This window comes from Streptomyces netropsis, assembly GCF_014203545.1.
In the GTDB taxonomy this organism is placed as follows: Bacteria; Actinomycetota; Actinomycetes; order Streptomycetales; family Streptomycetaceae; genus Streptomyces; species Streptomyces netropsis.
The window spans coordinates 1-115343 of sequence record NZ_JACHJG010000019.1; the positions used below are offsets into that span (position 1 = coordinate 1).

General features: G+C 69.1%; 108 protein-coding genes and 4 pseudogenes (1 of these 112 running past the window's edge). 67 read left to right on the forward strand and 45 right to left on the reverse strand.

All coding sequences use genetic code 11. From position 1 onward, the window contains the following. Nucleotides 1–740 precede the first annotated feature (740 nt). The 4 genes from FHS38_RS31790 (at nt 741) to FHS38_RS31805 (ending at nt 8259) form a co-directional block, all read left to right on the forward strand. Nucleotides 741–3260 carry a DEAD/DEAH box helicase gene (locus FHS38_RS31790; RefSeq protein WP_184739529.1) on the forward strand — a complete coding sequence of 840 codons (2520 nt, stop codon included), beginning with the start codon at nt 741–743 and terminating at the stop codon, nt 3258–3260. A 184-nt stretch (nt 3261–3444) separates the two neighbouring features. After that, on the forward strand, nt 3445–4143 hold the full coding sequence (locus FHS38_RS31795) for a hypothetical protein (protein ID WP_221495610.1): 699 nt from the start codon (nt 3445–3447) through the stop codon (nt 4141–4143). Further along, entirely contained in the window at nt 4140–6146 is a 2007-nt protein-coding gene (locus tag FHS38_RS31800; protein WP_184739531.1) for a coiled-coil domain-containing protein, read from the forward strand. Before FHS38_RS31795 ends, FHS38_RS31800 begins: the two co-directional genes overlap by 4 nt. Nucleotides 6147–6186: 40 nt before the next feature. Continuing rightward, entirely contained in the window at nt 6187–8259 is a 2073-nt protein-coding gene (locus FHS38_RS31805) for a hypothetical protein (RefSeq protein WP_184739533.1), read from the forward strand. A gap of 383 nt (nt 8260–8642) precedes the next feature. Here the strand turns inward: FHS38_RS31805 and FHS38_RS31810 are convergent, their stop codons facing one another. Then, nucleotides 8643–9710, reverse strand: coding sequence for a hypothetical protein (locus tag FHS38_RS31810; protein ID WP_184739750.1), 1068 nt, complete (start codon nt 9708–9710; stop codon nt 8643–8645). Here FHS38_RS31810 and FHS38_RS34930 point away from each other — a divergent pair. Beyond that, on the forward strand, nt 9630–10094 hold the full coding sequence (locus tag FHS38_RS34930; protein WP_229822853.1) for a DUF5954 family protein: 465 nt from the start codon (nt 9630–9632) through the stop codon (nt 10092–10094). The two genes, FHS38_RS31810 and FHS38_RS34930, sit on opposite strands and share 81 nt — an antisense overlap. Before the next feature lie 152 nt (nt 10095–10246). Here FHS38_RS34930 and FHS38_RS31815 read toward each other — a convergent pair whose 3' ends face one another. Then, nucleotides 10247–11131 (reverse strand): PIN domain-containing protein, encoded by an 885-nt coding sequence (locus FHS38_RS31815; RefSeq protein WP_184739535.1) that lies wholly within the window; start codon nt 11129–11131, stop codon nt 10247–10249. Between the two features lie 486 nt (nt 11132–11617). Here FHS38_RS31815 and FHS38_RS31820 point away from each other — a divergent pair, with 486 nt between their 5' ends. From FHS38_RS31820 to FHS38_RS36225, 9 genes and pseudogenes are all read left to right on the forward strand, one after another. Then, nucleotides 11618–11953 carry a hypothetical protein gene (locus FHS38_RS31820; RefSeq protein ID WP_184739537.1) on the forward strand — a complete coding sequence of 112 codons (336 nt, stop codon included), beginning with the start codon at nt 11618–11620 and terminating at the stop codon, nt 11951–11953. A 1038-nt stretch (nt 11954–12991) separates the two neighbouring features. Beyond that, nucleotides 12992–14545 carry an AbfB domain-containing protein gene (locus tag FHS38_RS31825; protein WP_184739540.1) on the forward strand — a complete coding sequence of 518 codons (1554 nt, stop codon included), beginning with the start codon at nt 12992–12994 and terminating at the stop codon, nt 14543–14545. 39 nt (nt 14546–14584) lie between these two features. After that, nucleotides 14585–15121 (forward strand): RICIN domain-containing protein, encoded by a 537-nt coding sequence (locus FHS38_RS31830; RefSeq protein ID WP_184739542.1) that lies wholly within the window; start codon nt 14585–14587, stop codon nt 15119–15121. Between the two features lie 64 nt (nt 15122–15185). After that, nucleotides 15186–15740: an RICIN domain-containing protein gene (locus tag FHS38_RS31835; protein WP_184739544.1), complete on the forward strand. Its 555-nt coding sequence runs from the start codon at nt 15186–15188 to the stop codon at nt 15738–15740. A gap of 470 nt (nt 15741–16210) precedes the next feature. After that, complete coding sequence (locus FHS38_RS31840) at nt 16211–16915, forward strand: hypothetical protein (RefSeq protein ID WP_184739546.1); 705 nt, start codon at nt 16211–16213, stop codon at nt 16913–16915. A 285-nt stretch (nt 16916–17200) separates the two neighbouring features. After that, nucleotides 17201–21037 (forward strand): hypothetical protein, encoded by a 3837-nt coding sequence (locus tag FHS38_RS31845; protein ID WP_184739548.1) that lies wholly within the window; start codon nt 17201–17203, stop codon nt 21035–21037. 140 nt (nt 21038–21177) lie between these two features. Continuing rightward, complete coding sequence (locus FHS38_RS31850; protein ID WP_229822856.1) at nt 21178–21699, forward strand: suppressor of fused domain protein; 522 nt, start codon at nt 21178–21180, stop codon at nt 21697–21699. 619 nt (nt 21700–22318) lie between these two features. After that, a pseudogene (locus FHS38_RS36440) lies at nt 22319–22576 on the forward strand (helix-turn-helix domain-containing protein); the annotation flags it as partial. Between the two features lie 334 nt (nt 22577–22910). Continuing rightward, complete coding sequence (locus FHS38_RS36225; RefSeq protein ID WP_308433623.1) at nt 22911–23144, forward strand: lamin tail domain-containing protein; 234 nt, start codon at nt 22911–22913, stop codon at nt 23142–23144. A 351-nt stretch (nt 23145–23495) separates the two neighbouring features. Here FHS38_RS36225 and FHS38_RS31865 read toward each other — a convergent pair whose 3' ends face one another. From FHS38_RS31865 to FHS38_RS31875, 3 genes are all read right to left on the reverse strand, one after another. Further along, on the reverse strand, nt 23496–24269 hold the full coding sequence (locus tag FHS38_RS31865) for a helix-turn-helix domain-containing protein (RefSeq protein ID WP_184739552.1): 774 nt from the start codon (nt 24267–24269) through the stop codon (nt 23496–23498). A 5-nt stretch (nt 24270–24274) separates the two neighbouring features. Then, on the reverse strand, nt 24275–24559 hold the full coding sequence (locus FHS38_RS31870) for a hypothetical protein (RefSeq protein ID WP_184739554.1): 285 nt from the start codon (nt 24557–24559) through the stop codon (nt 24275–24277). A gap of 1125 nt (nt 24560–25684) precedes the next feature. Further along, nucleotides 25685–26671: a hypothetical protein gene (locus FHS38_RS31875; RefSeq protein ID WP_229822852.1), complete on the reverse strand. Its 987-nt coding sequence runs from the start codon at nt 26669–26671 to the stop codon at nt 25685–25687. A 460-nt stretch (nt 26672–27131) separates the two neighbouring features. Here FHS38_RS31875 and FHS38_RS31880 point away from each other — a divergent pair, with 460 nt between their 5' ends. After that, entirely contained in the window at nt 27132–28958 is a 1827-nt protein-coding gene (locus FHS38_RS31880; RefSeq protein WP_221495613.1) for a UvrD-helicase domain-containing protein, read from the forward strand. A gap of 1115 nt (nt 28959–30073) precedes the next feature. Here FHS38_RS31880 and FHS38_RS31885 read toward each other — a convergent pair. Continuing rightward, on the reverse strand, nt 30074–32197 hold the full coding sequence (locus FHS38_RS31885) for a hypothetical protein (protein ID WP_184739556.1): 2124 nt from the start codon (nt 32195–32197) through the stop codon (nt 30074–30076). 297 nt (nt 32198–32494) lie between these two features. Between FHS38_RS31885 and FHS38_RS31890 the strand changes: the two genes are divergently transcribed. Beyond that, nucleotides 32495–32983 (forward strand): resolvase, encoded by a 489-nt coding sequence (locus tag FHS38_RS31890; RefSeq protein ID WP_229822851.1) that lies wholly within the window; start codon nt 32495–32497, stop codon nt 32981–32983. Nucleotides 32984–33528: 545 nt separating this feature from the next. On the opposite strand, the gene FHS38_RS31895 is transcribed toward FHS38_RS31890, so the two are convergent. The 5 genes from FHS38_RS31895 to FHS38_RS31915 form a co-directional block, all read right to left on the reverse strand. Next, a complete protein-coding gene (locus tag FHS38_RS31895) occupies nt 33529–33930 on the reverse strand; it encodes a DUF6009 family protein (protein WP_184739558.1) in 402 nt (133 codons plus the stop codon). After that, nucleotides 33927–35441, reverse strand: coding sequence for a DNA primase family protein (locus tag FHS38_RS31900; protein ID WP_184739560.1), 1515 nt, complete (start codon nt 35439–35441; stop codon nt 33927–33929). Before FHS38_RS31900 ends, FHS38_RS31895 begins: the two co-directional genes overlap by 4 nt. Beyond that, the gene (locus FHS38_RS31905) at nt 35438–36553 is read right to left on the reverse strand and encodes a bifunctional DNA primase/polymerase (RefSeq protein WP_184739562.1); all 1116 of its coding nucleotides are present in this window, start codon (nt 36551–36553) and stop codon (nt 35438–35440) included. The genes FHS38_RS31900 and FHS38_RS31905 overlap by 4 nt, the downstream gene beginning before the upstream one ends. Nucleotides 36554–37160: 607 nt before the next feature. Further along, on the reverse strand, nt 37161–37355 hold the full coding sequence (locus FHS38_RS31910; RefSeq protein ID WP_229822850.1) for a hypothetical protein: 195 nt from the start codon (nt 37353–37355) through the stop codon (nt 37161–37163). A 53-nt stretch (nt 37356–37408) separates the two neighbouring features. After that, nucleotides 37409–37639: a hypothetical protein gene (locus tag FHS38_RS31915; protein WP_184739564.1), complete on the reverse strand. Its 231-nt coding sequence runs from the start codon at nt 37637–37639 to the stop codon at nt 37409–37411. Nucleotides 37640–37926: 287 nt separating this feature from the next. Here FHS38_RS31915 and FHS38_RS31920 point away from each other — a divergent pair, with 287 nt between their 5' ends. Together FHS38_RS31920 and FHS38_RS31925 are read left to right on the forward strand one after the other, a co-directional pair. Further along, nucleotides 37927–38493, forward strand: a complete 567-nt coding sequence (locus FHS38_RS31920; RefSeq protein WP_184739566.1) for a hypothetical protein — start codon at nt 37927–37929, stop codon at nt 38491–38493. A 167-nt stretch (nt 38494–38660) separates the two neighbouring features. Then, nucleotides 38661–39293, forward strand: a complete 633-nt coding sequence (locus tag FHS38_RS31925) for a hypothetical protein (RefSeq protein ID WP_184739567.1) — start codon at nt 38661–38663, stop codon at nt 39291–39293. A gap of 245 nt (nt 39294–39538) precedes the next feature. On the opposite strand, the gene tpg is transcribed toward FHS38_RS31925, so the two are convergent. Continuing rightward, complete coding sequence (tpg, locus tag FHS38_RS31930) at nt 39539–40096, reverse strand: telomere-protecting terminal protein Tpg (protein ID WP_184739570.1); 558 nt, start codon at nt 40094–40096, stop codon at nt 39539–39541. 3 nt (nt 40097–40099) lie between these two features. Then, complete coding sequence (tap, locus tag FHS38_RS31935; protein WP_184739572.1) at nt 40100–42322, reverse strand: telomere-associated protein Tap; 2223 nt, start codon at nt 42320–42322, stop codon at nt 40100–40102. Nucleotides 42323–42411: 89 nt separating this feature from the next. Between tap and FHS38_RS31940 the strand changes: the two genes are divergently transcribed. Then, on the forward strand, nt 42412–44298 hold the full coding sequence (locus tag FHS38_RS31940; RefSeq protein WP_229822849.1) for a zeta toxin family protein: 1887 nt from the start codon (nt 42412–42414) through the stop codon (nt 44296–44298). Here the strand turns inward: FHS38_RS31940 and FHS38_RS31945 are convergent. Continuing rightward, entirely contained in the window at nt 44262–44537 is a 276-nt protein-coding gene (locus FHS38_RS31945; RefSeq protein WP_184739574.1) for a hypothetical protein, read from the reverse strand. The genes FHS38_RS31940 and FHS38_RS31945 overlap by 37 nt on opposite strands. A gap of 201 nt (nt 44538–44738) precedes the next feature. On the opposite strand from FHS38_RS31945, the gene FHS38_RS31950 reads away from it, so the two are divergent. Continuing rightward, a complete protein-coding gene (locus tag FHS38_RS31950; RefSeq protein ID WP_184739576.1) occupies nt 44739–47405 on the forward strand; it encodes a P-loop NTPase family protein in 2667 nt (888 codons plus the stop codon). A 32-nt stretch (nt 47406–47437) separates the two neighbouring features. Continuing rightward, nucleotides 47438–48031 (forward strand): Holliday junction resolvase-like protein, encoded by a 594-nt coding sequence (locus FHS38_RS31955; protein ID WP_184739578.1) that lies wholly within the window; start codon nt 47438–47440, stop codon nt 48029–48031. Between the two features lie 31 nt (nt 48032–48062). Here the strand turns inward: FHS38_RS31955 and FHS38_RS31960 are convergent, their stop codons facing one another. The 4 genes from FHS38_RS31960 to FHS38_RS31975 all read right to left on the reverse strand — a co-directional run bounded on the left by FHS38_RS31960 (nt 48063) and on the right by FHS38_RS31975 (nt 49852). Then, the gene (locus FHS38_RS31960) at nt 48063–48572 is read right to left on the reverse strand and encodes a hypothetical protein (RefSeq protein ID WP_184739580.1); all 510 of its coding nucleotides are present in this window, start codon (nt 48570–48572) and stop codon (nt 48063–48065) included. A gap of 152 nt (nt 48573–48724) precedes the next feature. Then, nucleotides 48725–49003, reverse strand: a complete 279-nt coding sequence (locus tag FHS38_RS31965) for a hypothetical protein (RefSeq protein WP_184739582.1) — start codon at nt 49001–49003, stop codon at nt 48725–48727. A 229-nt stretch (nt 49004–49232) separates the two neighbouring features. Further along, nucleotides 49233–49556 carry a hypothetical protein gene (locus FHS38_RS31970; RefSeq protein ID WP_184739584.1) on the reverse strand — a complete coding sequence of 108 codons (324 nt, stop codon included), beginning with the start codon at nt 49554–49556 and terminating at the stop codon, nt 49233–49235. Then, complete coding sequence (locus FHS38_RS31975; RefSeq protein ID WP_184739586.1) at nt 49553–49852, reverse strand: hypothetical protein; 300 nt, start codon at nt 49850–49852, stop codon at nt 49553–49555. Before FHS38_RS31975 ends, FHS38_RS31970 begins: the two co-directional genes overlap by 4 nt. Before the next feature lie 807 nt (nt 49853–50659). On the opposite strand from FHS38_RS31975, the gene FHS38_RS31980 reads away from it, so the two are divergent. From FHS38_RS31980 to FHS38_RS32000, 5 genes are all read left to right on the forward strand, one after another. After that, on the forward strand, nt 50660–50833 hold the full coding sequence (locus tag FHS38_RS31980; RefSeq protein ID WP_184739587.1) for a sigma factor-like helix-turn-helix DNA-binding protein: 174 nt from the start codon (nt 50660–50662) through the stop codon (nt 50831–50833). After that, on the forward strand, nt 50833–51906 hold the full coding sequence (locus tag FHS38_RS31985; RefSeq protein WP_184739589.1) for a hypothetical protein: 1074 nt from the start codon (nt 50833–50835) through the stop codon (nt 51904–51906). Before FHS38_RS31980 ends, FHS38_RS31985 begins: the two co-directional genes overlap by 1 nt. Nucleotides 51907–52910: 1004 nt before the next feature. Continuing rightward, the gene (locus FHS38_RS31990) at nt 52911–53561 is read left to right on the forward strand and encodes an HNH endonuclease family protein (RefSeq protein ID WP_184739591.1); all 651 of its coding nucleotides are present in this window, start codon (nt 52911–52913) and stop codon (nt 53559–53561) included. Nucleotides 53562–53577: 16 nt separating this feature from the next. Then, nucleotides 53578–53925, forward strand: coding sequence for a hypothetical protein (locus FHS38_RS31995; protein WP_184739593.1), 348 nt, complete (start codon nt 53578–53580; stop codon nt 53923–53925). A 378-nt stretch (nt 53926–54303) separates the two neighbouring features. Beyond that, complete coding sequence (locus FHS38_RS32000; RefSeq protein ID WP_184739595.1) at nt 54304–54960, forward strand: class I SAM-dependent methyltransferase; 657 nt, start codon at nt 54304–54306, stop codon at nt 54958–54960. A gap of 498 nt (nt 54961–55458) precedes the next feature. Here the strand turns inward: FHS38_RS32000 and FHS38_RS32005 are convergent, their stop codons facing one another. The 4 genes from FHS38_RS32005 to FHS38_RS32020 all read right to left on the reverse strand — a co-directional run bounded on the left by FHS38_RS32005 (nt 55459) and on the right by FHS38_RS32020 (nt 57978). Next, nucleotides 55459–56196 (reverse strand): hypothetical protein, encoded by a 738-nt coding sequence (locus tag FHS38_RS32005; RefSeq protein WP_184739597.1) that lies wholly within the window; start codon nt 56194–56196, stop codon nt 55459–55461. Beyond that, the gene (locus FHS38_RS32010; RefSeq protein ID WP_184739599.1) at nt 56193–57152 is read right to left on the reverse strand and encodes an ATP-binding cassette domain-containing protein; all 960 of its coding nucleotides are present in this window, start codon (nt 57150–57152) and stop codon (nt 56193–56195) included. Before FHS38_RS32010 ends, FHS38_RS32005 begins: the two co-directional genes overlap by 4 nt. 4 nt (nt 57153–57156) lie before the next feature. Then, on the reverse strand, nt 57157–57387 hold the full coding sequence (locus tag FHS38_RS32015) for a hypothetical protein (RefSeq protein ID WP_184739601.1): 231 nt from the start codon (nt 57385–57387) through the stop codon (nt 57157–57159). Between the two features lie 177 nt (nt 57388–57564). Beyond that, nucleotides 57565–57978: a hypothetical protein gene (locus tag FHS38_RS32020; RefSeq protein ID WP_184739603.1), complete on the reverse strand. Its 414-nt coding sequence runs from the start codon at nt 57976–57978 to the stop codon at nt 57565–57567. 345 nt (nt 57979–58323) lie between these two features. On the opposite strand from FHS38_RS32020, the gene FHS38_RS32025 reads away from it, so the two are divergent. Then, a complete protein-coding gene (locus FHS38_RS32025; protein ID WP_184739605.1) occupies nt 58324–59076 on the forward strand; it encodes an AfsR/SARP family transcriptional regulator in 753 nt (250 codons plus the stop codon). A gap of 749 nt (nt 59077–59825) precedes the next feature. Continuing rightward, entirely contained in the window at nt 59826–60293 is a 468-nt protein-coding gene (locus tag FHS38_RS32030; RefSeq protein WP_184739607.1) for a lamin tail domain-containing protein, read from the forward strand. A 474-nt stretch (nt 60294–60767) separates the two neighbouring features. Here the strand turns inward: FHS38_RS32030 and FHS38_RS32035 are convergent, their stop codons facing one another. The 5 genes from FHS38_RS32035 to FHS38_RS32055 form a co-directional block, all read right to left on the reverse strand. After that, nucleotides 60768–62069 (reverse strand): pentapeptide repeat-containing protein, encoded by a 1302-nt coding sequence (locus FHS38_RS32035; protein WP_229822848.1) that lies wholly within the window; start codon nt 62067–62069, stop codon nt 60768–60770. Nucleotides 62070–62146: 77 nt separating this feature from the next. Beyond that, nucleotides 62147–63013, reverse strand: a complete 867-nt coding sequence (locus tag FHS38_RS32040; protein WP_229822847.1) for a serine/threonine-protein kinase — start codon at nt 63011–63013, stop codon at nt 62147–62149. A gap of 281 nt (nt 63014–63294) precedes the next feature. Further along, nucleotides 63295–63627: a hypothetical protein gene (locus FHS38_RS32045; RefSeq protein WP_184739609.1), complete on the reverse strand. Its 333-nt coding sequence runs from the start codon at nt 63625–63627 to the stop codon at nt 63295–63297. 11 nt (nt 63628–63638) lie between these two features. Then, nucleotides 63639–64247: an N-acetyltransferase gene (locus FHS38_RS32050; protein WP_229822846.1), complete on the reverse strand. Its 609-nt coding sequence runs from the start codon at nt 64245–64247 to the stop codon at nt 63639–63641. Then, nucleotides 64237–65466 carry an NsdA family TPR-like regulatory protein gene (locus tag FHS38_RS32055; RefSeq protein ID WP_184739729.1) on the reverse strand — a complete coding sequence of 410 codons (1230 nt, stop codon included), beginning with the start codon at nt 65464–65466 and terminating at the stop codon, nt 64237–64239. The genes FHS38_RS32050 and FHS38_RS32055 overlap by 11 nt, the downstream gene beginning before the upstream one ends. 244 nt (nt 65467–65710) lie before the next feature. Here FHS38_RS32055 and FHS38_RS32060 point away from each other — a divergent pair, with 244 nt between their 5' ends. From FHS38_RS32060 to FHS38_RS32085, 6 genes are all read left to right on the forward strand, one after another. Then, on the forward strand, nt 65711–66151 hold the full coding sequence (locus FHS38_RS32060; RefSeq protein ID WP_184739610.1) for a hypothetical protein: 441 nt from the start codon (nt 65711–65713) through the stop codon (nt 66149–66151). After that, nucleotides 66148–66360 (forward strand): hypothetical protein, encoded by a 213-nt coding sequence (locus FHS38_RS32065; protein ID WP_184739612.1) that lies wholly within the window; start codon nt 66148–66150, stop codon nt 66358–66360. The genes FHS38_RS32060 and FHS38_RS32065 overlap by 4 nt, the downstream gene beginning before the upstream one ends. Then, nucleotides 66353–67231, forward strand: coding sequence for a nucleoside-diphosphate kinase (locus FHS38_RS32070; RefSeq protein ID WP_184739614.1), 879 nt, complete (start codon nt 66353–66355; stop codon nt 67229–67231). The genes FHS38_RS32065 and FHS38_RS32070 overlap by 8 nt, the downstream gene beginning before the upstream one ends. Next, the gene (locus FHS38_RS32075) at nt 67222–68490 is read left to right on the forward strand and encodes a DegT/DnrJ/EryC1/StrS family aminotransferase (RefSeq protein WP_221495615.1); all 1269 of its coding nucleotides are present in this window, start codon (nt 67222–67224) and stop codon (nt 68488–68490) included. The genes FHS38_RS32070 and FHS38_RS32075 overlap by 10 nt, the downstream gene beginning before the upstream one ends. Beyond that, complete coding sequence (locus FHS38_RS32080; protein WP_221495616.1) at nt 68487–69596, forward strand: oxidoreductase; 1110 nt, start codon at nt 68487–68489, stop codon at nt 69594–69596. The genes FHS38_RS32075 and FHS38_RS32080 overlap by 4 nt, the downstream gene beginning before the upstream one ends. A 223-nt stretch (nt 69597–69819) precedes the next feature. Next, entirely contained in the window at nt 69820–70290 is a 471-nt protein-coding gene (locus tag FHS38_RS32085) for a hypothetical protein (RefSeq protein WP_184739618.1), read from the forward strand. A gap of 74 nt (nt 70291–70364) precedes the next feature. On the opposite strand, the gene aroA is transcribed toward FHS38_RS32085, so the two are convergent. Together aroA and FHS38_RS32095 are read right to left on the reverse strand one after the other, a co-directional pair. After that, nucleotides 70365–71714, reverse strand: coding sequence for a 3-phosphoshikimate 1-carboxyvinyltransferase (gene aroA, locus FHS38_RS32090; protein ID WP_311775305.1), 1350 nt, complete (start codon nt 71712–71714; stop codon nt 70365–70367). Between the two features lie 566 nt (nt 71715–72280). Beyond that, the gene (locus FHS38_RS32095) at nt 72281–73090 is read right to left on the reverse strand and encodes a hypothetical protein (RefSeq protein WP_184739622.1); all 810 of its coding nucleotides are present in this window, start codon (nt 73088–73090) and stop codon (nt 72281–72283) included. Between the two features lie 1123 nt (nt 73091–74213). On the opposite strand from FHS38_RS32095, the gene FHS38_RS32100 reads away from it, so the two are divergent. Beyond that, entirely contained in the window at nt 74214–75782 is a 1569-nt protein-coding gene (locus FHS38_RS32100) for a hypothetical protein (RefSeq protein ID WP_184739624.1), read from the forward strand. A 127-nt stretch (nt 75783–75909) separates the two neighbouring features. Here FHS38_RS32100 and FHS38_RS32105 read toward each other — a convergent pair whose 3' ends face one another. From FHS38_RS32105 to FHS38_RS35765, 5 genes are all read right to left on the reverse strand, one after another. Next, on the reverse strand, nt 75910–76086 hold the full coding sequence (locus FHS38_RS32105) for a hypothetical protein (RefSeq protein ID WP_184739626.1): 177 nt from the start codon (nt 76084–76086) through the stop codon (nt 75910–75912). Between the two features lie 20 nt (nt 76087–76106). Next, nucleotides 76107–76568: a hypothetical protein gene (locus tag FHS38_RS32110; RefSeq protein ID WP_184739628.1), complete on the reverse strand. Its 462-nt coding sequence runs from the start codon at nt 76566–76568 to the stop codon at nt 76107–76109. 376 nt (nt 76569–76944) lie between these two features. Continuing rightward, complete coding sequence (locus FHS38_RS32115; protein WP_184739630.1) at nt 76945–77334, reverse strand: hypothetical protein; 390 nt, start codon at nt 77332–77334, stop codon at nt 76945–76947. A gap of 580 nt (nt 77335–77914) precedes the next feature. Continuing rightward, nucleotides 77915–78847, reverse strand: a complete 933-nt coding sequence (locus FHS38_RS32120; RefSeq protein WP_229822844.1) for a DciA family protein — start codon at nt 78845–78847, stop codon at nt 77915–77917. After that, on the reverse strand, nt 78847–79575 hold the full coding sequence (locus tag FHS38_RS35765; protein ID WP_229822843.1) for a hypothetical protein: 729 nt from the start codon (nt 79573–79575) through the stop codon (nt 78847–78849). The genes FHS38_RS32120 and FHS38_RS35765 overlap by 1 nt, the downstream gene beginning before the upstream one ends. Before the next feature lie 418 nt (nt 79576–79993). On the opposite strand from FHS38_RS35765, the gene FHS38_RS35770 reads away from it, so the two are divergent. The 4 genes from FHS38_RS35770 to FHS38_RS32140 all read left to right on the forward strand — a co-directional run bounded on the left by FHS38_RS35770 (nt 79994) and on the right by FHS38_RS32140 (nt 83920). Continuing rightward, a complete protein-coding gene (locus tag FHS38_RS35770; protein ID WP_229822842.1) occupies nt 79994–80506 on the forward strand; it encodes a hypothetical protein in 513 nt (170 codons plus the stop codon). Between the two features lie 1284 nt (nt 80507–81790). Next, a complete protein-coding gene (locus FHS38_RS32130) occupies nt 81791–82414 on the forward strand; it encodes a hypothetical protein (RefSeq protein WP_229822841.1) in 624 nt (207 codons plus the stop codon). Beyond that, a complete protein-coding gene (locus FHS38_RS32135; protein ID WP_184739634.1) occupies nt 82411–83076 on the forward strand; it encodes an HAD family hydrolase in 666 nt (221 codons plus the stop codon). Before FHS38_RS32130 ends, FHS38_RS32135 begins: the two co-directional genes overlap by 4 nt. 4 nt (nt 83077–83080) lie before the next feature. After that, on the forward strand, nt 83081–83920 hold the full coding sequence (locus tag FHS38_RS32140; protein ID WP_184739636.1) for a DUF1932 domain-containing protein: 840 nt from the start codon (nt 83081–83083) through the stop codon (nt 83918–83920). A 7-nt stretch (nt 83921–83927) separates the two neighbouring features. Here the strand turns inward: FHS38_RS32140 and FHS38_RS32145 are convergent, their stop codons facing one another. The 4 genes from FHS38_RS32145 to FHS38_RS32160 form a co-directional block, all read right to left on the reverse strand. Continuing rightward, a complete protein-coding gene (locus FHS38_RS32145) occupies nt 83928–84497 on the reverse strand; it encodes a phosphotransferase-like protein (protein WP_184739638.1) in 570 nt (189 codons plus the stop codon). Then, a complete protein-coding gene (locus FHS38_RS32150) occupies nt 84494–85531 on the reverse strand; it encodes an AAA family ATPase (protein WP_184739640.1) in 1038 nt (345 codons plus the stop codon). Before FHS38_RS32150 ends, FHS38_RS32145 begins: the two co-directional genes overlap by 4 nt. Nucleotides 85532–85702: 171 nt before the next feature. Next, a complete protein-coding gene (locus tag FHS38_RS32155) occupies nt 85703–86299 on the reverse strand; it encodes a P-loop nucleotide/nucleoside kinase family protein (RefSeq protein WP_268246245.1) in 597 nt (198 codons plus the stop codon). Next, entirely contained in the window at nt 86296–87045 is a 750-nt protein-coding gene (locus FHS38_RS32160) for a GntR family transcriptional regulator (RefSeq protein WP_184739642.1), read from the reverse strand. Before FHS38_RS32160 ends, FHS38_RS32155 begins: the two co-directional genes overlap by 4 nt. 348 nt (nt 87046–87393) lie before the next feature. Between FHS38_RS32160 and FHS38_RS32165 the strand changes: the two genes are divergently transcribed. The 13 genes from FHS38_RS32165 (at nt 87394) to FHS38_RS32225 (ending at nt 99319) form a co-directional block, all read left to right on the forward strand. Continuing rightward, on the forward strand, nt 87394–88014 hold the full coding sequence (locus FHS38_RS32165; protein ID WP_184739644.1) for a hypothetical protein: 621 nt from the start codon (nt 87394–87396) through the stop codon (nt 88012–88014). 156 nt (nt 88015–88170) lie between these two features. Further along, the gene (locus FHS38_RS35775; RefSeq protein ID WP_260421056.1) at nt 88171–88617 is read left to right on the forward strand and encodes a hypothetical protein; all 447 of its coding nucleotides are present in this window, start codon (nt 88171–88173) and stop codon (nt 88615–88617) included. A 5-nt stretch (nt 88618–88622) separates the two neighbouring features. Continuing rightward, nucleotides 88623–88880: a WhiB family transcriptional regulator gene (locus FHS38_RS32175; RefSeq protein ID WP_184739646.1), complete on the forward strand. Its 258-nt coding sequence runs from the start codon at nt 88623–88625 to the stop codon at nt 88878–88880. A gap of 389 nt (nt 88881–89269) precedes the next feature. Continuing rightward, nucleotides 89270–89473 (forward strand): hypothetical protein, encoded by a 204-nt coding sequence (locus FHS38_RS32180; protein WP_184739648.1) that lies wholly within the window; start codon nt 89270–89272, stop codon nt 89471–89473. A 106-nt stretch (nt 89474–89579) separates the two neighbouring features. Next, nucleotides 89580–89840, forward strand: a complete 261-nt coding sequence (locus FHS38_RS32185; RefSeq protein WP_184739650.1) for a hypothetical protein — start codon at nt 89580–89582, stop codon at nt 89838–89840. A 155-nt stretch (nt 89841–89995) separates the two neighbouring features. Further along, nucleotides 89996–90772, forward strand: coding sequence for a hypothetical protein (locus FHS38_RS32190; RefSeq protein WP_184739652.1), 777 nt, complete (start codon nt 89996–89998; stop codon nt 90770–90772). Between the two features lie 37 nt (nt 90773–90809). Beyond that, the gene (locus FHS38_RS36230) at nt 90810–92870 is read left to right on the forward strand and encodes a DUF2637 domain-containing protein (RefSeq protein WP_268246243.1); all 2061 of its coding nucleotides are present in this window, start codon (nt 90810–90812) and stop codon (nt 92868–92870) included. A 114-nt stretch (nt 92871–92984) separates the two neighbouring features. Next, entirely contained in the window at nt 92985–93461 is a 477-nt protein-coding gene (locus FHS38_RS32200) for a hypothetical protein (RefSeq protein WP_184739654.1), read from the forward strand. Next, nucleotides 93458–93766 (forward strand): hypothetical protein, encoded by a 309-nt coding sequence (locus FHS38_RS32205; RefSeq protein WP_184739656.1) that lies wholly within the window; start codon nt 93458–93460, stop codon nt 93764–93766. Before FHS38_RS32200 ends, FHS38_RS32205 begins: the two co-directional genes overlap by 4 nt. 127 nt (nt 93767–93893) lie before the next feature. After that, a complete protein-coding gene (locus FHS38_RS32210) occupies nt 93894–96389 on the forward strand; it encodes an ATP/GTP-binding protein (protein ID WP_229822839.1) in 2496 nt (831 codons plus the stop codon). A 22-nt stretch (nt 96390–96411) separates the two neighbouring features. After that, nucleotides 96412–96831 carry a conjugal transfer protein TraB gene (locus FHS38_RS32215; RefSeq protein ID WP_184739658.1) on the forward strand — a complete coding sequence of 140 codons (420 nt, stop codon included), beginning with the start codon at nt 96412–96414 and terminating at the stop codon, nt 96829–96831. Between the two features lie 81 nt (nt 96832–96912). Further along, a complete protein-coding gene (locus tag FHS38_RS32220) occupies nt 96913–99054 on the forward strand; it encodes a chromosome segregation protein ParM (RefSeq protein ID WP_184739660.1) in 2142 nt (713 codons plus the stop codon). Nucleotides 99055–99130: 76 nt separating this feature from the next. After that, nucleotides 99131–99319, forward strand: coding sequence for a hypothetical protein (locus FHS38_RS32225; RefSeq protein ID WP_184739662.1), 189 nt, complete (start codon nt 99131–99133; stop codon nt 99317–99319). Nucleotide 99320: 1 nt separating this feature from the next. On the opposite strand, the gene FHS38_RS32230 is transcribed toward FHS38_RS32225, so the two are convergent. Then, on the reverse strand, nt 99321–99482 hold the full coding sequence (locus FHS38_RS32230; protein ID WP_169808276.1) for a hypothetical protein: 162 nt from the start codon (nt 99480–99482) through the stop codon (nt 99321–99323). A 226-nt stretch (nt 99483–99708) separates the two neighbouring features. On the opposite strand from FHS38_RS32230, the gene FHS38_RS32235 reads away from it, so the two are divergent. From FHS38_RS32235 to FHS38_RS32280, 10 genes and pseudogenes are all read left to right on the forward strand, one after another. Beyond that, on the forward strand, nt 99709–100203 hold the full coding sequence (locus FHS38_RS32235; protein ID WP_184739742.1) for a hypothetical protein: 495 nt from the start codon (nt 99709–99711) through the stop codon (nt 100201–100203). A 48-nt stretch (nt 100204–100251) separates the two neighbouring features. Beyond that, nucleotides 100252–101052, forward strand: coding sequence for a hypothetical protein (locus tag FHS38_RS32240; protein ID WP_184739664.1), 801 nt, complete (start codon nt 100252–100254; stop codon nt 101050–101052). An 80-nt stretch (nt 101053–101132) separates the two neighbouring features. After that, on the forward strand, nt 101133–101378 hold the full coding sequence (locus FHS38_RS32245; protein ID WP_184739666.1) for a hypothetical protein: 246 nt from the start codon (nt 101133–101135) through the stop codon (nt 101376–101378). 462 nt (nt 101379–101840) lie between these two features. Beyond that, on the forward strand, nt 101841–102098 hold the full coding sequence (locus FHS38_RS35790; RefSeq protein WP_229822838.1) for an RRQRL motif-containing zinc-binding protein: 258 nt from the start codon (nt 101841–101843) through the stop codon (nt 102096–102098). 29 nt (nt 102099–102127) lie between these two features. Further along, on the forward strand, nt 102128–102658 hold the full coding sequence (locus FHS38_RS32255; RefSeq protein WP_184739668.1) for a hypothetical protein: 531 nt from the start codon (nt 102128–102130) through the stop codon (nt 102656–102658). A 4-nt stretch (nt 102659–102662) separates the two neighbouring features. After that, nucleotides 102663–102947 (forward strand): hypothetical protein, encoded by a 285-nt coding sequence (locus FHS38_RS32260; protein WP_184739670.1) that lies wholly within the window; start codon nt 102663–102665, stop codon nt 102945–102947. Nucleotides 102948–103006: 59 nt separating this feature from the next. Continuing rightward, entirely contained in the window at nt 103007–103462 is a 456-nt protein-coding gene (locus FHS38_RS32265) for a Pycsar system effector family protein (RefSeq protein WP_184739671.1), read from the forward strand. Continuing rightward, nucleotides 103462–103677, forward strand: coding sequence for a hypothetical protein (locus FHS38_RS32270; RefSeq protein ID WP_184739673.1), 216 nt, complete (start codon nt 103462–103464; stop codon nt 103675–103677). The genes FHS38_RS32265 and FHS38_RS32270 overlap by 1 nt, the downstream gene beginning before the upstream one ends. Further along, nucleotides 103674–103826: pseudogene (locus FHS38_RS32275) on the forward strand (AAA family ATPase); the annotation flags it as partial. The gene FHS38_RS32270 and the pseudogene FHS38_RS32275, both read left to right, overlap by 4 nt. Before the next feature lie 314 nt (nt 103827–104140). Further along, on the forward strand, nt 104141–105391 hold the full coding sequence (locus tag FHS38_RS32280) for a serine/threonine-protein kinase (protein ID WP_268246246.1): 1251 nt from the start codon (nt 104141–104143) through the stop codon (nt 105389–105391). 285 nt (nt 105392–105676) lie between these two features. Here the strand turns inward: FHS38_RS32280 and FHS38_RS35795 are convergent. Both FHS38_RS35795 and FHS38_RS32290 read right to left on the reverse strand, forming a co-directional pair. Then, a pseudogene (locus FHS38_RS35795) lies at nt 105677–105973 on the reverse strand (dienelactone hydrolase family protein); the annotation flags it as partial. A gap of 60 nt (nt 105974–106033) precedes the next feature. Further along, entirely contained in the window at nt 106034–107323 is a 1290-nt protein-coding gene (locus FHS38_RS32290) for a M48 family metallopeptidase (protein WP_184739679.1), read from the reverse strand. A gap of 276 nt (nt 107324–107599) precedes the next feature. On the opposite strand from FHS38_RS32290, the gene FHS38_RS32295 reads away from it, so the two are divergent. Beyond that, nucleotides 107600–108610, forward strand: coding sequence for a tyrosine-type recombinase/integrase (locus FHS38_RS32295; RefSeq protein WP_229822836.1), 1011 nt, complete (start codon nt 107600–107602; stop codon nt 108608–108610). Here FHS38_RS32295 and FHS38_RS35800 read toward each other — a convergent pair. Both FHS38_RS35800 and FHS38_RS35805 read right to left on the reverse strand, forming a co-directional pair. After that, nucleotides 108576–109349, reverse strand: a complete 774-nt coding sequence (locus tag FHS38_RS35800) for an aminoglycoside adenylyltransferase family protein (RefSeq protein ID WP_373301866.1) — start codon at nt 109347–109349, stop codon at nt 108576–108578. The two genes, FHS38_RS32295 and FHS38_RS35800, sit on opposite strands and share 35 nt — an antisense overlap. A gap of 72 nt (nt 109350–109421) precedes the next feature. Beyond that, a pseudogene (locus tag FHS38_RS35805) lies at nt 109422–109958 on the reverse strand (GNAT family N-acetyltransferase); the annotation flags it as partial. On the opposite strand from FHS38_RS35805, the gene FHS38_RS32305 reads away from it, so the two are divergent. Beyond that, on the forward strand, nt 109942–110127 hold the full coding sequence (locus FHS38_RS32305) for a hypothetical protein (RefSeq protein WP_184739752.1): 186 nt from the start codon (nt 109942–109944) through the stop codon (nt 110125–110127). The pseudogene FHS38_RS35805 and the gene FHS38_RS32305 sit on opposite strands and share 17 nt — an antisense overlap. Then, on the forward strand, nt 110124–110771 hold the full coding sequence (locus FHS38_RS32310; protein ID WP_184739681.1) for a hypothetical protein: 648 nt from the start codon (nt 110124–110126) through the stop codon (nt 110769–110771). Before FHS38_RS32305 ends, FHS38_RS32310 begins: the two co-directional genes overlap by 4 nt. Nucleotides 110772–110895: 124 nt before the next feature. Here FHS38_RS32310 and FHS38_RS32315 read toward each other — a convergent pair whose 3' ends face one another. Beyond that, nucleotides 110896–111999, reverse strand: coding sequence for a ParB/RepB/Spo0J family partition protein (locus FHS38_RS32315; protein WP_184739683.1), 1104 nt, complete (start codon nt 111997–111999; stop codon nt 110896–110898). Next, a complete protein-coding gene (locus tag FHS38_RS32320; RefSeq protein ID WP_184739685.1) occupies nt 111999–112661 on the reverse strand; it encodes a ParA family protein in 663 nt (220 codons plus the stop codon). Before FHS38_RS32320 ends, FHS38_RS32315 begins: the two co-directional genes overlap by 1 nt. A 275-nt stretch (nt 112662–112936) precedes the next feature. On the opposite strand from FHS38_RS32320, the gene FHS38_RS32325 reads away from it, so the two are divergent. Both FHS38_RS32325 and FHS38_RS32330 read left to right on the forward strand, forming a co-directional pair. After that, complete coding sequence (locus FHS38_RS32325) at nt 112937–114178, forward strand: helix-turn-helix domain-containing protein (protein ID WP_184739687.1); 1242 nt, start codon at nt 112937–112939, stop codon at nt 114176–114178. Nucleotides 114179–114582: 404 nt separating this feature from the next. Beyond that, nucleotides 114583–115343, forward strand: the 5' portion of a protein-coding gene (locus tag FHS38_RS32330; protein ID WP_184739689.1) for a class I SAM-dependent methyltransferase. The gene runs 118 nt beyond the window's last position; 761 of the gene's 879 nt are visible here — the first part of the coding sequence; the start codon lies at nt 114583–114585; its stop codon lies beyond the right edge, outside the window.

Below are 115343 nucleotides of genomic sequence, written 5' to 3' on the forward strand. Positions count from 1 at the left end.
CCCGCGGAGCGGGTCCCCTGGCGCTGCGCGCCAGAAAGCGAACCGGGTCGCTGCGCTCCCCGGCCGCTCCCGCTCCGCGTGAGCGGATGCGGTTCGCTCCGCTCACCTCCAGGCGGCACGCGCTTCGCGCCCACCGCCAACCGCAGGGCATCCGGCCCGCGTTGCGGGCCGGGGCCGGGCTCCGCCCGGCCGGTGGCCTCCGCTGCGCTCCAGCCACCCAGCACGCTCCGCGTGCCCAGGTGTGCCACGCTCCGCGCGGCCCACCCACGGGCCTGCGGCCCGAGCTGGCAGCAGGGGAGAGGGGGGCGAGTCGGGCGGGTGAGGGATCGGGCGGGTGAGGGATCGGGCGGGTGAGGGATCGGGCGGGTGAGGGATCGGGCGGGTGAGGGATCGGGCGGGTGAGGGATCGGGCGGGTGAGGGATCGGGCGGGGGCACGGGGTCGAATTGACCAGCCGTCAGGCTGCTTCCGGAGTGCCCATAAGGCAACAGTAACAAAATTCAGCCACGTTCGAGGGACTTATCGCGTTCTAAGTGCTTCACTTTGAAGCACGAGATAGACTCTGGACTCAAGCAAGGCCACTGCTAAGGGGCCTAGATCGGTTTTCGACCACGCTCCCCCGCTACTGGCCCGAGGCTGTGACCGGGCTCCGGTGAGATTCACCGTAGCCGATCACGCGCCATCTACGTGATGGTTTCCCGTTTCCAGCCCAACCAAGAGCCCAGGAGAAGGCAGACGGATATGCCGACCACAAGCCGAACCGATCAGCGTGAGGCGGCGCAGCAGGAAGCCGTTGACGCGGTTGTACGCGCCCTCGAATTGCCTGCAAGATCGCTTGCGCCCGAGAGGGGTCTCCGGACTCAGGTGATCATGGCGACCGGGTCCGGCAAGACACGGGTCGCGGCCCGCAGTGCGGAGAAGCTCCGCACGGGCCGCGTGCTGGTGCTCGTCCCGTCGCTGGACCTGCTCACCCAGACCGAGGCCGCGTGGCGCGAGGGCGGCCGTACGGGCCCGATGATCGGGGTCTCGTCCCTGCGGGGCGAGGACGTGTCCTTCCCCAACACCACGGACGTGGAGGAACTGGTCGACTGGGTTCGGCCGTTCGACAAGGTCACCGTGTTCGCCACGTACGCCTCCCTCGGGCTCGGCACCCTGGAGCGCGCGCACCAGGCCGGCCTCCCGGGCTGGGACCTGATCGTGGTCGATGAGGCGCACCGGACCTCCGGTCGGATCGGAAAGCCGTGGGCGGTCGTCCACGACAACACCCGCATCCCGTCCCTGCGCCGCCTCTACATGACCGCCACGCCCCGCCTGTGGCAGCTGGACGAGGACGCCGAGGGCGCCCCGGGCGAGCTGGTCGCGAGCATGGAAGACGACCCCGACGGGCCCTTCGGCAGCAGGGCGTCCACCCTGACCCTCTCGGAGGCGATCGACCGGGGAATCTGCGCGCCTTACCAGGTGGTGTGCGTGGACATCACCGACACCCAGCTCCAGGCCGCGCAGCTCCTGGGCGCCGAAAGCCGCTCGGACGAGGTCCGCGGGGCCCGGCTCGCCGCGCTCCAGACCGCGCTGCTCAAAGCGTCGGCCGAGGAAGGCTTCCGGCGCACGCTCGTCTTCCACCATGTCGTGAAGGAGGCCGAGGCGTTCGCGGCCGGCCTTCCCGACATCGCCGCGCAGCTGCACGCCGCTGACCCCGAGCAGTACCCCCGCACCATCTGGGCGGACTGGCTGTGCGGCGAGCACAAGCCGAACCACCGGCGCCGGGTCCTCGGGGAGTTCGCGACCGGAATCGCCACGGACGGCACGGTCGTGGAGAAGGGCTTCCTGGGCTCGGTGAAAGTCCTCGGGGAAGGCGTCGACACCAAGAACTGCGACTCCGTCTACTGGGCCGACGTCCGCGGCTCCATGCCCGACCTCGTCCAGGCCGTCGGCCGCGCGCTGCGGATGCACCCGGGCGAGGGCAAGATCGCCTCCCTCGTGGTGCCGGTGCTGCTCGGGCCCGGCGAGACGGCGGACAACATGCTGACCTCCAGGGCGTTCGGCGGGTTGGCGAAGCTGCTGGAAGCGCTCAGGGCGCACGACGCCCGGGTGGTGGAGCAGCTCGCCGAGCAGCAGGCGCAGAGCCGTGTCAGGGGCGTTCAGAGCCGCAACGGGGGCCAGGAGAGCCGGGGCGAAGGGAACGGGTCCGGCGGCCCGTCGGCCCCGGCGCGGAAGCTGCTGAAGTTCAGCACGCCGCGCGACCCGGCGCAGCTGGCGGCGTTCATCAATCTGCGGGTTCTCAACCCGGAGCACGAGCACTGGCGGCGCGGTGTGGAGGCGGCCGTCATCTTCGCGCGCGAGCACGGCGACCTGAAGGTGCCGTTCACGTACCGCGTGCCCGAGGGTGAGGAGGCGGAAGGAGTCGGGTGGCCGGCCTCGCTCGCGAACTTCCCCCTCGGGCAGTGGATCGCGGACAACCGGCGCTTCTACGCCCGCGGTGACATGGACGAGGACCGCATCGCACAGCTGGAGACCCTGGGCATGGTCTGGAGCCACTTCGACGTCGCATGGGAGGAGGGCCTGTCCGCCGCGCGCGGGTGGGCCGAGGAAAACGGGCACCTCCTGGCCCCGCTCGACGCCACCTTCCAGGGCTACCGGGTGGGCATCTGGCTGAAGAACGCGCGGGCCGCCGCCCGCAAGTCAGCCGAGATCGAGCAGCGGCGTGCCGAGGGCCTGCCCGTGGAGTCGACGGCCGGAGCACTGTCGGACGAGCGGCGCGAGCAGCTGGAGGACATCGACCCGTCCTGGTGCCCGGCCTGGCCGGTGGAGTGGCAGCGCGCCTTCCACCTCGTCCGCCTCCACCTCGAAGAGGCCGGCCGCACACTGCCGACCGAACCCGGCAAGGTGGTCCACCAGGGCGAGGACCTCGGGCGGTGGGTGCGCTCTGTCCGGCTCGGGTGGGACAACCTGACGACCGTGCAGCAGTGGATGTGCGAGCAGGTCCTCGGGATCACACCCGCCACCGAGGACGAGAAGCCGCAGCCTCGCCGTACACAGGCCGACAAATGGGCCATGAACTACCAAGCCGCCAAACAGTTCCACGAGCGCGAGGGGCACCTCCGCGTGCCGCGCAAGCACGTCGAACGGATCGCTGTCGGCGAGGACCAGGAGCAGCGGGAACACCGGCTCGGGGCATGGATCAGCAACCAACGCACCCGGGCCGCAACCCTGACCCCCGAACGAATGGAACAGCTGTCCGCCATCGGCATGCGATGGTCCTGATGGTGGGCGTCGTCGTCACCGCGGTCTGCTCGATCAAGACCTGGACCAGTTAGCCCGCTGGTCAGGCTCTGTCGACCGGCGCGACTTTGGTGCGCCGATTCGCGCCGACTTCTCCCCACGCACCTCAACACACTGTCAGGATGTTGTTCAGGACCTAGGGTGTGTGCCGATCCAGGGGAGCGTGATGGTCGGATCCGCAGGAGTACGTCGGGCCACTCGCTGGCAGGATTCGGTGCGGCTGCTGTTGCTGATCGACGCCGCCGCAAAGCCGGCGGCCGAAGGCGAGTCGGTGCCGCCGGCGACCGTCGGGGTGGTCCACACCCAGGTGCGGCTGCAGAAGCTCGACTTCTGGGTCCGCAATCCTGACTACCTGGCCTACGAGCTGATGAACGAGTACGTGGCCGCTCCGGACGTTCCTCGGCTGCTGGAGCTTGCCGCAGAGATGCTGGAGTCGGAGGAACCGGATCTACGGCGCTTTCCGATGCTGCGTTACAAGTACGGCGCCTTCGAGGAGCTCGATGACGCTCTGGCGCCGCTGGTGGAACGGGGGCTGCTGCGCAAGACGCAAGTCCTCGGGCGTGAGCGCGTGGTGGAGCACATCTACTTCCTGCTGGAGCGGGGCCGGCAGGTGGCGCAGTCGATGGTCGCCGAGGCGCCCGCGCTGGCCTGGTACGTCGAGCGCACCCGCCTGGTCGTGGACCTGGTCGACGGGCTCGGCGGCACACAGCTAAAGGACCGGCAGTACCTGCTGCGGGACTACGCCGACACCCCCTGGGGCCAGCACATCGGCCCCATCACCGAGCAGGCCCGCGAGCGGCTGCGCGAACTTCAAGCGGCACCAGGCCCGGGAGCCACGGGCGACACTGACCAGGAGGCTTCATGACCGCGCCCGGCCCGGCCCGCTCAGACGCGAAGGACCTGACCGTCGCCCCGAGCGCCAGCGACATCCTGAAGGAGGTCGCGGAGAAGCTGGGGCCGACGCCGGTGCAGGTCGAGCGGACTCTGGCCGAGGCGAACATCACCCTGAAGAGCCCGACTGCCGCCGACCGGCGGCTGCGCATCATCCGGCTGCGCGCCAGCGGCACGAAGCACTCGGGTGACGACTTCACCGTGGAGCAGCCCTTCACTCCAGGGGTGTGGGCGATCGTCCACCCGGACAACAGCGCCGGGAAGACCAGCCTGCTGGAGTTCCTCGTCTTCCCGTTGCGTGGCGGGCCGCGCGATCTGCCGCCCGATGTCCGATCGTGGCTGCGGCATCTGAGCGTGGACATCGCTGTGGCTGGCCGGGCGATCCGCATTGTCTTGGACGTCGATAATCAGCCGCACCCCCAGTTGCGGGGCCGGATCCTCGCCGGGGAGTCCGTCGACCAGCTGCTTGCCGCAGACGACGAAGCGCTTCGTCTGCTGGCGACAGCGTCCGGCAACGAGGAGGTGAGCCGGTGTATCGGTGAGTTCTTCCTGGACGCGCTGCGTATGGAGCACACCAACCTGTGGCAGGTGACCGGCGGCGCCGACGGCGAGGGGGCCCCGCAGGTCCACGGGTGGGCGTCGTACTTCGGGGCCTGCTACCTCAATCCCGGTGGGGACGAGATCCTGCTCGGCGATGTCGCCGGTGGCCTGCCCGGGCGGCTCATGGAGCTGTTCGTCGACATCCCGTACAGCACGGCCCTCACCCAGCTGTCCGTCGCCGGGAAGCGGGAGAAGAAGACGATCACCCAGGGGCAGCGCCGGGCGGAAGGGGACGCGGAAGCCCGCCGGACCGAGCGCGAGGCGTGGCAGACCGAACTCGCCGACGTGACTAGGCAGATCGAGGCGTGGCGCCGGACGGCTGCCCAAGACATCTCCCCGCTCCTGCGGGCCGCCGACCAGGCTGCGACGGAGCTGCGCGGCGTGCGGGCGCTGTTGGAGGAGGCCGAGCAGACGCTCACGGAGGTGTCCGCCGCCCGGATGCGCGCGGAGCAGGGGCTACTGGATGCCCGGGAGACGTGGCAGGCCCGGCGAGTCCTGGGACGGCTGGACCCGGTGTGCTGTCCGCGGTGTGAGGAGCCGCTGGGCAGTGTGCGGCGCAGCGAGGAGCGCGAGCAGGCGAATTGTGCGGTGTGCACGCGGCCGCTGCCCGAGGTCGACCCGGAGACCGCTGAAGCGCTGCTGGCGGAGCTGGAGCAGACCCTGGAGCGAGCCCAGGATGCCGAGAGGGAGGCAACCGACCGGCGGCTGAGGGCGGTGGAGGTGGTGCAGAGTGCTCTGGCCGACCATCGCGAGGCGGCGGCCGGCCTGGAGCAGGGACTTGCCACCTCGCAGGCCCACGACCGGCTGCGTGACCTGGAGATCCGGGCGGCCGAACTCCGCGGACGGCTCGAGGCGACCGGATCGACGCCTCCGGCTCCGCCGGTCCCGGTGTCCGCCCAGGTCCTGGCCGCCACCGAGGAAGCTGTCCGCGCGGCCGTCGACGCTGCGGCGAAGCAGCTGTTCCCGGCGATGAACGAAGCGATCGTCGAGCTCGCCACACGGTTCGGCGTGCAGAACCTCGACAGCGTCAAACTCGACCGCGCCGGCAAGGTCAACGCCGTCAAGGCTGGGGTGAAGACCACGTTCAAGAGGCTCAGCCGTGGCGACCGGCTCCGCATGCGGATCGCGACCGTCATCGCGCTGCTGCGTGTGAGTGCTGACCGTGGCGTGGCCACGCACCCCGGCCTCCTTCTGATCGACTCGGTAGCCGCCGAAGAGGTCACCGAGGTGCCAGCCCGCACCCTGATCGCCGAGCTGCAGGCCATCGCCGCAGAACTTCCCGAGCTGCAGGTCGTTCTCACCACGGCGCAGCCCGAGCTCGTCGACGCCCTGCCGAAGGACCACCTCATCACCAGCGACGGTGAACACCTGTTCTAAGCTGCTCGTTCGCGAACCGGCCAGCGACAAGGAGAGGACTGTGGCCCCAAGCGTGGACCAGATGCTCCAGGCCTGGGCCAGCAATGCGACCGACGACGAGCTGGACGCCGGGCCTTCGATCGCGGACCTCGGCGGTGCCGAGGCGGTGATCGCGGAGGCCGACCAGCTCGCTGCCGGTCCACTCCTGCCCTATCTGCTCACGGCACTCGGCCGCGACCTCGACGCCGTGGACGGTGACCAGGCCCGGCGGTTGCTTGACGCCGCGGCCCAGGGGCTGCGGAACCCCCAGGCCGCCTGGGTCCTGGCCGACGCGATCGACGTGGTTTGCGCCCATCCGGCGCTTGCCACCCGCCTCGGCACACGCACCGTCCGGGATCTTGCCGCACACGTGGAGGCCGCGCTCGCCGGCGACGCCGATGCCGCTCTCGCCCAGCCAGCCGTCGCCGGACTGCTGCGCCTGGCCGTCGCGCAGACGGCCACCCCGCACCGCCTCATGGCGTTGCTCGCCGAGATCACTGGGGACGAGCCGTCCGAGGCCCTGGAGCGCCTGCCGATCCTGGTCGGCGTCGCCCACGACCACTTCGGCGACGACGCCCTGCTCGATGTCCTGAGCGCACTGGAGAACCAGACCGATCTCCCTGCGGGCACCCGGGCCGACGCCACCTTCGAACTGGCCGTCGCGGACATGCGCAGCGCGCTGGAGGCATCCGACCGCTCGGCCGTCGAAGACCATCTGCGCCGGGCTCTGATGCGGTTCAAGGACCTGGACCGCACCCACGAGGCCCGACTCGACGCCCGCGCCCACGCCGCCGCCGTCGATGCGGTCCTCGCCTTCGGTGAACTCGACCAGCAGCCCGCGACAGCCGCACCCGCCGAGCAGCGCCTGGCCCAGGCCGCCGCCCAACTGGATGCCACGACCACTCTGCTGACCGAGTGGACCCGCGGTATGCACCGGCTGGACTGGCTCAGCGCCCGCGGACTTGCGCAGAGCGCCTGGTCCCGGCTCGTCACCTCGCTCCAGACCGCCCGCACCCACCTGGACCAACCCAGCTGGTACGACCCGGCCGGCACCCTCGGCGACCTGCTGGACGTCTACGTCGCCAGCCGCAGCATCCACACCACCCGGGCCGACCGATCCGGCGGCCTGACGGCACTGGTGAGCCCACCGGTGGAGGCCGCGTTCGTACACAGCGACGGACTGCTGCACCACCTCGAACAGGCCCTCACCACCGACCCGCAGTTCACCGGCTCCCCCGACGCACGGGCGCTGTACGAGGTCGTCCAGGCCCAGCGGCGGGCAGCGCCGGCGACCGGGCAGGTGATGCCGGGAAAAGCCCTGGAGGGCCGCCCCACGCTCGCCGGGCTCTTCCAAGCTGACGCCCCGGGACTGCGTGACGACCTCGACCCGCAGCTCCTGGATCAGATCGAGCAGCTCTTGCAGCAGCAGTCCAAGGGCTACACCCCCACCGGCAACGCCCGCTTCGACGCCCACCTGGAATCCCTGCTCGAGGAGCTGGCCACCAGCCCCGCCTGGACGCAGCGCGACAGCTCCTACTTCACCACCCTGCTGGAGCAGTTCCTGCGGTTCCTCTACGACCGCTTCGACGCCCAGGCCGACTACTACGGCGCCCGCACCGCCTACCTCGGCCCCTGCCCCGACAAGAAGCCCGACGGCAGTTCCGACCACTGGGACGAGAAGCACGTCCAGGACGACCTCCACCAGCACCTCGCCGGCACACTCACCCCCGGCACCGTGCAGCGCGAACTCATCGACATCGCCAGCGGACGCACCGACGTCACCTACACCCCCGAACCCGGCAGCCGCTTCGTCGCCGAGGTCAAACGCCGCGACACCAGATGGACCCGCGAACGCATCGAGAAGAGCTACCTCGCACAGGCCGCCAACTACACCGCCACCGGCCCTCCCTTCGGCCTGCTCCTGGTCGGGGACGACAGCGGCCACACCAGCGGCTACCGGAGCATCGAGGACAGCGTCTGGATCATCCACCACGCGCGCAGCGCCACCGAGGTACCCCGGCTCATCGTGGTCGGCATCCTGCCGATCGGGCGCCCGACCCCGTCCGCACTACGTATGCCCCGCGTCACCACCTGACCCTTCCTCGGGCCGGTCACCCTGTTGACGCCTCGAACGGCCGGGACCGGGTCAGGTCTAGGCGGGTCGAAGGCGTGGAGGACAGTGGCGATGATGGCGTGCACGGCGCTCCAGTCGCCTTCGGGGTCCTTCCCGGGAGGACCGGCCAGCGCGATGCCGCACTTCCGCTCGAACCTGTCCTGCATGGCCTTCTTGTCCTTCGAGGTGAACCCTCCGGCGCCGGCGGCGTTGGCGGCAGTGGCACCAGCTGGCCGTCGGAGCCGGTAAGGACGTCTCGGCCCAGGTAGAGCTCGAGCGTCCTGGCTTCCGCCAGAGCGGGCGTCGGCAGAGCCCAGGGTCCCCTTTGCGCTTGCCCACCCCCCTGTGCTGGCGGCTTGCCCTGCTCAGCCGCGCAGGCGGGAGAACCAGCCGGTGGTCCTCTGCTTGGGCACGGCCTGGTCCTGCTCCCGGTCCTGCTCCTCCTGCCGGTGACTCACACCCCAGGCCCGGTCCAAGTCGGCCTCGAACCGCTGGTCACAGTTCCCGCACAGAGACGAACGCTTCGCTGGGGAATGGTTCCAGCCGACGCGGGCGGTCGCCTTCCATCGTTCGTCGGTGAACGCGGCACCGCACTCGGTGCAGACGGGGCGCTGGGGGGCGGGCCAGAAGTCGTCCGCCCCGGCCTCACCGCGTTCCGGCTCCTGGCGCTCCTGGGTGTCGGCCGCTGGGCTGACGGCGGCGCTGGCCTTCTGCTTGCAGCTGTCGCACAGGTTCGGGTGGGAGTCCTTCGTGGCTCCCCAGTCCTTCGGCTGTACCGCCTGCCAGCGGGCGTCGGTGAACTTCGCTCCGCAGCCAGTGCAGACGGGACGGCGGGCCTCGCGCTCGGCGGCCTTCTTCGCGTCGTGTTCCTGCGCTGCGCGCCGTACCTGTGCCTGGTACGCCGCCGCGCGGGCCTTGGCCTCCTCTTGCTCACAGGCGTCGGCCGCCTCGCGGCGCGGGTTGCCGATCGCCTCCAGGAGCGGCTGCGGGTGGTCGCGGCCGAAGCGGACGAACACCGGCCCGGCCGGACCGTGCTGGCGCAGCTGGTTCAGGCCGGTCGCGATGATCGGGATCTTCCGGTCGTAGAGATAGTGGCCGCCGGGCAGCCGCTCCCCCTGCCACAGGTGACGGGTCAGCTCTTGCAGGCGCGGCACGGTGCGGTTGGGGTTGCGCTCGCCGATGCGGTTGAACACCAGCAGCACGGGCGGATGCGGCGTATCGCCGTACCGGCCCTCGGGGACCGTCCAGCGCGTACGCCACATCGGGCGCTCACGGCCGTCGGTGTCCTTCACCTTCCGCTTGAAGAACCGGGCGTACTTCTCCAGCTTGTCGGCGAGCTCCTCCGCGGTCTCGTGGCAGTTGTCGACCTCGATGAACAGCAGCGGCACCCCGTCCTGCGGGGCGGTCAGCACGAGGTCGGCAGCGGTGCGCACGCCACTGCCCACGACACCCGCAAGACGCTGGACTTCTCCCTGACCTGGTTCGAGCCCCGCCAGCGGGGCCTGATTCCCTGGGGCGCCGACGACAGGGCGGTCGACGCCCGCGCGGTGGCCGCAGAAGGAACCGATCCCGCGGCCCGAGAACTGGCCGAGTACGCTCAGGCTGCGGACCGGCTGCGGACCGAACGGGCCAACCGGATCGAGGTCGGGGGCACCGTATACCAGATCTGCCGCGCCCGCCGACTGCTGCGATGGGGCCCAGACGGGCCAGAAGGCCCACGCCCGTCCGACACCAACAGCCACCCACCCGCGCCGCTTCACCCTCACCTCGATGAAGACGGCAACGTTCACTACGACCACGAGAGTGACGAAGCCTGACAGCTGCTGGGCGGAGGCCACCGTGCCCTGGGCGATGGCCGAACCGTGACACGCGGTTGGAGGAAGTGGCCGAAGGCCGTGGCTTCGCGTTTTCCGAGGGACTCGAAGCCGACCGAAGGGTGACGCAGCGGCGGACACAGGGTGCTCCTTGCTCACGGCCTTTCGATGAAAGGCAGCCCGACGGCCGCCAATTTCGTCTGCAGGTTGATGTCTGTGGTGGCCACGTAGACGGCGGAGCCGGGATGCCGGGACTGGAGCAGCAGGGCGGAGGCCACGAAGCGGTCGTCAGGCACGTCCAGGTCGAGCCAGTTCGGCAGCCCGTCGCCCTTGGGTTCGATGTGCTCGAAGATGGCGTGCACATCGCCGGCCACCCGTACACCGCGCAGGACGTCGCCGTTGGTTCGCAGCCCTTTCAAGCGGCGGTCGGCCTTCTTCGCCGCATCGCGGATGTCGGGGTTGCGGCCGGCGAGCTTGTGGTCATCCAGCTCCCGCAGGACAACGGGCAGCAGGTGGACCATGTACCGCTTGCCGAGCAACGGCGTGTAGATCGCTACGTCCGGGTCATCGATCAGCATGGTCGTGTCGACCGCGACACGGACCGCCCAGGTGTCGTCCGGCAGGAGCTCGCCCAGTTTCCGAAGCGTGGCCCCGGCTGCCCTGATCTTGTCGAGGGCCTTGTCGATGCTGGCCGGCACGGTCGTGTCCCGGGGACGCTCAAGCCAGCGCCGCAGCAGCGCGAGGCTCCCGTCGAGGCGTTTGACGACCTCGGGCGTCGGGTGTGGGAACAGCAGCCGGAACAACGGTTCCCATTCCCGTACACGCCCCAGAAGTTCCATCCTTCGCGCCTCGAGTTCGGGGCTGCTGGGCACCCAGCCCCACTTGGCGGCGCCAAAGTGCACGATGCCGCTGGACCGGCGATTCGGATCAACGTTCCGAATCTGTGAGTCCGCGAGGATCGCCAGGAAGTCAGCTTCGATCAGGTCCAGGTCCGCCAGGAGGCGGTCCAGATACGTCGGCGGGGCTTGCGTCGATGCCATCCGCCGATGATGCCGCACGCCACTGACAGCCGTCTCCGTCCACGGCATTCCCGTCCACAACCGCCCGCCCAGGTCGTCGGGGAAAGCCGGTCACGTCCCCACCGGCATTGGGTCGCTTGCTCGAATCACTCGAATCATGTGACGCCTCGCCCTGGCGCCGCCGTCAGGATCGAGTCCTCCGTGGTCGAGCCGACTCCCCACTCGCCGCGCGTGCCCGGAGCTGCACGCGATCCCGGCGTGAGGGCCGTCGGTCGGGGGCGGGCAAACAGATCATCAAGCTGTCCATGATCTGGGCCAAGAACCACCCGGCCGATCCCCGCAGCGACGCCCTGGCCGACGAAGCCGCCGCCGGGACCAAGACCGCCGTGCTGCACTTCGCCCATGCCGCCCAGGCCCCGGCATAGCGGTAGAGCTACGTCCCGCCCGCCGCGCCCCAGCCGCTCAGGGAGTCGGCCAGGGCCTGCGCCAGCCAGCGTCGGCCACTAGGTGGTGGACGCCTTGGTGGACCAGGAGGTCACGGGCGGCTTCGTTTCCCAGCCCGCCTTCCACCGTCCGGTCAAGTCGGCCGTTCCCGGCGAGCGCGGCGAGTTCGTCGGCGCGAGCGGCGAGCTGCTGCTGTTCCTGGAGGCGCTGCAGCTCGGCTTCCGCAGCTCGCCTGTCGACGGTGAGTTCGTCCTGGACGACGGCGCCGGCCCCCGGGCCGTATGCCGCGCCGGTGGTGGCGAGCAGCAGCGCAATGTGTTCCCACTCCGCGACTTCGGCGGGGCCGCGGTGGTCGTCGGCCGGGTCCTCGGGGTCGCGGTCGAGGTGCTGCGTCCGTGAAATTGGACTCGGTGATCGTCTCAGCGACGATCGGATGCAGGTCCTAGTGTGTCGCACCGGCCGCCTTGAGTTCGAGGCTCTGCTTCGCGTGCCTGCGCTCTGACCTGCGGTTGCGACTAGGATTCGGTCCCCTCCACCAGGACGGCCTGGGATCGCTTCTGGGGTGTCGTCAGGTCCCGGCGCGGAAGCGCTCGACCGTCCGTGTCTAGACCCCTAGGCGCTCCGCCAGTGCCGTGCGGAGTCCTTCGTCCGCGTGAGAAGGGATTTCACCATGCTGCAGGCCGCGAGGAACACGGCGCGGCAAAACGGCGGCCGCAAGGCGCAGCTGGCGCTGAGGCCGACCGTGTGGTGTGGCGAGCCGGGCGCGAGCCGGTAGGCCTCGGTGCCGGGCTCGACGCGCCGGTCACCGAGTAGATGTGAGTCTGCCGGGGCGGTGCCACGTTGCCCTAGCGCTGGGCCCCCGGACCTTGCCGGGCACGTTGCACTCGTCGGGTACGACGCGGCCTCCGGCCAGCTCACCGTGTGCCCAGAGACAACAGCCTAGGCGACGAAAGGCCGCCTGGAACAGGCCGCATCATCCCAGCCGCCAACGCCCCCGTCGGCCGCACGGTCGTGCACACCGTACGGGCCCTGCCTTCATGGCGAAGCTGGCAGGTGACGGTCCGGCACCCGCTGCCGCGCGCAAGCCGATGAACAACAAGGAGAGCGCCTGCGACGGCTCCTGAGAAGGCGAGGGAGATGGGCGTTGTCATCGTCTCTCAGCGACCGATGGACGCGACCCTTGTCTCATCTATCCGCTCCACTGCGGCTGCTGCATCACAGGATCCACAGCTGTGCCTCACAAACTCTTTACAAGTAACCGGTCACATACATAGTGTCGTCTTGCTGTGCGGGCCTGTATGCCGCACGCCTGGGGGGGCGATCGGCAACTGCCGTAGTGCTGCCTTCGCGCGCCCTCAAACAAGACCCAACTTGCATTCAGACAAACGAGTTTGCCGTCGGGCGCTGTGCACGAGGCGAGCTCGGAGGGGGCCATGCATGAACGCATCACGAACCCGCAGGACTCATTTACGCGAGGCCATCAGACGCGGCCTGGTGACCGCCACAGCCCTCACTGCCGTCGTCGGCGTCTACACACCGGGTACTGCGGTCGCCCACGTAGTCAAGGAATCGATAGCGGCAGACAGCATCGGAACCACGGAGACGCAGCGCGTGGCTGCTGCGTCCGTCGTTCGTCTTGAACCGACACCCGACGTCCTGCTTCTCAGCGATTACGACTTCATCCACGCACTGTGGCAGAAGGCACGAGATGGAGGCGAAAAGCTGGATTCCGTGCGTACGGCTGCCGAGGCGGCGATGGCCAGTTCGTCACCTGAGGAAAAGGTGCTGTTCATCACCACGGGCATCCACCAGGCGTATGAGCTCGACAAGCAACGAGAGAAGGACCGCGCCGACGCGGACCGAGCGGCCAGGCAAGCACGGGTGCAGGCCCTGCTCGCCGTGGGCATCCCGAGCACACCTGAGCTGTTGGCCTTGAGCGATGAGAACTTCATCCTCACCTTTGCCGAACACGCCAATTCCGGCCCTGAGGTACGGGCTGCAGCTCGACGCGCCCTTGCCAGCGACCAGACGGGGCGTCGAGAGTTCATCGTCAATGGCGCCCGCGAAGCACACCAGCGCGACGTAGCCAACAAGCTTAAGGAACTTGAGGAGAAGGACCGGGCCGAGGCGGAACGCCGTAAGGAGTTGGTCACACGAAAAAACGTCGCAGCCTTGTTCGGAATTACTGCAAGCGAGGCGATGCTGGATCTCAGCGATGACAATTTCATCCGCGAGCTACTACGAAAGGCGCCACCGGAACTCAAGAACTCCGAATTGTATATGGCGGGACAGCGAGCAGTTCTTAGCCCCACAGCTAAGGACTGGAAAGAATTCCTTCACACCGGCGCCGAAGAAGCATACAAGCGTGACGATTCGGCACGCCGCAAGAAGCTCGCAGAGGACAACCGCAGGATGGCTCTGCAGATCCAAGCCACGGCGGGACAATCGCTGACGAATCCCGGTTTGGCGGCCGCCGCTAAAAGGGCTTTGGCTGGAAGCGATGAGGACGTCGCCGAGTTCCTCAAGCCGGAAAATCAGTACCGCGCAAGGCGTCAATCAATTCTTATAAACGTAGACAATGAACATTATCTAAGAGAGTCGCGACCAGACGGTCGGCTCGCTTACGTTGGGCCAGTCTACAAGGACAGCGGGAAAAGTCTAAGAGAGGATGCCACATGGGTCGTCACCCCCGCCCTGGCCAATGAGGCCGGATGTATCTCTTTTGAGTCTCCACGCACTCCTGGGTACTACCTCACTATGCAGCAGAATCACCGTGTAAGTGTGCTGCCGAATGACGGAAGTGACGATTTCAGGAAGCGGTCCACCTGGTGTGCCGAGAAAATCCTTTTCGAAAGCGGGAATTCAGGGCTCAGATTCAACTCGGCCACTCAGCGAGACCTCACGCTTTCTCGGGATCAACAGAAGGTCACGGTGTACAAGGATCGGCCGGATATGGCCCTTTGGTCGATCGTTCCTCCGCTTGTCCCATAACCTGTCGCGGCCGGCTGCTAAATGAAGGAAATTGCTCAAATGCCTCGGATTGTGCCCGTTTTGACTATCGCTCTTAGCTTGGTGGCGCTGGCAAGCGGAGGTGCTTCCGCAAAAGCCAGTGACGATCCCCCGGAGCATCACTGGATATCTCTGCGGGCTGAACACAGCGGAAAATGTCTAACAATCAGCAAAGATACTATGGAAAACGGACCGTTCGCGACACAATCCACCTGCATTCCGGGGGCGGATAATCAAAGGTTTGAATTCTACAACGCCAACAGGACCCCCGACCAAATGATTCAGATACAGCGCAGTGGTCTATGCCTGAGTAGCGGTCCAGATTTCTCATGGAAAGTGGGCCAACGTTGGTGCTGGGATCAAGAAGTAGAGAATCGCGTCCTCTGGCGACTGAATAGAGTTTCCATGGCGAAGCCAATTTATGAGCTGCGCCCAAAAGGTGAGTTGGAATACTGCATGTCGGTTAACGGGGCCTCCCAAGAAGATGGCGCTTACGTTCACGTGGGGCGCTGCGTCGGGGCGGCCAGTCAGCGATGGCTGATCAAGGACGAAACGTGATCAGCCGACGTGATCGTCCAGGAGCCTGGGCGACTCTGAATCATACGCACTGAAAGGATTCCGCATGCTGTTGTCAGCAGTACGGGTTACGCTGACCTTCGCTCTTACCATCTCCGCCCTCGCTGGAGCCTCAAACTACGCGTTCGCCGACACGGGTAGCCCATTTCTGATTTCCGGTGACGGCGAAGAGGTCGTGAACATTGTTGGCGTAAACGAGATGTGCCTGGATCTAGATCACGGCGATAAAAAAAATGGCGCGAGAATCCAGCAGTGGAAATGCAATGGAAGTGATGCACAGAAGTGGCGTGTGCTACCAGCCAGAGATTCCTCTTTCGAGATACGATCCGCAGTGAGCGGGAAATGTATTGAGGTGGAGAATAGCAGCCCTCAGGCCGGTGCCGCCGTGCAGCAATGGGAGTGCAATAGCGGAAAGCAGATGCAGTGGCAGTTTATTGCCGTAGACGGCTATTCGGAACTCCAGTTGCGCCCCATGCACAAGGAAGATCGTTGCCTGGATATCAATAAGGCGAGTTCGGGTAACGGGGCTAAGGCGCAGCAGTGGTATTGCAACCAGACCGATGCCCAGAGATGGCATGTCGTCCTGCCAACCGAAGGATGAACTCGCAGTATTTGATCCGGCCTTTCAGTGGGGCTCCGGGACGAGTTTTAATCAGGGGGTGTCGCATGGTTAGGGTGCCGATAAAACGATCTGGAAAGGTCGTACTGGCGGGGGCCCTCGTGGTCAATTCGATTCTGGGGGCGACGGTGCCGGCGTGGGCTGATCCTTATGGCAGCTCCAGGGCCACAGCTGTCCAATCAACCAGCCCTGAATCGACTGTGTCGCCCGTCTCCATCGATTACGCACGTGAGCGCCTTCATTACTGGGCTCTGTGGCATCCGGCCGCCGAGGTACGCGTGTCGGCGTGGAATGCGCTCCGTAGCTCTCGGGGGGACGCAGCGATCGAAGAATGGCTGGCGCCGGGAGGAGGTTTCGAAGCCGCGAAACAAAGAGCACGGGACACCAGGTCCCGCAACAGGGCTTTTTGCGAGCGCGTGTTGCGAACTCATACCGCTGAGATTTCTCCGGAGGTGCATGCCGCTGCCGAGCGTGCGGTCAAGGGGACGACAGCTGATCAGGCCGCGTTTGTGAAATCCGGATACGCGGATGCTCAACGCCGTGACCGGACCGCGAGGGATGCCGACGAGCGCCATGCACGCGAGGTCACCGCAGCGTCCAGGGATTTCGTGCGCAAGATCGCGGAGCATGCTCCTGGCGAACAGGTGAGGGTGGCTGCGCAGTGGGCGCTGCGTCCGGGGGCCGTTGATGCGGACGTCGATGAGTTCTTCGACTACGGCTGGGCCTCTGGTGCTGCGCTGGATCTGGAGGCCTATCGGCTGCGGGTGGCTGACGCGGAAGTGGAGCGCCACCAGGTTCTGATGCGCTTGATCGCGGCTGCGGCTGAGGCTGAGGAGGCTCTGAAGGACTCGGCTGATGTGGCCAAGGCCCGGGCTGTGGCTGAGCGGGCGTGGCAGGACGTGGCGAGGCACGCCGATGCAGCGTCGAAGGCGTGGACGGCCGAGCAGGACCTGGCCGAGGGGCAGGCGGGAAACTGGCGCGAGATCGCCCGGCTGTCCGCTGAAGGCTCGGAGCAGTTGTGGAAGCGCATCAGCGGTGCGGCGGGCTCCAGCCGGGACGCCTGGACGGCGGAGCAGGCAGAGGCGGCGCGCACCGTCGAATCGTGGAAGAAGCTGCTCGAGCAGGCCAAGGCGAACTCGGCACGCCTTCACACCTGACCCCGTCTGCGGAGAGGTAGCCAGCCGCCGACCCCAAAAGGCCATCTTGTAGACATTATCCATTACAGGGCAAGACCTCCCCTCTCCAGGGCAGGGCGTTGCCCTTTTCTTATGCCCGAATGGGAGTAATCACCCTTGTTAAGAAGATTCCGGCCTCGAGCCGGAAAGAAACGCAGTGCCGGCGCGGCAGCGAAAAGCGCGGTTTCCGCTGCTGTCATCTTGGCGCTGCTCGGTACCACCGCCGGGGAGTTCGCAGCGGCTGCGTCCTCAGCACCAAGCCGGCCTGTGGTCGATGCCCGGACGCTCAGCGAGCTGAAGCGCGCTGCGGCGAAACTCCCCTCGCCATCCAAGGGACCGAAGTCTGCGCCCACGTCGAAGCTGGCGCAGATCAGCGAGGACCGGGACCGTCAGCTCGTCGAGGATATCGCCGAGTTCGACGAGGAGCCGACGGTTCAGGAAGCTGCGAAGAAGGCCCTGGCCAGCAGCGATCCGAACGCGATCCGGGAGTTCCTCGAGCACGGTGAGGCGGAGGCCCGTAAGCGGGCGAAGGAGAAGAAGGACGCCGCCGACGCCGAGAACCAGCGCAAGATCGAGGCCATGCGCGGTACGGGCGGTCCGTACTTCGAGCAGGAGGTGGACCGGGTCCTGAAGGGCTCGGCGCGGGACCGGGCGGACTTCCTGGCGTTCGGCGCGGACATCGCCCGGCAGCGGGACAAGAAGACCGAGGACAACACCAAGAAGCAGGCGGCGGAGAACCGCAAGCGCGTCGAGATGCTCGTCGCCGCCGGCGGGCCGGAGGTCAAGAAGGCCGCTCAGGCAGCTCTTGCCACCAACGACGACAAGGTGATTGCGGAGTTCCTGGGGAAGGGTTACCAGGAGGCCGCTAAGAGGGACGCGGACGCCCAGGCGGCGCGTGAGAAAGCCGAGAAGGAAGCACGCGAGGCCGCCGAGAAGCTCAAGGAGCTGGCGGAAAAGACGGCACGCGCCGCTGAGGCCCGCACCAAGCTGATCGCCGCGCACGGTGATGCGGTCAAGGCCCTGAAGATGGCGTCAAACGCCATGAGTTCGGCTGCTGCCGCATCCCGGCAGGCGGACCGAATGCTGTCCGCTGACCGGGCCGGCAAGCGGGTGTCGGACTACAACCAGGTCAAGGCCGAAGTCGTCCGTCAGGTGGAGTACGCCGGCTGGGCCGCCAAGTCCGCCGAGGTCGCGGCACGGCAGGCCAAGACCCAGGCCGACGTCCTGGTGGAGACCGGGCTGACGCACGGTCTCCAGTGGGCCGAGGTCGCCGCCGGCATCAAGGAAGCGTCCGACGCCGCCCTGAAAGCCAGTGAGACCGCGCAGCACGCGGTCGACGCGACCGCTGCCGACGCCGCCGGCCTGAACGCCAAGAACCAGGCCGAGCTGCACGAGCAGCAGTCGAAGAAGTGGCGGGCCAACGCCGAGGAGCACGCGAAGGCCGCGGCCAAGCTGGCCGAGGCCGCCGGCCGGCAGGCGAGGGTCGCCGCTGACGCGGCCAAGCGCAGCACGCAGGCTCGTATCGATGCGGAGAAGGCGGAGGCAGCGGCCTGGGATCATGCCCGCAAGACCCATGACGCCCGGGTCGAGGCGCAACGGCAGGCGAAGATCGCTGCCGAACAGCGTGCCATCGCCGAACACGAGCGCGCCCTGGCCGCGGAAGCACGGGCCCGCGCGGAACACGAACGCGACCAGGCCGCCGCAGCGAAGGCCCGCGCGGAAGCCGAAGCCAAGACCGCCGCAGCAAAACGAGCGGACGCCCAGGCAGCCGCCGCCGACGCGGCCGAGAAGCGCTCTCGAGCAGCCGAGCAGGAAACCAAGGCGGCCGCTGCCGACGCCGCAGCCCAAGGCGAGGAGAACAAGGCTCGCGAAGCCCGGAACAAAGCCTTCGAAGCCGAACGCGAACACAAGGCTGAAGAAGCACAGGCACGCGCAGCGGATTCCATGGCCGCCGCCCTCAAGGGCACCGAGGCCGCTGCGGAGGCTGGCGTTTACGCTACCTTGGCGCGGCAGAGCGCCCAGAAGGCTGGCGAGGCAGCCGAACGCGCGCGCAGCGCGGCCGACGGCGCTGGCGAAGCCGCGATGAGGTCCCGCGCCGCCGCCACCGAAGCAGCAGGAGCCGCAAGCCGGGCACGAGCCGCCGCGGAAGCTGCGTCCGCGCATGCCGCGCAGGCCAACGCCGCAGCGAACAAGGCCGAGGCCGCCGCCTCCGCAGCCAACGCCGCCGCAGACAAGGCTGATGCCGAGGCCGCCGCCACGCATGCCGCAGCCCAGCGCGCCAACGCCAAGGCATCCGCGGCCACCGCGCAGGAAGCCCGCGCCGGCATGGCCGCCCACGAGGCAGCACGCCTGGCCGGTCTGGCGGCCATCGAGGCCGGCCAGTCCCTGCAGGCGGCCAACCGCACCCGGGACGAAGCCGGCGGCGCCGTCAGGGAAGCCGCCACCGCGCGGGTACAGGCCACCGTCGCCGTCCAGGCCTCGATGGCAGCCCGCTCCACCGCGGCCGGCATCGCCGACCCTGCCAACACCGCCATCGAACTGACCGCCCCCTTCGCCGGCACCGACGTCGACGCTGACTTCGCCGCCGAGGTCGCCAAGGCCGCCCAGGACATGGGCGACAAGGAGGTCGCCACCGCCGAGGCCAGGGCCAACGAAGCGGTCAAAGCCGCCGACACGGCCGAAGCAGCCGCCAAGCGCGCCAACGCCCAGGTCGCCCCCGCCTTCAAGGCCGCAGCCGACGCCGCCCGCTCCTCCGCGAGTGCAGCCCGCTCCTCCGCCGCTGCCATGAAGTCCGCCGCCGAAGCCTCCGTGGAAGCAGCCAAGGCCAGGGCCGCCGCGGCTCGCGCCAACCAGGCCGACTCCCAGGCACAGGCCGACGCCAAGGACGCCCGCCAGGCCGCCAACCAGGCCTACGCGGACGCGGTAGCAGCCCGACAGGCTGCTACCCAGGCCGAGGCCGAGGCCGAGCGAGCCCGCGGCGCCGCAACGCTAGCCGAAAACCAAGCGACCGCCGCCACCAGCGCCGCCACCCAGGCCGAAAAGGAAGCCGGAGTTGCGGAAAAGGCCGCGACTCAGGCCGAAAAGGATGCCGACGACGCCCGTAGACTCGCCGAATCTGCCGAAACTCACGCCAAGTCCGCAGAAGACGCAGCAAAAAACGCTGGCAAATACGCCCGAGAAGCCGACGCGGCTGCTAAGAACGCCGAGGCTTACGATCGTGTACTGCGACGAAAAGCTGTCGAAGACGCGCTTAAGCGAGAAGGCGGGGGAAACGGTTCAAAGCCGACTCCCGAGGAGGCGGAAGAGCTCCAAAAAAGAGGGATATCACCCGAGCTCTACGAAGAGGATCGGCAGCTTTCAAATAAAACCCTGAAAGATTTCCTGATTGAAGTCGGCAGTGACATTCTACTGGAATTCATCCCGCTCGATGAAATCAAGAACTGCATCTTCGAGGGCGATGTTGTCAGTTGCGTATACGCACTGATAGAGCTCATTCCTGCGCCCAAGCTTGCCAAGGCTATTGTGAAATCCGGGGATCTGCTCAAGGCGGCAAAACGTCTTTTTGGGGCCGAGAAATTCGTCGAAAAGGTCGCCGACGCCAAGAAACGGGTAAAGAAGACTGAGGAAGTATTAGAGAAAATCCGCCGGAAGATTCCCGACTGTGATTACAGTAAGGGTGACGGAAAGGGGAAGGGTGGCAAAAAGGGCTTTGCTGCATCGGCTGCCAGCATACCGATCGGCTGCGATGAGACCGTTCTTTACCGGTCGCCCGCAACAGGTAAGCGCGCCTCCGAAGAGCGCGGTTTGAACCCGGATAACCACTCCGGTTCGCACCCGACCGGCTACCTGTCCAACCTGCCTGAAGGGGCAGCCCAGTACGCTGGCCACGGACATGACTTCGGCTTCCATCGGTTCGTCATGAAACCAGGATTCCGTGAGGCATTCGGCAAACTAGAATACCCACTCGAAAATTCCGACGGCGTCGGAAGGGTAACCGAGTGGAGAATCCCTGTCAGCAGGTTCGCCGAATTTAACTCGTATATCGATCACAGTAAGACCGAATGGTGGGATGCCGCCTTGGGGCACTACTACCCGCCTAGCTAGCGACTAGACGACGAAAAAATTGGGCGCACTCGCTGCCATAGGAGTGCGCCCAATGCCGTCGAAGTGTGTAGAGTGGACTCGTGGACGAGCGCGAACATCTGAGAAGGTTCGAACGTTATCGAGAGCGCCTGGATTCGCTTATGGGGGTCGTATCGGAGGTTGCTGAGATCATTCCAAGAGTGCCAGAGGATGGGCCGGTGTTCTCCCTCTCGTACTATGGGCTGCCTACGTCAGCCCATATAACTGGATACAGCTACGGGCTATCTCTAGTCCATCGGCCTGAGTGGGGGACTTGCGGCAGGGAACTCTCTATTACCGTACTGTCCGGCGAAAAGGGATGGACTCAAGTTCCAGCTCAAATTGTGGCCGCACTCCGCGGATGGGGTCCTTTCCGGAGAGGAGAGGTTCTTGGTCACGTCAAACCGTACGTAAATGAATCGGCCATGAACGGCATTATCATCGGGGATCCCTTTCCGGATGCCGTCAAGTCAGTCGACTTGACTATCAGTGATTGCCCCGCAAGGCAGGCCGATGCGGTAGAGATCCTGGGTGTCTACCCAATTCATTCATCAGAATTTCGATTCGTCCGCGAAAGCGGACCTGAAGCATTCTGGGAGTTGGATTGGAACCGCGTCGATCCCAAGCGTCCTCCTGTCATTTGAACAGCTGCCACTGCAGCACGTTCCGCCCAACGAGGCCTGCATTTTGCGCGCGTGGTGCCGCTGGCTCGGGGGCCAGCGGCACCACGCCTGTGACCGGCGGCGCCCGGCTGGTGGGGAGCGAGGGGAACAGTCAGGCAGCATGGATTCAGTCATGACCTTCGGCAACTACCGTGGCCTGGCGAAACACCACGACCAGCGAGCCCGGCGGCCTGGGTGGCTCTGCTCACGTCAAAGGGCTCTGGACCACGCCGCTTGGGGCCGCGCACGAACATGAGCGAACGGTAGCGCCACCTACTGGCATGCGCCGGAAGTCTCCGTGCAGAATGGCCCTTGCCGATCTTGGTCAGGTCAGCAAGGGCCATTCACTGCGGATATTGATGACGCTCCGCGCGGCGTTGGGGTGGCACGGACAACGATCCCGGGATGGCTGTCTCGGCTCCTGCCCGGCAGCGTAGCGGCGACTCGGCCTCGCTGCTGCGCTCGGGTGTGATCCGGCTACCCGGACCACAGGCCGGGGCTCGCGGGTTGTTCGGGGCTCGCTGCTAGTGCTGTGACCGGAAACCTTTGCCGGGCCGCTCGTTGTGCTGGATGTCAGGACGGCGTGTGGCAGGGGGCGGGTATGGCATCACCGGTGAGGGCCCGCCGGCTGACCGAGCAGGAGGGGCAGAAGCTGCAGCGGATCGTTCGGCGGGGAAGCACCAGTTCGGTGCGGTTCCGGCGGGCGATGATGCTGCTGGCCTCGTCGAGCGGCAGCCCGGGCCCGGCGATTGCACAACTGGTCCAGGCCGACGAAGACACCGTCCGGGATGTGATCCACCGGTTCAACGAGATGGGCCTGGCCTGTCTGGACCCTCGGTGGGCGGGAGGCCGTCTCCGTCCAGGGCGAACGTCCGCAACTTTGGGGCGCCGGGTGGCGCACAGTGATGTCCCTCGGCACTTCGCCGGGACCTCCATCAACTGGCCACAGCCCGCTGGGCTGTGCCTGGAAGCAAGGGTTTTACTATGTCTTCAGATGTTATCGCCCGTATTGCTGCTACCGCCGTCGCGTGCGGCGCGGTCCTTTGCCACCACGGTCCTCCCCGCGACCGCCGCCGCCCATGCCAGCCCGGGCCGTGCGACCTCGCCGGTCGTGATCGGGAAGGTCCAGTACGACAGCCCCGGCAAGGACGACCGCAGCAACTGGAGCCTCAACAAGCCACCACGCGGTTAACCTGCGCAACTGGACCCTCAAGGACGCCGACCGGCACACCTACCGCTTCGGCCACCTGCGCCTGGCCCCCCACCAGAAGGTCCGCGTCCACACCGGCACCGGCCGCGACACCGTCCGCGACGTCTACCAGAACCGCCGCGCCCACGTCTGGGACAACTACCGCGACACCGCCACCCTCCGCAACAACCACGGCCGCGTCATCGACACCGAGTCCTGGGGCCACCACGGACGCTGACCCATAAGCCGAAGCCGCCCCTCACCCGAGGCGGCTTCACCCCACCCTGACGGTGCGCCCCGGGCCCAGATGTGGCCCGGGGCGCACCGCTGCAGAACCACCCCGAAACCTCCTCCACAACACCCGGCCGCACGTTCATCACCAAGGTGGCCAACAAGATTCTCGACGCCAGCGCAGACCGCGCCGACTGCCTCGTCATGCGCGGCTACACCCGCCGGTGTCGCCCCGGCCGGACCGTTGAGGCGGACGGCGCAGCGGGTGCAGCCGACGCGGCCAGGTAGCCCAGCGTGGAGCGTCGGCCCCCTCCCGCTGCAGCAGGCCGGCGCCACACTCGTCCGCCTGAGTGCAAGGTCAGGCAGCGACCCCCAGTCCGGACTCATCCGTTCCGATAAGCCGCAGCACACTGGTCAGCCTCTGCGAACCGTTGACAATTTCGTTGCCGGATGCGGCGAGCACCTGGGTGGTCTCCTCCTCGGGAGGGACCTTCACCGACGCCCACCAGGCGAAGTACGCCTCCCCCACCGTGGCCGGGATCATGACGGGCGGAATGCGCCCGGGCCCGTACACCTTGACCCAGGCAGCGAACCACGGCACGAGGGCGCTGCCGGTGATCTCGCAGGCCTCCAGGAACGCAATGTAGGTGTGCACGGTCTTGGGAACCGCCCGGCCCTTGATCACGGCGTGCGCGGTGCTGTGAGGCAGCCGCCCCGGACCGGCCCAGTACTCCATCTCCCGGACCGGGGGACTGCCGGCGCGGCGGTAGGCGTCCCGCAGGGCACCGCTGAGATCGCCGAGGTCGCGGACAAACTGGGGCTTGGGCACCACGGTGGTGCGGCGAGCGTCGCGCGCGGCGGCGGCGGCCGCGTACAAGGCCCGCTCGTACAGGAGACGGGCTTCCTCTAGGTCGCCGTGACCGCACCCGTGCAGGTACTCGCACACCGTCTTCCAGTCCGGCGGCCGGCTGCCACCCGACGCGGCCCGCTTGAGGGTGGCCCGCGAACACAGGGCGCCCTCCGCAAGCCCGGCATAGGTCCGGCCGGAGGCGGCGCGCTGGGCACGAAGGTAGGCAGCGAACTCGCCAACCTCCACCACCGTGTAGTCGATCGCCTTCTCGGGGCGCGCCATGAGGCTCAGCTCCCCGAGCCGTTGGTCAGGGCCGCGGCGAGCAACCGCCGCAACAGCCCCTTGCCCCTGCCCGCGCTCCTACCCCCCTTCACGTTGGCGGCCAACAGGACGGTGACGCCGACGACGCCGGCGGCGCCCAGGAGGATCGCGACGTCGCGCACCGGCATGCGGGCGGCGAGGCTGAGGATGACGGCCGCGGCGAGATAGGCCACGAGCACGAGGGCCTGCGGCATGCCGAAGCGGCCAGCCGCGGGCGCGGGTGAAGCGGGTGTCTGGTCGGTGTGCTCCATCGGAAAACCCCCCGAGGGTCGGGCGGGCGACGGCACGCTGGACCGCCGCCCGCCAACATGGGTGCTGACCTCCCGAGCGGGGGACCGCAGGTGCTTGGCGGCACCTCGTACGCGGTCGTAGCCCAGGGAAGAAACCGCGAGACGCTTGGCGGCGCCCCGTGCGCGGTTCCGTTAAACACCAAGCGTCGCAGGCCCCACGCGCCTCGCGCAGCCGTCCGCGCATTGGCTCAGCTCCCGTCCAAGTGGGCGCCGACTTGACAGCGCATCACCCGAAAGGCAGCCCTGACCTGCATAAACGGACGCGGCCGGAGTATTGGCTCATCCTCTGTCCCGTTTTTTCTGCTTCACGGCGCCGCCCGATGCCGGGATAGTCCTTCGTACCAACTCGGTGAAGACAGTTCATCCTGACTTCCACCGGGCCCTCCACGGGTGCTGACCGAAACCGAAGAGGGGAAGCAACAACCGTCGATCGGGCTTGGCAACCGATCGGCACCACGAGGTCCTGCGTGCCACCCCTGGCACGGGCGGCACCACCGCAGGACCTCCTCGACGGGCCCCGGCCGCCTCTCACCAGCTCCGGCGGTGAGAGCGCCGAGGCTCCACCCCGTCGAAGCCATGACCGGAGCCCCGCGCTCCCAGGCAGAGCTGTGGTCCGGCCACCGACGGCCGGACCACAGCTCTGCCCGCCACGGCGGTCGCCGAGTCAGCGGGGAAGGACAGATCGGTACGGAGCTCTACGCCTACCACCGCGGCCCCATCCGCTGGGCTCCACCGCGGCCGACGTCGTCTGCATCGGAAGCCCGATCTGGATCGCCGCAGCATGACGGGGGCAGCCGCCCCAGGGTGCAGATTTCAGCGACCGAAACCAAGGCCGGTACAGCACGTTCTTCGGGCATCGGTTGGAAGCACCGGTCCGTAAGGCCGTGGAACCGAAGGCACAATGCCGAGTCCGGACCGGCTTCCAAGGCCAAAATCAATCTCGCGTCGCGCACGGCACACTTCTTCTTGATCCGCCCCATCAGCGGTCTCCTCGCTCATCGGCCCGCGGCTCCCCAACAAGCAGCCCGGGCCCCGGATACGACCCGCCACCCGGAGGGCCGTGCGGAGCTCGAGCGGGTCAGGTGATTACTCCTCGTTGAGTTCCGTGCTCTGAGGGGGCGTCTGGTGGAGGTCGAAGGGGCCGCCCCGTACGGAGAGGACCGTGGGATGCGTGGTCCTCTGCAGGACGACGGCCCGGAATCGCGGGCCGGCCCCGTACTTCCGGGCCTCGGCGTTCTGCGGGTTGACCTGCCATTCGTCCAGGTGCTGGGCGACCGCCCGGAGCATCTCCGTATCCTGCACAGAGGTGTACGGCGTGGGAGCGGCCTGCTGGAGGAGGGCGACGATGGTGTGGGCGGTCGTGGAGGCCAGCCACGTGGTGGACTTCCCTTCCTCGACGCTGGTCCGCAGGCGGTCGAGGGTGGCGTCGATCGGGTCGGCCAGCCAGGGGCCGGTAGCGGGAAGTCCTGGGTCTTCGGTCAGCCAGTCGTGCAGGACGCCGCACTCGTAGGCATTCAGGCCGATGCCCTCGCTCGCGAACAGGTGGTGGAAGATCCTCAAGAGGATGTCCCGGCGCCGCGGAACGTCGCGACGCCGGTAGAGACAGTGCTCGCACTGCCAGCCCATGGCCACGTACGGCGCCTTCGGTGGACCCATCCGGCCGGTCAGGTCGCCCGCGGCGATGGGGTCGGCGCATAGGCTGCAGGCGGTGTGCTCGGGAGCCCATTTCACGAACCGGGGTGCAGGTAGCTTGCCGATGCCTTTGGGCCGGTCTGGCTTGGGGGTTTTGGGCAGGCGGGTGCGGAACGAGGTGGGATCGTCCAGCCACTTGTTGATCTCAAGGAGGCCTTCGTGGAGGTCGATGTCGTCCGCGTCCCGCACGGTCTTGACGCCCATGAGCTTGGCAAGGCGGGCGAGCGCCTTCTCGGGAGGTTTCCTCAGGAGCGGGCACGCGGTGTCGAAGGCGTCCTGGATGGCGATGCGTAGTTCCTTGCCGTGCAGGACGGCGGGCTCGCCGGTGGGCGGCTCGTCCTCGATGGCGGTGTCGAGGGTGAGCATTTCAAACGTCGTCATGCGGCGACACTCCTGAGGTATATCCGGCTTTACCGCCATACAATGCCGTATTCGGAAGGATGGCCGTCGCGTCCTCACCCGTTCGCAGCAGCAGCCCGACCGGGGCTGCTGATCGCCCAACTCGGCGCCCCGGACCTCCCGCTGAGAGCCACGCTATGGGGGGCGATACCGGTATCAGTCACGCGTATGCGTGTCTTGTTCTCTCATGGGGCGTTCCGTCTTTGAGTCAGGCATCCCCGCGCGCCGCTCTGGTCTGCGGCCGTGGGCGTCGTCGAGGAGATGGAGGAGAACGGCTGTGGGAGCGACCAGGACAAGCAAGGCGGCGCAGAAGGTGTGCCGTCAGTGCGGTATGCAGATTCTGGACCAGCCGGTTTCGGGGTCCAGACGGTCCACGCGGTACTGCGGCCAGGAATGCCGGCGGCAGGCACGCGAGGCACGCCGGGCGCCGGCGGACGCCGCCGTGGTGCGTACCGATTTGGAAGAGCTGCTGAGTACGCTCCCGGTCCCCGACGGCGCGCTCGGTGCTCTGGAGTTCGCCACGGCGGACGAAATGGAGCAGGTGGTACGTCATGCCACGGTGGCCAACACGGCAGTGCAGCAGCTCCTGGACGTGTTGCATCCGTACCTGCCACCCGCCCCGCCTAGCACCCCAAAACGCCCCGCGGCCTTCATGCGGGAGCCTGGCGCGGCCGTTGAAGCCGCCGTCGTCTATGCGCCCCCGCCACCTGCCCGGTCCGCGCGGCCCGTTCGGCGGAGTACAGCTGGGGGCAGCGGTCTGGCGGCGACCGGGGAGCAGGACGCCATCGTCGAGGGGACCGAGGCCGGGGACGACCTAGTCGTGGAAGCCGGTGCCGGGACCGGCAAGACGACCACGCTGAAGATGGCCGCCGCCGTAGTGAAAGGCCCGTGCCTGTACCTGGCCTACAACCGGTCCATCGCCGCGGAAGCAAGGAAATCCTTTCCCTCCGGTGTGGACTGCCGGACCGCGCACAGCCTCGCCTTCCGTGCCGTCGGTGCGGCCTACGGCGGGCGTCTGGGGGTGCGGGTGCACGCGGAGCGCACCGCCCAGCTGCTGCGCATCCTCGAGCCGCTGCGCGTCAACCAGGAAATCGTCCTGTCACCGCGGACGCTGGCCCGGCTGGCCACTGAGGCCGTCGACTCGTTCTGCCACTCCGATGCCGAGGAGGTCCGGGCCCGCCACGTGCCGCGGCTGGAGGGGACCACGCCCCAGGAGATGGAGGCCTTGCGCGCGGAGGTCCTTCCCCATGCCCGCCGGCTGTGGGAGGAGACGCAGCAGGTCGACAGCCCGCACTGGTTCACCCACGACTACTACCTCAAGCTGTGGGCGCTGACCCGACCGGAACTGCCGTACAGCACGCTGATGCTGGACGAGGCCCAGGATTCCAACCCAGTGGTGGCGTCCCTGGTGCTGGGACAGGACGCTCAGCGCATCGCGGTGGGCGACAGCTCGCAGTCGATCTACGGGTGGCGCGGGGCGACGAACGCGATGGCCGGCTGGCCCGGCAAACGGCTGCAGCTGACCCAGTCCTGGCGCTTCGGCCCCGCCATCGCCGAGGAGGCCAACGCGTGGCTGGCCCAGATCGAGGGCTCGATCCAGCTCAGCGGTAACCCGGCCTTGGACTCCCAGGTCCTTACCAACGCCCTGGACCACGCGCCGGACGCCATCCTCTGCTACACCAACATCGGCACCGTCGACCACGCCATGTCGCTCATGCAAGCCGGCCTGCGCCCGGCGCTGGTCGGCGGCGGCCAGCACATCCGGGGCCTGGCCGAAGCCGCCATCCAGCTCCAGGCCGGCAAACCAGCCTCCCACCGCGAGCTCCTCGCCTTCAGCTCATGGGACCAGCTACGGGAATTTACCCGCACCGAGGCCGCCGGAAGCGATCTGAAGGCCTTCGTCACATTGATCGACACCTACACCCCCGAGATCGTCATCCAAGCCGTGAACGGTCTCGTCGAGGAACAGCGAGCAGGCATCATCCTGTCCACCGCTCACAAGGCCAAGGGCCGGGAGTGGGGAACCGTCTACGTCGCCTCCGATTTCCCCTCGCCCCGCAGCGGCGAGGACGGCGTCCTCGACCCGCCGACCCGGGAAAAGGCCATGCTCGGCTACGTCACTGTCACCCGCGCCAAAAGCACACTCGACAACCACGGGCTCGCCTGGATCCACCAGTGCGCCGACGGCCCCGAACGCCGCGCCGCAGCCCTAGACACCCCCGCCGCCACTGACGGCCGACTGCCCACCATTCCCACTCGGCTTCGGTGAACCGGGTTCAGCCGAGATACGCGCCAAAGGGGCAATGAGTAGGTCTCGATGCGCCTCGGCGCATGGTCAGTACGGTGACGGCGCTGCACGTCCTGACCGGTCCTTGCGTGTCCTCTCGCCGACGTTCAGTCGACGTCCGGGTCGCGGAGGGGGAAGCCTCCACCGATCGGAACTGGCTCGGCATCCGCTGAGTAGCGCGGTCCAGCATGCGTTACGCGGTCCGCGACCGCAGGGCGACGGCAACGTCGCCCGACGGAGCGAGGCCGGTAGGCCGAACCGGTTGCCTCGGCCGCCTATCTGGCCCTGCGTCATGCCTCCTCTTCCTGACGAGTGGGGGGAAGTGCTGCTTCAGTCATGCATCACGTCACTGGCCACCGGGCAAGACCGCAGATCCGCGACGTGCACCTCTTCCTCGGCCTTGTTCCGACATCGCGTGCACAGGCCGCTACCGACGTCACGGCTCTTCAGATTGAGCTGGCATCCGCAGGCAAGGCACCGGTCCGAGGACTTCTGGTCGTACCCGCAGGAGGCACACGTCCTGATGCCTGACGCGAGAAACACTCTCGGAGAGCGGCAGAACTGACAGTCGTGCGGTCGTCCCCCAGCCTCATGCTCATGAGTGAAGTGCGGCCACGCGCTGTCAGGATCCGGGCGATACGATGTGCGGTCCACGCCTTGGTAATCGGCAGGTGTCCTACACCCCTTGAAGCGAGATATGCCTCCCCCCTGACGCCGCCGAGTCACTCGGCGGCGGGGTCAGGGTTGCACGGGGTGAACCAGCCCACGCCGGTACCCCTCTCTGGCCCGCCGGTCTGCGGCGACACGCTCGGAGTGCAACGACCAGCCCTAGAGGCGGATGCGCGACTCGTCGGCACCTCGGAACCGGCTCAGGAACAGCAGAATCGATACGAGCGCTGTGCGCCGTGAGCGGCAAAGCAGCTCCCGCCCGTCGCCGGCCGCGCCATGGCAGGCCGCCCCGTACCCCCTGACCAACTTCGGCCTCGGGGAACATCGGTACAGCGGTTGGCGCTGAGATTGATCATGGTCGGCTAGCACACCGGCTGGGGACTGCGCTGGGGTTCGCGGAAAGATCGCCGGGCGGGTGCCGGGGCTGGCTACGGTCCGCTCGTGCCGGTGGAGTTGACGAGCCTTCGGAAGCGAGGGTCTGACTGGAGTCCCGTCAAGCAGGGGTCGCCTAGAGCCTCTTTCTTGTCGTCTTCAGTGACGATGGCGTATCGGAGATCCTCGATGGCGTACTCCATCTGCTGTTGTCGCGCCTCTGCGCTGAGGCCTGACCGCCGCGCGATGAGCATGTGGGTGCATGCGTGGTCATAGGCCAGCCTTGGCGAGGCGGGTGGACCCTCGTGAGAGTGAATTGCCGTGACTTGCCCCTCCTTGAGTGGATCCAGCAGTGCTTTGAGGCTGTCCAGGAGGTTGCGGGCGAGAGGATGCATCGCCGCTTGCTGGTGCTGCAACTCCTTCCCTTTCCACGCGACCTTACTGGGATCGCACAGGCGGTCGAGCTCGGCAGCGTAGTCGCGGACCTTGTCCTTCTCGGTGCGGTCCGCGTCCGGGTCCGTGTCTCCGGCGTCGACGGGGCCGTAGCCGTTGAGCCACTGGGTGACAATGCTGTAGAGGATACGGATCTTGAGCGGCATCCATCCCTCGTCGCCGTCGCGGGCCTTTTTTTTCGAGACCTCGGAACGGTCGTACTGCGCGTAGATGGCGCGGGCGAAGCCGCCGAAGTCCGTTTCCTCGTGGAGCTGTAGCCCGTAGGCGGCCCACAGATACTCGAACAGCGCCAGTTCGTTCTGCGGGTCCTCGTCGACCGCTTTGGCGAGAAGTCCCACCTTGGTAGCATTTCGGGTTCCGTCTTCGGCGAGCAGCGACTTGCTGCTGGCGATCACCTGTAGCGCGACGCTTTTCCACTGACTGGCGCCGTACAGGCCGTCCTGGAGCTCTTCGTGCACCGCACTCAGTTGCACCAGGATGAATGCGGCGGCGCCGGTGAGCATCTGCGCCTTGGCGCGCTCCTGGTCCGGATCCTCCGGGAGGCGCAGGTCCGGCCGGCTGAACACGGCGCTGGCTGCATGCTGTCCGTTGCGCGAGAGGCTGATGGCGACGCGGTTGCCGTCCACGAGGGTGACCCTGGCGCGCCAGGTCAGATCGGGCCTGAGTGCGAAGAACAAGCGGATCAGGGGTCCCACGAACTTTCCCGCAGGCAGGACGCTGAGCTCCTCGACAGGGATCTGACTCAGCGGTGAGTTCCCCGGCGTGGACGTGCTCTTGCGCAAGGACCTGCGGGTCTCGGTGCCGAGGCCCTTCATCCTGGCGAGCAGGTAGTCGGAGGAAGCGGCGTTCACGCTTCCGTCGGACTGCTGCACCTCGACCTGCAGGCGCAGGTTCTGCCCGAGCGCCGCAGCCGTCAGCAGCACGCCGATCACGGTGAGGGCGATGTGCACGAACATCAGCCGCACGTCGTAGCTGAGCGCGGAGCTGAGCAGCACCGAAAGAATCCCCGCCAGCATGACGACGTCCAGGGCCAGGAGCAGAGCACGCCACCGCCGCCACTCATCGCCGCGAGCAGCCCAGAGGACCAGGGCTGCTGCCCCGACACCGACCAGTGCAATCACCAGGGCACCGACCCAGCATTCCGTCCACGTAGGTGTGAACGGGCTGAACATGGCGAACAACGGCGCCATGACCGCTGCTGCGAACAACAGGAACGCACCGACGCTGCCCATGGTGCGCCGGATCCACGCCGGCCACGCGACTGCGTCCACCTTCACCAGCCACCGCGAGCACAGGCCGGCGAGAGCGTAGAGGACCAGCATTCCGATCGCGGCGACCACGACGAGGCGCCCAAGGGGGAGCGCCCAGTCCCGGTAGAAGCGATCACTGTTCGAAACCGCCGTGGGCAATGGGCGACTCTTCAGGTCGGAGACGCGCGCAATGCCGGCGGCAGCCGCGGCGCTCCCGGCATCAAGCCGAAGCGCGGCGCCGAACTTGTCCTTGGCCCCCGCCAGGTCCCCGGAGCGGACCATGAGCTGCCCGGCCGTAACAAGCTCCGTTGCGTCCTGGCGTGCCTCGGCCACCAGCCGGAGGCCGTCAACTGCGCACTGCTGGTCGCTGTCGACGGGATTCACCGACTCGTACAGACTCTTTGCCCGGTCCAGAGAACCCGCCAGCCGGTGACCGTCGGCCGCCTTGCACACTTGTGCGGGGGTGTCGGCGGGCACCGCCGCGACTGTGGCGGCCAGGACAAGCACAACCAGGGACAGGGCTCGCACAAGACGTCTCCACATGACCTGTAATCAAATCCAGCGACGATGCCCTCGCATCCAGGCGCACCGTCGGCGACACCAAGACCGCCCTCGCGAGCAGGCACGGAGAGCACCTGGCCGAACGAACCTCGCGCCGATCCTGGTGCAACTGAGTGCGGTGCACGAAGAACTCCAGGACGGCCTGTACGGCGCCACCTCGCCGCCGCCGGCGAACTCCAACGCGACCTCCAGCGCAAGCTGACCTACGACGGATTGCGCGCCACCGAGGCCAAGGGCTGCCAGGGCGGGCGCCGCCCCGCCCTGGCAGCAGACAAGACCGGCGCCGTCCGCACCGCGTACCTGGAGAACCGCTCCATCGCCGCGCTCGCCCGCGGCCACGGCGTCAGCCGCGGCGCGATCCGCACGGCCGTCGCCGACCTCCTACCCGACCACACCGCCGTCGAGAAGGACGCGCCCGCCCCGGAGCTGCCGGTCACCCTCGACATTCCCGGCAAGGCCGTCTACTTCCTCCGCACCGCCGAGCTGGAGCCCGCCGAGCGGGCTGCGCTTGACCAGGGAGTGACCGTACGTCGCGGCCAGGGTTACACCCTGCGCGTGACCGCAATCACCGCGGTGCACCGCCAGCTCCTCGACCGCTGCCAACCGCTCGACGGTGGCCAGGGCCTCCCCGCAGTCCCGGCCCAGCGCAAGGCCCGCCGCGAGTACGAGAACCGGGTCAGCGCACTCACGCCCTACCCATGATCGTTGCCAGCGCCAACCGCTGTACCGATGTTCCCCGAGGCCGAACTTGGGGGGGTGCGACGCCAGCGTCTCCACAACCGGCGACGCGGTGCGGTGAGGGAGTCTCGGACTGCCTGCCCGAAGGCCTCCAAGACCGCCCGGAGCCGTTCGGGGTTCTCCACTTCGCGGACGGCTTCCATGAGACGGCCGGTTGCAGCCGCCACCCGCGCGTCGGGATGGCTGAGCACCGGAGCGGCCGCCGCCTGGAGCTCGGCGACGGCCAGGGCCAAGGCGTCCGCCTGAGCCTGCAAGAGGGCAGAGCATCGATCACCCGGGACAGCATGCGGCGCCGTAACCAGCCGAGGAGCCGTTTCGGCGAATCCGCCGCACTGACCAGCCCCGGACACGGTCCCACGGCCACGGCACGGCGTATCTGGGACCGACGGCGAGGGGAGCTTGGGGGTGGCTGCTGCCGCCGTCGTCCGTCAAGGCGTGGGCAAGCCGGGGTTTCCGGGGACTCGGACGGGGCTCGGCGGCGGTGCGCGCGGGGGCCGGCCCGGCTTTGATCAAAGCGGCAGCGTTATGCCCAGCTCGCGCATCGCGGTCGAGGGCGGGCCGCCTTCGGAACGCTCGGTCTTGCTGCCCTTGATCCCGGCCGCCACGGTACGCGGGTCGACGGCTTCGGCCGGGGCGCCGGTGGCGTAGAGACCGTCGGGGTCGGTGTCACGGTCGTGGGGCAGGAGCCAGAACACGCGGCGGCGGAAGGTGCCGGAAGAGCGCGAGGCTTTCGCTCCGGGGCCGAGGATGGCGTAGCCGACCATGCGGCCGTCGCGGTGGTAGGCGGGTTTGCCGCGGCGGGTGGGCAGCCGGTCCAGGCTCTGGCGCACGTAGTCCAGGGCCATGACGTCCTCCAGCCACACAAGGTCGCTCTCATGGCTGATCTCGTCTTCGGTGATCAGGGAGCTCATGCCCTCTCCTCGTCGGCGAGCAGTCCGATGCCCGGGTAGTACTTGCGCGAGTTGGACAGGATCATCTCCTTCGGCGAGGCCAGCCCGGCCAGCTCGCGGGCCCGCTGGGCGAACGCGCGGGAGGAGATGGCCGTGGCCCCTTCATTCTGGCACCAGGCCTTGTAGGCCGCGTAGAGGCTGGCCTGCTCGGCCCGCTGGTCGGTCTCGAGGGTGCAGCATTCGTCGAAGAAGCGGCCGGTGTGGTCTTCGGTTTCGGCGTAGGCGGTGGTGGCAATGCGGACGCGCTGCGGGCCGGTGAGGTCCTTGTCCCCGGCGAGGTAGCGGCGGGCGCCCTCGATGAGCCAGTTGAGGATCCCGGGCCCTTCCTCGGTCACCAGCATGTCGGCCAGGTTGTCGATCTTCCGGTCATCGGATACGACGCGTTCGAAGGGGATCAGGCGCATGCGGCGCCAGAACGCGAAGCCGCCGGTACCGACCTCCGGCCGGTGATTGCCGAGCAGCCACAGTTTATGGGTGGGCTCGAAGCTGAAGAAGTCCTGCCGCATGCGGCGGGCCTTGATCCGGTCTCCGCCGGTGAGCAGCTTGACGCGGGCCTCGTCGAACTTGTCGCCGGGCTTGACCTCGGAGCAGACGATGACCCGCCGGCCGTGGAGTTCAGCCAGGTCGGTGGGGTGGCCTTCGTAAGGGCGGGCCATCAAGAACCCGGGCGGGGCGGCGTCGGCGTAGTCCCCGAGGAGCTTCATCAGGACATCCAGCAGGACCGACTTGCCGTTCTTGCCCGCGCCGAAGAGGAAGGGCATGACCTGCCCGCCCACATCGCCGGTGACGGAGTAGCCGAGCAGCACCTGCAGAAAGCGGATCATCTCCTGGCCTTCGGCGTCTGCGCCGAAGGTGTCGGTGAGGAAGCGGTGCCAGCGGGGCGTGGTGATCTGCTGGGGGCCGACGCTGGTGGAGCGGGAGTGGAAGTCCTTGTTCGGGTCGGGGGTTTTCAGCAGGCCGGTGCGCAGGTCGACGATTCCCTCGGGCGTGCACAGGGCGTAGGGGTCGGCGTCCAGGAGGGCAGCGTTGAGCACCATGCCGGGGGCGGATTTCGCCTGGGTGAGCATGGCGTTGATGCCCGAGGTCGACAGGGCACGGCGACGGTGCTTCTGCAGGGACTGATTGCTGTAGAGGCCGCGGGGGTCGGTGGTGGCGATGGTCTCTGCGAGGTCGCCGGCGGCCCACAGGACGGTGTCGTCCTCGTCGACCTGCCATCGGGTGCTGTCCCACCGGTACCAGCCCAGCCCGGGGACGTGCCGGTAGTCGTTGGCGTACAGCTTGACGAAGAGCTTCGCGTTGCCGCGGTCGGTGAGGGTATCGGGCAGCAGCCCGGCCGCCGTCGCCTGACCGGCCGCGGCATGGTGGCCGACGGCGGTCTGCGCGGGCAGGGGTGCGGGCTGCTGGGCAAGGATCTGTGCGGCGACGGCCTGGGGGTCGAAGTCGAACAGCACGTTGTCGCCGGGGGTGGTCACGAGCGGCTCCCAGGGGACAGGGGGCGCTGCGTTCCGGCGGTCAGGCCGCTCTGGATGATCGGGGCAGCACGCCGTTCCTGCCCCGGACGGGCGACTGCTGCCGCTTCGCCCAGGATTCTCTCTGCCTCACTGCGAGCGAGCAGTCCGGCGGCGACCAGCCCGCCGATGGTGTAAGCAGCACGGTTGAGGGTGCTGGAGAAGCCAGCCCCTTCGCGGACCTGGCCGCAGGCGGTCACGTCCGCGAGGACTGAGTGGAGGGTGCGCTGCACCCTGTCGCTGCTGCCACCGGCGGCGATGACGGCCTGCTTCGCCCGCGGTGGCACCGGCCGGGGAGCCGGAACGGCTGGTGCATGCAGATGTCCGGTGCGTTGCAGCTCGAGGGCGAGCCAGGCCGGCAGGGGGGCGGGTTCGTGGGCTCCTGCGAGCGGGGTGTAGGTCCCGGCGTTGGTGGTGGTGCCAGGAGCGACGATGTAGCCGCCGTGCGCGCGCACGTCGACCTGCCAGGCCAGAGCACGGCCGGTACTGGACCCGGCGGAGCACAGCCAGCGGCGGCCGTCATCGATCCGGTACCAGATGTGCAGGCCGCCGGACGGGGTGCGGACTCTCAGCGTGCTGGTGTCTTCGGCGGGGGTGGGCTGGCTGCGCAGGGCAGCGAGGACGGCCAGGGTATGGAAACCGTTGGCCAGCCCCGTCAGGTCAATGTGCTCACCGATCGCGATGCCGGGCAGGACCCTGTCGCGGGTCGGGGCTTCGGTGAGATGTGCGTCGACGTCAATGACGACCAGGCGGGCGGGACCGCACGCGACGCCGACACCGAAACCTGGGTTGGCGCCCCACCATGTGTCAATGCGCTCCGGGTCGCAGGTCGCTGCGTGGAAGCCGTGGCACCAGCGGCCAGCGGCCAGGCAGCGGCAGTCAGCCGCGGTGTGACCGGGCTGGCGGCAGGCTCCGCAGTTGGCGGCGGGCGTCTTACGACCCGGCGCGAGCGGATGAACAGGCCAGGCGTTGCTCGCGCACCACCGGGCAGTGCCCAGCGAACCGAGCGCAGCGCCTGAAGCACATGGGGACCGCTGCCCTGAGTCGCTGCGAGAAAATCGCAGCTCAGCAGGCATGTGGTTCCCCTATCAGCGACCGAAGCGACTCAATGACGAACACAGACTAGCGAAGGCTCTGCCGGGCGGCATGGACCTGGGGGAAGAAACGGAACATCCGTGTCGATCAATGCGACCAGCCCAAGTTCGGAGCCTCAGCGACTGACGAGCAAGCGCAGCGACTCGGCAGGGTTCGGTCGCTCTCTTGCTCCAGAGAGAAAACTGCACGTCAGATGGGCTTTAGGGGGCTAAAGAGCGACTGTAGCGACTGAAGTCTCCTATATACAACGCACACGCGCACACGGGAATGTCTTCATAAGTCGGACCTACAGTCGCTTCAGTCGCTGTCAGCAAGCGTGTACCCCATCTGACCTGCGGTTTCTTGAGCAGTAGAGGCAGCGACTGTTGATCCGTGGGTCACTCCTCTTCAGTCGCTGCCGTTTTGCTGCGGCGCCTGACCGGCGACCGAAGCGACCGAAGCGACTCACTACAGCTGTTTTGGCGCCGCTCCTCGAAGCAGCAGCCGTGTGGCGCTTGGGGCCAGCCTTTGAATGTCATCGCTCTCCGGCAGGACCACAGCAGACAAAGCAGCGCCCCGGACCATCGGTTCCAGGGCGCTGCTTTGTGATCAGGCTTCGACGTACGCCACGATCGTGATCTGTCGGAGGGCGGTCACGTAGTAGATGACGCGGACCCCGTCGATGTTGTCTGCGTAGTCGCGCAGCAGAGTGTCGGGCACCGGGGCGCCCAGCTCCGGGTTGACGCTGATCGCGACGACCGCGCGGTCCAGGCGGTGCGTCTCGCTCGCGGTGAGCTTCGCCAAACTGGCTCAGCGCGGGCTCCACCAGGACGACCTGGGAGCGGCGCGGGGCGTGCTCAGGCGACACGGGGCTGCTGACCGGCGAGGCGTTCCAGGTGGGCGTCGCGGGCGTCCTCCCACAGCACACCGGACTCCGCGGCCGGGTAGCCGTTCTCCGCGATGTCTTCCAGCACCGAGGCGAGGACGTCGACCTTCGCGCGCTGGTCGGCCGCGTACGCGCGGGCGGACGCGGCGGCGTGCTCATCGAGGGGCTGACGGTCGGGCACGAGGGCCGGCTGCTCGCTCATCCGGGGCTCCTGGAGTGTCATCTGGCGTGTGTCACCACGGTAGCGCCGGGGCGGGTCGCCGAACCCGGTACGGACGATCCGGGCCTGATTGAGGGTGTTCGCCCATGCTCGGGCACACGCTCCACGGAACGGAGGAGCGGTTGGCGGTGTCCTGCAGGGCGTGGGCCAAGAGCGCGGCAGTGGTGGTGTCAGTGGTCACCGGTCGATCCGCCCGCAGCCGCCGGTCGGCGGGTACTGGTCTGCGGCATCCCCGGATTTCTCCTTGCGAGGAGGGGCATGCTGCCGCCATGACGAAGCGACAGCAGCCTGACCGGGTGTGCGTTCTGCCCGGTGATACGTCCTGGATTGAGGGCGCCGCCCACCTAGAACAGACGTTCGGCCTTCTCGGTAGGGCCGTCGAGGTCGCTGAGGATAGAGACGACGCGGATCGGTACCTCCTGCCCGCTCTCACCTACCGCATTGCCGAGAACGCGATCGGCGGCATCAAAGACAGCGTCCTGGCCCCCGAGGCTGAGGGGTCCGCCTTCCACATGGTCGTCGTTCCAGCTTTCGAGCTGGACGCCCTGTGGAAGGTTCTGGAGGTCCTGCGGGGCGCGCGGGACGGCGAAGCGGGCACCGTTGAGCTCCGGGAACTGCTGGAGTTGATCGGTTTCAACGGGTACTCCTCAGCCTCCCGGACCCTTGCGGACTACGTCGCCGACCTGGAGAGAGTGCTGACGGTGCTCACTCTCGATATCCCGGCTGGCCGGGACCTCAACGCCGCCTTCTGCCTGGACAGCACACCGGGCTTCGACTTCAACGCCACGTACGAGCAGCTGGCCACGGTTTGGAGAACCGCTGGCATCAACCCCTGAACGTGCGTGTATGTGTCACGCGCTTCGTGTCGGACTGGTCGTCGAGGAAGTTCGGCGGGGCCGCGGAGGCTGATCGTCGGCCACGGTTAACAGCGCGTGCTCACAGCGTCGCCTCAGATTTCCTCAAGTCCGTTTCGAGCGATCGTTCTCGGCGGAAAGATGTCGCCATGGGTGGACTGAACTGGGGCTGGCTGCAGGGCTTGGGCTGGGGCACGGTTCCCGCCTGGGCAAGCGCGTTCCTGACAAGCGGATCGCTGCTGCTGGGGTTCTACATCCTGCTTCGCGACCGCCGGAAGGAGGAGCGGCAAGAAGCCGCACAGGTCATCTGCTGGCTTGAGCGCACAGCAGTCCTGCCGGACGACCGCTGCAGCTACACGCCGCGGGTGGCGAACCTTGCTGAGCGGCCCGTGTCAGGAGTTCACCTCGTGATGGAACATCATGATCCAGACGCCTTGGAGGGTCGCCGAGTAGTGATGACCACCCCCATCGCCCCGCTCATTCGGCCTGGAGAAGAGGAATCCCTCAGTAGTGGTAACGAAGTGACGGTCGCTCCCCTCGCAGTGATTCGTCTCGTAGTGACCTTCTTGGACGCTGATGGAACCGAATGGATCCGCGATCTCATGCCTGACTTGGTTGGCCCCACCGCCCTGCATCCAGCAACACTTTCAGGTAAGTACCGGTGGCCTTTCAAGCACAGTCACGTTATCCGGAACATGCAACTGACTCTGCGAGGGTCTGAGGCACAACACTTGACGATCTCTAGCCGAAGGCTCAAAAAGCGGCTGCGACGCGCTCGATAGCCTCCCATCGGCTGTCTGGCCCGAGGCCACGTCGCGAATCTCCTGCAGAACAATCGGTGACCTCCTCGACGTCTTCGGGCACCGGCTCGTTCGTCCCAGGGGCGCCGCGGTCACTCCGGGCTCGTCACTCGGCGGGTGCTGTATGAGCCTGCTCGACGCCACTCAACTCACCAGATCCACTGCTCACTCGCCGACTGAAGCGCTCAGCCACACGCTGGTGCGGGGCCTCGTGGCTGCCGGGCCTGCTACAGCTCGATGTCGATCCGCTCCACATCGGTGAACTCCACACCCAGCCCGTGCGCGCGGCTGTTGCTGGCACGGAAGTACATCTGGGCAAGACCATCGGCCGCGATCTGCTGGAGCTGCTGCTCGGTGGCACCCTGCTCCCGCGCGGTGAACAGCGCGTCCGCGAATGCGGGTGGCAGGGCCTGGGTGATGTCGCGGATCCGGGCGTCGTCGGTCGTGCCCGCGGCGGCGGTGAAACCAAACCTGGCGCGGGTGGAGACGACCAGGCCGTCCGTGGACGCCGCCTTCTTCCTCGCCTTTGCGCGGACTTGCGGCTGCCACCGTTTCTTGACCTCGCGCTCCAGGCGCCCGCGCAGGTCCTGGCGGGGCCGCTTGAGCTTGCCCGCGACGTACCGCTCCACGGTGCGCTGGGAGATCCCGAGCGTCTGAGCGGCGGCCTTGGTGCTCTTGAGCTGCTTGACCAGGTACTTCATCTGCGCCTGGGCGCTCTGCGGGGGGCGGCGGGTGAACGCTCCCTCCAGCGCGCGGTCCAGGCTGTCCCCGAGTGAGTCGACCATGGGTTACTCCCCTTCTCCGGCCGTCGGGTCGGTCTTGATGAGGTTGGCGATGTTGAACACGCCGCCGCGTTCCTCGAACTGGGATTCCGCCCACAGGACGGTCTGGGTGCCCTGGTGCTTGACCATCCCGGGCGAGACCCCGAGGCGGAACGTGCCCGGCACGGGCTTGCCCTCGTCGGTGAGCGGCAGGATGTCCAGCGGGGACGGGCCGGGCGAGGGGTAGACGATCGCGTCGGTGCCGATGGAGACCGGGTACAGGTCGGCGGCGGCCGCCGTCTTCATCAGCTTGCGGTGCAGGCCGGTCCGCTGGGCCGCCAGCACGGCGGCCCGGATGTCGGGGCGCCACGTCTCCCGGCTGAGCGCCGGGTACTCCTCGTAGTACGGCACCTGGCCCCGGCTGCGCTGGCGCAGCTTGCCGATGCCGCCCTTCGCGGTCGCCTTGATGGCGGTCTCCAGGAGCGCCATCGTGGGGTCGGTCTGCTTGCGTCGTGCCATCGCGTCCAGGAACTCCTGGCCCTGGAGGTCGGTGGTGACGCCCATGTCGGCCATCGTCTCCACGTACGCGTCGCGCAGCCGCTTGTACCAGGAGTCCAGGTAGCGGCCGGTCTGGGTGCGCACGTACGCCTGGATCGGCGCGACGTCGAAGCCGAGCTCCACCGCGTAGGTGACGGTGGGGGTGGCGTACCAGGCCGGGCCCTCGGGCCGGTCGCCCTTCGGCGTGAACGGGCTCGGGAGCCGGTCGCCGTCGACGGTGCGGCCGTTGACCCGCACCCGGGACAGGTCGATGTGGGAGAGGTCGACCAGCCACGAGCCGGGCAGTGACGCGTCGAACGTCGGGTTGTTCTTCAGGTGCGTCGGCCCGTTGAGCCCGACCGCGAGTCCGTTCGCAGCTGCGGCGAAGGACATGTTGATGTCGACCGCGACCAGGAACGGGTTCATGCATTCCTCGTCGGTCAGCGGCCGGCACCAGTCGTAGGGCTCCTCCATCAGCATCTCGGCAGGGGTTCGCAGGTGGTGGCGGGCGAACTTCCCCTTGAGGGCCGGGTGCTCGTCGGGGACCTCGCACTCCACCACGTCATACCGGGCGGTGAGCGCGTCGTCGTTGAAGGCCCGCTTGAACTCGCCGGTGGCCGGGTCCTTCTCCGCGCGGGTCGGCGGGCGCAGTGCGACCATGAGTTCCAGGCCGGTTGTCGCGGTGCTTCCGCGCGGTGTCATCACCCGGGCCGCGTAGAGACCGAGGTAGCGGGCGAGGTCGGCCGGGTGCATCGTCAGCAGCAACTGCGGGTCGTCCTTCTTGCCCCACTCCCGGGTGTCCAGCGCGTTCCAGGGCAGGATGCACAGCTGGACGCAGCGGCGCCGGGCCCCCTCGGGCTCGCGGAAGACGCGGGCCCACGGCCCGAACCCGCGCTGGGTGAGCTGGAGGCCGGCCTTGCCGATCTGTTTGACCACCTTGTGGCCGGCCGCGAGCCGTCCGTGGCGCTGCTCCTCCTCCGACAGCGCGGCGGGCAGGCCGTAGCGCTCCAGCGCGGACGCGGTGAGGACGAGGATCGGGTCGGCGTCGCGGCCGTTGCGGTGCAGCCGGGCCTGCCCGAGCCGGGCCTCGGTCAGCGTCCAGTCCACCAGCGCCGGGACCGACTTGGCGGGCACGTCCAGGACCAGGCCGCCGACGCAGTACGCCGACACCTGCCCGTCGGCGTCGGCGTCGATCACCGCGAGCGGGCCGTTCTCGAAGCGCGGGTCGACGGCGGCGGTCGTCGCCGTGGTCTTCTTCGTCACCGCCTTGTGCGCACCCGGGCGCTGCGACGACGGGGCGGGCCTGGATGTACTGCGCGCCGCCGGGCGGGTTGGCGGCACAGCGGCGGGTTCGGGGACCGGCTCGGGCTCCGGTGCCGGGCCGGTGAACGCCTCCGGGACCGCCGCCGCTAGGTCAGCGGTGGGAGCGGCGGCGGCTGGGGCAGGGTAGCGGGCGGCGAGGCCTTCCAGGAGCCGGGCGTACGCGGCACGCTTGGGCGGCCGCGGCTCCGTCTTGCCGCTCTCCCAGTTCCCCACCGCCTCCCGGCGCGCATCCAGCGCCTTCGCGATCTGGGCCTGACTCAGGCCGGCCGCCTCACGCAGGCGTTTCCGCTCGACGGGGTCCGGCAGGGGGGCCTGGCTGACCTGCTCGAGCAGTGCGTCGACAGCGCTGAACAGCGCCTCTTCCTCATTGGGCACAAGGGCCACCTCCATCCACCATCCTACCTGAATCGCTCACGGAACTCTCATGGATCACACTTGAATCGCTCACGGATCGCGCTTCGCTGTTATTCTCCATCCGGTTGAAGATCGAAATCGATTTCAAGCGGTCCGCCATGCCGCGCAAGGAGATCCAGGTGAGTGAGAAGGACGTCGTGCCGGTCGTGCTGTCCGACGAAGAGAGCCGCGACGTCCTGGACCGGCTCATCTGGCCGACGTGGGCGAAGGGAGCGGCACGTCAGGAACAGCCGGTCGTCATCTTCGTCGCGGGCCAGCCCGGCAGCGGGAAGAGCACGTGGGCCGATCTGCTGCACGCGGTCCTGGCCCGGCGCGGCGGGGCGGTGCGGGTCGGCAGCGATTTATACAAGGCGGTGCACCGCCACTATGCCCAGCTCCTGGCCGAGGACGTCCGCACCGCCGGAGCCAAGGTCCGGCCCGATACCCGCCGGTGGCAGGCCGCCGTCGAGGCTTACCTGCGCGAGCACAGGTTCGACGCGGTGATTGAGACGGCACTCGCCGATCCCGGCGCATTCCGGAAGGCCGCCGTCGCCTACCGCCAGGCTCACTACCGCATTGAGGTGGTGGTCCTCGCCGTCGCCGAAGCCCTCAGCCAGGTCGGCGTGCTGGACCGCTACCTCGGGCAGGCCGTCACCGGTAGCGGGCGGTATGTGTCCTGGGAGAACCACGACGCGTGCGCGCAGCAGATGCTGGTGACGCTAGCGGTCATCGAGGCCGAGCACATAGCCGACCGCATCACGGTGGTGCGGCGCGACGGCACCGTGCTCTACGACAACGAGCTCATCGGCGGTGCGTGGCGCCGTCGGCCCGCCGCCGACAAGGCCGTCGCCCGCGGACGCTCGCGCCCGTGGACGGCCCGGGAAACGGCCGCCTTCCACCACGAGATCGCCCGCGCCGAGGCGCGCCTGCACCGCGATGTGCCGGGTGAGGACGAGCGCCTGGCCGTCATGCGCGACGCGAGGCGGGCTGCCGCGCTCGCCGAGCCGGTGCGCCGCATCGCCCAGCCCCGACGGCGCGCGCCGGGCGTCGACTACCACCGGCTCTCCGCCGCCGAGCATCAGTGGGTCTTCGACGAGCTGATCGCCCCGTCCTACCTGAACGGCATCATCACCCGCGACGATCCGCGCGCCGTCTACGTCTTGGGGCAGCCCGGGGCGGGCAAGCTGCTAGCCGCCCGGATGGTCCGCCGCGCGATGCGGCCCGGCACGACCCGGCTGGTCGGTGACGACCTCAAAGCCCAGCACCCCGACTACTTCCAGCTGCTGCGCGACGACCCCCGAGGCGCCGGGGCGGCGATCCGGGCCGACTACCGGTCCTGGTTCACCTGGGCCGAGAAGTACGTGCGCGACCGCAGCGGCGACGTTCTGATCGAGGCCGCCCCCGGCAGCGTGCAGGAGTTCCTCGCCAGCACGGGGCCGTTCGCGGCCGGCGGCTACGGAGTCGAGCTTGTCGTCCTGGCCGTGCGGGAGGCCGACAGCCGGCTCGCGACCGCGCTGCGCTACGCCCGCGCCCTGCAGCGTGGCGGCACCGCCCGTTTCACCAGCCACGCCGGACACGACACCTGCTTCCGCGCGCTCGCCGACATTGTCGCCGCCGCCGAGCAGCACCCGCAGATTGCGGCCATCACGGTGATCCGCCGGGACGGCCAGGCCCTGCTGCGCCACGAGCACGGCAGCGCCGGACGGGCGTCGTGGGCCCTGGCAGCGGAACGGCTCCGCCCCTACACCGAGCAGGAGGCCGCGGCCTTCCTCCGTCTCCACCAGGGCCTGCGCCGGGCGCTGCCGCGGCACCGGGAGGAGCTGGACGAGATCGCTGCACTCGCCCGGCCGCTGATGCCCGCGCGGGTGCAGCCAGCTCCCCTCGGCCGGCCGCACCCGACCCTGTGGCCCCTGCCCGTACCGGGCAGGACCGCGGGCTACACCTTCTTGAGCTCCCTCAGCCGCGCGGCGTAGACGGCGGCGACCCGGCCGGCCTCCTCCGGATCCGCCGTCGCCAGCTGGGCTCCGTCGGCGAGGGCGGCCTCCCGGCCGGCCTTCAGCTCCTCGATCCGCTCCTCGTCCGGTACCGGTGCGCGGCGCTGCTCGAGGAGCTGGATGTTGTACCAGTTCACCACTTCCTGGATGGCTTCCTCGGCCGCCTGCTCCTCGCCGCCCTCCAGGCCGGAGAAATCAGAGCTGGGAGTGTCGGACACGGCACACCCCTTCCTGTTGATCTTGGTCGGAAACGGTCATTGTCCCTCTGGCCGGTTCTGGCAAGACCCCGCCGCGCGCCGGGGCCGGTCGTGCGGAACCCCTGCCCCCGCCCCGGCACCGGGGAGATGCTTCCTCAAGGGGCCCTGTGGGCACATAGGTTGGACTCAAGTGATCAACGATCAGGGGTCAGGGGTGGGGACGTGGGGCGGGATCTCAGAGCGCTGTTCGGCACGAACGATCTGGGGCTGTCGACGGCGGAGGCGTTCACCAACCGCGAGAGGCAGTGGGAGCTCGTCGCGGCCGCGCTCGGCGAACACCTGCAGCGCACGGCCGATGCGTCCTTCGACGTGGAGGACCTGGAGGCGCCGCGGGGCAACGTGCTGATGGTCCACGGGGTCGGAGGAGTCGGGAAGACCACGCTCTCCCGCAAACTCGAGCTGTCCCTCGCCTCCGCCGAGCACCGGCCCGCCCAGTGGGGCGAGCCCACCTGGGCAGGCGAGAAGGTCCTGCCCATCCGCATCGACCTTTCGCGCGCCGCCGGCACCGACTTCGAACGCGTCGTGCTCGCGATCCGGCTCGCCCTCGCTGAAGCCGTCGGACGCCCCCTGCCCGCCTTCGACCTGGCCCTGCGCCGGTACTGGGAGCACAACCATCCCGGGGAGTCGCTGGAGGAGTACGTACGGCGCAGCGGGTTGCGGGGGAAGTTCGCCGAGATGCTGCCGCAGCAGATGCAGGCCGCGGTCGGCGAGGTCGTCGGCGCCCTGGAGCTGCCCGGCGTCGTCGGCGCGGCGGTCGGCCAGGTCACCGGGGCTGTGGTGCGGGCCTTGCGCGAGCGGCGGCAGACCGTCCGGGCGCTCGCCGGCTGCACGCGCCTGGCCGACCTCCTGGAGTCCGAGCCCGATCTCGACGCGCTCAGCTACTACCCGCACCTGCTCGCCTGGGAGCTCGCCCGGCTGCCCGCGAAGAAGCGCGTCGTGCCCGTGATCCTCTTCGACACCTTCGAGGACATCGGCGACCGCACCCACCGCGACTTCGAGCGCCTCCTGCAACGCGTGGTGTGGCTGATACCGAACGCCCTGTTCATCATCAGCGGGCGCGCCCGCCTGCAGTGGGCCGACGAGAGCCTGCAAGGGCAGCTCGACTTCACCGGCCCCCACGCATGGCCCGGCCTGCCCGCCCGCGACATCCCGCCCGCGCACACCCCGGCCATCGGCGGCCGGCAGATCCTGGTCGGCGACTTCGCGCCCGAGGACTGCGACGACTACCTCGCCCGCCGGCTCTCCCGCGACGGCCAGCCCCTGATCAGCGCGGACATCCGGGCCGTGATCACCGCCCGCTCTCACGGCCTGCCGCTACACCTGGACCTGGCCATCTCACGCTTCCTGGAGCTCCGGCGCGCCGGCCGCACCCCCACCGCCGACGACTTCGACCACTCCTTCGGCGCCCTGATCGCCCGCACTCTCTCCGACCTGACCGCCGACGAGCGCCACGTCCTGCGCTCCGTCGCTCTGCTCGACGCCTTCGACCTGACCCTGGCCACCCGCACCGCGGGCCTGCCCCACCAGGCGGCCGCCCAGCGGCTGACCGAGCGGCCCCTCGTCGACGAGAACCCGTACAGCCTGTGGCCCTTCTCCCTCCACGGAGCCATCGGCACGGCCGTCCGCACCGCCACCGACCACACCGACGACCGCTGGACGGCCGACGACTGGCGCCAGGCCGCCGAGCGCGCCCTCGCCGCGCTCGGCGACCAGTGGAGCAGCACGCTCGCTCCCGGCCGCATCCTGCTGATCGGCTGCCTGCGCCAGGGCCTGCGCCTGGCCCGTGACCACCGCCTCGGCCTCGGCTGGCTCGCCGAGGCCGCCTGGGCCTACGTCGGCGACTCCATCTGGGAACCCCTCGCCCCGCCCACTCCCGACGAGCCGAACGCCAGCAGCATGCACACGGCCGCCGACGCCCTGATCGAGCTGCTGTCCGCCCTCGCCCGCCGCCAGCACGAACACCGGACACGCACCGCGGACCGCCTCACCACGGTCATCGACACCGGGCTGCTACCCGACGACCTGACCGAGATGGCGACGTACTACCTGGCCAAGGCCCAGCGCGACCTCGGGCGCAGCGACGCCTCCCGCACGGGGATGCAGCGCGTCGCCGCCGGCGGCGGCCGTCTCGCCCCCGCCGCCCGCCGCGGCCTGACCCACCTCGCCCGCCTCCGCGGGGACTTTCCCACCGCCTTGGACACGGCCCGCACGCTCGGCTGGGAAGGCCGGCACCACCGCGTCCTCGGCGACATCTGGTGGACCCAAGGGCTCATGGACCAAGCCACCGACGCCTACGAGGCCGCCCGCGCCGAGGCCGAGCAGCACGGCATCGCCGGTGAGCGCGCCACCACCCAGGCCCAGCTCGCCTTCGTCACCGCCTTCACCGACCCCGCCCGGGCCGACGACGAGCTCGACCTCGCCCACCACCTGCTCTCCGGCCTCGACCTGCGCGCCACCACCCTCACCACCCAGATCGCCGCCCTGATCCGCGACGCCGGCACCATCACCGACCTCGACGCCCGCGCCCACCTGCTGCGCACCGAGATCAGCGTCGGCGGTCTGGCCTCCGCCGAGGCCACCCTCGAGCTCGGCCTCGCCTTCCACCACGCCGTCCGCGGCGCCGACGCCGCCCTGGATGCCGCGCTCTCCCGGCTCGAAGAACTGACGCGCAACGGCGACTACGCCTACTACACCGACATCGTCTGCTTCATGGCCGGTCGCCCGACCCCCGCCCGGCCGGGGCCGCCCGTGCGGTGGCTCGACGGTGAAGAGGCTACCCGCGACCGCTGGCGCACCCTGGTCACCGCCCGGCGCGGGGGGACCAGGTGATAGCCCTCGCCATCGTGATGACAGTCGTCCTGGTGGCGATTGTGATCGCGGCGTCCTTACTCGTGCGCTCGGCCCGCGCCGACGCCACCGCAGCGCAGCAGCGTGCCGACCAGGCCCTCGAGGAGCTCCGCACAGCCTTGGAGAACCACCAGAGGGCCCTGGCGGAGCGGGGCAAGGCCGCTGCCCGTAGCTCGCGCAGTACCTTCGACGGCCACGTCGCCGAGAACGCCTTCCCGTACGCGGCCGAGCACGGCTACCACCCCAAGGACATCGTCCACGTCGGCGGGAACATCGACTTCCTCGTCTTCGACGGCCTCTTCGAGATCCGGCAAGGAACCCGGAAACCCGAGGACCTCACGATCGTCCTGGCCGACGTGAAGTACGGCTCCAGCGCACTCACCCGCGAGCAGCGCGCGGTCCTCGCGGCCATGAACGACGGCCGCACCCGCGGGGAGTACTGGAAGGCCCGGGAGACGAACGGGCAGCTCTCCTACCAGCCCCGAACTGAGGTGGCGCCGGCGCGGTCGGGTAAGCCCATCGTGGGCATCCGGCGGATCCAGGCCGACAGCTTCGAGGGAACCCCGGACATCACGAAGCCCCCACCGGACGTCGACGCGCCTAACTGACGATCCTCGCCCTACGGCGATCGCTGGGCGGTCAACGGTTCCAGTCCTTCCTCTGCAGCCCTTCCTTGAGGATGGAGTTAGTCATCTGCCGGACCACGGTGAACGGCCGCATCGCGCGACTGCCGTGGAGCTCGGCTTCGTCGACGGCGAGCCGGAACAGGTCCTGGAGATGGGTACGGCGTCGTCGCGGGTCGGCGCAGACGCTGCCCAGCAGCGCCTGGAACGTTCCGGTGTCACCGGCCGACCAGGCAGCCATCATCCGGCGGGTGAAAACCCGCTCCTCGGGAGAGCGCTCCTCGATGTTGACCTGGTTGCCGTCATCATCCTTGCTCGTGGTCCAGTCCGGGCCCTGCGCCAGGGACAACCTGCACACGAAGTCGCTCGCGACGCGTACGAGCACCGCGGCCGCCGCATCGTCGAGCCCGGCCAGAGTCTCCGCCCTGCGGTAGGCGGCTTCGATATCGCCCAGCGCTCCCTCGGCTGCTGCCGCCTGCAGCAGCACGTACCCCTGCTCGGTCTGCTCGTTGACCTGTTCCAGCACGCCCCGGCCCCCACTTCGCTCGCCGCATATTCGGACGCCCTGATCATCCCCGGGGCATGCCCACGACAGGTAGGAATGAGACATCCCGGCGCGCAGCACGAGAAAGGGCTCGGAACCCCCGCCACGGGAGTCCGAGCCCTTCTCCAGGATGATCAGCTGGCGTCTGGAGACTTGCCGACCAGGGCGGACAGCAGCTGGACGATTTGTGCCTGGTTACGGTCGACCTTCTCGCTCAGACCGCGCATCTCGTCGGCGAGCTCGTCCACCTTGGAGCCGAGGTTGCTGACCTTCTGGTCAAGGTTGTCGACCTGGAGCCGCAGCGCGGTGAGATCACTCTTGACGATCCCGAACTCGCGGTCCGTCCGCTCCTGCGCTTGCTTGAAACGGCGCGTGAGAGTGCGGATCTCGCTCTGCGCGGGTTCATCGGGCACGCGGAGCTCCTGCCGGATCATGAGGAACGGCGGTCATCAGGGCGTCCACGCTATCGCGCCCCAGGGGCTGGTGTGTGGGCTCGCCAACCGGAGCGGATGCACCAGTCGGACTTGGTGCTCACCCTCCGTCGCCTGGAACTCAAAGGCGGTCCGACGGGAGCTCCTCCCGTCGGACCGCCTTCTGCTCTTCATCGCGGGATCATGGCCCTGCCGCCGTCGTCGTGCCTGCTCAGAAATCGGGCCAGTCGTCCGAGATCACGATGCGGGCGACGTAGATACGCGGGCCGTCGTCGCCCGGCTCGCCCTCACGCACGTGATACTCGGCCAGGCCGACGTCCCGGGCGAGCGGGGCCGAGAACCAGCCCGGCCGCCCCGGGACCGGCTGCGCCAGCGGCGGCACCGGATGCTCGCGCAGTTCCACCATCAAGTTCATGACGGCGGAGAAGACCGAGGCCGAGACCTCGGGGGAAAGCAGCGGGAGAGCGGCGGGCGAAAGCTGGATCCGGTCGTCTTCGCCTTCGCCGTCGTCCTGCTTGTTGTACTCATCGCTCACCGGCTGTCCGCCTCGCGCGCGGCCAGGGCCTCGCGGATCACTGCGGCCGCCGGGCGCCCGGGTGCAGTCCCGTTCTCAACAGCGGTGCGGACCGATTCCGGCAGCGGGTCGGCGTACATGGTCGCCCGCAGCCACCAGCGGCGCAGTACGCCCAGCAGCTCGTGCTCGTCCGCCTGCCCGATCTCCCGGTAGAACTCCATCCGGTCCGCCGGCGGCAGCGCCTCCGCCACCCCGTTCTGGGTGCGCGGGATCGACGGCGCCCCGCTGTCGCCGTAGTGCACCGGTTGTGCGCTCATCGCTGTACCCCTTCCGTCTGTCCCGAGTCTGCCGCCTCCGGGGTGCTCCAGTCGACCTGCCTCGGTGGGCGAGCCCGCTCGAAGCGTGCCTGTCGGCGGTCCGGGCGGGCACCTTCACCACACCCGCGAAATTCAGTCACTCCCCTGTTGTGTGGCTGATTCCAGTGCCATGCTGAACCAGCGGTGATCTCCCGCCTCCCCAGGCGGAGAACCCCTGCTCGGCCTCGCCCATGGGCTGCCTCACGGGCGGGGACCGCGCCGCCCTCCCGGCCCTCCCCACGGGAGGGCCGACGCGTGCCCGGAAGCCGGGCATGGGGAACGGTTGAAGCCGTTCGGGCCAGGGATCCGCCCGTATGACGCGGCAGGTTCGTCGTGATCGCCGGCCTGACCTTGGGCACATCGCCCGGCTTCTGAGCGTCCAGCTGCTGAGGCTTTCTGAGACGGCCAGCTCGAGACCGCCAGCCACGTCACAGACGGCCCTCACCAGAGCCCTACCGGCGGAACGCTCCGGCCGATGGAAATTCCCGTGGTCTGGGGTTCACGGCGCGGGTCCGTCCAGGCTCTCACTCATGACGGGCCAACCAGCCGGTCTTGCGATCCATACAAGAGGGGGGAGATGCGCATGGACACGGTCACCGCCGCCACCATGGTCTCGATCATGGTCGGCCAGGTTTGTGCCCTGCTCGGCCTGTGGCTACGCCTGCGCTGGCAGGTGCAGCATGAGCGGGCTCGGCAGCAGTACCTCGCTGGCGCTGCCGAAGCAGTCGCCGACGGGGGCCGGCTCGAGCTCGACGAGCAGGGCGACGGATGTCGGCTTCGCTGCCGTACCGGCAGCGTCAAATCCTGGCCTGGACACTCAGTGGCTACACCCCCTCCGAGATCGCCCAGCAGCTCGAACTGACCCCCGAGGCAGTGCGCGCCAGCCTCAAGAAAGCCCGCCGCACCCTTGCTGAGTACATCAGGCAAGGGGAGGAGGAATAGTGACCGACCACCACGAGACCCACGAACGCGACCGGGCTGCAGACCGCTGGCTCGACCAGCACCAGTGCTCCCTCCTGGAAGACCTCAACCCCGTCCTCGACGTCGAAGCCGGTCTGCGCGAGATCCTGCTCCAGTCCCGCCACGACACCCTGGTGGACGATCTCGACTCGGTTCTCGACGTCGGTGCTGGCCTAGCCGCGATCCTCCCCTCGGCCACACCCGCTCCAGATCTCCAGTCGCCGACAAGTTCCGCAGATGAGGACCTCGTATCTGCGGAGTTCCCCCTGTCGGTCAGCCCACAGATCCGCCTGACGCTGCGCACCAACCCTGACATCACAACGGCACTTCGCGCCATCGACCACGCCCGCAACTTCGAACGCGTCGTCGGCCACGCCGGCCAGCTCGCCCGCCACCTCATTTGCATTCTCGAGAGCGCCACTGATCCTCAAGGAGCCATCGCCCTCAACAGCGCCACTGCTCTCAATAGCTCCTTCGACAGCGCTGGCCGCATCTTCAATGATCTCGCCCGCACCCTCGACGGCGCCACCGACCTCACCCGCCGCCTCGGCATCGCCTTCGACCGCGCCAGCTTCGACCGCGCCAGCGCCTTCAACCACGCCTGCACCGTCGTCCGCAACCTCGACGGAATTCTCGGCCCCGCCAGCCTCTATGCCCGCGATCCTGACCGCGCTCTCACCCTCGCCCTCGCCAGCACCATCCACCTCGTCCGCTACCTCGACGACGCCCGTGGTCTCCCCCTCGTATACACACTCATCAGCAAGGTGAGGCGGATCATCAGCGAAGCGCTCGGCCGAGAGCTGCCCGTCCTCGACGTGGAATCAGTGGCCACATTCCTCAACGACTTCACGACATCAGACCTGCGCACCACTGACCTGAAAGGCGTCGACCTCACTGGCGTGCGCTGGTCCGAAAGCGGAACCCATTGGCCGGACGCGATGGACGTCGAAGGCCTCAAGAAGAAGTCGCAGGAGACGCCTGCGGGGAGCGGGGTCTGGGTAGTCCGGTCGGGCACAGGCACGGCGCCGACGCGGGACTTCGCCGAACTGACATGAGCCAGAACCGTATCTCCGGCTCCCAGCCTCATGCTGAAACAACGTAGGCAACTCGTGTGCCGAGCAGAGCCAGCTGGCTGCAGGCCGGACCAGACGACGGGTCAGGCTCGAGGGCTCACGGTGACCGGTGCGTTGGGACACTCATCCGCGTAGCCGGTGGGGGCCTCCTTCTCGGTCAGGTCCACGGTAGGGGACCAGCGGATCTTCACTGACGTCCACTCGGTGATGTAACGGCACCTTGCTTCAGCGACCACGCGTAGCCACTCGGCGGGGACGGCGGTCGCCACAGGGCAGACCGATCTGGACGAGGCCCTCGCCCAGCTGCTGCGGGGCGAGTAGCCGTGAGGGGCCTGCCGGGCCATGTCCACGGCAAGGCGGTCTGAGGGGTTCCAGCTGTCGGAGGACCCTGACATCTGGGTCGCCTACGAGCGGGCGATCTTCACCACCGAACTGCACCGGATCATCAACGTCATCACCGGGATCAACGCTCCGCACGCCAAGCGCCAGCCCTGTGGTCGTGACCGGACTCAGCATGGGGACGGAGCCGCCCGTTACTTGGTCTGCTGCGGTCCTCTGGGCCGTCGGCGTCATGCAGGGAACGCACCTGGCCAGAACCGCCCGTGCAGGCCGCACATCCGCCAGCCGGTGAACCACTGCCACTGAACCGGTCGCTCCACGCCTGCCCGAGGCGGACCGAGTTCTGCAGTACAACCGTTCTCCGCAGGTCAGGCTGACTGTTCGCCTGCGCTCCGCGCACACTGTGGCAGGCATGGACGGCTCCCCCCGCCTGCGCGGAGAGCGCCGGCGCCTGTCGTGCCCGGTCAGACCCGGCCCGCGCGACGAGCAGCGTGCGCGTCGCGTGCCGGCCGTGCACAGGCTGCCCCTCGTGGAGGTGGTTTCGCTACCCCCAGGAGTGACACCGCGCCAAGAACCGTGCTCGCGCCCGGCCGCTGGCCCTATCCCGGAAGCACATCGTCGTGGACCGAGGGATGGGGAATTGCCGCATGTTGATCAACGCCCTGCGCGTACTGGCTGCCTGTGCTGTCGTCGTGCTGCCGCTCACCGCTGCCACCCCGGCGCAGGCGGAGACCGTCGGACTGCACGAGGCGGTCGCCTCACTGCCGGTCGCGGCCGAGTCCCGTGAGGGTTACCAGCGCACCGCCTTCCGGCACTGGGTGGACGCCGACCGGGACGGGTGCCACACCCGCGCCGAAGTCCTCATCGCCGAGGCCGTGGATGCGCCCGAGGTGGGGCCAGGGTGCAAGATCACGGGCGGACGCTGGCATTCCTGGTACGACGACACTGACGTGAGCGGGGCCGCCACGATCGATATCGACCACATGGTCCCCCTCGCCGAAGCCTGGGACTCCGGCGCGTCCGCCTGGAGCGCCGAGCGCCGCCAGGCCTACGCCAACGACCTCGACGCCGACCGGTCCCTGGCCGCGGTTACTGCCCGCTCCAACCGCTCCAAGGCCGATCAGGACCCGGCGACCTGGATGCCCCCGCACCAGCCCTCCCACTGCCGATACCTCGAGGACTGGACCGCTACCAAACTCCGCTGGCACCTGACGGTCGACACGGACGAGCACATCACCCTGCAAGAACTCGTCGCGTCCTGCCCCAACACCCCGCTCACCTACACCCCCGCCCCCTGAGCTTGGCTTTTCAGGCGTGAAGGGCCAGAGTCGCTGGATCAAGGCCCCCTCCAGTAGGGCGCACGCGGGAGACGGTCTCGCCGAATGCACCCGGGAGTTCACGTCCTTTGGCGTAGCGAAGAAGGGCGAACCGACCAAGGTCAACGGCACCCCCGCGATTCCGCTGGTGGTCACCGACGAGGCGGACAAGGGGGGCTCGTACACCTTCTATGTCGCCACCGGCAGCAAGCCGTACATCCTCAAGGCCGTCTACAAAAGCCCTGAACTTCACAGCACCACCTCGTTCAGCGCCTTCGATAAGCCATTGGATGTGCGGCCTCCGGCCAAGGCCGACGTGTTGGACGCGGGCGACATCGGCCGCTGAGTCCGGCACCAGCGGCCCGGCGCGGGCACTAGTCACCAGTGCGCATCCCCCCTTGTCTCCCAGTCCCGTACCTACACCACTCGCCACCAGGCCCAGCCCGTGAGCGTTCCGTCCGTCGCCAGCTCACCTCCGCCCACGCGGAGAGCACGCGGTGACCATCCGGACGTGGAAGACATCTCCGGCCGCTCCTTCATGAACCGCGAGGAGCTGATCACTGCGCTCACCCGCAGGGGCCGAGAGCACAAGGCCGCCTGACCGATGCCGCACAGGCGACTGCGGCCGAGGGGCCGCAGTGGCAGCAGCTCCATCCCGCTGAGCCCATAACCGGCCTCGGCGCTCCCCCGGCGCGTTGTCAGTGGCGGCTGAAAGGATCACCGGATGACGAACCCTGCTGCTGCCATCGCCGCCTACTGGGACGCCGCCGCCCCGGACTTCGACGACGAGCCGGACCACGGCCTCAAGGCCGCGGACACCCGCGCCGCGTGGGCGGACCGGCTGTCCGCCTGGCTGCCGTCCGCCCCGGCCGACGTGCTGGACGTCGGCTGCGGCACCGGATCGCTCTCCGAGCTGATCGCCGAAGCCGGGCACCGGGTGACGGGGGTGGACCTGGCGCCGCGGATGGTCGGGCAGGCCCGGGCCAAGCTGACGGCCGCCGGCCTTCAGGGCCGGTTCCTGGTCGGCGATGCCGCCGCGCCGCCCACCGGCCAGGAGAAGTTCGACGTCCTGCTCTCCCGCCACCTGGTGTGGACCCTGCCCGACCCGCACGCGGCCTTGAACGAGTGGACCGGCCGCATCCGCCCCGGCGGCCTCCTGGTCCTCGTTGAGGGCCGCTGGTGTGAGGCCGGGCAGAGCGGAGTGCCGTACGTCGCCGGTGCCGGCGCCCTTCCCTGGCATCGGGGCATCGCCGCCGAAGACCTGGCGGAGGCAGTGCGCCCGCTCGTCAGCGACCTGCGCATCGAACCTCTCAGCGCCGATGCCGTTCTGTGGGGCGGCCCAGTGACCGACGAACGCTACGCCCTGATCGCGCGGATCTGACCACTCCGGCCAGCTGCCTCCACGGCTCACCCTTGAGCACCGGCGGCCCCCGACTCCTCCTGGCGTCGGGGGCCGCATCGGGCTGCCGGGAGAGCCGCACCAGCTGGCGGGGAAACTGATCTGCTGGAAGTGCGAGGCGCGCGTCGGACCGGTGCGCAAGGGGACTCGCCTGGGAACGGAGAGGCCGGCTCACTACCGGCTCTGGCAGCACACGAAGCACGACCTGGGCTGCCCGCTTGATCCGACCGCGGTCATCGAGCACATCGCCCACGGCTCGCACGGGCTGGCCACGGTCGATGAGCAAGGAATCCTGCGGCTGAATCTCCCGGAAAAGCTGACGGACATCTTGTCTTTGGGCAGGGTGGTACAGTCGAGCGGGTACTCGGCCATCCCCCGCCAGCCGCACGCGCAGCTGCCCCGCAGCACCGTGGCCCGGGGTCGAACCGTCCCTTGGTACGACGTACGTCCCAGGTCAGATCATCAAACGCCGACGGCCCCCTAGGGCTCTCTGCGTTTCTGCCGCCTGATCCCGAGAGCCAGCAGGCATACGACGATGACTGCGGTGTACACACCGGCGACCGACGGGCCAGCGAAGAACGGCACCCCACCGCTCTGGCCGGAGAATTCGTTCATCGTCCCGTACGGGAGCCAGGCAGCGACTTCGAAGCCGAGCAGGGGCTTTCCCGCCGCACCGAGCGCCGGTTCGAGGGCCAAGGGCCACATGACAAGGAGCGTGTCGGCCAGGCCGCCACGCAGCAGGAGTCCTACTGCGACGCCCAGCACACCGCCGATCGCGAAGGTCACGGGCAGGGCCAGCAGCGGCCGCCAGCCTTCGGCGCACGACGGAACCAGGGCCATCGCCGGCTCCACGAGCAGAGCGACACCCAGCGCGGTGGCCTCAACCAGAAGACCCGCCGCCGCTGCGACGAGGGCGACGACTGTCGCCTTGCCGATCAGCAGCCTGTTCCAGGAGGGCACCGCCAAGAAGGAGGACCAGATGGTGCCTGTCCGCAGGTCCTGGCTCACGCTCCGCACACCCAGCAGGGGTATGAGGAGTTGGGTGAACGCCGGGCCGTATAGCGCCTCCTCCAGCCCGGGTGCCCGCCCCTTGCCCGGGCTGTGCACGGCGAGGCCGCTGACGGCGATGGCCAGAGCGGCGATCACTCCGAGGAACCACCAGGTGGAGCGGAGCGTGCGCAGTTTGACGAGCTCTGCGCGAAGGACTGAGGTATTCACTGTTCAGGGCTTTTCTCGGGACGTACGGCTGGTGGCCGGCTGTAGTACTCGACCGAGTCGGCGGTGAGGCGCAGGTACTCCTCCTCCACAGTGCGCCGGCGGGGTGTCAGCTCATGGAGCACCAGTCCTGCCTGCAGGGCGGCGTGACCGATCTCCTCCGCCGAGAGTCCCCTGACGAGGCGGATGTCGGGATCGACAGGCCGGGGGTTGGGGGCGGCGTCGATCGTTCCGCCCGCTTCGGCGACCACCGTCGCGAGACGTTCCTGGTCTTTGGCGCGGACGAGCACATGTGTCTGTTGGAGGGCGGTGAACTCGGCCGTGGTGCACTGCTGTAGCAGCCTGCCGCGGCCGATGATGACGAGGTCATCGGCAAGGAGGGCGGTCTCGGCAAGCAGGTGGCTCGACACGAGGACGGTGCGCCCGTCGGCCGCGAGGTCGCGCAGCAGCCCCCGCAGCCAGGCGATGCCCTGCGGATCGAGGCCGTTTGCGGGCTCGTCGAGGACGAGGACCTCAGGGTCACCGAGCATCGCAGCCGCGATGCCGAGGCGCTGGCGCATGCCGAGAGAGAGCGCGCCGAAGCGCCGGTCGCCCACGGTGGAGAGCCCGACCATCAGGAGCACGGCGTCGACGCGGTCTTCAGGCAAGCCGTTGGAGCGGGCGAGCCAGTCGAGGTGGGCCCGGGCAGTGCGTTGCGGATGCACCCAGCCGGGATCGAGCAGGGCGCCGACCGCACGCAGGGGTGAGGGGTAGTCGGAATAGGGCCGGCCGGCGAGAAGAGCGGTGCCGGCGTCGGGCCGGACCAGTCCCACAAGCATGCGCATGGTGGTGGTCTTCCCGGCGCCGTTGGGGCCGAGGAAGCCGGTGACCGTGCCGGGGTGTACGTCGAACGTCAGGTCGTCGACGACCTTCTGCCTCCGGTAGCTCTTGGTCAGGCCCCGGACGTTGATGCCGCCCATGGCCTCACATCCTGATCGCGGAGACGACGGCTGTTGCGGCCGCGGCGGCGAGTAGCGTCACGACCCAGGCAGCTTTCGCCCGGGGCAGCCCGCTTCTCACAGCCCGTCTGCAGCGACCGACGGAGATGACTGCTGCCACCATGCCGACGGTGCCGAGCACGGTGGCGAGGCAGAAGACCCACAGGTGGCTGCCCCAGGTGCGCACGAGGAAGGAAGCGGCAGCCAGGGGCAGCACCGGCCATATGTCACCGCTGGCGGAGCTCGGCGCCGGTGTGGGAGGGCGGAGGGGGGGCTGACTGGTACTCATGTGTTCCTTCTCGATGGACCGGGAGTGGCCAGCGGGGGTGCGACGGAGGGTGCGAGGACCCCCGCCGGCCACGACTGGTGGAGCGTTGCGCTCGATTCCCCTGGGTTACGAGACGAAGTCGCGCACGGCCTCGTAGATCTCATAGACGGTGGCACCGACCTCGACAGCCTTGCGGACCACCCACGGGACGTACTTCTCGTACGCTTCCTTGAAGGCGTCGTAGCCCTTCTTGGCCGCGCTGCTGAGCGCGTCCCAGGCCTTACTGCCCACGGCCTTGAGCTTGTCGATGACCCAGCGCAGCTTGCCCGCGCGCTCGGCCGGTTCACTAGTCGGTGCAGTCGCCGGTGCGGTGTTGTCCGCCTTGGTAGTGGACGGGGTGACGACGGTGAAGGCCGTCGGCTGAACCGTCTGGGCGGTGGCGACCGACGCGGACGGCGCCACGGCCGACGCGGAGGGGGCCGCGGCGCCCATGAGGGCACCGGCGAGGACGACGCTCGCGATAATCCGGTTCTTTCTCACGTGTTCTCCAGGACAGCTGTGCCAAACCGCTACGGCCTGTTGGCCGACGGTGCACACACCTTGGAAAATGGCCGTCCCCCTTCCTTCCGCGGATGCTCCCGAGACGTCCCATGGAAGCCGATCATGGACGAAGAATGTCCCGGGCCTGTCCCCGTTCCGTCCCCGGAACTGCCGAACGCTGGCCACGCCGCGTGGCCAATTATTGCGGCAGTATGTCCTGAGTTGATCTACCTATGCGTATCTGGTGGGGTGTCGATCACCGCCGTCACCTGACCATTGACGGAAGGGGAGTGCCACTGGCACCCCGAGGTACCAGACACAGGGTTCGCATCGCGGAGGATTGCCATGCCGGCCATCTGGCATACCCATGCGCCGATATCGGGCGTCATCACAGTGGAGGGGAACGGGCGACGGCTGTGCCTCCTGGGAGAGGACGGCATTCACGTCGAGGGGCACGGCGACATCAGGCTGAGCCTGTCGTCCGCCGAACTCCTCGCCTACCTCGCCTTGCGTGACGGGCACTGGGCGCGGCGGCCGGCCATCATCAGGGCCATGTGGCCGGATGCCCCGGAGCAGCAGGGCCGTCGGTTGCTGAGCCGTCTCCTGTGGCGGACCAACAGGGACCTCCCCGAGCGGTTGATCGAGGCCGAGGGTGAATTGGTGTCCTTGACCGACGGTCTCACCTCGGACTGGGAACAGGCGCTGGTGGTCATCGAATCCATAGAGGAGACAGGCGCCCTTCCCGTGCCGGAGGGGGCGGCATTGTTACGCAGGCCGCTGATGGCCGAGGTGTCGGCCTCGTGGGCGGACGAGCAACGGGCGCACTGGGACCGGCAGCGCTTCCATGCCCTCCTGCGCGTCGGGCAGATGTTGCTCGCTGACGGCCATGTGCGGCAGGCGGCGGACACCGCGTCCTTTCTCACCTCCTGGGATCCCCTGGACGAGCCGAGTCACGAACTCTTGGTCCGCTCCTTGATCGGGATGGGCGCCCCCGGCCGGGCCGCGGAGTCGCTGCGGGCCCTCGACAAGCGGCTGCGCCGAGAGCTCGGTGTGGAGGCCGATCCCCAGCTCTTCGCTCTGCTCCGACAAGGGTCCTGACGAACCGTCGAGGTCGGACGGCGGCCGTAGGGTGGGGTGACATACCCAGCGCCTCGACCTAGGTTCCCAGTATTTCCGATCCCCCAGTGAGGCCGCCCGGCGGCACTCTCAGAGCAGTCGATACCGCCTCTTCCCACCTCTCGGACCACCGCCCCCACCTCCTGCAACGTGTAGCGGCGCAAGAACTGTGTCTCGCCACGCAGCGCCGCTTCCCGCGCAAGGGCGGCCTGCAACAACGGTGGGCACTCGTCGAAGGCCAGGGCTTCAAGGAGTTTCCCGAATAGCCCCCTGGCTGCGCCGCGAGCCAGGGCCTGCCGCTCCCCTGGCTCCAGAGCCACCATGTACCCGTCGTTGCACCTCTGCGGGACGACGCTGTGAGTGCTAAGGGTGCCGTCATCCAGAAAGGTGCAGGGCCCCTTCGCCCGCCCTGCCCGCCCACTGGAACCCGCTCTCCGTCACCTGCTGGCCGAACGCCGTCATCGCCCCCCGAGGTGGCCCGCTCGGAGGCCTGGCAGGGAACATGCGTGATGCGCTGCGGTCGCGAGGTGCAGCGCGGGGCGGGTGGTATGCGCTGGGGCGCGTGCGCGGAGCGCTGCCAGGTGGTGTGAATGTTCGCCTCGTGTAACGGGTGATGAGACTTTCAACTTTGGGGCACCGGGTGGCGCACAGTGATGGTCCTCGGCGCTTCGCCGGGGTCCTCATCAACGGGTGCGCCCTACTGGGCTGCGCCCTGGAAGCAAGGGTTTGCTATGTCTTCAGCTGTTATCGCCCGTATCGCTGCTACCGCCGTCGCGTGCGGCGCGGTCCTCGCCACCACGGTCCTCCCCGCTACCGCCGCCGCCCATGCCGACCCGTTCCGTGCGACCTCGCCGGTCGTGATCGGGAAGGTCCAGTACGACAGCCCCGGCAAGGACGACCGCAGCAACTGGAGCCTCAACGCCGAGTGGATCGACATCGTCAACACCGGCCACCACGCGGTGAACCTGCACAACTGGACCTTGAAGGACGCCGACCGGCACACCTACCGCTTCGGCCACCTGCGCCTGGCCCCCCACCAGAAGGTCCGCGTCCACACCGGCACCGGCCGCGACACCGTCCGCGACGTCTACCAGAACCGCCGCGCCTACGTCTGGGACAACTACCGCGACACCGCGACCCTCCGCAACGACCACGGCCGCGTCATCGACACCGAGTCCTGGGGCCACCGCGGACACTGACCGGTAGACGGAAGCCGCCCCTCACTCTTTAAGCGGCTTTCACCCCACACAGCGGTGCGCTCCTGGGCCTCGAGGCCCAGGAGCGCACCGCTGTGCACTACCCGGCGACTACCTGCTCCAGCACGGCCTGGCCGCACGGTTCGCCGAGGATGGCGACGACATTCCCGACGCCTGTCGGCCTCGCTGTCTGTCTCGTCATCCGCCGCCGCGCCCCGGGCTGGGCTGCAGGGGCGGGCGGCGTCGCGGCCGGGGCTGGCCCAGCCAGGAGGCCCAGCGCAGTGTGCTGGCCTGCGCCGGCGGCAGCAGGCCGGTGCCGATGAGCGCGGCCCGGCAGGCCCGCCCCGGCGGCGAGCTGCCACATTCCCCTCCCCCAGCAGCGCCTGCCAGGCCCTCATGAGGTGGGATCCACATTCCACACCTCAGGCAGATCGTTGCCGCAACGACAACACTCGCTCGTGAGAGTCGGACCGGAGTTCAGCCCGTCCCGTCCTCGGGCGGCTGGAGGCGGCCCCATCGGGTGTTGGTGCCGCTGAACTGTGCGTCGGAGAGGGCGACCTGGCCCCCGTTCATCTGGGCGCGGACGAAGGAGACCAGGCCGCCGCTGAACCTGGCGTGGCCGAGCGAGACGGTGCCTCCGTTGAATCGCCCATGGTGGAAGGTGACCGTGCTGTCGGTGAACTGCCCGTAGTCGAAGGTGACGTTTCCACCGTCAAACCCCGCCGCGTAGAAGGTCACCGTACCGCCCGTGAATTCCGCGTCGTCGAGGGCGACGGCACCGCCGGCGAAGTGTGCGTGGTCGAAACTCAGCGTACCTCCGGTGAACCGTGCGCGGGGGAAGGCGAGCGAACCGTCATCGAGTCGCGTCCGGTTGAAGGTGACCGTGGCGTTACTGAACTGCGCGTAGTCGAAGCCGACCGTGCTGCCACTGAACCGTGCTTCGTCCATAGCGAGTGTCCCGCCGCTGAGGCTCGCATGGTGAAACGTGATGTCGCCGGCACCGAGCAGCGCGCCGCAGAAGGAAAGCGCGCTTCCGCTGAACCGCGCCTCGTCGAAGCTGACCGTACCGCCCTGGAATTGTGCGTCGTTGAACGTGACCGTGCCGGGTCCGAATCGTGCGCCATGGAAGGTGACCGCGCCGTCGAGGAATCCGGCACCGTCGAAGCTGATTAGGTCACCGACGAAATCGGCGTCGGCAAAGGAGACACTGCCTCGAAACCGGCAGCCGGAGAAGTCGCCTCCATCGAAGGTCGCGCGGGTGAAATCAAGAGCGCAAGTCGACCAGGAAGACTCCTCCCGTGACTCCTGGAGGTGATCTCGGATGACCTGGATGACCGTCTGCCGTACCTCCCGTTCTCCCTTCTCGTACTGGTCGGACTCCGGGTTCCATTCGTAGGGCATGCGCAGATAGGCGCACAGGACGTCCACGCAGACCTGGCGTTGCTCCCCCCAGTCGTCGGCCAGCCGGGCCATCGCGTATACGCCGGCGAGGCGCACTGCCGGGCCTTCATGGCCCAGCTGACCGGCCGCCGTGCTGTAGCGATCGGCGAACTGCGTCGCGTCCGCCCGGTGGGCGTCCCCTTCGGCGATGCGCTGCTTGCGGTAGGCGTACACACCGGCGAGGACCGCGCCGAAGACCGTCAGGATGGCGATGCTGAGCTTGATGGCGTCGGGAACGCCCAGGGTCCCCGTGGGTTCCGTCAGCCGGCGGACGAGCCAGTACGCCGCGATCCCGGCGACGCAGGCCACGACCACAGCCAGACCGGCCACGATCCACACAGGCCAGAGGTCCGGCGCATACCGACCACTCGAATGCCGCCATCGACGCGGCCACCAGCGTCTACGGGCCATCGCTTTCAGCTCGCCCGACCGCCCGCGGCAGAAATCAACTCCGCTACGAACTCCCGGCATGAACCGTAACGATGCTCAGGGTCCTTGGCCAGCGCCTTCGTCATCACACGGTCGACGGCCGGCGCGAGGTCCGGGCGACTCTCAGAGAGGTCCGGGGGTGGTTCGTTTGCGTGCGCCCACAGCAGCGCCATGTCGTCGTCGTGCTGGAACACGGAGCTACCCGCAAGGGCCTCGTATACGACGCAGGCGAGGTTGTACAGATCGCCCCGACCGTCTACGGGGTGGCCGGAGATCTGTTCGGGGGACACGTAGTCCAGGGTGCCGATGAACTGACCCACTGTCGTGAGGGACACCTCCTCCAGCGATGGTTTCGCCATCCCGAAGTCCATGAGATACGCATCGTAGGGATCGTCGCCAACAGGGCTTCTGTCCAACAGGATGTTGCCGGGCTTTACGTCCCTGTGTACGAGACCGTGCTCGTGCGCGGCGTCGAGCGCCGACGCCACCTGCGCGGCGATACGCATCGCACTGTTTACCGGTAGTGGACCGTCCCGGTCCAGGAGGGCTCCCAAGTCCGGCCCCGAAACGTAACGCATGGCGATGTACAAGACCCCGTTGGCCTCTCCAGCTCCGAAGATCGGCACGATGTGCGGATGATCGATCGCAGCAGCCATGCGCGACTCATGGATGAAACGTCGACGGAAAACGTTACTGTGCGTCAACTCGGGGGCGAGTACTTTCAGGGCCACGACACGGCCCATCCGCAGATCCTTCGCGAGGTAGACGACGCCCATTCCCCCGCGGCCAATCTCACGCTCCACCTGGTAGCCCGCGATCTGTGCACCGAGCTGAATGGGCTGATATCGGGCCACCCGCCGAAAGTAGCATCCGGACGCCTCGGGCCGATGGATATCGGTAAGGGCTACGGCACGATGTCAGGTGCGGACCGTCCTCCACGCCAGCCGGCTGATTTCGGCGGCCGTAGAGCACCCCGTCTGCGCGTGCCCCGAGCCGACGGTCAGCTGACCGAGTTCGAGTTCCGATACACGGCCTATTTCCTGCAGTGTTTCTTCTGCGGGAACTACGGTCGCTCCACACATGCCCGGGCCGGACAGCCAGTCTCCGGCCTTGTACATGGCTTGCTCCGGTCGCTTCACACATGCCCGGACGCTGATTCCGGCGCCGGTGGCCAGCCGTGCGATTGCGGGCAGGGCACCTGCTCAGCGCAGAAGGTAGGACAGAGCATGGGGCCCTGCGCGATCAGCGCTCGGTCCCGCGCCCATGTGGCGCCTTCGCCGTGCGCAGCCTCGTCGGCCGGGTGGACCGTGGCATTCACCAGTGCGCTGGTGGCGGCGGTAGCGGCCGTGTGTGCCGCAGCCCAGTGCGCGACGTGGCGGTCGAACGCGGACTCACCCCGCAGCCAGAGGACGACCTGGTGCTTCGGGCCGAACGCCTGAATTGCGTCGTGGCAGGTGTCCAGCAGCACGTCAGAGGTCGTTACGGCTCGTCGAGGCTCCGGACCGGCCCGTCCCTTCGGGGTTCAGTCGTTCGCAGGTTGCGCATCATGACGGCGAAGACGGGGGAGTCCGCGAAAGGCTGTTGCTGCCCGATCTGTTCGTAGCCCCACGATTCGTAGACGGCTTGGACCCGGCCCTCGCCCGCGGTGGGATCGACCAGCAGCGTGACGCGCTCCTCGACGTGGCCGGCAAGCAGCTCGTCGTGGAGATGCCTGGCGGCCCCCTGACCACGCCACGGCTTGCGGAGACAGATCTCCTGGAAGGCCAGGGTGCGGCTGCCTGTCTCGGCGGTGAATCCCTCGGGCAGCGGGATGGTCATCGCCGTCCACCAGCTGGTGTTGGGTCCCAGCGGGGTGCCGAAGCAAAAGCCCACGGGCTCGCCGACGGCGGTGCGGGCGACGACGGCTTCCCAGCCGGGGCGCTGGGCGTAGGCAGTCAGGCGCTCGTCGAAGCGTTCGATGCTGTTGAACGGCTTGCTCATGAGTCCGAAGTCGCCGCGGACCTCTGCGTGCAGGTCGAGGATCGTCTGGCGGACGTCCTCGACGTCGCTGGTGCGGTGGAACGTCAGGTCGTCGGTCTCAGCAGGCACTGAGTACCTCCTTCCGGTAGGTGGTCCACTCCCGGGCGGGGGAGCTGGTGGGGGCGGTCTCGACCAGGTGGGCGGTGAAGTCGTTCAGGAGGTGGGCGGTGCGGCCGTGGGCGAGGGCAGGGGCGACTGTCCGTGCGGTGGCCACGGCGTGGCCAGCGTCGCCCTGGTGGAGCTGTGCGAGGGCGAGGTAGGCGGTCACCAGGGCCTGGTTGCGGGGCATGCTGGGCTGGAGACGGGCCAGGGCGGAGTGCGCTCGTGCCTCGGCTTCGTCCCAACGGCCCATCGTGGTGCTGGCGCCGCAGGCGAGCAGGTCGAGCTCCGCCTGGTCGTAGAAGCGCATCCACGACGGCCGGCCGGCCCGCTCGTCGACGCGTGAGAGGGAGCGCTGGGCGTTGTCGAGGTTGCGCAGGACGGCCGTGGGGCTGTCGGTGCTGGCCTGGTCCACGGCCAGACGGGCGTAGGTCAGGGATGCGTACAGCGGGTCGCGGCGGGCGATGGCACTGGCGCGGGCGGCCTCGCTGGCGGCCGTGGCGTCGGTGGGGCGGCCCAGGTGCCGGTAGAGCGATCCGGCGTGGCCCCAGACCCTGACGATCGTGGGGGAGTCGGCGGAGAGGGCGGCCAGGGTGACGGCCTGGTTCAGGTAGCCGTTGGCGGCCTGCAGGCGGCGGCCGTCGATGGCGGCCCACATGGCGCTGTCGGTGAAGTGGGCGGCGATGGCGTACAGGCGGGAGCGGATCCGGGCGGAGGCGGTGCCCCCGTTCTGCAAGGCGAGGGCCTGCTGTGCGAGGGCGGCGGCGCGTTGTTCGACGGCGTCGGTGCCGCCGAGCTGGTCGTCGTCCTCGATGAGCTGGTCATGCAGTCGTTCGAGGCGGTCTACGTCGGAGGCGCCGACCCGGTAGGGGGCGTCGGCCTTGGCGGGCGGGATGACGCCGACGGTGGCTGCTGCGGCTATGGGAGCGGCACGAAGGAAGCGGCGGCGTTGCACGGGGTCCTCCGGGGGTTGCTGGTGGATCGGCGGCGTGAAGCCGAGATCCGACGCGGGGCATCCGAAAACCTCTTCGAGTGCAAGCCTGGTCCTCGACCTTGGCCAGTGCGTCGCGCCAGCCAGCAGGTTGTGCAGCGTGCGCTCGGAGAAGGTGCCGTACTTGCCGGTCAGAGCTGCAAGTGCCTCGTTCATCCGGTGCGCTAATTCGGGGCGGCTCATGCCCATTCGGGCCATGCGCTGCCGGAGGATCGTGTTTTCTCCCACCCGTCGAACGTAGCGAGATTGCGCACGGACAGCCAGGTAACGGAAGGGTCAAACTTTCCTGATCGCCGCGCGGAAGTCGCGGCCGTTTCTTCCTGACCCTGCGACGTGGTCCAGCAGTTGACTCCCCTGTGCGCGGCAGGCTGCTTCCCCGACAGCGATGTGCCAGCGGCCCGCCGCTTCCGCTGCTCCCCCGCACACGCAGAGGAACCTTGCGATGACCACCGCCATCTCTTCCGCCATGCTGAAACAGCACGCCGTAGCCCCTGCCGACGGGCCGGAGGGCACGGCGCCCCTGGACGTCGTGGCCATCACGCGGACCGTTTCCGCGGCGCTGCGGCCCGTCCCTGACGGCGCCACGCTGAACCCCAGAGCGCTCGCCGACTCGATCACCCTGCTGGCCGGGCACATCGGGCTGCTGCTGCCGATCGCCGAGTGCACGCACCGCCTCAACCGCCCCGCAGGCGCTGGCCCCGGGCTGGTGGGGCACGGCCTCGCGTACGTCCGCAGGCGCACGCAGTACGCGCCGCCCAATCCGGCCGACTACCCAAGCTGTGCGTACACCTGGGTGCAGGAGTCGGCCAGATGCGTCCAGCAGCTCCTCGGCCTGGTCCTCGCCGACAACCGCGAACGCCAGCATGCGGCGGCCGCCCGGTGAGCGCCCGGCACACCAGTAACAACGCCATCGACACCTCGCACCCCCTGCGAGCCTTCCTCGTGCTGGTCGCCGTCGCGGTGGGCGTCCCCGCCGGGCTCTTGCACGAGCAGGCCGGCGGAGACCTGAATCAGTCTTCGCCCCCGCTGCCGGCCACGGCGGCGGATGTCGCGTCGGGCGGCACCCATCCGAACGGAGGCCGTGATGCCTGAACGCACCACCCGGCCCGATGTGGGCCGTGCGCTCGATCTCGCGGGCCCCGCCTGGAAGCAGTTGACCCGCCTGCGCGGCAAGGACCAGGTGTTCGCCCGGGACCTGCATGCCCGGGAGGCGTGGGCGACGCTGACGACGGTGCTCGGCACCGAGAGGGCGTACGCGTTCGCCGAGCGGGTCGCCGTGATGTGGGTGCGGCCGGACGCCTTCGCCGCCGGTGCGGCGCGTCGGGTGCTGGCCGCCACCGAGGAGGCCGGGTTCCGTCCGGTGGCCGCGCGGCTTGTTCGGGTGGACCGGTGCGGGGTGCGGGCGTTGTGGGCGTACATGTGCCGGTGGGCGACGATCGAGCGGCTGTGGCTGCTCGACGCGCTCGTCGCCCTGGGCCCGGGGCTGCTGGTGCTGTGGGCCGACGGCACCGGGGAGTCGGCGTCGGTGCGGATGAGCGCGGTCAAGGGCAGCAACGCCCCGCACCGGCGGACCGGGCCGAGCCTGCGGGATGTCGCGGGGGCCCCAAACCGATTGTTGACCATGGTGCACACCGCGGACGAGCCCGCCGACGTGGTCCGCGAACTCGGCGTCCTCTTCCCCTGGCCCGAGCGCGCGGCGCTGGTCGCCGAGGCGGCCCGGAATCTGGCCAGCCGCGCGCCCTGCCCGCTCGACGCCGCGGTCGCCGAGGTCGAGGACGAGCTGCCGCCGCTCGGAGTACCGAAACCGAGCACCGACGCCCCCGCCCTGGACGAGCTGACGACCGGGCCGCTTGAGCAGCGGTGGGCGGCGCTGTGGGCGGCCTCCCAGATGTGGCCCCTGCTGACCAGGAGCCCCGGGCCGGCAGCGTGGCCCGAGCAGGAGACGAGGAGCCCATGGCGATGAACCCCACCACCGATCCCCCCGCGGAGACGCCCCGCGTGCAGGAGCAGGCGATGCTGTGGCCGTGGTGGTCCGAGGGCGCCGTCGAGATGGTGCGGTGGCTGCTGGATGAGGGCGACATGGCCGCCGCCGGCCGGGACCACCCGCAGATCGCCGAGTGCGAGCAGCTCGCCGGGGACGTCCTGGCCCCGGGGCGACCGGTGATGCTGTGCGACTCGGGCACCGGCGCGCTGGAGACCGGCTACGCCGCCCTGCAGGTGGAGCCGGGCAGCGAGGTGCTGGTGGCCAGCCATAGTTTCCGTGCCACGGTGACCGCGATGCTTTCCCAGGGCCTGGTCCCGGTGTTGTGCGACGCCGACCCGGCCACCGGCGGGATCGACCTGCGGGACGCCGCCGCACGCCTCACCCCGCGCACCGCCGCCCTGACCGTCACGCACACCTGGGGCCGCCCCGTCCCCCTGGACGCGGTACGGCGGTTCGGCGACCGGCACCACCTCGCCCTGATCGAGGACTGCTCCCACGCCCACGGGACGACCTGGCGGGGCCGCCCGGTCGGCACCGTCGGGGATGTGGCGGTGTGGTCGTGCGGCACCTGGAAGATGGCCACGGGTGGCAAGGGCGGTCTGCTGACGGCCCGGGACCGGATGGTGTGGGAGCGAGCGCAGGTGCTGGCCCATCCCAAGCACCACGCCCTGGCCCGTGTCCGCGACCCGCGGCTGCGGGCGTTGGCCGTCACCGGCGCCGGGCACAACCGGCGGCCCACCCCCGTGGCGGCGGTGCTGGTCGCCGACCACCTGCGGCGTCTGCCGCACACCCTCGCCACCAAGACCGAGCGTCAGACGGACGTCGAAAAGCTGCTCGCCAACGCCTTCTCCGCCCTGGTGCCGCTGCCCGAGCCGACCGGCCGTACGGCTGGGGCGCTCTACAAGTGGCACTGGCGCCTGGCTGACCCCTCACACCCTGTCGACGCCGTGATTCGGGCACTGCACACCGCCGGGGTGCGGGCCCGGCGTCCGGCGCGGCCGCTGCACCACACGCCGCTGTTCACCGACCCCGGACTCGGAGCGGCGCTACGGCTGCCCCCCATCCCCCCGGCCGACCCGGACGGCTTCCCGGGCACGGACCGGCTCCTCGCCGGGCTGGTGGAGATCGACACCCGGGACATGTACGAGCCGCTGCCCGACGGCGACCCGGACCCGTACGAGCGCGCGCTGGCCGCCGCCGCGCGCGAGCTGCACACCCTCAACAGGAAGGACCGATGATCATGCATCCGCTGTCCACGCCGTTACGGCTGCGCGAGGTGGAGCTGCGCAACCGGATCGGGCTCCCCGCCATGAGTACCTACCAGGCCGCCGCCGGGAACCTGCCCGACCCACGATGGCACCTGCCCCACTACCTCACTCGCTCGATCGGCATGGGCCTGGTCATTGTGGAGGCCACCGCCGTCGCCCCCGAAGGGCTCGCCACACCCCACGATTTGGGGCTGTGGGACGACGAGCAGACCAAGGCTCTCGCCGCCCTCGCGGACGTCATCGCCGACCAGGGCGCCGTCCCCGGCCTCCAGCTCTCCCACGCCGGGCGCAAGGCCTCCCGCTCCCGCCCCTTCGGCCCCGGCGGGGACGCACCGCTCGCCGAGGCGGACGGCGGCTGGCAGCCACTGGGCCCCTCGCCCCTTCCTTTCGCCGACGGCTACCGCGCCCCCACATCCATGACGCCCGCCCAGCTCAAGGAGGCTGTCAGGCAGTTCGCGGCGGCGGCCGCCCGGGCCGCCACGGCCGGGTTCCGGCTCCTGGAGCTCCACGCCGGACACGGCCGGCTCCTGCACTCCTTCCTCTCCCCCATCGCCAACCAGCACAGCGACGCCTACGGCGGCGACTTCACCGGCCGGACCCGGCTGCTGCGCCAGGTCGTCCGCGCGGTGCGCACCACGTGGCCGGCCGAGCTGCCGCTCGTGGTTCGGCTGTCGGTACGCGACTTCCTGCCCGGCGGCTGGTCCCTGGAGGACACCATCCGCCTCGTCCCGCTGCTCGCCGACGACGGGGCCGACCTGATCGACTGCACCTCCGGCGGCATCGCCCGCCCCGAGACCCGCCCCACCGGACCCGCCTGGCAGGCCCCCTACGCCCACGCCGTCCGCCGCGACAGCGGGGTGCCGACGGCGGCCGTCGGGAAGATCACCACCCTGGAGCAGGCCGAGCAGCTGCTCGCGGAAGGGGCTTGCGATCTCGTCCTGATGGGCCGGGCGCTGCTCGTCGACCCGATGCTGCCCGCCCGGCACGACCACAGCCTCGCCCCCGCCCCCTACCAGCGGGCCCTGGCCACCACCACGGTCGGCCCGGACGACGGCCACCTGCCCCCCGAACTCTGACCCCAGGAGCACCGGATGATCGTCATGCACGACGCGGGCCTGATCTTCGTCCGCACCCGCAAGACGGCCGGGACCTCGGTGGAGATCGCGCTCTCCCGCCACGCCGGGGACCACGACATCATTACCTCCCTCTCCCCCCCGCGACGAGGCACTGCGCGCCCGGGAAGGCGGCCGACCGCCGCAACGCCATCTACGCCCCGGGCGCACTCCAGGCGAGACGCCCGTGCCGCCCGGGCCTCGGGAGGACGTGCGGTTCTACAACCACATGCCCGCCGCGGAGATCCGCCAGGAGCTCGGCGCGAGCATGTGGGAGCGGTACCTGACGGTGTGCCTGGAGCGCAGCCCGTACGAGAAGGTCACGAGCCTCTACTTTCACCGCCACCGCACCGAGCCGCGCATCAAGATCGAGGAGTTCATCGACTCCGGCGAGTTCCGCGACGCGATCAACTGGCCGCTCTACACCGACACCCTCGGGGCGGTGATGGTCGACGTCGTCGTCCGTCACGAACACCTCCAGGCCGGGCTCGATGACGTGTGCCGCCGGGTGGCACTGCCCACCCTCGACCTGCCCCGGGCGAAGGCCCACTTCCGGCCCCCGGGCGCCGCCTACCGCGACGTGCTGACCGCCCGGGCGCGCAGGGCCGTCGAGGAGGCGTACGCCGCCGAGCTCGAGCACCACGGCTACACCTGGTAGACACCTCCGGCACGCGTACGGGCCCGCCACCTCCAGGAGGAAGGGATGGCGGGCCGTACGGCGTCGTCGTGCGGCTACGCGTCTCCGGCTGCGGGCGTGGTTCCGGTGAGTTGCACCAGGTGCTGGGCGAAGCCGGGATAGCTGGTCGCCACCGAGTCCCAGCCGTCGATGACTGTGGCGCCGTCGGCGGCGCAGGCTCCCGCGACGGCGGCGGTCATCGCGATGCGGTGGTCGCCGTGGGAGTCCACCCGCGCGGGCCGTAGTCGCGCACCGCCCTCGATGACCATGCCGTCCTCGGTCTCCGTCACCTGCGCCCCGAAGGCGCGCAGCATGCCGGCCGTGCTGGCGATCCGGTCGGATTCCTTCGCCCGCAGCTCGGCCGCCCCCGAGATCACGGTCGTGCCCTCGGCGACCGCGGCCGCCATCGCCAGGACCGGGATTTCGTCCACGATGCCAGGGATGTCCTCGGCCGTGATCTCCACCGCCCGCAGCCGCGACGACCGAACGGTGAGCGTGCCGGTGGCCAGGTCGAAGGTGATGTCCGCGCCCATTCTCTGGAGGATCTGCACGAAGTCGGAGCGGCCGGGGCCGGTGTACAGACCGTCGACCGCCACCTCGCCCTGGTCGGCCAGCAGCGCGGCGACGGCCCAGAACGCGGCCTGCGACGGATCACCGGGCACCACGACGTCCGTAGCGGACAGTTCGCCCGGCTCGACGGACACCCGCATGCCGTCCACCGTCACCCGGCCGCCGAACTCGGTGAGCATCTCCTCGGTGTGCCGACGGGTGGGGTGGATCTCCTCCACCGTGGTGATCCCGCGCGCGGACAGGCCCGCGAGCAGGAGCGCGCTCTTGACCTGCGCGGAGGCTTGCGGCGGGGCGTAGGTGATGCCGGTCAGGTTGCCGCCGCGGATCACCAGCGGTGCCAGGCGGCCGTCCTCGCGGCCGGCGACGGTGGCGCCCATCGCGCGCAGCGGCTCGGCGATGCGGTCCATGGGCCGGCGCCGCAGGTACTGGTCTCCAGTGAGGACCGACAGCCCGTCGATCCCCGCGCACACCCCGGCCGTCAGACGGATCCCGGTGCCGGCGTTGCCATGGTCGAGCACGTCGTCCGGCTCGTGCCGGACCGGCCCCTCCACCCGCACCCGCCCATCACCCGTACAGGTGACGCTCACCCCGAACCGCCCGATCACCCGACGGGTATGGGTGACGTCCTGCCCGAGAGACAGCCCCGTGATCGTGCTGGTACCCCGGGCAATCGCGGACAAGAGAAGGGCCCGGTGCGAGACGCTCTTGTCACCGGGCACCCGCAGTGAACCGCGCGCAGGACTGGCCCCCGTCACCCGCAGCGAGGCAGCAGAGTCAAGACCAAGGATGCTGTCCATGACGTTCAACTCTCCATCTGGTGGGGGTTTTGCGCGCATGCTAGTGCCGTCGGAGGAAGCCGCGCCGAACCTGCAGGTGAACCGGGCCACTCACCGTCTGGGAGGCCGGGAAGCAACGTCGCGCGGTTTTCGTCCAGGGGGCGTATCCGCACGGATACGCCCCCGCCTCGGCTGGTCCGCTATTGGTGCTGCCACCAGATGAGGGCCGCCGTCACCGCAGCGGCGCCAATGCCGCTCGACACTCCGCGCACCAGCCCATGGCCAGCTGTTCGTCGGTATCGGCGCAGTGTCTCTCGCCACGGCCGATGGGAAACTCTCGAACGGCCTGCCTGATCTGGCCTACTCTCCATGTGTTCGGTCCTCACTTTTCGGTCGACTCGGATCGTTGGGGATCGCCGATGAGGGCCTTCTGCACCGTTCTCCACCACCACGCGGGCGGCTCAGAAGGCCCTTCCGGCTGTCAGGGAAAGGGAAGCACTCAACCCCCCTGATACTGAAGAAAATTCGTTATCTGTGTGCTTGTTGTGCGCGCACGTTCCAGGCGTTTGGGACGTATCTGACCAGGAGGCCGGGCCCGGCCCGCCTCGTCAGGCAGGGGCCTGGCGTTACGCCGCTTGGCCGCCGACGGCGACCAAGCCCCTGTGGTCCGTGGAACAGCTGACGGGAAGGCCACCGACCTGCTGCAAGAAAGAGCTGCGGCTTTCCCCAGCCGCATGTACTCCGCTGGCAGACTGAAGCCGAGGCGGGCGGGAACATGGTCCAGCCTGTGCTCTCCGGCCCGGCGGTCCCTCGGTCGAGTCCAGCTCATATGCAGGCAGGTCCGGGTCGGGCATTTCGCCAGGCAGATACTGACCGGGAAGGAACCGGCAGTCATCCAGCACCCCGGGACCAGGGACATCAACCGAGGTACGCAGAGTGCCGGTCCGGCCTCGCTGCTGGCGCTGTTTCATACGGCGGTCGATGCTGTCCGTCGGCCAGTCGCGGCTGACCTTGTCAGGACTGATGTTGCGGGCTTTGGCGATGTCGTTGACCTTCAGGCCGCGGTCACGAGCCTGCTGCACGATCGCGGCGTCGAGATCCTTGACCTCCTTGGCAAGCTCTTCGGAGCTCTGGAGCAGAGCAAGGGAGAGGAAACGCAAGGAGGTGGGGTCGGTGAGGGCGAGACCGGTGCGATCCGCGTGGGCGAGGTTGCGCAACCGCTCGGCCTTGTGGAACAAGTCGTCCGCGATCTGCCGTACGTAGACGTCGTGCCGCTCGGCTTCAGGCGAGGGGAGGTTGTGGTGGGCTTTGTAGAAGGACTTGCGGCATTCGTCGCTGCAGTACTTCCGTGGCCGCCCCGAACCGGAGGACTGCTCCACCAGGTTCGGGCAGGCGGGATTGCGGCAGGCGGCTGCCTGGCCCGCACCGTTCGTCATATCGGGGGTAACCCTTTCGGGGTGTGCTTCTCTGGGTTTCGTCTCAGGCAGCAGAGAGTTCTGCGGCCGACGGGGACAAAACCCCGCCTGGACCGTTTCCATGCGTCCGGCTGCACTTGACGGCTTCTGACAGCACCGCCGGGCCGCGTCCCCCCGACACGACCCAGCAGCAAGACCACGTCACACAGCGCGTAACCGCTGGTAGCGCAGGCAGGAAACGCTCACCAACGGCAGGACAGCGAAAAGCGCGCACACCGCGGCAGGACGCGCGGACGGTGTCGGGATGAGGACGATCCCCAAGACCAGGAGCGCGACGAAACCCCTACCTGACAGTTCATCGTCAGGTCTTGTTCTTCCCAGGTTTCAGCGAGTCTGGAGTGCGGGATGTTACGGTCGAGCCGCTGCGGAACAGCCCCTGCAAGGGGCTGCGGCAGCACACGGTCAGGAGGTATCTGCCCTCCGGGATCGAAGCGAACAGGTAGAGGGCCCTGGCACTGGTTGACGCCCGCCAGGGCTCTCTCATGTCCCAGGACGCTACCGGCTCCACACTCCGGTACGCCAACATTACGAACTGTAATGGGCACGGTTGCCCGAGTGGACAAAAAATCTCCACGACCGGTCACCCGGACGGTCAACTCCGGTCGCATGTACGCGCGAAGCGTTCTCATTCGGGGTACAGGCAGCCACGTCACTCCGAAGCGGGCCCGAGCCGGTTGTGAGCGGCACGATGGCTTTACAGCAGCAACCACTCCGCCAGCCCCGGCCCTGTCCCGTCGGCCGGGTGCTCTTCCGCCGACGATCTCACAGATCCCCTCCAGCCCGGGCCAGAGACGGATTCCGGTCGCATGTCCGAACACCGCAGCCACCCCGAGACTCTCGGCCACCCACAGACTGTCTCGTACAAGGGACCCCACGGGAGGGCCGGGAGGGCGACTGAAGCCAGTTTGTTGCGGACAACGCGATCCGAGGAAGTAGACCGGCTCCCTCGGCCCTGCCCCTCGGTTGCTTCCAGACGGAAATACCGATCATGCCCACCGGTGTCAGCGATGCCCACCACCATGGAGGGACCACTCTCCGCCCAGTTCGCGGGCATCGCTGACGGAGGTAGCCCTTCTTGGAACACATGACCGCAGCCGAGCTGCAAGAGACCTTCGGCTTATCGCGTGAAGACTGGCGGCGCATCGCTGCCGAGCCCGAAATGATCGAACCGATCGATCCCAAGTACACCAACGGAGTCACCCAGTGGTCCGGCCACGGCTTCGTCCGCTGGCTCGCCGCGCATCACCCCGACCTCGCGCACCGAACACCCCACCTTCTACGCCCGGCGAAAGAGCTGGCTGCCCAGTACTACGGGGGCACCTACACCAAAAGGGCCGACGGCTTCCATCACGAGCACTTCGCGGGCTGCTGGCGCACCGCCTTCGGCTCCCTCGCCATCGTCTACCCACGCCACCACACCGTTCCGCCCCAGGAACTCCTGGAGCACCACCCTGAGGTGACCACCGTGGTCGTCGTCCAGCACGACTGGAACCTCTACGGCCTGCCCAACCTCGAAGCCGCCGACCGGGCCCACCCCACACTCGTCTACGAACCGCGCTGGTCAGAACTGGCCGCTCACATCGGCTCCCCCATCCCCTGGTGGCCATCCGAGCTGCGCCGGGACAGCCACCTCACCGCATGGAAGCCCGCCCACACGCCAGAACCCGTCCAAGTACTCACCTGGCCCGAATGGGAACCGCTCTACGACATGGCGTTCCGCGAAGCCAAGGGCACCCCGCTGCGCCTGGCCTGTCTCTCCGCAGGCCGCGAGATCCGCTCACGTGCGGTCAAGCACACCTTGTGGGAGATCGGCAAGATGAACGAACTCAAGGAGGCGAAGGAGGACAGCGACTACGCCAAGCGCAAGGAAGCGGAGCGGGCCTGGATGGTCATCCCCGCCTTCCCCGACCTCAAGGACCCTGCTGAAACCGAGACCGCTGACCCGGAGACGGTGCGCGAGGGCCTCGCGCAGCTGTGCCAGCGCACCGACGACCTGGCCGTGGAATGCCTCGAGCAGATCTCGATGTGGAGCGGCAAGGACCTCCCCTTCGGAGGCTCCTTCTCCGTCACGACGACCGAGGCGACTCCCGCCGGCGCGGAATGGATCAAACGTCTGAAGGCCACCGAGCCGACCGCGATCCACCGGGTCTGGGACAGCGAACACGACCAGATCACTGGTACCTTCACCGACCCCGTCACCAACAGCCCAGTCGTGACCAAGAAGGGCTATTACACATCCCGGCCCACCGACGAGGTCAGCTTCCATTCCTACGCCCCCCGCCAGCTTCCCGAAGGCAGCCGCATCGCGGAGGTCATCCTGGATGGCCCGATCTGGGTACGCACCCATGATGGCACCCTCTACCCCGCGCCCTCGATGGACGCTCCCGGCCTGTCTTGGGGCTACGTAGGTTCCGGGCCGGGAACCCTCGCGGTCCTTATCGGCCGGCTCCTTGACAACGGCGCAGCCCATGCCGTCACGTACGAAGACGACGACTCGTTCAACGCCGAGCCCAAGATCGAAGCGCTGCTCCAGATCAAACACAAACGCGGTACTCGCCTGTCCCGCCGTCTGCTGGAAGACGTCCGCGAGAACGGCCTCGACAACCTCGGCTTCCTCGACCGCGTCAGGCTCGGGCGTATCCGCAGCACCTGACCTCCCCCAACCCCCCGCTCATCAAAGGCGCATCAACGTAGCGTCGCTCGCGAAGGCCAGGCCCACGCACTGGCCTTCGCGAGCGGACGTCCTAGCCCGCCGGCCCTGACGCCCTGTGCTCTCCTCCTCACGCGGTCCTTCCCAGCAGCGCCGCCTGCGGGACCGCAGCCGCCGTCCCGGCCTCCCTCGCCGCGCGTTCCGCGTCGGCCCGGCGCAGGGCCGATGCGTGAGAGACGTCCGCCTGGCGACGGCGCTCGACACGAGCCTGCTTGATCGGCGCCAGCTGGTCGTCGAAAGCGGCCAAGGGTCCGTGGTATTGGGTCGTTACCCGGCATTAAGCACTCCGCGAGGCTGATACCCCGCGGTCCGGACGACTCTCTCCCGGCGCTCGTCAGCCGTCACGGCGGACACCGCATCGGACAGTGCAGTGAGCAGATCCTCGAACATCGCCGCCGACAAGGGCCCGTGCAGGACTCCGAGCAGATGGCCGGCCAGCGCGATGACGGGCAGCGGAATCCCCTCAAACTGCGCCTGCCGCCCGTCGTAGAGATGTGACACCAAGGTGTTCGGAAGCATTGGGTGAGGGCCGCGCCCCATGCGTTCCGCCGCGCAGTCGGCGGCCCGGACGACGTTCTCGAACTCCTGCCGGGAAAGCACCCCCGCCAGCGCCTGGACCACGCCCACGGCCAAACTCAAGTCCCGCGGCCACTTCGAGCCGTATCCCTCCTGTTGGAGGAGACGGGAGAGATGGGCGAACAAGCAGCGCTGAAAGTCGATGTCACTCATGCCCGTAGCCGTAGCGCCCCCAGGCCCCCCGAGAGAAGGAGAGCCGCAGCAGAAACAGACGAAATGAACCCACACGAGCCTCTGACCAGCCGCCCGTGGGGAGCACCCTGATGGTCAAGAAGCCAGGGGGACCTCAGTGGCCTCGCTGTCCGCGGGGGACAACGACACCTCGTATGAGCAAAAGAGCAGGGCCGAGCCCACGGCCCACAGCTGACACTCGGACCGGGCAGCGCGCGGGCGCCGATGCTGCCTGTCCTGGCCGGACCTCGAGCTGGCACGGGTCTTCACCCCGCAGCAAGACGCCTCCTGCACCCGTCTCGCTCCTCCTCCGTTCTGGAGGGCCGGGGGGATGCAGGAGGCGCTGTCCTCTGGTTGGTCAGCTGTCGGTGCGGAAGAGTTCCCCGGCCCGGTCGGTGACTTTGTGGCAGATCTCCGGGGCCTTCGCGGCGGGCCACACGAGGATCAGGTACTGCTCGGCGCTCTCCACGATTTGCCCGGCTACCGGGTTGTCGAGGCTGTCGTCCCGGCCCCGGGCGTGGAACCGCATCCGCCACCACCGCGGCTCGTCCTCCGAACCAGGAAGACTGATGCCGTACTCCACGCCTTCGCCTTGCAGGCCGGCGGTCTCCCCGTCGTCCTCCGGGGAGGTGATGCCCGCCCCCGGGGCCGAGAAGGCGGCGCTCGGGGCGGGCCTGGGTGCGCAGCTGCTCCAGCCGCACGGCGAGAAGATGCTCGGCAGTGCGGGCCTGGGCCGTTGCGGCGGCATGGAAGTGCATCCGGCCGGCGCTGGATCCCCCACCCCGCTCACAAGTCGGGCAGCCGAAGTTTCCGGGCCGGAGGACGGCCCCTGAACGTGCCCATGCAGGTGAGCACACGGCGTCCTGCCGGGGACACTCAGGCGGGAGGCACCAGGGCATGCGACGGCTTCTTTACGACGTAAAGAGGGACCACTCCAGTGTGCCGTTTCCACTGGAAACGGCACAGCGCCACGTTGGCCCGGCGGCCCCCGCCCCTTTCTGCCCCGTTGATGACCAGCCACTGCAAGCCAAAAACGCCGGAACCAGGACACACCCTTACCAGTTCAGCCACCAACTGCCCTGCGGGCTGGGTAGGAGGCGGAGATGACCTTCACCTGGAAGACCCCACCGTGGGAGTGGCCATGTGTTTCCCGCGGGAAACACATGGCCCGGGCGCCAGGCGGGCCGCCAGCACTGGCCGACGGTCAGCCCGCTCACGCTGTCGAGGCCGATGCCGCTCAGCTCGGTCGTCACGCGATCGCCGCGCCGGCCGGATCCCTGTCCAGCTCGCCCGGCTCCGCTGCGGCCCTCTGCGGTTGGCCTACGGGGCTACAGTGCCGGGGCGCACCGTTGGCAACGGGTGTAGTTTCGGCCGCCCTTGGGGCCGGTGTGGTCGGCAATCCATGTCCTGGCCTCCTCCGAGGTCATAGCGGTGAAGGAGGGGTACGAGCGGGCGTTTTCGAAGATGTCGCGGTCGTAGGGCACGACGGTGTGGCTGTAGAGGTGCAGTGCCTGTGTGTATGCCTCACCGACAGGGCGGGCGTAGTTGTCCGGGGTTTCCCGCTTGACCACGGAACATGTGGTGTCGTGAATACCTCGGCGTCCGGCAGCGAAGGGTCCGCGGGCAAGGCACGCCGGCTGAGCTGGCGCATGACGCGGGTCTGCGACTCGATCGCCTCCGCAATGGCCGGGTCGACGTACCGGTCGGGGCGGGCCGCCTGGTGCGCGGCGGTAGCCCTCGCATGCCGCCCCCCTGGTCTTCACCGGCCCGGCCGATGTCGCCGAGGCCGGGGCTGCCGGCGCGACATCGGCCGGGCCGGGAACGGGCGCGGCGCCGGGCGGCAGGATCCGCAGGGACCGCACGATGGTGCGGCCCGCCGCTTTGTTGGCGGCCGAGATGACGCGGGTCTGCTCCAGGCGCGTCTTTGTCGCCCAGGCCGCCGACTCCGGGCGCACGGTGAGCCGACCTGAGTCAGCGTCGAAGGCGACGGCCGCGACGTGTCCGGCCAGTTCCGGGGCGATGGCCGACCACCGCTCGCGCAGTGTGGCGCCGGCGGCCGGGAGTTCCCAGGCCCGCTCGGTGACCAGCGCCCCGAGCACGTCGCCCAGGCCCATCGGATCGCGCCCGTCGCGCCGGACCGGCTGGACGGTGCGGGGCCTGGGCTGCTGCGCGCGGCCACCGTTCTTGCGCGCCGCCTCCTTCGCGGCCCGGAGGGCGACCCGGGCCAGGTCAACGCCGCTGGGCTGCAGTTCCTGGGACATCAGGCCACCGCCCCGGCGAGCTCCTGGACCCGGTGGCGGGCGCACACGCTGCGGCTCGGCAGGGGTTCCCGGCCGCACGGAACGTTCCCGTCCCGGCCCGAGCAGACCGGGGCCTCGGTGACGCCGGAGTCTGCGGGCCCTTGGTCGGCGGCCAGGGCGGCGGCTTCCTCGCGGCACAGCTTGCACAGGCCGTCCTCGAGGGCCCGGCCGGTCAGCAGGATCCGCACGCCGCAGTCGCCGCAGGAGCCGCGCGGCGGACCGTCCGGCACCCCCTGCTGCACCACCACGGCCGGGGCCGGCCGGGCCATCGCGTCGTCCAGTTCGCAAGCTCCGCAGCGCCCCGACGGGCCAGGGCGGGTGCCGTGCTCAGGGCACAAGCCCTGGGCGATGCGCTGCTCGCGCTGCCTCGCGGCGGTCTTGTCCTGGACGACCTCCGCGCAGATCTCGCACGCAGCACCGGTCCGCCAGATCACCCCGGCCTCGCAGTCCTGCAAGCCGCAGCCCCACCGGGGCAGCGCCACACCCAGCAGCCAGCGGCCAGGGTCCCGGATGTCGGAGAGCATCACCTTGGCCAGCCGAGCGGTCAGCCGGTACTGCAGCCGCTCGGGCGAGGTTCCCTCACGCAGCTGGCAGCCCACCTCACGGGCCACCTTCCGCGCCACGAAATCGTTCACCTGCTCCAGCAGGAAGTGCACCGGCTCCAGCACGGCGTAGAGCTCCGCGTTCATCGCCAGACGCGGGCCGTCGTACGACCGGGCCGTAGCCCCGTTCCGGCTGCTGCGGTTCTTCGGCTTCGAGGGGGAGAGCTGAGTCTGTCCACCCGCGCGAAGCGCGAGACCACCCTCGCCCGCGACAGCCGGGGCTTCACCACCGGCCAGGTTTTCCACAGGCCCAGCGGCCTTACCCACCTGTACCTCGCCTACGGCGGGTGACAAGAGCGCTCGCCCGTCATCAGGTGAGTCAATCATAGGTACTTCCTTATTCGCGAGGGATCCCTCACCAACCGGGGAACCCGATCCCTCACCAACTTGGGAACTGCCCGCCCCCTCGGAAGCAGTGTCCACAGCCGCTCCAGCAGCCTCCGCAGCAGCGCCGCAGCCGTCGGCCGGGCCGTCCGTACGGGCCTCCGGAGCGAGGTCGTGCGCGATGTACAGGTTCCGGCCCCGCGCCCCCGCACGCCGCTGCACCGTCATCCAGCGCGCCGCCTCCACCTCGTCCACGACCGCCGACGCCGCCGTCACCGACAGCGCCTCGCCGGCCCTCCTGCCCGAGTGGTGCCGCAGACACGACGCGAGCTCCGCCTCCGTCAACGCGATCCCCCGCGCCTGCGCATACGCCACCAGCGCGTACACCCGAAGCTGCCGGGGCGTGAGGTCCTCCGCGGCCGCCACCGGCAGCCACACGAACGCCTCCTCCCGCGCCATCGGCCGCACCGTTCGCACCGCCGACTGCCCCGTCCCGCCCGGCAGCGTCCGGCGCTGTGAACGCAGCTCCACCACACCGTCCAGGCCCGGACGGCGCAGCTGTGTCATTCCCCGCTCCACCGACGCCGCCGACAGCCCCAGGTACGAGCCGATCGTCTCCGTCCGTGCCTGGCAGCCCTCCGGCCGCGATGCCAACGCCTTCACCTTCACGTACACCGACAGCGCCACGTCCTGATAAGTCGCCGACCAGACCAGACGCATCGGCACACGAACCCGCTGCCGACGAACCAGACCCGCCGGCGCAGCCATCGGCTCCACGACAGCACTCACCGGTCCACCGCCCCGGCAGGAGCGGTGGACACCGCAAGGGCCGAACATCCGAACATCGCCTGTGTCGCCATCGGGCCGGTGTACACGCCAAAGCGGACACCCCCCTCAGCAGGCAGAACGCGCGATTCGTCATCCATCCGCCGACCCTGCACCGGACGGCCTGTGGGCAGCGGCCGCTGGGCCCAGATCCCCACTGGTGCTCCCACGCAGTGGGCAGAAATCTCGGGACCCGTCCCGCCACACGGACCGACGCCTGCACGACCACCGCTGCCGGCGGGGAGGAGCTCCGCGAGCTCCTGGGCGACGCGAACCGTCGTCACGGCGAAGGAGCGCGGGCCGTGCGACCGATGGCGCCGAGCCGTCAGCCAGGGAGGGCTGGAGCAGCTGGCTGGCGGAGTTCCAGTCTCGGGCCACGCTGCCCCGGGCAGAAGGCCGGACATTCCGGGCCCTGCAGGAGTCGGCGAGGATAGACGCGAGCCTGCGATGGGGAGGGGATGTGACGCACGCGAAGGAGCATTTACGGCCAAACGGGCACGCCGGGGCTGACAAGAGCTAAAGAGGTAGTGCAAAATGGCAGCGCTCCTTCGAGTTCGGAGGTACGCAAAAGCCGCCCTCAGGGGTGGCTGGTTCGGGTGGAACCGAAAATCGAACTGATCGAAGCCGGCGGCAAACCGGGTCGATCAGAACCTCCACGAGGCCCGGCAAGGCCAAATGGAGAGCAGAGGCGCTGGGCCTGGCGACGGCAATCACCAGGACGAGCAGCCGGGCGGCTAGAAGCCCCGCACAGCGGGCGCCGCCCCTTGGATCACGTCATCGCAACCCCCATACGGGGAGACGTGTACCCGCGCCCGGCCTGACGCGGAAGCGCAGAAAAGGCACCGGCCGACCGGAGCGACGAACGCGTCGCTGCCACGGAGGCGGGTGCCTTGTTGTGTGTCTGGCAGAGGGTACGGGTACCCTGAGTCATGTCGAGACCATCCCATCGAAGGTCTGCGGCCGTGCCCCGGAGTGCAGCCTCGCGGGGCTTAGCCATGTCTGTATAGATCGTATCCACAGACACACTACCCCTGTCAGGGCGGGCCACGATATCCCAGCCCCCTCCGTGTCGCCGTGCGGACACGTCTTCCTGACGCCCCACCAGCGTCCCCCACGCGATCCCGTCAGCGCTCACTCCGGCATGATGAGCGGCATGCAGACGACGCCGACCGACGACCCCCTGGACGTGGCAACCTTCTCGACGTCGACGCAACAGCGCCGCTACACCACGGCCATGGAGCAGATCGCTGCCAACCGGACACCCGGCACCCCGGTACGCGTCTACATCAGCGCAGCACCCAGGGCAATGAACAGCCCGAAGTGGGACAACTGGATCGCACAGATCACCGAAGAGCTGCCCGACGGTGTTGAGACCCTCCACTACCGCAACGTCTTCACCGACGACCGCCCGTACGACTGGGACAGGCTCGTCGACGGAATTGATGGTCTCGTCATCGTGGGCAAGCAGAAGAGGGCCGGCAGTCGCGTCTACCTCCTCGGCCCCATTGCCCGTCTCGAACTGCGCTCCCTCATCGCGCGAAAGCCCGTTCTGCTTTTTGGGCACAGCCTCGGGCTCATCCCGGTCATCGACTGCAAGAGTCAGGTGCTCGCCCCAGAAGAGGCTCCGCGGCTGAAGCTCATCGCGCCAAAGAGGTGGCAGCGGGACACCATGACGCTTGCGTCGGCTCTCAACGCTCTGACGCCGAGGAGCACCGCTGAAGCGAAGCCGGACATGCCCGTTCATCTCGCCCACCCTTTCGCCGCGCCTCCTCGATGAGATCCCGAAGCTGTTCCCGCCTCGCACTCTTCGATCTGGACGGCACGCTCCTCGACCGCCGTGCCGCCCTCCATATCTCTGTACGTGCGCTGTGCAGTGAGCTCCGATACGGCCCCGAAGTCGAGTCCTGGCTGCTGTCGGAGCTCGCCGACCGCGCGAGCCCCGCCAACTTCATACGGATGCGCGAGGCCTTCTCCCTGCCCGAATCGTCTGCATACTTGTGGCAGGCGTACGTCGATCGAATGGCGTCGGCGGTCTCGTGCCCGCCAGCTGTCCTCGACGCCCTCGCCGTTCTCCGCGACAACGGATGGCGCGTCGGCGTAGCGACGAACGGCGCCTCGGACATTCAGCGCGCGAAGCTCCATATGACGGGAATCGACGCGCTCGTCGACGGTGTCGCCGTCTCCGGAGACATCGAAGTCCGCAAGCCCGACGTGAGGCTCTTCGAGTTCGCGGCTGCGCGTTGCGGCGCTGTCCTGTCCCCCGATACCTGGGTGATCGGAGACTCGCCGCAGACTGACGTAGCCGGCGCACATCGCGCCGGTGTCCGCGCCCTTTGGCTGCGCGGTCGCCCCTGGGAGAACACGGTCCCGGCCCCGCACCACACCGCGGACGGCGTCGTCGACGCCATCACCTTCCTGCTCACCGACCGCTCGGAGTAGCACAGTGGACCAGCCCACCGTCGGCATCCTCCACCCCGGCAGCATGGGCGCCGCCATCGCGGCCTGCGCCTCGCCTAACGCGGGCGCGGTCGTTTGGTGTACGGCAGGGCGCAGCGCGGCGTCCACAGTGCGCGCCGAGCAGTTCGGCCTGGCGCCAGTGGCCACGCTGTCCGAGCTGCTGGATCGCAGCGACATCGTCATCAGCCTCTGCCCGCCGGCCGCAGCTGAGGACCTGGCCCGCGATGTCGCCGGGCACCGCTTCGCCGGGGTGTACGTGGAGGCGAACGCCATCAACCCCGAGCGGGCGCAGCGGATCGCCGCGTTGCTCGAACCGGACGCGATCGTCGTGGACGGCGGTGTCGTCGGCTCCCCGCCGGTGCGCGGCAAGACGCCGACCCTGTACCTGTCCGGCCCGGCCGCCGCGACTGAGCGCATCGAGGCGCTGTTTGCAGGCACCGCTGTCAGGACGGTGCTGCTGGGCACGGAGGTCGGGAAGGCGTCTGCGCTGAAGCTGGCGTACGCGTCGTTCCAGAAGACGAGCCGTGTGCTGGTTGCACTCGCGGTCGGGATGGCGCGCGAGCACGGCGTCGACCAGGAGCTCATCGAGGTCGCCTCCCGGCGCACCGACTCATACCTGTCTGAGCCGCAGTACGTGGCCAAGACGGCGGCGCGGGCTTGGCGCTGGGGCCCGGAGTTGGAGGAAGCCGCCGACGCCCTCGCGGCCGCCGGCCTTCCGGCGGAGATGCTGCGCGCGGCCGCGTCCACGCTGGCACGGTGGCACGACGCCAAGGATGACAGCGAACTCACGCTTACTGACGCCCTGGACCGACTCGTCCAGCCGTAGCCCGCGTTCATGCCGTCGCCGCCCCCGTCTGTCGCGCCAGCAGCTGGTTGATGAGCCGCGCCGCCTCCTGCGGCGACGCCGCCGTGGTGTCCACGGTCAGGTCCCAGGCCGTCTCCGGGTGGGCGTCCAGGTCCTCGCGGGTCGCGTCCCACGCCAACAGACGTGCGGTGGTGTCGCAGTCTCCCCGGCCGACGGATCGCTCCGCAGTTGCCTCGCGGGGACACCACAGCAGCACCACCGCCCAGCTCGCTGGGTAGCCGTCGACCAAGGCCCGGATGCCGTCGACCTGCCCGAGATGCACCACGGGCACCCCGGATACGAACGCATCAGCCAGACCGGGTGCGTCGACGACGTAGGTGTTCCCGTACCGACGGTTCGCGTAGACGACGGCGCCTGCGGCCTCCAGCTCGCGCAGCTGCTCCGTCGTGCCCATTCGGTACCCGGCGGACTTGCCCGTTCCAACCTTGAGCCGCGCGAACTGCGCGTACGTCGGGCTCATCTCGGCGAGGGCAGCGGTGACGGTGTCCTTGCCCGCCGCCGGCGGGCCATACAGGATCACGCCCTGCTTCCGACTCATGCGTACATCGCTCCCATCGCCTGCCGGGCCTGGTCCGCGAGCGTCACTGCGGTCCCCAGCCGGTTGTCGACGATCAGGTGCGGCATCGCCGGGCGCAGATCCAGGTCGATCGTGGTCATGTACTCGTCCCACCGCTGGAGCTTCCACGCGTCCCGGGCCGCGGAGCGGAATCCGATGTACTCGCGCATCGACTCTTCGTCGCAGCGAACCCACACCGGGAAGACGTCGACCCCCATCGAGCTCGCACGGTTGGCCAGGCGCTGCATCCAGGCCGGATCTGTCATCTCCGCGATGAATGGGGCGGTCAGCACAGTGCTGATGCCGCACTTGATGTTGGCCATGGCCGACTGCATCAGGCAGTCGTACTCCACCGGCCGGACGTTTTCCCGGTAGAGGTCGGTGTGCCTGTCGTTCGCGTCGCCGCCCAGCGCGACCAGGAGGCGCTCCACGAGCGGGCGGGTGAGCGGGTCCTTGTCGAGCAGCGGCCAGCCGGTGAGCTGAACGAAGAACCGGGCCAGCTCCGTCTTCCCGCTGCCCGCGAACCCGCCGACCAGGATGAGCACGGGGCGGTGGGGGTCGCCGCCCGTGTGCCGACGCTTCCAAGCGTCGATGATGCGCTGCTGCAAGTCGAAGTGGCCGGCTTCTCCCGAGCCCGGCGTGATGCGGTGAATCGCCCGCTCAACGGCCAGGACGTGTGAGCTGTTGATGCGGTCGTCCATCGGCGTGAGCTTGAAGGACGTCTCCTCACCCGGTAAGGCGTTCCTGAAACCAAGGTCGGGCTCGGTGGCCCGGTAGAGGAGGCAGTAGGCGCGTCGGTAGTGCGGGCCGGGATAGACCTCGCCCTGCTCGTGCTGCCACAAGGTCTGAGGATTCGCGGCAGGAATACCCCCGAGCTTGGCCCGCTCGGCAACTTCCCGGAGACGCTCACCGGCCTTCTCCAGAGTCAAGCCGTGGGCCTCCCGCTGCTCACGCAGCCGATCCGGCCTCCACCCTGCACGCTGCTTCCCCACCCTTTGCCCCTCCGTCATCGTCATGTCCGCGAGCCTAGGACGCGGCCCACAAAACCCGTGTGTACGCGGATGTTGAAAACCCGTGAATGGGCAAGTGCACGTTCTTCGACAGCCCTATGTGATGTCGCGTTGAGCCCATGGACGGTGTGATGGCCCTCGAAGCAAATACCGGGTGCTCTACATGGGAGGTAGGGGTCAATGCAGGCCGCCACTCTTGGAAGAACAAGCACGACGGAGTTCGGCCAGCACGCTCTCCGGGTGGCCGTCGTAGACGATGTGCGGCTCGTCAGCGGTGGGCGGTTGGAACCGGCCCGCGAACCGCAGGAGGTCTTCCTGGCTGAACTCGATCGAGTTTGCGTCATGGTCGGCGAGCGCGTTGCGCTGCTCGACTCGCGCCCACCGCACTTCGTGTGGCACCGGCAGGTAGACCAACACGGGCACTCCACCAGCCTCCGTTGCCAGCGTCCTCCACATGGACCGCTCCTCGGGGGTCCAGAACCCGTGGTCGACCACCGCGTCGTGACCAGCCTCCAAGGCGGCGCGAAGCTCCGCACTGATGTCCTCGAGAACCGGCGCCTCTCGGACGCGGAACTCCCCTCGGGGGAAGTCGGGGCCGTAGCGGCCGTATCTGCGGAACATCTCCTCATCAGGGCAGAACCGCCTGTAACCGGCAGCGGCCAGTCTTCTTGCCAGCGTGGTCTTGCCTGCCCCGGGCATCCCGGCCATGAGAATGGCACGGGGGGCCCGCTCCGCAGGCGCCCCTATCGGCGCCGAGGCGCCGCGCTCCGTCACCGCACCACCTCCGAAGTGCTCATCCGGGTTCGGCCGGGCGCGCCCAGGTCGACGCCGTACTCCAGCAGTTGGTCGTCCGCGTCGAGGAATTGCGCGGTCAGAACCAGGATCGCCGCGACGGTTCCGGGCTCCAGTTCCAGGAGCTCCAGATCCTCAGCCGTGGCGATGCGAGCGGTCTCCTCATCGATGCGTCGTACGACCCGCCGACCGGTCGCCTGGGCGATCAGGTCGAGTGACAACCCGCCTTTGAGGCGCTCGCTGCGCACCAGTTCGGGGAGCGCCCGGGCGAACTCGGCTGGGATCCAGGATGTCGAGTGGGAGACGATGCCATGCGCATCCCGGTAGACACGGCTGCGGCGGATCACGTCGTCACCAGGCTCGATGCCGAATGCTGGTGCCACCGAATCGGGAGCGGGGACTATCGCGGCCGTGTGGCCGCTGGACTTCTCGCCGGCACCCCAGGAGGACTTGGTCGTTCCGCTGCGGTCGTGACGCTCGGCCCCGGAGGAGAGGGATATGGGCGGGCCGAGAACCTCGGTGCCAATGCCCTGGATCCCCTGAACAAGTTTCTCCTCCCGCAGGAGTTTCATGGCCCGGTCGGCCGTGGCGGTACTTACCTCCCAGTGATGGGCTACGGCCCTGATGCTCGGCAGCAGCGCGCCTGGAGGCAACTCGCCGGAGCTGATCAGGTCACGGTAGTGGCCCGCAATTCGCTCGTACGGCGGCCTGTTGTCGGCCCGACCCATCGTCGCCTCCCTCGTAACACGCCCTAGATGCCTCACTATACCGCTTGACACCTGAGGGTATCTGAGGCAGCCTGAGGTATGTGAACGGCGGTGCTCCTCCGAGAGCACCGCGTAAGCACCACCTGTACTGCCGCAGCAGATCGCCACCTCGGTGGCCCCGGAGTCTTTGCACCATGAGGCACCACTAACTCCTCCGGACCAGGGCCTTCGGCCCAGGAACTGCTGTGTGAAGTTCGCAGCGCTGATGCGTTGTCCGTCCTGCGGGACGCCGGCCTAGCCGTGCGTCCCGCAGTGGCGGAGAGAGCGCCCGCGATGACCTACCCCGCCGCCTGCACGTGAGGAGTCCACATGTCTGCTGCTGTCGCCCCCAAGCGCATCGTTAAGGAGCGTGTTCGCCGCACCCGTTCCCGCGGCCGCAACGAGCTTGCCCCGCTGCGTGTCTCCCAGATCGCCGCGCACGAGTACGACCTGGCCCCGGCGTGCATCTCGCTGGTGTGCCCGTCCTGCCGTACCTGGGTGCCGATCAACCGTCCGAACGGGCAGCCCGGCCGAACGCGGCTGGTGCCCCACCACACAGAGAAGGCCGGCACGGCCGATCCGACCTTCTGTAAGGGCGGCAGCCACCGGCGCGTCATCATCGACGTAGAGGTCGAGCGTTGGCGGCGGCGCCTGGAGGAAGGCATTTCGGAGACCGACGGGCGCCGCACGAACCGCGTCACGCGGAAGCCGAAGATGGCACCCGCCCCGGCCGTCAGCCAGATCGCCGCGCAGAAGCAGACAGCGACGGCGGACGACGAGCCGGGTGACGGCCGGGCCCTGTGGCTGCTGCGCGAGATGAAGTGGGCGTCGACGGAGACGGCAGTTCGTGCGACCGACACCCGGCGCGCAGAGCGGCCTGCTGGCGACGCCCCGACGGAGAGCCCCGCCGTCCCGCTTACCACGCTTCGCCCCCAGCGCCCTGTGCGCTGAACCGTCCCGCGCGAACGACCACGGCCGCCGCCGCCCCGACGAACCCGGGCGGCGGCGGCCGTGGCTGCTCGTACGGCAGTCAGGTGAACGCAGCAGCCCCGGGGACCGTAATTCCCCGGGGCTGATCTCACGCACTGGACCCAATGGGAGGCCCAGATGACCGTCAGCATGACACAACGCATCCCCGCGGCCGCGGCCGCTTCCGACCCGCTGTTCCTCGAAGGCCCGCGCCGGGTCGTCGATGCTCAGATCGGACCGCGCCGCGCGGGGGCGATCTACCAGAACGTGGACGGGGCGTTCGAGGTCCTCGCCCTGGTCCGAGACCCGGAGCAGGCCCGCGCACTACTCCGACGCCGCAGCGCCCAGTGGGCCGTGATCGTTCGGGACGTGCTCCGTCCGGACAGCCAGCCCGTCGCGGTCGGCTCCGTGTGGACCACGTCGGACCACCTGGTCCGCGAGGCCGACACTCAGGCCTCGGCCGGGCAGGCCTGCAGGGACTGCGACGGGAAGCGCGGTCGGATGGTCGACACCAGCGGTGACGGTGTGACCCGCCAGACCTGGAAGTCCTGCACCACATGTGACGGCACCGGACAGGCACGGTGATCGCCGTGGATTGGCGCCATAACGCGGTCTGCCGCGAAGAGGACCCCGAGCTGTTCTTCCCGGTCGGCAACACCGGCCCGTCCCTGCTGCAGATCGAAGAGGCCAAGGCCGTCTGCCGCCGCTGCCCGGTCATGGAGCAGTGCCTCCAGTGGGCGCTCGAGTCCGGTCAGGACTCCGGTGTCTGGGGCGGGTTGTCCGAGGACGAGCGCCGTTCGCTGAAGCGCCGCGCCGCGCGCAACCGAGCCAGGAACGCGTCGGCATGACCGACACCGACCGTAAGCGCCTGGAGGCCGAACTCCGGCGGATGAACGCACAGTCCGCGGCTGATCGGCGGGCCCGTGGCTGAGGACTTGTACGAGCGGTACATGAAGGCCGCGGCTGCGGATCGTGCGCACGGTGAGACCTGTGAAGGGTGCTCGCTGGACGCACGGTGCGGCACCGGGCAGCGCCTGTATGAGTCGCTCGCGAGGCTCCAGGAGGCGTACATCAACCAGCTCCGGAAGCGGAGCTGACCCGCGGCGCGGGACGGAGGCGTAAGTCGCTGTCCGTTCCGCGCTGCTCTTCACGGCAGGTCGCCCGCCGTACGGAAGACCCGCCCACCCACTCGCTCTCTCGGCCCGGCTCCGGGCCATCCCGTAAGAAAGAGGAACAGATGACTCCTGTCCAGTTCCGCGACCAGCACGGCGACAGCGACACCTGGACGACGGCCGACTTCGAGTCCTACGAGCACCTGGTCGAAGGCGCCGATCCGGACATTGCCTGTGCCACGCGCGACCGCCTGATCATCATCGGTCGGCACGTTCACGACGGCCGCGTCGTGGTCGGCCTCGTCCCTCTTCCGCTGCTCGCCGCGTAATCCGGTCTGCCGTCTGCCTGATCCGCCCGCACCGGCCACTGGGCCGGGTCGGGCGGTGAAGGGGAGCCGGACAGCCCGGACACAGCCAGCCCGAAGGGACACATCAATGTTCACGTTCACGCAGCTCCGCGCACGGAAGCGGCACATCCGTCTGATGAACGTTGCCTCGCACTTGGTCCGTGAGGCTGAGTCGCGCCTGATGGGTGAGCCCAGCCGAGTCACCGCTGTTACCGCCGTCGAGGTCGCCACGTTGGCGTTCGGCCGTCACGAGCTACGCATCGAGGAAGCCGAGGCCACCGACTACCTGGCCGCCGCCCTTGTCGACCGGGGCCACAGCATCGATCACCTGCCTGCCGTCTCCGCGTGAGCAGCCGCTCCCGACGGCCGGGAGCGGCACAGAACCTCTTTCCCTCCCCATGGCACCTTCCGAGGCCGGCCGCCCGCACGACGGGCCGCCGGCCTTTCCGCACGGCTCAGCCCGGGAAAGCCCCGGCCGCTTCCTCTCAACTCACGGAGGGCCTCATGCCTCGCACCATCGCCCTGCAGCACCCCCTGGACGACACCGGTCTCCCCCACCGGCAGACCTCCGCCCAGCCGACGCCTCCGCCGGCCCCGGCGGTCGCCGACGTCGCCCGGTATCACCACCCGCACTTCGTGCGCGCTGAGCCCGGCCGGTCTGAGGGTGGGGTCCTCTACTACTTCGCCCCCTTTACCGGCCGCGAGCCCGAGCCTGAGGTGCCGCTCGCCGTCTACAAGGACAAGGCGGTTACCTGGGAGCAGAGCCGTGAGCTCAGTAACCAGTACGAGGCGGCGCGGATCATGTGGTCCAAGGCCCGGCTCCGGCTGGAGGCCGCTCCCCTGCTGCGCAGGGCGGCGCCGTTGTGGGAGGCGTGGACGTCGGCGCAGGCCGAGCTGCGCCGGGTGTTCGGGGAGTTCTGGAGCACTGCGGACGGTCAGTGGCGTGCGCAGTTGCTCAGGCTGACTGATGCGGAGCATGCCGCGAGGAAGGCGGCCGGGGCGTGGGACAGGCTCGCCGAGCAGCTTGCCAAGCTCGCCGATGCGCAGGTCCGGGTCGCCGGTGAGTACGACGAGCTGGAGCTGAGGGATGTCGCCCGGGAGATCGGCCTGGACGCCAAGGACTGGTGGATCGAGCACATCTCCGAGTACGAGCCGGTCCTCTACTCGCGGCACGACACCCCGGTGGTCGGCGACCTCAACCGGGTGATCGAGGAGCAGCGTGAGCGGCTGCGTGAAGTCGCCAGCCTCGCCGGTGACAGGGCCGACCGAGCGCTCGCCTGAGCTTCGCTCCCATCGGGCGGGAGCGGCAGGGCGTTTCGTGCCCGGCCCGCAGCATTCCTCCAGTCCGGCTGCCCGCTTCCCGGCGGCCGGACTTTTCGTGCGCCTGGAGCGGGTAGTGCCGGTGCCTGTTTCGCAAGCAACCGTTCGCACCGGCCGCCGTTTCGGGGACGCACTCCCTGCGTTTCGGGAGCACCGGCCGCCGTTTCGACCCCGTCCTGAACGACCCCTTCCGGAGGCCTCCATGACGATCACCGAATGGCCGCAGAGCGCGGTTCCCGACACCCCCGTTTCGCGTCCGCCGGTCGCCGTTTCGGATGCGCCCGAGAAGGTTTCGGGTGCGGCCGGGGGCGTTTCGGGACCGGACAAGCGGAAGATGATCAAGCCTGGCCGTGACCGGCTGATGACCGCGCTGTCGCTTGTCGCTGCGATCGGCGGGACGCTGGTCGGCGTCATTGGTTTCGCGATGTCGTACAGCACCCTGGCCAAGGTCGCCCTGAGCTGGGGATTCAGCACGCAGCTGGCTCCCTGGTTCCCAGTTGGTGTCGACGCGAGCATCATCGCGTTCCTCGCGCTGGACCTCTATCTGATCCGCAAGGACATCGGCTGGCCGCTGCTGCGGATGGCCGCGCACGCCATGACCGGTGCGACGATCTGGTTCAACGCCAGCTCACAGGGCCAGATCGGCGCCGACCCGGTCAAGGCTGCCTCCCACGGTGTCATGCCGATCCTGTTCGTGATCGGTGTGGAGGCCGCCCGCCGCCTGATCATCCAAAGGGCCAGGCTGGAGGCGGGGACGGCGGCCGACCGGATTCCGCTGCACCGCTGGATCCTCTCGCCGGTCGCCACGCCGCGGTTCTACCGCCGGATGCGGCTGCACGGGATCACCTCCTACCCGGAGATGATCCGGCGCCAGCAGGACCTCATCGGCTACCAGCAGTGGCTCAAGCGCAAGTACGACGGCGACCTGGACAGGGCGACCGAGGACGAGCTGCTGCCGATGAAGATGGCCGCCCACGGCTACACCGTCGCGCAGGCCCTGGCGATGCCTGAGCAGCAGGCTCGCGAGGCGGCGGCCCGAGCGGAGGAAGCCGAGCGCCGGCGCCTGGACGCGGAGACGCGCCAAGAGCTCGCGCGGAAGCAGGCGGAGGCCGACCGGCTGGAGGCGGAGGGCAAGCTCGAAGCCGTCCGCGCCCGCGTGGAAGGCGAGACTGGTCAGGCCCGCGCGCACGCCCGAGCCCAGGTCAGCGCCGCAGAGCGGGCCGCTGAGCTGGAGCAGCAGGCGCTCGACAACGCCGTGGTCGCCGAAGCGCGCGCCCGCGAGGCCGAGGCGGAGCGCAAGGAGGCCGATGAGCGCAAGGCGGCGGCCGCCGCGGTCCTGGAGAAGGCCGAGCTCGAGCGCAAGGCCGCCGAGCAGCGCAGGGCGGTGGCCGAGGCCGACAAGGTCGCGGCGGCGGAGGCCGGCGCGATCGAGACCGTGCGGATCGCCGAGGCACGCAAGGCGAAGGCCGCCGCCGACCTGGAGGCGGCCGAGCTGGAGCGCCAGGCGGCGCAGAAGCGGAAGGAAGCTGCGGAGGCCGACCGGGTCGCCGCGGCGGAGGCGCAGGCCATCGAGACCCAGGCCGTCGCCGAGGCCCGCGAGGCCGCTGCCGAAGCGGACCGGCGTGCTGCCGAAACGGAGAAGGCCGCTGCCGAAACGCGGCGGGCCGCTGCCGAAGCCGACCGCAAGAAGGCGGAGGAGGACCGCCGCCAGGCGGCTGCTCTCGCCGACATCGCGCGCTCCCAGAAGGAGGCTGCCGAAGCCGAGCGGGCTGCTGCCGAAACGCGACGAGTCGCTGCCGAAATCGAGCGGGCCGCAGCCGAAGCCGAAGACGTCGCGAAGCTCAAGCCGCGCGAACGTGCGGTCCGCAAGGTCGCCCGCATGGCGCTGGCGGCCGGCCTCGTCCCCGACGGCAAGGACCTCGCCGGCATCCAGCGCGAACTGTCGGAGCTGGTATCCCTCGCCGACGTCCAGGGAGGTCTGAGTATCTCCTCCCCCGGCACCGCCTCGGAGTACCGCCAGGAGGCAGCGGCGCTCCTCGCCGGCGGCTACCGGCCCTGATCCATCGTCCGGCACACACCAGTGAGGGCCAGCCCGCGCGAATCGGGCTGGCCCTCGCTGCGACTGCCGGAAGCAGTCACAGCCCCACCAGTACACCAGGAGGGAATCCCCGCCGTGAACAGCAACAACGACCCGAACTACTCCCCCCTGCGCGACGTCGCGCAGAGCCCGGAGGCCACCGCCCGGTACCTGGCCGACGTCCAGCGGGTCCTGCTGGACATCGGCAAGAACCTGGAGACCCTCGCCCACGAGACCCGCGTGCACCTGCGCGACACGCACGTGGAGGGCGACCGCTGGTACCACGCCAGGCTGCGCGCGCTGCCCGTCGAAAAGGCCATCGGGAACGTGCTCAAGAGCCTGAACAACCTCACCGCGGGCCTGGAAAAGAGCGCCTATAAGCGCCGCGCCCACGACGAGGCCGTTGTGAATACGGCCAAGGGCAGGAAGGAAAAGGAGATCGAAAGGCAGCGGAAGAAGAACCCGCCGAAGCTCCAGGCCGCCCCCAACCCGCCTCAGCAGGGTGCACAGAACAAGAATTATGGGTACGGTGGGCCCACGTCGATTTACGACCTTGGTCGGGAGTCGGCGTGAACCGCCCCCTCAGCAGCGCCGAACGGTCAGCCGAACGGCGTCAGAACTGGCTGAAGGAAGAGGCGAGGAAAGCCCGTGAATCTCGCGGCGAGGCAGGGCAGATGGAATTCTGGCTCCGCCTGGCACGATCCCGAATGGCCAAGGACGTCAAAGCGAATCGCCAGGACGTGTACTCCGGATTCGCGCTGATCTGCCGCCTGTTCATCACGGCGCTGGACCAGCGAGTGGAGGGCAACGGACGGATCTGGAACGACCTGCTGCAGTACGCGGAGCAGGTCGTGGCGAAGCACCCCCCGCGTAACTGAACGTCACCAGCGAAGGCCCCGCCGGGCTCCGGCGGGGCCTCGCGCGCGTAAAGCGTGCACACGTGCACGTGCACACGCGTGCACACAAGACCCCACGCTCTGTCAAGTCCCAGGAGGGAGGTGCATCGTGTCCGATGTGGACGACCCGAACGGGATCCTGGTCCGCGGTCCCTGGCGCGATGACTCCACATACGTGCCACCGCCGATCCCGGACTACGGCGACACCATTCCATCGCCGGAAGACGTTCCCGAGGCTCCCCCGAAGTCGCCGGAGGAGACGACGATGGAACTGCCCCCGGTCCCCGCCGCCCCGGACCCGTCTACGGCCCTGCGCTCCGAGGGAATTACGTCACCAGAATTCAATGAAGATGACGGCGAATACGAGGAGGGCGAATACGTCCAGCATCGTTCACTCGCCGACCGTCTCGGTGACTGGCTGGAACTCCGGCTGGAAATGGCGCGGGCCAGGCACGAAAGCGAAGCGCCTTTCCGTGAGGCGGAAATAGCACGGAAGGCCGCGCTGCTGGAGGGCCGCACCGCGCAGGAAGTCGCGATGATGGAGCAGAACGGAAAGCTCCACGCCGCGATGATGAAAGCGAAAGGCGACAAAGCGGCAGCGCGCGGAAAGGCCGACGCCGACCGCATGAAGACGACCGGCTCCGGCCTCGGCACGGACAAGGGCCGCTCGAAGGCCGGCGGCGGGGGCGGGCCCTCCCGCGGCGGTGGCGGGACAGGGCCGCCCCGCAGCAACTCCGGATCGGGAGCGAACCGGCCTGGGGCCCCGCGCTCCTCCCTGGCCGGCACCGGTTCCGCAGCCGGCCGGGGAGCCGGCGGCCGGGGAGCGGGGACGAACAGCTCCAGTGGCACCGGCCCCCGGGGGAAGGACTCCGGCCGCAACTCCGGGGCGGCCGTCGGCTCCAAGGGCGCCGCGAAGGGCCCCGACCGCCCCGCTGGCGGCCGCAGCGGGGCCGCCAAGGGCCAAGGAACGGCCGGTGGTTCCCAAGGCCGTCCAAGCGGCTCTGGCAGCTCCGGCGGTTCGGGTAAGGGCGGTTCGAAGGGAGACGGCGGCCACAAGGGCCAGAAGCAGAGCTCGAACGCCTCCAGCCCGGCGGCGGAGCGGTCCCGCGGACGCCAGGAGCGGGCCGGCGCCCGCCAGGCCGCGCGGCAGCAGCGGCGCGCCGCCCGCCAGGCCGCCGGGCTCGCCGACCGCACCAAGGACCGCGACCAGGCCCGGGACAACCGGCAGGCCGCGCGGCAGGACCAGCTTCAGAAGAAGGCCGACCGAACGGCCGCGAGGAAAGCGAAGAAGGCGGCTGCGGCAGCCGCTGGCCCGGGCCGCACCACCCTGGGCGAGGCCCTTGCGGAAGAGGCGCAGCGGCGCTGGAAGAAGCGCCGGAAGAAGCCCGCCCCCCGGCCCGTCATCAGCGCCGCCAAGAAACGCAAGAGGAACAAGAGGAAGGGGAAAGCTGGTTCGGGGCCCGGCGCCGCAGGTTCTGGCGCAGGTGCCGGTACGCCGGGGGGCGGGGCGAAGAAGTCGCCCGGGAAGCCAGGACGCAAGGCCAAGAAGCCCAAGGTCAGGCTGAAGAAGCCGAAGTCTCCGAAGGCGAAGCGGAAGAGGCCGGGGGCTGCCGCCGGGGCTGGAGGCGGGCCCGGAAAGCCCGCGGCCGGCCGTAAGAAGCCGCGACTGAAGATCAGGCTGAGGAAGGCGAGGAAGCCGGGCCTCAAGCCCAAGAAGCCATGGGTGAAGTCACCGAAGCCGAAGTCACCGAAGCCGAAGGCGAAGAAGCCGGCGGCCGCTGGGGCTGGAGGCGGGCCCGGAAGGCCTGGAGGTGGCCGCAAGGGGCCGCGCTTGAAAATGCCCAGGATCAAGCTGAGGAAGCTGAGGGTGAAGCGGCCGAAGGCCGGGGCGCGTAAGGGCGGGCCGGGTCCGGCCGGGCCGGGCGCGGCGGGTAAGGGCGGCCCGGCGGGCGGTGCGGGTACGGCCGGCACGACGGGCGCGGGGGCGTGGTTCGCGATGGGGGTCCCCACCGTCGATTTTCCCGGATGGGAGCCGAAGCAGGCGCCGCCCCCGCCGCATCAGGAGTCCGACTACCCCGACGCGGTCATCGTGGAGCCCAGGGCTCTGCTTCCCGCACCCGAGCCGCACACTCAGCGGCCCGGCACCACCCAACCCACCAGCACGGAAGGGAGCAGCGTGAGCAGCGCGCAGGTCAGCAGGCCGTCCGGCGGAGGCGGCCTGGCCGCCCAGCACCGCACGGACATCACGTTCGATGACTACCTGATGGAGATGGCGAACATCGCCATCCAGGCCGCCTCCGACCAGGAGCGGGCCGAAGCCCTTGCGGAGGCCTTGGACAAGGTCGCCGACGCCCTGCGGGACATGGCCGCCGACCTGGTCGGCGACCACAACGTCAGCACCCAGGTCACCGAGCTGATCTCGGACCTGGCCGACGCCGCGGCCCGCATGAGGCAGCAGGCCGAACGGTGCGCGACCGAGTGCGGGCTGGCCCTGGAGGCCGCCAAGCTCGCGGCCGCGATGGTCGCGCGCGTGTACGGCGAGGACATGGCCGCGAAGGAAGACGCGGGCCTGACGTACGCGTCGGCCGCCGCCCACCACGACTAGAAAGCAGGGAGGAAACCCGCTGATGAGCAGCGATCCCGCACTCCGCACCGGCGGCGCGGCGCCCGCCGTCGCCGACGGCGACAACCGCTACAAGGCCGTCCAGGCCAAGCTCGACGCCCTCGGGCGCGCGCTCGACGACGCCGGGATCGGCCTCGAGGAACTCGTGCGCAGCGTCAGGAGGAACGCCAAGCGGGCCGAGGACGTGGCCCGCGACATCGACAACGCCGGACTCGACGCGAAGTTCGTGGAGCTGACCAGCAACGTCGCCGTCGCCCTGGGCGGCGCCGGGGTGCAGGTCAAGAAGCTCTCCGACACCGCGCAGGAGACCGCCGACCTCACCCACCAGACCCGGCGCACCCACGCCCGGCTCTACGGCGCGCTCGACGACATCCGCTCGGGCCGACGCGAGAAGACGCCCCGGCCCGGGTTCTTCAACCGCTGACCCCACTCCCCCACCCCTGCCACGGGCGGCCCCGCACACCAGCAGGGCCGCCCGTGCCTATTCGCCCCGAAGGAGAAGCCGGTGGCCACGCCGCGCAGTGTCACGCTCGAACGCCTCGCCTACACCCTCGCCGCGCCCGTGCTGGCCGTGACCCCGAACCTCTACCCCGACAGCCCCGTCAACCAGGTCGTGCAGCTCGCCGGCGCGGCCGGGATCGGCGGCTGGGTCCTCGCCGCCAAGAGCGACGAGCCCGGCGCCGGACGCAAGATCCTGCGCTGGACCCCGCTCGTGGCCGCCGCCGCGATCGACGTCGCCGCCAAGAACACCGTCGGCTGGGGCCCGTACGGGATGGACGGCCTCCTCGCCGCCGGATGGGCGGCGCTCGGCCTGCTGGTGCTGCCGTACTCCCGGCACACCCGCCGCCGTCACCGTCCCGCCCTTGCCGCCCCCGTCCCGCAGCCGGCGCCCGCCGAAATCCCCGAGCCGGTAGCCCCGGCGGTGCCGGACGACGGCGCGGACCTGCTCACCTGCGAGGTGCGGATGCTGTGGGAGAACGCCGGGATGCCCGGCCGCACCCACGTCGTCAAGGCCACCCGGCACCCCGGGCAGCGGCACGACATGACGATCCTGCTGCGCGCCTCGGAGACCGGACGGCCGATCACCGGCCTCACCGAGGCCGCGGTCGCCGCCCCGTTCGCGGTGCCGTCCAGCGACGTCGCGCTGTCGGAGGTCGCCATCCAGCCCGGCCGCCAGGGCGGCCCCGGCTGGATGGAGGCTCACATCACCCCCGACGCCAACCAGCGCCGCCGCACCAAGCCGACCGACCAGGAGAAGTGGACGGACCGGGTCGCCAGCTCCAAGGGCGGCGCCCCCGGCTCCGAGCTGGTCCACACCACCCGCGACAACGAGCGCGGCGTGGCGTTCTACCGGGCGAAGATGGCCGACCCCACCGACACCCCGCGCATCGACCTGCCCAAGCTCTGCCGCGCCCTGGGCCTGCCCGAGGACGACAGCCGCGTCTTCGTCCTGGTCGAAGGAGCCGAGTTCCTGATCAGCGTGTTCGACACCCCGCCGCTGTCCCCGAAGTTCCCCGCCACCCGCGAGCTGCTCACCCCGGACGCCAAGGGCATGTACGTGTGCGGGTTCAGCATCACCGGCCAGCCGGTGCACAACTTCGTGTTCCAACACGACAAGAACGCCGCCAAGCACGGCCTGGTCCTCGGCGTCACCCGCGGCGGCAAGACGCAGTTCTTCGCCGTCACCATGGTGGCCGAGTCCAACGCCGGACAGATCGTGTGGCTGTCGTCCTGCTTCAAGGACGAGAAGACCACCGCCCTCGGTGAGTACATCGACCGCCAGGGCATCACCCCGCTCTACATGGCCCGCCAGCTGCGCGCGGCCAAGGCCCTGTGCCAGATCCGGGCGGAGATGCCGTGGGCGCACGACGGCAAGCCGCACGACTACAAGCCCGGCGACCCGCGCTGCCCCTACAAGCAGCTCAACGTCTACGCCGACGAGTTCATGACCGCGAGCCAGGACCCCGAGTACGGCGAGTTCATCCAGGCCGACGGCGACGCCCTGACCGTCATGGGCCTCAAGTACGGCATCGGATTCAACCCGGCCGGACAGAGCCCGTTCGCGCACAACGGGTTCTCCACGGAGATGAAGGACAACCTCCGGCAGAACTCGAGGCCGGTCATCTTCAACATGGGTTCGCCCGGCGCCACCCGCAAGGCGGCGGAGGGCACCATGGAGAACGCCTACGACGTCCCGACCATCCCCGCCCGCTACGCCCCCAAGGAAGGCAGCGCGATCGAGCGGGCCATGGCCGGAGAGGCCGAACCCGAGAACGGTGTCTCCACCGGCGGTGTCGCGGTCGTGGTCCTCGACAACGGGCGGGCCGTCCTGATGAAGGCGCTGTACGTGGACTTCGACGACGACCTGGCCGACCTGTTCCCCAGCGAGATCAACCGGCTCACCGACTATGAGATCAGCGAGCTGACCAAGCTCGGCCTGTGGTTCGACTGGAGCGAGCCCGAGCCGCGGCCCGGCGAGTTCTGGCCCGAGCCCGACGAGGACGACGACGGCGACGGCAAGCCCCGCCGGCGCGGAGGCGGCGGCAAGGGCGGCGGGCGCGGCTCCAAGAGCGGCCGCAGCGCCGAGCCGAAGGTCACCTCGCCCCGCCAGGCGCTGGAGGCCATCAAGAGCCTCACCGACGCCTGAACCACCCACCCATCACCCGGGCCGGCCCGCCCGAACAGCGGCCGGCCCCCCACTGTTCGTGAAGGAGCACCCCGTCGTGGGCCTGTCCATCTCCGCCGCCGCGCTGCTCGCCATCATCGTCGTCGTCCTGGGCAAGGGCGGACACGTCCGCTTCGGCCCCGCGCTGACCTGCACGCTGTTCGGCTTCACCCTCGCCGCCACCGGCCTGGCCCCGGCCATCAACACCGGCCTGGCCGCGCTCGCCGGACTACTCGCCAGCTTCTGACCTACGCCTCGGTCCACGGCGGGTCGGGCGTGTAGTTGAGCCCCTCGCAGAAGCGGCAGTCCCACTCCGACGGGATCTCCCACTTGTCGACCCAGAAGCCGACCTGCTTGCCGACGAAGTAATTGTCCCCGCCGCACCAACCGCAATCGAAGACGAACTCCATCCGATTCCTTCCACCGCGTCTGCCGGATCGAGGATGCCCGGGGCGCCGGTGCGGTGACTACCCACCCGTCAGCCTCAAATCACCTGCTGCACAACGCCGAAGGGCGCCGCCGGACACCACTCCGGCGACGCCCTTCCCCGCTGCGCGCGACCACTCCCCCACGCGCCCTCCCAGCCACCACGGCCAGGAGGGCGCGCCCCTTTCCCGCGTGATCGGAGAACCCCCGATGGACCCCCTGCACACCACCCAGCCCGGCATGCCCGAGTCCGAGGCCGCAGCCGAAGCCCGCCGCCTGCTCGACGAGTGGGCGGCCCGGCCCGTCCGGCAGCACCCCACCTCCTACCGCGACGACACCGCACCGCCGGCCTTCGGCACCACCCCGCCCGTGCCGCAGCCCGACCACCGCATCGTCCCGGCCTGGGCAGCCGGCATCGCCGTCGCGAGCATCGGCGTGGGCGCCGGGATCACCGGCATCGGCTGCGGCGCCTGGCTCGTCCTGCAGGGCCTGGCCTCCGTCAGCCTCGCCGGGGTCCTCATGGTCACCCTGCCGTTCGCGGGCCTGGCCATGGCCGCCACCGCCCTCGGCGGCGCGATCAGCAAGGCCCGCGCGGCCGTCACCAAGAACGTCTACGAGGGCCCGGTCACCCACCACACCGAGATCCACAACAACAGCACCACCCGCGGCGCGTTCTTCGCCCGCACCCGCAACGAGATCCACTGACCCGCCCACCACCATCACCCCCCGACCGGCAGAGGGAGCAGCCACGCCATGACCCACAACGACAAGCAGCCGACCAACGGCCAGGACAACCCGTCCTTCCTCGACCTGTTCAACCAGTTGCCGCCCCAGCCGCCGGCCCCCGCACTGGACGGCCAACACGGCGCCGGGCGGCTCGCGTGGCTGCGCGCCGCGTGGAAGACGTCCTGGAAGGAGGGCGGCTTCCTCCACCAGCGGTGGGAGGAGGTCTTCCAGGCCCGGCACGTCAGCTGGTACGAGATCGCCAACTGGATCAAGGCCGTCGTCCTGCTCGGCGGACTCAGCCTCATCGTGCTGATGCTGGACGCCGCCGACGACATCACCTCCGCCGCGCTCAAAGGCCTGTCCGCCGTCCCGGCGTCCGGCGCCGGAGACGGCAACGGCCTGTGGGGCACGGTCGACCACCCCATCAGGGTGTTCCTCGCCGACCAGGCCGCGCACCTGCCCGTCGCCCCCGCCGCCCTGTACGCGTTCTGGCAGCTGACCGGGCTGCTCGGCCTGGTCGGCGGGTTCTTCGGCAACGCCGGAGCCCGCATCGCCTGGCTGCTGTTCGGGATCGGCTCCCTCGCCATGATCTGGTCCGCCACCCCGGCCGGCGGCCGCGCCGCCGCCACCGGCCTGGCCGCCCTGATGTGGGCGCTCGCCAGCATCTTCGCCCTGCGCGGCCTGACCCTGCGGCCGATCGTCCACAACCACCCGCCGCAGTACCAGTTCAACCCGGCGGTCCACCTCCACGCCACGATCCCCGCCCCCGCCCCGGCCGGTGACGACTACGGCGACGAACCGGACAACGTCCCCCCGCTCCAGCGCTGACCCCGGCGCACATCACCCCCTCCGACACCACTGTCTGGCACACGCCCGACCAGGGCGAGCCAGCGAACGAAGGACACCTCATGCAGCTGAAGGAGAACGAGTTCCGGGTCGGCACCTTCCACGGACGCCACGACGGCGCCCAGGCCAAGGTCACCGCCATCCGCGACGATACCCGGCCCGAGCCCTACTTCTGGATGTGCACCTGCGGCGCGTCCCGGTCCTTCCTCACCGAGGATGCCGTGTTCCCCACGGCCTGGCGGCACACCCACCCCACGCACCTCGACCGGCTGCGGCAGTGGGCCACCCGCCGACTGCGCGCCCGCTGACCTGACGCCCTGCCTGGCCCTCGCCCACCCGCCCCGCGCGGGCCGGGCGAGGACCGGACAGGCCGCCCGGCCGCACGTGGCGGCCCGCCGACACCAGCACAACGTCGGCGGGGCGCAGCGCTGTCCACCAACCACTGGAGGAACCGCTCGTGCTCATTCCCCGCCCGCGCCGCCGGATCGGCCGGCCCCGCCCGCAGCGTCCCGGCCCCCGCTACCCGCAGCGCCCCGCCCGGCTCCCCGGTACCTGGAGCCGGTGATGCCCCGCCCTCGGAAGAAGGGCCGGCGCCGCGAGCTCAAGAAGGTGCCGCGCAGCACCGCGACGCTGGAGGAGTTCGACCGGCGCTCCTGTCCCGAGGGCCTGGTCACCCGACGCCAGCTGCGCGAGCGGGGCCTGAGCCCCGGCGGACACGCCCCGGTCGCGGTCTTGCGCTGCAAATACTGCGCGTACCGGCCCGACCAGTCGTGCAACCACCCACCCGGGCCTGGCTCTACAACGTGGACCTCGCCCGGCCCAAGCGCACGCCGACACTCGCGCAGGAATGGGCGCTGGACCGGGCGATGGCCGCACGGTCCACCTGCCCGGAGTGCCGGAGGCGCTACTTCTTCTGCCTCCCGCTGCGCACCCAGGGCCGCTGCGACCCCTGCGACAAGGGCTACGAGCCCAGCCCCGACACCTACGTCGCTTCCACGGCCCCGGCCATCCACCGGCTCGCCGCCTGATCAACGAACCGCTCGAAGGAGAAGTCACCGTGGCTCTGTTCACCCGTACCGCCCCCACCCCCGCGCCCGAAACCTGGACGCCGGAGGGCACGCTCGTCTCCCAGCGTTACCGGGCGCTGGAGGGCGCAACCGTCCTCGTCTGCACCGCCGACGCCGGTCGGGGCACCGCGAACTACGCCGCCGCCTGTCTGGGCTGCACCTACCGCGCGGACCAGAACGCCTCGTACAACCCGATGCCGGAGGCAGAGGCCGCCAAGGCCGCCAACACCCACGCCGCGGCCTGCCGGGCGATGCCGCGCGGCGTGCCCGCCCGGCCCGACGACACCGAGGCCGCCGAACTGATCCGCACCCGGTTGTGGCGACACCGCTACGGCACCATCCCGCGTCCGGTGCACCTCGCCGACTTCAACGCGCTCCGCGTCGACCTCCAGCGCTCCACCGACTGGATCAAGGCGCTGCTGGCCTCCCTCGCACAGACCGAGCCCAGCTTCCTCACCGCGACGCCCACCAGCTCCGGTCAGGGCACCCGCTTCGCCGTGCAGCCCTTCGACCGGCCCTGACCCGGTGCGTATCCGCACCGTCGCGCTGGCCGCGGCCGCCGTGCCCTTCGCGGTCGCCGCAGCCGCCGTCGTCCTCGAGGCCGGCCACTGGCGGCTGTACGCCGAACGGCACCGCATCGAGCTCAAGCCCCAGCCCCGCCGCTCCTGCCCCGACTGCCGGGGCGCGGGCGGCTGGTGGGTCGACGGCGCGAACCCCGAGATGGAGGCGTGCGGCTGCTGGTCGAACCGGCCCGAGCTGCGCATCCGGCTCCTGCCCGTCCCGGCCTGGCCGGACGAACCCCCGTTCTGACCACCCGGGCGGGCCGCCGCGTGCGGCCCGCCCGGCCACCACAAGGAGAGCCACCACCCATGACCGTCACGGTCCCCGCCACCGACAAGAACCTGGACGCCGCCTGCGCCTCGGTCGCCAATGAGATCGCGCGAACGGACAGCAAGGCGTCCTTACTGCTCGCCTTCAACGGCGCGGTGCTCGCCGGCCTCGCGTCCGTCGCCGACAAGGACCTGCCGGCCGCACCCAAGGCGATCGGCGCGCTCGCCGGCCTCGCCCTGGGCACCGCCGCCGCGCTGCTGCTCCTCGTCGTCAAGCCTCGCCTGCGGGGCCATGACAGGGCTTCCTTCCCGTACTGGGCGACGCTCGACGAAGACCAGATCCGCGTCGGCATGGAAGCCGACACCCGCGCCGCCACCATCCGGGTCCTGTCCATCCTCGCCGTCCGCAAGTACCGCCACCTGCGCCGCGCGGTCGACCTCAGCCTCACCGCCCTGGTCCTCCTCGCGCTGGCCGCCGCCGGCATCGCGCTGTGATGGCAGCCGAGGTGACCGCGCCATCCCGTGCGTGCGCCGACCGCGTCCGCGCCCCGGCCAGAGTCGCCCGGCTCGCCCTCCAACTGATCGAGCCGGACCGCGACGGCGACGCCTCCTGCTACCTGCACGAGGCCGCCGCCCTGCTCACCGACAACGCCGGGCAGCGCATGAACTGGGCTGCCCGCGCCCTTCACCTGCAAGGAGAGCTCGAATGACCTCGCTGAACTATCCGGAGCTGCCGGAAAGCTGCCTCGTAGTCCTCATCGGGGCCTCCGGCGCGGGCAAGTCGACGCTGGCCACCACCTGGTCCGCCTCCCAGGTCCTGTCCCTGGACGCACTGCGCGAAGCGGTGAGCGACGACTCCTCTGTCAAGTCCAGCGTGTTGAGTGTCTAGCCCCGCGTGATTTCGCCGAGGCTCTGGCCCCTACCGCTATCTCGTGTCGCGAGAATGCGTTAGGCACGTGAGGCATGTAGGCCGCCGCCGACCATGCCTCACAGACCCTCGGATATCAGTGAGGCATGGTCGGCACATACGTCAGGGCCTTTCTTCTGCTCCACCGGAGTCTGCGGTGGGCGCGGCACTTGGCTCTCCAACATGCCCAAAGGGCTCATCGAGTACCTGCGTCAGTGAGAGTCTGATACGCGACACGGCCGCTCCGGTCAGGACCGCCAGGGGTGGTGAACTCGTTGAGAGGTGGGGCGTTGGGAGCTCGGGAGGAGGGGTCGGAGCGGGTTGTAGGCGGGCGGTACCGGCTTGTCGGACAACTCGGCTCAGGCGGGTTCGGGCGGGTGTGGAAGGCGTACGACGAAATGTTGGACGTCGACGTGGCTGTCAAGGAGGTGTGGCTGCCGCAGCAGGCCGCCTCAGCTTCCGGTGCCGAGCATCGTGAGCGGGTGGTGCGGGCCGCGCGTGAAGCCCGCAACGCCGCCAAGCTGCGCGATCATCCACACATCGTCGCTGTCCATGACGTGGTCGTTGAAGACGGCACTCCCTGGATTGTGATGCGTCTGGTCGAGGGGCGATCCCTGGAGGAGCGCCTGCGCACGGACGGGCCGCTGCCCGTCCCGCGCGCAGCCGAGGTCGCGGCCGCGCTGCTCAAGGCGTTGAAGGCTGCCCACGCCGCCGGGATCGTGCACCGCGACCTCAAACCGGCCAACGTGATGCTCACTGACGACGGCCAGGTGCTGCTCACCGACTTCGGTATCGCCGTCCACGAGACCGACACCAAACTCACCGTCACCGGAGGCGTCATAGGCTCCGCCGAGTACATGGCCCCCGAACGCCTCCAGGGCACCCAGGACCAGGCCGCCGGCGACCTGTTCTCGCTGGGGGCGACCCTGTACGAGGCGGTGGAGGGCGTCTCCCCATTCCGACGCGAGACCCCCAGAGCCACCATGGCCGCGGTCGCCCTCCACGAGCCCCCGCCGATGCAGCGCTCCGACCCCGTCCTCGCCTCCCTCATCACCGCCCTCCTCGCCAAGAACCCCGAAGACCGTCCGAATGTTGACAGCACCCTGGCCCTACTGCGCGCCGGCGCGCCCACGCTCACAGCGGCGATGCCCATGCCGCCGCACTCCCGCGGGCCATCGGCCGTCTCCGCTGCGCTGACCGAAACCGCAGCGCCGGTGTCCCGGGTGGCGCGTGTAGGGCGTCTGATCACGGGCAGCTGCTTCCTCGTGATCGGACTCGGCCTCGTTGCATTCCGTAGTACGACGATTACAAGCAGACATGTCGGAAGTGTCCTCGTTATTTCCCTCCTCGCCGCCGCTCTGGTCGCGGTGCTCTTCGGGCTGGCGGCGATGTTCTACCGATGGAAGGGCCCTGGCAAGCCGCCCTTCCTGATCATCGGCGGGGTTTTTCTCCCCGTCTTCCTCCCACTGGCCCTGATCTGGGAAGTGTGGAACGCAGTGGTACTGAACACTTCCTGAACCTGCCTCACATGCCTGACTCGACGGCACGTGCCTTGAACTGTGCAGGCCCGCCGGTTCCCCCAGCTAGATAGGGCTGGTGGTGTGCAAGGGCGACGCCATCGACACGTACCAGAACCCGCACGGTCAGGACATCGACGACCTCATCGCGCAGCAGCTACCGGCCACACCATCCGACCCCGAGGAGAGCAACCGATGAATGGTCATCTGTTCTTCGGCGAACCACTGGGGCTGGTAGTCACCGCAGCAGACCGGGCACAGGTGCCCGTGGCCGTCATGACCAGATCACTCCGTTACGGGCAGGCACTCGGCGAGCAGGTCGATGACGTCGCGCCAGGCTCGCTGCGCGTGCCGTGGGTGGAAGCCGACGCTGGGGACCACGGGGTGGTCGACCGGCGGGTGGTGGAAGGCGTGCAACACGTCAAGCGCCGCGTGGCCGATCCCCCGCATCCGGTCGGGGTCGGCGAGCAGCGGCATGCACCGGGCCAGCATCTGCTCGGGGTCGCCCAAATAGCGCCCGCCGTGGAGGTCGAAGGCCAGCGCCACGTAACCCAGCTCGGCGAGCGCATCGGCCCGGCGACGCTATGACCGTCGACGGATCCTCGACAAAGTGGCCCGGTGCTAGAGAATCTCCGACTCTGGTCACTGGGTCTCGATGCCGTCGCGGACGATTCTCCAGGCCACCTCGCTGCGCACACGGGCGAGTTCTGCTGCGATTCGCTGCTGGCGGCTGTCGTCGAGAAGTACGGCTGCCTCCGTAGGCGTGCCAGCGAGTAGGCAGTCGCGCCTGAGGTGGGTGGGCGGATGAGTTGCATCGACGCTGTGCCCGCGTCGGGCCGCGACACGCCGCTTGCGCTCGTACTCGTGGTCCGGAATGGCGGCCATGTGCGTGGTCAACCGCGTCCATACCTCGTCCGCTTGGTCCTTGGCCTCGCGGGCGGAGCGCAGTCCGGCCAAGGCGGCGTTGTTGGTCTCCCGCCTGAGTCGGACGGTGAGGGAATCCGTGACCAGCAGCTGGTCCATGAGGGCCACGGCGGCCTCGGTGGACGCGGCTCGGGCGGCCTCGCGGTCGGCGAGGTATTCGGCACGCTGGGTCGCCCGCATTGTCAGCTGGTCCAGCAGCATCAGTACGCCTTGAACGAGCAGACGGGGCATGACGAAGGCCAGGTTGACGACCATTTCGACGGGGGACGGCTGCTGGATTGGTGTGAAGTAGTAACGCCAGGTGGTCAATGATCGCAACGCCATCGCCACGACCGTGGCGTGCCGGGTGTCGCCGTTGCCGTAGTGTCCGAGCTCGTGGCCGAGCAGGGCGACCCTCTGCTGTGGTGTGAGTACTTCCCACAACGGCAGGCCCAGTGTCAGCAAGCGGCGTCCTCGCACGCCGTAGGACATGACGCTCGCGTTGACTTCCTTGCCGACGGCGATAGCGTCCACGCCGCTAGTACCGACCACTTGGGCGACCCCGTCGATCAGCGCGTACAGCTCCGGTGCGTCAGCGCGTTGCAGCACCAGCTCGTCCTCGGGCAGCTTAGGTAACCGCGGTCTGAGAGCTGCTGCCACCACCAGGAGGAACAGGCCCGGCAGCATCATCACGCCACCCCAGCCGCGTACGACACAGTAGATGCCGCTCGCGATCAGTGCCACGGTGACGCTGTGCACCGCGAGGGCGATCGCGTAAGCGAGGACCGCCGCGGCGTCCCGCCGTGCGTGCAGGACCCTTCCATGCAGTACCTCGGCCAGCAGCTTCTCGCCGTGCCGCCGGGCCAAGACGCGCTGTGCTCTTTCCAGCCGCCCCTGGGTCTCTTGCTGTTCTTGCGGGTCCACGTTCCAGTCGCAGGCGGCGCACCAGATAGTGAACCGGCTGTCCCCGCGGACTTCCGCACCACATTCCGGGCACGGCTGCGTCGTCTCTTCTGCGGCAGTACGCATGAAGGCACTCCTCTCCCCCGCGGCCCCTCCCCAGGGCCGCCTGATCACGACGAGGAGATCTGATCACGCGACTGCGTCCGGGTAAAGCAGCGCTCATCCTGCGGTGGCCCGTCAGCTGTAGAGGCTGCAAAGCCCCCAACGCGGTGCCCGTTCAGGGGAGTACCCCGCCTTCAATGCCGCCGTTCTTCATCAGTCGGCCCCATCGGCGAACCGCACACTCTGCGCGTCTTCATCAAGGAGGTCGACAGCACCGAACGAAGGATCAACCAGAGCCTCGTGGAGGATGACGCCTTCTGGGCCTGGGCGATCATCGAGACGCTACGGCACACCGGAGTTCGCGCCGAAGGACTGACCGAGCTCACCCACCTCGCGCTGGTCTCCTACAAACTGGCCGACACCAACGAGGTCGTCCCTCTCCTCCAGATCGTTCCTTCCAAGAGCAACGAGGAACGGCTACTGCTGGTCAGCCCCGAACTGGCCAGCGTCCTGGCCACAGTCATCAAGCGCCTGCGTGACGCCAACGGCGGGAAGGTCCCGCTGATCTCCCGCTACGACTCACACGAGCGCGTCACGGGCCCCCAGCTGCCGCACCTGTTCCAGCGCCGCCCCTACTGGCAGCCGCAGGTCATGAGCGAGGCTGGCATCAAGCGCGCCCTGGACCGGACCCTGGAGGCCACCGGACTACGCGACCAGGCCGGCGAGCCGCTGCGCTACACACCGCACGACTTCCGAAGGATGTTCGCGACCGAGGCCGTGACCGGCGGACTGCCCGTTCACATCGCAGCCCGCATCCTCGGTCACAAAACACTGACCACCACCCAGGCGTACCTCGCCGTCTTCCAGGACGACCTGGTACGCACCTACCGAGGCTTCCTCGACCGGCGCCGGGCTGAGCGCCCCCAGGAGGAATATCGCGAGCCGACCGCGGCGGAGTGGCACGACTTCCAGCAGCACTTCGAACTCCGCAAGGTCTCCCTCGGGACCTGCGGCCGGCCCTACGGAACTCCTTGCAAGCACGAGCACGCCTGCATCCGGTGCCCGGTCCTCCAGATCGACCCGCGGCAACGATCACGGCTTGTGGAGATCATCCAGAACCTCCGCGAACGCATCCGAGAGGCCCGTGCCAACGGCTGGCTCGGCGAAGTCGAAGGACTTCAAGTCAGCCTCGACGCCGCGACCGCCAAGCTCAACAGCCTCAAACGGACCCCGACCGATGGCCGGCCGGAACTGGTCGACCTCGGCATGCCTCTCTTCACCGACCGAGGGCCTTCTGCGCCAGAGGGTTGATGCGGGCGAGGACAGCGTCGACGTGCGGGCGGACCTGTGACCTCAGCTGTTCGCTCCAGGTCTCGTCCTGGTAGTGGCAGGTCCGGTACAGATCCCGCGCATGCTCCAAGACAGGGCGGTGCTCCACGGGCAGCCGGGCGAGAGCCCAGTCGGCGGCGTCGTCCTTCGCCCTGATCTCCCCCGTGACGAGGGTGGACCAGATGCGGGCGAGCGTCAGCAGGACGTTCCGGGTGTCCTCGTCCAGCTTCGCCAGGAGCTCGGGGACATCCCCCACGCTCGCCCGCAGGAGGTCGGCGTGTGGCACGGGGGCCAGCACCTCGGCAGGGCGCGGCCCCGTCAGGGGGCGGTCACCGGCGAGGAGCACCGTGAGTACGAGGGCCAGATCCGGAATGGGTTCGGGCTGCGGAATGCTGCCCGCCAGGGAGTCTTCGCGCAGCCACTCGCCCCAGAGGAAGTCCCCGATCGGAGGAAACCGCCACGGTCTGACGTCTGACTGGACAACGACGGTGAGCTCCACCGGCCGGACCTCGGGCGTCAGGCCGGAGATCTCCAGCAGTCCCTTGACCAGGGATCGCCGCTGGCTCTCACCCAGACTCGCCTGTGTCACGACGAGGACGTCCAGGTCACTGGCGGGGCAGAGGCCACCAAGGACCGAGGAGCCATGAAGATACGTTCCCACTAGCTCCGGCCCCACGATGTCCCCGACCAGCTCGACGGTCTGCTCAAGCTGCCCCAGCAGTAGGGGGCGCTCATAACGGTCGTAGACGGTGCCGTCCTGTTCCCGGATCTGGCCGACGAAGGTGAAGCCCGCCTTCCGCGCAACCCGGCCCGACGCCGGGTTCTCCGGCTCCACCTTGATCACCGCGCAGGTTGCCCCTTGGCCAGCGGCGTAGCGGCAAACCAAATCGACCGCGCGGGCTGCAAGCCCCCGCCCTCGCCAGAGTGGGTAGACCCCGTAGGCGACGTTGACCTGGCCAGCCTTCAGGCCCTCGCCCTCGAACCGCAAGTCCACGGTCCCTGCCAGCACTTCCTCGACCCCGAACCGAATGCCGAAGGCCCGCAGAGCCCCTCTCGTCTCCCACTGCTCACGACAGTGGGCAATGTATGCCTCAACACCTTCCAAGGTCCCCGGCCCGCCGGTGAGCCAGCGCACCAGTTGCTGGTCCTCTCCGGCCAGGTGCGTCCCGGCCTCATCGAGACGCAAGGGGGACAGGGCGACGATGCCGTCGGACAGTTTCTGATCACTCATGCCGTGATTGTCGCGATCCATGAACATCTGGACAATCGGATACTTTCGCCCGCTCCGTCGCTTTAGAGGCTGTCGATGCGACATGGACAACAAGATCATTTTCTTAGTCCGGAAAAGGGCAAGCGGCCTCACCGAACTCCTGGCCCGCGCACTCCGCGACCGCGGCCGCCAGGTCGAAGTCGAGCACCTCCACATCCACCTGCCGCGCGTACTCAAGACGCCCGACAACCGCGCCCACCCCACTCCCCAGCAGGAGGCCAGCCGATGAAACGCCGTCTCTTCCGCCGCCGCGCCAACGCGCCAGGAACCCTCGCCCCCGAGGACCAGGCCGTGGTCGAAGCGGTCTGCTCGATGCTCGCCGCACTCAAGCACCCGACGCCCTGGACGCCCGGCAGCGGCCAGGACATCGCCGTGAGGGTCGGGCCGTTCATCGAGCGCGGCCACCCCCGCCCCGGCGACGACCGCGGGCCCGACGTCATCGCTCTTGCCCTTCAGCACCCTGACGTCCCCCACGCCCGCTACGGCGACCGCGACACCCGCAAGGGCTGGCTGCGCTGCGAGACGTCACTCATCCTCGGCACCTGGCAGCCGGCCTACCGGATACTCACCCACGCCGCGGCGGGCCTGGACCTCCCCACCGACCTGGGGCTGCCCCCAGCCCACTACGCCGTCCACATCACCCGCCCCGGCCGACCGCTGCTCCGGATCGGCCCCTACACCCAGTGCCGCCACGCCGACCACGACGCCGACCGCCTCAACCAGCAGCTGCAGAACACCAGTGAGGCCGGTGGCGCCGCGACTGCGGTGCCCTTCGACTTCAGCGCCACCGACACGTACCAGGACCCGCACGGTCAAGATACCGACGACCAAATCCCTCCGTTACGGGCAGGCACTCGGCGAGCAGGTCGATGACGTCGACCTCGCGCTGGACGAGCAGCGAGCCGCTCCCGACACACACGGCGGCTGTGCCCGCTCGCGTCGATGCCCCGGCTCCTAGTGGATGTAGGAGCCGGGGCATCGACGGTTGAGGGATCAGTTACACGGATGCTGCTGCCGGTGCTGCGGTACCGCTGTGCTCAGTTCCCAACCGGTCCAGGAGTAGTTCCGCCACTGCGGCCAAATCATCAGGCGAGAGCTGAGCGGCCAGTGCGTCTGCCACGTCTGCCGGAGAGCCAGGCGGGATCACGATGGGCTGCGGCCGGGAGACGTCCGCTGCTGTGCGGGTCGCTTCGCCGCCGTCGTCGTTGTTGGCCGACGGCAGCGGAACGGCCGATTGCTGCCCGCCTGCGGCGGTGTCCTGGGCTGCTGCCGTTTGTGCTGGCAGTGCCGTTTGCGAGGGAGGGGCGGTTTCCTGATCTGTGGCCGACTCAGACGTTGTCCCCTGCTCTTGCGCCTGGTTTACCGCGGTAAACCGGGGCGTCGGTGTGGCCTTCCGGGGGCCCCTCTTCTGCCGGGGGGCGTTCTGCGCCGCCAGACGCTGATTCTGTTCGGCCTCCCAGGCGGCTTCCTGCTCGGAGGATGGCAATCCGGCGATCTTCCGAGCAACGCGTACGGGCATGTCACCACAGGAGACCAACGCCTGGAGCTCATCAGTCAGCTTCAGGAGGCTGCGCTGCTGGCTCACCCAGCCCTTGGTCTTGCCGTAGTGCTCGGCGACCTTGTCTGCGCCTCCGAGCTCCACGACCATGGTCTCGATACCGATAGCCCGCTCGATCGGATCCAAGTCCTCGCGATCGTTGTTCTCAGCGAGAACGGCATCGAGGAATTCCGCGCGGCTCTGGGCGACGTCCTCGTTGTGTACGACGTTGAGGGTCGTCTGCCCGGCGGCTTGAGATCCACGGTACCGGCGCTCGCCGTTGGCGATCACGAAGGATGCCGAGCCGACGTGAGGCTCTTCGTCCGGCCACAGCTTGAGATACGCGGCCCTGGAGACCACCACGGCGGGCTGCAGCTGGCGATGCTTCAGCTTCAGCCCGAACTCCTTGAGCTCTTCCTCCGTGCCGAAGTTGCGCCGTGGGTTAAAGCGGGTCGGCACGAGTTTGTCGAGCGGGAGGGTCAACAGCAACGGATCGCTCTGCCCCGGTACCGCGTCGACCTTCTGGCCGGCGAGCGAGGCGAGGCTGGTGCGGCGTCCGGCCATCAGGCGCGACCCCCGTATCCCATCTCGAGGGCGAGGCGGAAGAAGTCCTCGCGAGCCTCCATGGCGACCCGGTTCTTCGGGTACTGCGTCACCACGCGTCCCTCAACGGACGCACGTGTGTGGACCTTGTACCTGCGAATGACGGTCTGTGCGCGAGGCCAGCCCTGTGCGTCGATGTACTCCTGGGTGTCCACCAAGTCGGCTGTGCCGTCCCGGGGGTCCCAGTTGTTGACGACGACCTTGAAGGGAAGCCCAGTCGGCACGATGACCTTCTGGATTGTGCGGGCCGTGGGGTCGAAGGCGAGCCCCTCGGGAGGCATGGGCACGATGACGTCGTGCGCGAACTTCAGGGCCTCCAGGAGAAGGTTCTCGTCCTGAAGGCTGCCGGGGGTGTCGATGAAGACGTGCTGGAGGCCCTTATTGCTGGTTTTGAGCACATCTGCGACGACGGCGCCCAGGTTCAGGGTGGTGGTGGTCTTTCCGACCCCGCCCTTCTGGTTGGCGATGACATGGACTCGCGCGCCGGCGTCCTTGAGGACCTGCAGGTTCTCTGGAGACTCGTGCTCCTGGGAGAAGTCGAAGGGCAGGTCGGTGATGCGGTTCGCCCACCAGACAGTCGATGCCTGGGGGTCGATGGATACGACGTAAACACTTGCTGGCATGGATGCTCCGTTTGCTTCCCGATAGATCCGGTACTTCGGGCAGAGGGCATCATGCCAGAAGCCAAGCTTCCGCTTTGACCAGGACATTCGTGATTCGACTGATCGGAACCGATCTGGACCCGTGGTGGTTTACCGCGGTAAACCACCACGGGTGGCGAGTGCCACGCTCGGCGAGCATGGCGACCTCGGATCGTCAGCGTTCAGCATCCCCCTCGGCTGCCGCGCCTGGCGGGGGTACCGTCCAAGTACGGTCCCCGGCAAGCACGGAGCGTGCGATGGCTGATGAGCCCACGATCGGTGAGAACCTGGCTCGCTTGCGGGCTCAGACCGGTCTCACCCAACAGGAGCTCAGCAACAAGTCCGGGGTGAGCGTGGCCACCATCCGCGTCCTGGAACGCAATGGCCGCACCACCGCGCTCATGGGCACCCTCGCCAAACTGGCCCGTGCCCTCGATGTGAAGCCTCAGGCCCTTCTCGGGCAGCCGCAGACGCTGCACCAGGAGGACGGACACCGAGCCAGCGTCGCCGCGCTGCGCCGGTCGGTGCTGGCCCTCAACGAGGTCCCCGGAGTGCCCTTATCCGCGGCCGCCGGTGCGGAGGATGCCCCGGATGCTGGCGAGCTGAGACACACGGTTGAGGTCCTGTGGCGCCAGTACCACCACGGGGAGTTTTCGGGTCTGGTCGCCGGTCTTCCAGGGTTGCTGGGTGGTGCGAAGGCCACTGTGCGCACGGCGCGCGGTTCTGGCCGGCGCGTGGCGTCAGCGGAGCTGAGCCGCGCCTATCAGGTCGCGGCGATGGTCGCTGTCCACCTGTCCCAGGACGATCTCGCGCGGGCCGCGCTGGAGAAGGCCATGGTGGCGGCGGACAGGGCGGAGGACCGGCTGCTGATCGCGGCGGGGTGCAACGCGCTGTCGTGGGTGCTGCTGAGGCAGGGCGAACCCGGGCTGGCCGCGCAGCTGGCCGTGGGGGCGGCGGAAGAGCTCAACCCGCGTATGGCGGCCTCTGACTACACGGCGCTGCGGATGTGGGGCCGGCTGATGCTGTCCGCGGTGACGGCGGCCTCCCGGCAGGAAGACTTCGACGGAGCTACGGAGCTGCTCGCGTCGGCGAGGCGCTGCACCAAGGTGGTACGCACCGACCGCATGGACTACCTGAACGGCGGTCACGGAGCAGCGTTCGGACCCGCCAAGATCTCGATGGTCGCCGTTGAGCTCGCTATGGCACAGGGGCATTCCGGTGAGGCGTTGAGGCTGGCGAAGAAGGTGCCCCCGACCCGCCGTCTGCCGCCCGCGACCCGCGGCCGCCACCTGCTGGACGTAGCGCAGGCCCAGACCTGGGAGGCCCGGTTCGCCGACGCGGTGACCACCCTGACCCGGGTGCGGGCCATGGCGGGGGAGTGGATGCGCTACCAAGTCCTCGCCCGCGACACGGTCCAGCAGATCATCGAGGACAAGGGCCGCCGCCGTGTCGAGGGGCTTGTCCCCCTGGCCAAGCACATGAACATCGCCATGCGCTAGCCCTTTGGGGCCGAAGGCCAGAGCCGTACTGATACACCGCGTAGCACCCCGCCGTGGGTGATCACGGTAGAGGTTGCGCGCTCGGTTCCTTCCTCCGGCGCGACGCGGTTACCTCTTACTACTCCCGACGGAAGCCCTCGGGAGTGCCGTACCACCGGCGCTGACCAACGAGCGACCTCGCCGCCCCCAAATCCCGCTCGGCGTGCCTACACGCACGTCGATAGGGCCCCTGTGCGCTGCTGCCTCCCAGGGTGCCTGGCTCAACCCGAACGGGGCCCGCCCGCAGCATGACGCCCTCACTTGGAGGCGTCGGAAGCCAGTCAGAACGTCGATGGCCCTGCCAGCGACAGAGGCAGGCAGTGCCCCAGCCATCGAGGACACAGCCAACCATCAGAGGAGGACACATGATTCTCGAACGACCCATCGGCTACGTGGACCTGATCTCACTGGTAGGCGAGACCAACCGGTGTCCCGGCGGGAAGCGCGCCGTTTCCCGCCTCGCTCAGACCATGCACGTCGGCCCGCACCACCGGGTGCTCGAGGTCGGCTCGAACACCGGCTTCACCTCCATCGAACTCGCCGCCATCACCGGGTGCCGCACGGACGGCGTGGAGATCAACGCGGCAGCCGTCGAGGAAGCCCGGCGCACAGTGGCGGCGCTCCCCGACCGGATCGCCGAACGGATCTCCTTCCACGTCGGCGACGTACGGAGGCTGCCGTGGGACGAGGGCACGTTCGATGCCGTGGTCTGTGGGGGAGCGCTCGGGTTCGTCGAGGACAGGCCGCAGGCCTTCAGCGAGATCCGCCGAGTATTGCGCCCGCTGGGCATGGTCTCGATCACGCACCTGTACTACCGGAGCACTCCGCCGGCATCCCTGTCGGACCGGCTGGCGGCGGTGCTGGGGTTCCATGTCCCGACCTACGGCTGGAAGGAGTGGCTGGAGGAGCTCGCCCCCGCCGGGTGGGAGCTGTACTCCTTCGCCCGGCGTCCCCTCGCGGCCCGGCCGGCGGAGGCTGTCGATGCCTACGCCGAGCACCTGACCAGCTCTTCCCGCATCACGGCGCTGGCGCCGGAGCAGCGGGACCGGGTCCGGGAGCAGTGGCGGCATACCTGCCACGTGTTCAACGACAACCACCGTCACCTGGGGGTGATGGACCTGGTCCT

Excerpts from the sequence above, each read along its gene's own strand:
- FHS38_RS31790 (WP_184739529.1), top strand. The coding sequence starts at position 741 with ATGCCGACCACAAGCCGAACCGATCAGCGTGAGGCGGCGCAGCAGGAA.
- FHS38_RS31795 (WP_221495610.1), top strand. The coding sequence starts at position 3,445 with ATGGTCGGATCCGCAGGAGTACGTCGGGCCACTCGCTGGCAGGATTCG.
- FHS38_RS31800 (WP_184739531.1), top strand. The coding sequence starts at position 4,140 with ATGACCGCGCCCGGCCCGGCCCGCTCAGACGCGAAGGACCTGACCGTC.
- FHS38_RS31815 (WP_184739535.1), bottom strand. The coding sequence starts at position 11,131 with ATGGCATCGACGCAAGCCCCGCCGACGTATCTGGACCGCCTCCTGGCG.
- FHS38_RS31825 (WP_184739540.1), top strand. The coding sequence starts at position 12,992 with ATGAACGCATCACGAACCCGCAGGACTCATTTACGCGAGGCCATCAGA.
- FHS38_RS31830 (WP_184739542.1), top strand. The coding sequence starts at position 14,585 with ATGCCTCGGATTGTGCCCGTTTTGACTATCGCTCTTAGCTTGGTGGCG.
- FHS38_RS31835 (WP_184739544.1), top strand. The coding sequence starts at position 15,186 with ATGCTGTTGTCAGCAGTACGGGTTACGCTGACCTTCGCTCTTACCATC.
- FHS38_RS31850 (WP_229822856.1), top strand. The coding sequence starts at position 21,178 with ATGGGGGTCGTATCGGAGGTTGCTGAGATCATTCCAAGAGTGCCAGAG.
- FHS38_RS31865 (WP_184739552.1), bottom strand. The coding sequence starts at position 24,269 with ATGGCGCGCCCCGAGAAGGCGATCGACTACACGGTGGTGGAGGTTGGC.
- FHS38_RS31870 (WP_184739554.1), bottom strand. The coding sequence starts at position 24,559 with ATGGAGCACACCGACCAGACACCCGCTTCACCCGCGCCCGCGGCTGGC.
- FHS38_RS31875 (WP_229822852.1), bottom strand. The coding sequence starts at position 26,671 with ATGACGACGTTTGAAATGCTCACCCTCGACACCGCCATCGAGGACGAG.
- FHS38_RS31895 (WP_184739558.1), bottom strand. The coding sequence starts at position 33,930 with ATGAGCTCCCTGATCACCGAAGACGAGATCAGCCATGAGAGCGACCTT.
- FHS38_RS31905 (WP_184739562.1), bottom strand. The coding sequence starts at position 36,553 with ATGCCTGCTGAGCTGCGATTTTCTCGCAGCGACTCAGGGCAGCGGTCC.
- FHS38_RS31915 (WP_184739564.1), bottom strand. The coding sequence starts at position 37,639 with ATGAGCGAGCAGCCGGCCCTCGTGCCCGACCGTCAGCCCCTCGATGAG.
- FHS38_RS31920 (WP_184739566.1), top strand. The coding sequence starts at position 37,927 with ATGACGAAGCGACAGCAGCCTGACCGGGTGTGCGTTCTGCCCGGTGAT.
- FHS38_RS31925 (WP_184739567.1), top strand. The coding sequence starts at position 38,661 with ATGGGTGGACTGAACTGGGGCTGGCTGCAGGGCTTGGGCTGGGGCACG.
- tpg (WP_184739570.1), bottom strand. The coding sequence starts at position 40,096 with ATGGTCGACTCACTCGGGGACAGCCTGGACCGCGCGCTGGAGGGAGCG.
- tap (WP_184739572.1), bottom strand. The coding sequence starts at position 42,322 with ATGGAGGTGGCCCTTGTGCCCAATGAGGAAGAGGCGCTGTTCAGCGCT.
- FHS38_RS31975 (WP_184739586.1), bottom strand. The coding sequence starts at position 49,852 with ATGAGCGCACAACCGGTGCACTACGGCGACAGCGGGGCGCCGTCGATC.
- FHS38_RS31980 (WP_184739587.1), top strand. The coding sequence starts at position 50,660 with ATGTCGGCTTCGCTGCCGTACCGGCAGCGTCAAATCCTGGCCTGGACA.
- FHS38_RS31990 (WP_184739591.1), top strand. The coding sequence starts at position 52,911 with ATGTTGATCAACGCCCTGCGCGTACTGGCTGCCTGTGCTGTCGTCGTG.
- FHS38_RS32000 (WP_184739595.1), top strand. The coding sequence starts at position 54,304 with ATGACGAACCCTGCTGCTGCCATCGCCGCCTACTGGGACGCCGCCGCC.
- FHS38_RS32010 (WP_184739599.1), bottom strand. The coding sequence starts at position 57,152 with ATGGGCGGCATCAACGTCCGGGGCCTGACCAAGAGCTACCGGAGGCAG.
- FHS38_RS32025 (WP_184739605.1), top strand. The coding sequence starts at position 58,324 with ATGCCGGCCATCTGGCATACCCATGCGCCGATATCGGGCGTCATCACA.
- FHS38_RS32030 (WP_184739607.1), top strand. The coding sequence starts at position 59,826 with ATGTCTTCAGCTGTTATCGCCCGTATCGCTGCTACCGCCGTCGCGTGC.
- FHS38_RS32055 (WP_184739729.1), bottom strand. The coding sequence starts at position 65,466 with ATGGCCCGAATGGGCATGAGCCGCCCCGAATTAGCGCACCGGATGAAC.
- FHS38_RS32060 (WP_184739610.1), top strand. The coding sequence starts at position 65,711 with ATGACCACCGCCATCTCTTCCGCCATGCTGAAACAGCACGCCGTAGCC.
- FHS38_RS32070 (WP_184739614.1), top strand. The coding sequence starts at position 66,353 with ATGCCTGAACGCACCACCCGGCCCGATGTGGGCCGTGCGCTCGATCTC.
- FHS38_RS32075 (WP_221495615.1), top strand. The coding sequence starts at position 67,222 with ATGGCGATGAACCCCACCACCGATCCCCCCGCGGAGACGCCCCGCGTG.
- FHS38_RS32080 (WP_221495616.1), top strand. The coding sequence starts at position 68,487 with ATGATCATGCATCCGCTGTCCACGCCGTTACGGCTGCGCGAGGTGGAG.
- aroA (WP_311775305.1), bottom strand. The coding sequence starts at position 71,714 with ATGCGCGCAAAACCCCCACCAGATGGAGAGTTGAACGTCATGGACAGC.
- FHS38_RS32095 (WP_184739622.1), bottom strand. The coding sequence starts at position 73,090 with ATGACGAACGGTGCGGGCCAGGCAGCCGCCTGCCGCAATCCCGCCTGC.
- FHS38_RS32100 (WP_184739624.1), top strand. The coding sequence starts at position 74,214 with ATGACCGCAGCCGAGCTGCAAGAGACCTTCGGCTTATCGCGTGAAGAC.
- FHS38_RS32110 (WP_184739628.1), bottom strand. The coding sequence starts at position 76,568 with ATGAGTGACATCGACTTTCAGCGCTGCTTGTTCGCCCATCTCTCCCGT.
- FHS38_RS32115 (WP_184739630.1), bottom strand. The coding sequence starts at position 77,334 with ATGCCGCCGCAACGGCCCAGGCCCGCACTGCCGAGCATCTTCTCGCCG.
- FHS38_RS32120 (WP_229822844.1), bottom strand. The coding sequence starts at position 78,847 with ATGTCCCAGGAACTGCAGCCCAGCGGCGTTGACCTGGCCCGGGTCGCC.
- FHS38_RS35765 (WP_229822843.1), bottom strand. The coding sequence starts at position 79,575 with ATGAACGCGGAGCTCTACGCCGTGCTGGAGCCGGTGCACTTCCTGCTG.
- FHS38_RS35770 (WP_229822842.1), top strand. The coding sequence starts at position 79,994 with ATGTACAGGTTCCGGCCCCGCGCCCCCGCACGCCGCTGCACCGTCATC.
- FHS38_RS32130 (WP_229822841.1), top strand. The coding sequence starts at position 81,791 with ATGCAGACGACGCCGACCGACGACCCCCTGGACGTGGCAACCTTCTCG.
- FHS38_RS32135 (WP_184739634.1), top strand. The coding sequence starts at position 82,411 with ATGAGATCCCGAAGCTGTTCCCGCCTCGCACTCTTCGATCTGGACGGC.
- FHS38_RS32145 (WP_184739638.1), bottom strand. The coding sequence starts at position 84,497 with ATGAGTCGGAAGCAGGGCGTGATCCTGTATGGCCCGCCGGCGGCGGGC.
- FHS38_RS32150 (WP_184739640.1), bottom strand. The coding sequence starts at position 85,531 with ATGACGATGACGGAGGGGCAAAGGGTGGGGAAGCAGCGTGCAGGGTGG.
- FHS38_RS32160 (WP_184739642.1), bottom strand. The coding sequence starts at position 87,045 with ATGGGTCGGGCCGACAACAGGCCGCCGTACGAGCGAATTGCGGGCCAC.
- FHS38_RS32165 (WP_184739644.1), top strand. The coding sequence starts at position 87,394 with ATGTCTGCTGCTGTCGCCCCCAAGCGCATCGTTAAGGAGCGTGTTCGC.
- FHS38_RS35775 (WP_260421056.1), top strand. The coding sequence starts at position 88,171 with ATGACCGTCAGCATGACACAACGCATCCCCGCGGCCGCGGCCGCTTCC.
- FHS38_RS32180 (WP_184739648.1), top strand. The coding sequence starts at position 89,270 with ATGACTCCTGTCCAGTTCCGCGACCAGCACGGCGACAGCGACACCTGG.
- FHS38_RS32185 (WP_184739650.1), top strand. The coding sequence starts at position 89,580 with ATGTTCACGTTCACGCAGCTCCGCGCACGGAAGCGGCACATCCGTCTG.
- FHS38_RS32190 (WP_184739652.1), top strand. The coding sequence starts at position 89,996 with ATGCCTCGCACCATCGCCCTGCAGCACCCCCTGGACGACACCGGTCTC.
- FHS38_RS32215 (WP_184739658.1), top strand. The coding sequence starts at position 96,412 with ATGAGCAGCGATCCCGCACTCCGCACCGGCGGCGCGGCGCCCGCCGTC.
- FHS38_RS32230 (WP_169808276.1), bottom strand. The coding sequence starts at position 99,482 with ATGGAGTTCGTCTTCGATTGCGGTTGGTGCGGCGGGGACAATTACTTC.
- FHS38_RS32235 (WP_184739742.1), top strand. The coding sequence starts at position 99,709 with ATGGACCCCCTGCACACCACCCAGCCCGGCATGCCCGAGTCCGAGGCC.
- FHS38_RS32240 (WP_184739664.1), top strand. The coding sequence starts at position 100,252 with ATGACCCACAACGACAAGCAGCCGACCAACGGCCAGGACAACCCGTCC.
- FHS38_RS32245 (WP_184739666.1), top strand. The coding sequence starts at position 101,133 with ATGCAGCTGAAGGAGAACGAGTTCCGGGTCGGCACCTTCCACGGACGC.
- FHS38_RS32265 (WP_184739671.1), top strand. The coding sequence starts at position 103,007 with ATGACCGTCACGGTCCCCGCCACCGACAAGAACCTGGACGCCGCCTGC.
- FHS38_RS32270 (WP_184739673.1), top strand. The coding sequence starts at position 103,462 with ATGGCAGCCGAGGTGACCGCGCCATCCCGTGCGTGCGCCGACCGCGTC.
- FHS38_RS32290 (WP_184739679.1), bottom strand. The coding sequence starts at position 107,323 with ATGCGTACTGCCGCAGAAGAGACGACGCAGCCGTGCCCGGAATGTGGT.
- FHS38_RS32305 (WP_184739752.1), top strand. The coding sequence starts at position 109,942 with ATGGACAACAAGATCATTTTCTTAGTCCGGAAAAGGGCAAGCGGCCTC.
- FHS38_RS32310 (WP_184739681.1), top strand. The coding sequence starts at position 110,124 with ATGAAACGCCGTCTCTTCCGCCGCCGCGCCAACGCGCCAGGAACCCTC.
- FHS38_RS32315 (WP_184739683.1), bottom strand. The coding sequence starts at position 111,999 with ATGGCCGGACGCCGCACCAGCCTCGCCTCGCTCGCCGGCCAGAAGGTC.
- FHS38_RS32320 (WP_184739685.1), bottom strand. The coding sequence starts at position 112,661 with ATGCCAGCAAGTGTTTACGTCGTATCCATCGACCCCCAGGCATCGACT.
- FHS38_RS32325 (WP_184739687.1), top strand. The coding sequence starts at position 112,937 with ATGGCTGATGAGCCCACGATCGGTGAGAACCTGGCTCGCTTGCGGGCT.